Annotated in this window: 99 protein-coding genes, 2 tRNA genes and 2 pseudogenes; 63 read left to right on the top strand and 40 right to left on the bottom strand. The window is 59.8% G+C overall.

Translation table 11 applies throughout. The annotated features are described in order from the left end of the window. Window positions 1-62: 62 nt before the first annotated feature. Entirely contained in the window at window positions 63-827 is a 765-nt protein-coding gene (gene gloB, locus G5182_RS02250) for a hydroxyacylglutathione hydrolase (RefSeq protein WP_227342316.1), read from the top strand. A 70-nt stretch (window positions 828-897) separates the two neighbouring features. Beyond that, window positions 898-2451 (top strand): lytic transglycosylase, encoded by a 1554-nt coding sequence (locus tag G5182_RS02245; RefSeq protein WP_227342315.1) that lies wholly within the window; start codon window positions 898-900, stop codon window positions 2449-2451. Window positions 2452-2611: 160 nt separating this feature from the next. On the opposite strand, the gene astE is transcribed toward G5182_RS02245, so the two are convergent. Then, window positions 2612-3637, bottom strand: coding sequence for a succinylglutamate desuccinylase (astE, locus tag G5182_RS02240; protein ID WP_227342313.1), 1026 nt, complete (start codon window positions 3635-3637; stop codon window positions 2612-2614). 282 nt (window positions 3638-3919) lie between these two features. Then, window positions 3920-4129: a DUF1127 domain-containing protein gene (locus tag G5182_RS02235; protein ID WP_005337823.1), complete on the bottom strand. Its 210-nt coding sequence runs from the start codon at window positions 4127-4129 to the stop codon at window positions 3920-3922. Window positions 4130-4654: 525 nt separating this feature from the next. On the opposite strand from G5182_RS02235, the gene G5182_RS02230 reads away from it, so the two are divergent. Then, complete coding sequence (locus G5182_RS02230) at window positions 4655-5548, top strand: DNA replication terminus site-binding protein (RefSeq protein WP_042055486.1); 894 nt, start codon at window positions 4655-4657, stop codon at window positions 5546-5548. A gap of 154 nt (window positions 5549-5702) precedes the next feature. Here G5182_RS02230 and G5182_RS02225 read toward each other — a convergent pair whose 3' ends face one another. After that, window positions 5703-9578, bottom strand: a complete 3876-nt coding sequence (locus G5182_RS02225; protein ID WP_227342311.1) for a DEAD/DEAH box helicase — start codon at window positions 9576-9578, stop codon at window positions 5703-5705. Window positions 9579-10193: 615 nt separating this feature from the next. Here G5182_RS02225 and G5182_RS02220 point away from each other — a divergent pair. From G5182_RS02220 to G5182_RS02210, 3 genes are all read left to right on the top strand, one after another. Then, window positions 10194-10598, top strand: a complete 405-nt coding sequence (locus tag G5182_RS02220) for a hypothetical protein (RefSeq protein ID WP_227342309.1) — start codon at window positions 10194-10196, stop codon at window positions 10596-10598. 50 nt (window positions 10599-10648) lie between these two features. Continuing rightward, complete coding sequence (locus G5182_RS02215; RefSeq protein WP_227342308.1) at window positions 10649-12691, top strand: protein-disulfide reductase DsbD family protein; 2043 nt, start codon at window positions 10649-10651, stop codon at window positions 12689-12691. A gap of 142 nt (window positions 12692-12833) precedes the next feature. Then, window positions 12834-13358, top strand: a complete 525-nt coding sequence (locus G5182_RS02210) for a protein disulfide oxidoreductase (protein ID WP_227342307.1) — start codon at window positions 12834-12836, stop codon at window positions 13356-13358. Between the two features lie 374 nt (window positions 13359-13732). Here G5182_RS02210 and G5182_RS02205 read toward each other — a convergent pair whose 3' ends face one another. Beyond that, the gene (locus G5182_RS02205; protein ID WP_227342306.1) at window positions 13733-14110 is read right to left on the bottom strand and encodes a hypothetical protein; all 378 of its coding nucleotides are present in this window, start codon (window positions 14108-14110) and stop codon (window positions 13733-13735) included. Window positions 14111-15051: 941 nt separating this feature from the next. Between G5182_RS02205 and G5182_RS02200 the strand changes: the two genes are divergently transcribed. Genes G5182_RS02200 through G5182_RS02190 form a run of 3 tightly spaced genes read left to right on the top strand, consistent with a single transcriptional unit; the run spans window position 15052 to window position 18031 of the window. Beyond that, complete coding sequence (locus G5182_RS02200) at window positions 15052-16149, top strand: hypothetical protein (protein WP_227342305.1); 1098 nt, start codon at window positions 15052-15054, stop codon at window positions 16147-16149. 47 nt (window positions 16150-16196) lie between these two features. After that, window positions 16197-17768, top strand: a complete 1572-nt coding sequence (locus G5182_RS02195; RefSeq protein WP_227342303.1) for a hypothetical protein — start codon at window positions 16197-16199, stop codon at window positions 17766-17768. Then, complete coding sequence (locus G5182_RS02190) at window positions 17765-18031, top strand: YkgJ family cysteine cluster protein (RefSeq protein ID WP_227342302.1); 267 nt, start codon at window positions 17765-17767, stop codon at window positions 18029-18031. Before G5182_RS02195 ends, G5182_RS02190 begins: the two co-directional genes overlap by 4 nt. A 197-nt stretch (window positions 18032-18228) precedes the next feature. Here the strand turns inward: G5182_RS02190 and thrC are convergent, their stop codons facing one another. The 4 genes from thrC to G5182_RS02170 all read right to left on the bottom strand — a co-directional run bounded on the left by thrC (window position 18229) and on the right by G5182_RS02170 (window position 23915). Further along, the gene (gene thrC / locus G5182_RS02185) at window positions 18229-19503 is read right to left on the bottom strand and encodes a threonine synthase (protein WP_227342300.1); all 1275 of its coding nucleotides are present in this window, start codon (window positions 19501-19503) and stop codon (window positions 18229-18231) included. Beyond that, on the bottom strand, window positions 19500-20495 hold the full coding sequence (gene thrB, locus G5182_RS02180; RefSeq protein ID WP_227342298.1) for a homoserine kinase: 996 nt from the start codon (window positions 20493-20495) through the stop codon (window positions 19500-19502). The genes thrC and thrB overlap by 4 nt, the downstream gene beginning before the upstream one ends. A 2-nt stretch (window positions 20496-20497) precedes the next feature. Next, on the bottom strand, window positions 20498-22957 hold the full coding sequence (thrA, locus tag G5182_RS02175) for a bifunctional aspartate kinase/homoserine dehydrogenase I (RefSeq protein ID WP_227342297.1): 2460 nt from the start codon (window positions 22955-22957) through the stop codon (window positions 20498-20500). 250 nt (window positions 22958-23207) lie between these two features. After that, on the bottom strand, window positions 23208-23915 hold the full coding sequence (locus G5182_RS02170) for a tRNA/rRNA methyltransferase (RefSeq protein ID WP_227342294.1): 708 nt from the start codon (window positions 23913-23915) through the stop codon (window positions 23208-23210). A 206-nt stretch (window positions 23916-24121) separates the two neighbouring features. On the opposite strand from G5182_RS02170, the gene aceK reads away from it, so the two are divergent. Next, entirely contained in the window at window positions 24122-25849 is a 1728-nt protein-coding gene (aceK, locus tag G5182_RS02165) for a bifunctional isocitrate dehydrogenase kinase/phosphatase (RefSeq protein ID WP_058059117.1), read from the top strand. 78 nt (window positions 25850-25927) lie between these two features. On the opposite strand, the gene tesB is transcribed toward aceK, so the two are convergent. From tesB to rnm, 6 genes are all read right to left on the bottom strand, one after another. Then, window positions 25928-26794, bottom strand: a complete 867-nt coding sequence (tesB, locus tag G5182_RS02160; RefSeq protein ID WP_005338122.1) for an acyl-CoA thioesterase II — start codon at window positions 26792-26794, stop codon at window positions 25928-25930. Between the two features lie 229 nt (window positions 26795-27023). Next, window positions 27024-27947, bottom strand: a complete 924-nt coding sequence (gene rluB, locus G5182_RS02155; RefSeq protein WP_159143381.1) for a 23S rRNA pseudouridine(2605) synthase RluB — start codon at window positions 27945-27947, stop codon at window positions 27024-27026. 134 nt (window positions 27948-28081) lie between these two features. Next, window positions 28082-28654 carry an SMC-Scp complex subunit ScpB gene (scpB, locus tag G5182_RS02150; RefSeq protein ID WP_005350230.1) on the bottom strand — a complete coding sequence of 191 codons (573 nt, stop codon included), beginning with the start codon at window positions 28652-28654 and terminating at the stop codon, window positions 28082-28084. After that, window positions 28638-29507 carry a segregation and condensation protein A gene (locus G5182_RS02145; RefSeq protein ID WP_199765725.1) on the bottom strand — a complete coding sequence of 290 codons (870 nt, stop codon included), beginning with the start codon at window positions 29505-29507 and terminating at the stop codon, window positions 28638-28640. The genes scpB and G5182_RS02145 overlap by 17 nt, the downstream gene beginning before the upstream one ends. Then, window positions 29500-30120 carry an L-threonylcarbamoyladenylate synthase gene (locus G5182_RS02140; protein ID WP_005338129.1) on the bottom strand — a complete coding sequence of 207 codons (621 nt, stop codon included), beginning with the start codon at window positions 30118-30120 and terminating at the stop codon, window positions 29500-29502. The genes G5182_RS02145 and G5182_RS02140 overlap by 8 nt, the downstream gene beginning before the upstream one ends. Window positions 30121-30236: 116 nt before the next feature. Then, window positions 30237-31118, bottom strand: coding sequence for an RNase RNM (gene rnm, locus G5182_RS02135; RefSeq protein WP_100646425.1), 882 nt, complete (start codon window positions 31116-31118; stop codon window positions 30237-30239). Between the two features lie 436 nt (window positions 31119-31554). On the opposite strand from rnm, the gene G5182_RS02130 reads away from it, so the two are divergent. From G5182_RS02130 to G5182_RS02090, 9 genes are all read left to right on the top strand, one after another. After that, entirely contained in the window at window positions 31555-33189 is a 1635-nt protein-coding gene (locus tag G5182_RS02130; RefSeq protein ID WP_421205380.1) for an anthranilate synthase component 1, read from the top strand. Next, window positions 33182-33796, top strand: coding sequence for an aminodeoxychorismate/anthranilate synthase component II (locus tag G5182_RS02125; protein ID WP_100646427.1), 615 nt, complete (start codon window positions 33182-33184; stop codon window positions 33794-33796). The genes G5182_RS02130 and G5182_RS02125 overlap by 8 nt, the downstream gene beginning before the upstream one ends. Window positions 33797-33806: 10 nt before the next feature. Next, window positions 33807-34835 (top strand): anthranilate phosphoribosyltransferase, encoded by a 1029-nt coding sequence (gene trpD / locus G5182_RS02120; RefSeq protein ID WP_421254150.1) that lies wholly within the window; start codon window positions 33807-33809, stop codon window positions 34833-34835. Further along, window positions 34835-36343: a bifunctional indole-3-glycerol-phosphate synthase TrpC/phosphoribosylanthranilate isomerase TrpF gene (gene trpCF, locus G5182_RS02115; RefSeq protein WP_227343016.1), complete on the top strand. Its 1509-nt coding sequence runs from the start codon at window positions 34835-34837 to the stop codon at window positions 36341-36343. The genes trpD and trpCF overlap by 1 nt, the downstream gene beginning before the upstream one ends. A 47-nt stretch (window positions 36344-36390) precedes the next feature. Continuing rightward, window positions 36391-37584: a tryptophan synthase subunit beta gene (gene trpB, locus G5182_RS02110; RefSeq protein WP_227342285.1), complete on the top strand. Its 1194-nt coding sequence runs from the start codon at window positions 36391-36393 to the stop codon at window positions 37582-37584. Continuing rightward, window positions 37581-38387 (top strand): tryptophan synthase subunit alpha, encoded by an 807-nt coding sequence (trpA, locus tag G5182_RS02105; RefSeq protein WP_005350211.1) that lies wholly within the window; start codon window positions 37581-37583, stop codon window positions 38385-38387. The genes trpB and trpA overlap by 4 nt, the downstream gene beginning before the upstream one ends. 600 nt (window positions 38388-38987) lie before the next feature. Next, entirely contained in the window at window positions 38988-39695 is a 708-nt protein-coding gene (locus G5182_RS02100; RefSeq protein ID WP_227342283.1) for a hypothetical protein, read from the top strand. Window positions 39696-39965: 270 nt separating this feature from the next. Then, on the top strand, window positions 39966-40499 hold the full coding sequence (locus tag G5182_RS02095; protein ID WP_227342282.1) for a hypothetical protein: 534 nt from the start codon (window positions 39966-39968) through the stop codon (window positions 40497-40499). Window positions 40500-40614: 115 nt separating this feature from the next. Further along, window positions 40615-40992: a hypothetical protein gene (locus G5182_RS02090; protein WP_227342280.1), complete on the top strand. Its 378-nt coding sequence runs from the start codon at window positions 40615-40617 to the stop codon at window positions 40990-40992. A gap of 149 nt (window positions 40993-41141) precedes the next feature. Here the strand turns inward: G5182_RS02090 and G5182_RS02085 are convergent, their stop codons facing one another. Then, window positions 41142-41675, bottom strand: a complete 534-nt coding sequence (locus G5182_RS02085; protein WP_227342278.1) for a metal-dependent hydrolase — start codon at window positions 41673-41675, stop codon at window positions 41142-41144. Between the two features lie 216 nt (window positions 41676-41891). Here G5182_RS02085 and G5182_RS02080 point away from each other — a divergent pair, with 216 nt between their 5' ends. Further along, entirely contained in the window at window positions 41892-42668 is a 777-nt protein-coding gene (locus G5182_RS02080) for a BPL-N domain-containing protein (RefSeq protein ID WP_227342276.1), read from the top strand. A gap of 182 nt (window positions 42669-42850) precedes the next feature. Here the strand turns inward: G5182_RS02080 and G5182_RS02075 are convergent, their stop codons facing one another. The 8 genes from G5182_RS02075 to G5182_RS02040 form a co-directional block, all read right to left on the bottom strand. Then, window positions 42851-43000: a hypothetical protein gene (locus G5182_RS02075; RefSeq protein WP_005347375.1), complete on the bottom strand. Its 150-nt coding sequence runs from the start codon at window positions 42998-43000 to the stop codon at window positions 42851-42853. 466 nt (window positions 43001-43466) lie between these two features. Continuing rightward, window positions 43467-44678, bottom strand: a complete 1212-nt coding sequence (locus G5182_RS02070; RefSeq protein ID WP_216978349.1) for a NupC/NupG family nucleoside CNT transporter — start codon at window positions 44676-44678, stop codon at window positions 43467-43469. 358 nt (window positions 44679-45036) lie between these two features. Then, window positions 45037-45462: a glutaredoxin-dependent arsenate reductase gene (arsC, locus tag G5182_RS02065; protein WP_042054966.1), complete on the bottom strand. Its 426-nt coding sequence runs from the start codon at window positions 45460-45462 to the stop codon at window positions 45037-45039. Between the two features lie 75 nt (window positions 45463-45537). After that, on the bottom strand, window positions 45538-46602 hold the full coding sequence (gene arsB, locus G5182_RS02060) for an ACR3 family arsenite efflux transporter (protein WP_005338173.1): 1065 nt from the start codon (window positions 46600-46602) through the stop codon (window positions 45538-45540). Window positions 46603-46710: 108 nt separating this feature from the next. Further along, window positions 46711-48474 (bottom strand): arsenical pump-driving ATPase, encoded by a 1764-nt coding sequence (gene arsA, locus G5182_RS02055; RefSeq protein WP_421254149.1) that lies wholly within the window; start codon window positions 48472-48474, stop codon window positions 46711-46713. Window positions 48475-48501: 27 nt separating this feature from the next. Next, a complete protein-coding gene (arsD, locus tag G5182_RS02050; RefSeq protein ID WP_421171749.1) occupies window positions 48502-48870 on the bottom strand; it encodes an arsenite efflux transporter metallochaperone ArsD in 369 nt (122 codons plus the stop codon). A 4-nt stretch (window positions 48871-48874) separates the two neighbouring features. After that, window positions 48875-49243, bottom strand: coding sequence for an ArsR/SmtB family transcription factor (locus tag G5182_RS02045; RefSeq protein ID WP_005338181.1), 369 nt, complete (start codon window positions 49241-49243; stop codon window positions 48875-48877). Window positions 49244-49500: 257 nt separating this feature from the next. Next, entirely contained in the window at window positions 49501-49899 is a 399-nt protein-coding gene (locus tag G5182_RS02040) for an META domain-containing protein (RefSeq protein ID WP_005359119.1), read from the bottom strand. 157 nt (window positions 49900-50056) lie between these two features. Between G5182_RS02040 and G5182_RS02035 the strand changes: the two genes are divergently transcribed. Then, window positions 50057-50536, top strand: coding sequence for a hypothetical protein (locus tag G5182_RS02035; protein ID WP_005350173.1), 480 nt, complete (start codon window positions 50057-50059; stop codon window positions 50534-50536). Between the two features lies 1 nt (window position 50537). Here G5182_RS02035 and G5182_RS02030 read toward each other — a convergent pair whose 3' ends face one another. Together G5182_RS02030 and G5182_RS02025 are read right to left on the bottom strand one after the other, a co-directional pair. Further along, a complete protein-coding gene (locus G5182_RS02030) occupies window positions 50538-51017 on the bottom strand; it encodes a putative 4-hydroxy-4-methyl-2-oxoglutarate aldolase (RefSeq protein ID WP_421254148.1) in 480 nt (159 codons plus the stop codon). Between the two features lie 42 nt (window positions 51018-51059). Then, complete coding sequence (locus tag G5182_RS02025) at window positions 51060-51467, bottom strand: DUF3293 domain-containing protein (protein ID WP_421254147.1); 408 nt, start codon at window positions 51465-51467, stop codon at window positions 51060-51062. Between the two features lie 396 nt (window positions 51468-51863). Between G5182_RS02025 and arcA the strand changes: the two genes are divergently transcribed. Further along, complete coding sequence (gene arcA / locus G5182_RS02020) at window positions 51864-52583, top strand: two-component system response regulator ArcA (RefSeq protein WP_005338193.1); 720 nt, start codon at window positions 51864-51866, stop codon at window positions 52581-52583. Window positions 52584-52745: 162 nt separating this feature from the next. On the opposite strand, the gene G5182_RS02015 is transcribed toward arcA, so the two are convergent. Then, window positions 52746-52820 (bottom strand) — tRNA-Gly (locus G5182_RS02015). Between the two features lie 15 nt (window positions 52821-52835). Further along, window positions 52836-52909, bottom strand: a tRNA-Gly gene (locus G5182_RS02010). 201 nt (window positions 52910-53110) lie between these two features. Between G5182_RS02010 and cydD the strand changes: the two genes are divergently transcribed. From cydD to G5182_RS01990, 4 genes are all read left to right on the top strand, one after another. Then, window positions 53111-54880, top strand: coding sequence for a heme ABC transporter permease/ATP-binding protein CydD (gene cydD / locus G5182_RS02005; RefSeq protein ID WP_227342272.1), 1770 nt, complete (start codon window positions 53111-53113; stop codon window positions 54878-54880). Then, complete coding sequence (gene cydC / locus G5182_RS02000; RefSeq protein WP_227342271.1) at window positions 54873-56603, top strand: heme ABC transporter ATP-binding protein/permease CydC; 1731 nt, start codon at window positions 54873-54875, stop codon at window positions 56601-56603. Before cydD ends, cydC begins: the two co-directional genes overlap by 8 nt. A 163-nt stretch (window positions 56604-56766) precedes the next feature. After that, window positions 56767-57138, top strand: coding sequence for an Rcs stress response system protein RcsF (gene rcsF / locus G5182_RS01995; protein WP_013723982.1), 372 nt, complete (start codon window positions 56767-56769; stop codon window positions 57136-57138). Window positions 57139-57147: 9 nt separating this feature from the next. After that, complete coding sequence (locus G5182_RS01990; RefSeq protein WP_005338205.1) at window positions 57148-57534, top strand: DUF488 domain-containing protein; 387 nt, start codon at window positions 57148-57150, stop codon at window positions 57532-57534. Between the two features lie 158 nt (window positions 57535-57692). Here the strand turns inward: G5182_RS01990 and G5182_RS01985 are convergent, their stop codons facing one another. After that, window positions 57693-58691, bottom strand: a complete 999-nt coding sequence (locus tag G5182_RS01985; protein ID WP_227342269.1) for an NAD-dependent epimerase/dehydratase family protein — start codon at window positions 58689-58691, stop codon at window positions 57693-57695. Between the two features lie 211 nt (window positions 58692-58902). On the opposite strand from G5182_RS01985, the gene tsaA reads away from it, so the two are divergent. The 6 genes from tsaA to G5182_RS01955 all read left to right on the top strand — a co-directional run bounded on the left by tsaA (window position 58903) and on the right by G5182_RS01955 (window position 63855). Beyond that, window positions 58903-59607 (top strand): tRNA (N6-threonylcarbamoyladenosine(37)-N6)-methyltransferase TrmO, encoded by a 705-nt coding sequence (tsaA, locus tag G5182_RS01980; protein WP_227342267.1) that lies wholly within the window; start codon window positions 58903-58905, stop codon window positions 59605-59607. 288 nt (window positions 59608-59895) lie between these two features. Then, entirely contained in the window at window positions 59896-60444 is a 549-nt protein-coding gene (locus tag G5182_RS01975; RefSeq protein WP_227342265.1) for a cytochrome b, read from the top strand. Window positions 60445-60673: 229 nt separating this feature from the next. Beyond that, window positions 60674-61348 carry a response regulator gene (locus G5182_RS01970; protein WP_216953181.1) on the top strand — a complete coding sequence of 225 codons (675 nt, stop codon included), beginning with the start codon at window positions 60674-60676 and terminating at the stop codon, window positions 61346-61348. Continuing rightward, window positions 61348-62730 (top strand): ATP-binding protein, encoded by a 1383-nt coding sequence (locus G5182_RS01965; RefSeq protein WP_421254146.1) that lies wholly within the window; start codon window positions 61348-61350, stop codon window positions 62728-62730. The genes G5182_RS01970 and G5182_RS01965 overlap by 1 nt, the downstream gene beginning before the upstream one ends. 181 nt (window positions 62731-62911) lie before the next feature. After that, a complete protein-coding gene (locus tag G5182_RS01960; protein WP_040065876.1) occupies window positions 62912-63400 on the top strand; it encodes a TIGR00645 family protein in 489 nt (162 codons plus the stop codon). 206 nt (window positions 63401-63606) lie between these two features. Next, window positions 63607-63855: a DUF3297 family protein gene (locus tag G5182_RS01955; RefSeq protein WP_005347440.1), complete on the top strand. Its 249-nt coding sequence runs from the start codon at window positions 63607-63609 to the stop codon at window positions 63853-63855. A 128-nt stretch (window positions 63856-63983) separates the two neighbouring features. Here the strand turns inward: G5182_RS01955 and G5182_RS01950 are convergent, their stop codons facing one another. Further along, entirely contained in the window at window positions 63984-65261 is a 1278-nt protein-coding gene (locus tag G5182_RS01950; RefSeq protein ID WP_227342264.1) for an NAD(P)/FAD-dependent oxidoreductase, read from the bottom strand. 45 nt (window positions 65262-65306) lie between these two features. Further along, on the bottom strand, window positions 65307-65843 hold the full coding sequence (puuR, locus tag G5182_RS01945; protein ID WP_337072501.1) for an HTH-type transcriptional regulator PuuR: 537 nt from the start codon (window positions 65841-65843) through the stop codon (window positions 65307-65309). 418 nt (window positions 65844-66261) lie between these two features. Here puuR and G5182_RS01940 point away from each other — a divergent pair, with 418 nt between their 5' ends. The 5 genes from G5182_RS01940 (at window position 66262) to G5182_RS01920 (ending at window position 72990) form a co-directional block, all read left to right on the top strand. After that, window positions 66262-67725 carry an NAD-dependent succinate-semialdehyde dehydrogenase gene (locus G5182_RS01940; protein WP_227342262.1) on the top strand — a complete coding sequence of 488 codons (1464 nt, stop codon included), beginning with the start codon at window positions 66262-66264 and terminating at the stop codon, window positions 67723-67725. Window positions 67726-67849: 124 nt separating this feature from the next. Next, the gene (gabT, locus tag G5182_RS01935) at window positions 67850-69139 is read left to right on the top strand and encodes a 4-aminobutyrate--2-oxoglutarate transaminase (protein WP_227342261.1); all 1290 of its coding nucleotides are present in this window, start codon (window positions 67850-67852) and stop codon (window positions 69137-69139) included. Window positions 69140-69506: 367 nt separating this feature from the next. Next, window positions 69507-70856 carry an APC family permease gene (locus G5182_RS01930; RefSeq protein WP_227343014.1) on the top strand — a complete coding sequence of 450 codons (1350 nt, stop codon included), beginning with the start codon at window positions 69507-69509 and terminating at the stop codon, window positions 70854-70856. A 647-nt stretch (window positions 70857-71503) separates the two neighbouring features. After that, window positions 71504-71644: a hypothetical protein gene (locus G5182_RS01925; protein ID WP_005338239.1), complete on the top strand. Its 141-nt coding sequence runs from the start codon at window positions 71504-71506 to the stop codon at window positions 71642-71644. Next, the gene (locus G5182_RS01920; RefSeq protein WP_021230506.1) at window positions 71644-72990 is read left to right on the top strand and encodes an APC family permease; all 1347 of its coding nucleotides are present in this window, start codon (window positions 71644-71646) and stop codon (window positions 72988-72990) included. Before G5182_RS01925 ends, G5182_RS01920 begins: the two co-directional genes overlap by 1 nt. Before the next feature lie 94 nt (window positions 72991-73084). Here the strand turns inward: G5182_RS01920 and G5182_RS01915 are convergent, their stop codons facing one another. Continuing rightward, a complete protein-coding gene (locus tag G5182_RS01915) occupies window positions 73085-73459 on the bottom strand; it encodes a hypothetical protein (RefSeq protein ID WP_227342259.1) in 375 nt (124 codons plus the stop codon). 249 nt (window positions 73460-73708) lie between these two features. On the opposite strand from G5182_RS01915, the gene G5182_RS01910 reads away from it, so the two are divergent. Beyond that, entirely contained in the window at window positions 73709-74857 is a 1149-nt protein-coding gene (locus tag G5182_RS01910) for a sodium:phosphate symporter (protein ID WP_005338243.1), read from the top strand. A 174-nt stretch (window positions 74858-75031) separates the two neighbouring features. Next, window positions 75032-75502, top strand: coding sequence for an FKBP-type peptidyl-prolyl cis-trans isomerase (locus tag G5182_RS01905; protein WP_005347462.1), 471 nt, complete (start codon window positions 75032-75034; stop codon window positions 75500-75502). A 64-nt stretch (window positions 75503-75566) separates the two neighbouring features. Here G5182_RS01905 and ggt read toward each other — a convergent pair whose 3' ends face one another. Beyond that, window positions 75567-77348, bottom strand: coding sequence for a gamma-glutamyltransferase (ggt, locus tag G5182_RS01900; protein WP_227342257.1), 1782 nt, complete (start codon window positions 77346-77348; stop codon window positions 75567-75569). A gap of 191 nt (window positions 77349-77539) precedes the next feature. After that, the gene (gene rdgC / locus G5182_RS01895; protein WP_005347467.1) at window positions 77540-78451 is read right to left on the bottom strand and encodes a recombination-associated protein RdgC; all 912 of its coding nucleotides are present in this window, start codon (window positions 78449-78451) and stop codon (window positions 77540-77542) included. 179 nt (window positions 78452-78630) lie between these two features. Here rdgC and G5182_RS01890 point away from each other — a divergent pair, with 179 nt between their 5' ends. The 3 genes from G5182_RS01890 (at window position 78631) to G5182_RS01880 (ending at window position 84147) form a co-directional block, all read left to right on the top strand. Beyond that, complete coding sequence (locus G5182_RS01890; protein WP_216978334.1) at window positions 78631-79059, top strand: GNAT family N-acetyltransferase; 429 nt, start codon at window positions 78631-78633, stop codon at window positions 79057-79059. Between the two features lie 103 nt (window positions 79060-79162). Continuing rightward, a complete protein-coding gene (locus G5182_RS01885; RefSeq protein WP_227342256.1) occupies window positions 79163-80386 on the top strand; it encodes an exonuclease SbcCD subunit D C-terminal domain-containing protein in 1224 nt (407 codons plus the stop codon). Further along, window positions 80386-84147 carry an AAA family ATPase gene (locus G5182_RS01880; RefSeq protein ID WP_421254145.1) on the top strand — a complete coding sequence of 1254 codons (3762 nt, stop codon included), beginning with the start codon at window positions 80386-80388 and terminating at the stop codon, window positions 84145-84147. Before G5182_RS01885 ends, G5182_RS01880 begins: the two co-directional genes overlap by 1 nt. Before the next feature lie 89 nt (window positions 84148-84236). Here G5182_RS01880 and G5182_RS01875 read toward each other — a convergent pair whose 3' ends face one another. After that, window positions 84237-85001 carry a DODA-type extradiol aromatic ring-opening family dioxygenase gene (locus G5182_RS01875; RefSeq protein WP_040065863.1) on the bottom strand — a complete coding sequence of 255 codons (765 nt, stop codon included), beginning with the start codon at window positions 84999-85001 and terminating at the stop codon, window positions 84237-84239. A 167-nt stretch (window positions 85002-85168) separates the two neighbouring features. Next, on the bottom strand, window positions 85169-85411 hold the full coding sequence (locus tag G5182_RS01870) for a hypothetical protein (RefSeq protein ID WP_227342253.1): 243 nt from the start codon (window positions 85409-85411) through the stop codon (window positions 85169-85171). A gap of 308 nt (window positions 85412-85719) precedes the next feature. Between G5182_RS01870 and pykF the strand changes: the two genes are divergently transcribed. The 3 genes from pykF to G5182_RS01855 all read left to right on the top strand — a co-directional run bounded on the left by pykF (window position 85720) and on the right by G5182_RS01855 (window position 91727). After that, complete coding sequence (gene pykF, locus G5182_RS01865; RefSeq protein WP_031227651.1) at window positions 85720-87132, top strand: pyruvate kinase PykF; 1413 nt, start codon at window positions 85720-85722, stop codon at window positions 87130-87132. 150 nt (window positions 87133-87282) lie between these two features. Then, on the top strand, window positions 87283-90612 hold the full coding sequence (mscK, locus tag G5182_RS01860) for a mechanosensitive channel MscK (RefSeq protein WP_227342251.1): 3330 nt from the start codon (window positions 87283-87285) through the stop codon (window positions 90610-90612). A gap of 182 nt (window positions 90613-90794) precedes the next feature. Next, window positions 90795-91727: a GGDEF domain-containing protein gene (locus tag G5182_RS01855; RefSeq protein WP_227342250.1), complete on the top strand. Its 933-nt coding sequence runs from the start codon at window positions 90795-90797 to the stop codon at window positions 91725-91727. Between the two features lie 99 nt (window positions 91728-91826). Here the strand turns inward: G5182_RS01855 and crr are convergent, their stop codons facing one another. From crr to cysK, 4 genes are all read right to left on the bottom strand, one after another. Further along, the gene (gene crr, locus G5182_RS01850) at window positions 91827-92336 is read right to left on the bottom strand and encodes a PTS glucose transporter subunit IIA (protein ID WP_216953167.1); all 510 of its coding nucleotides are present in this window, start codon (window positions 92334-92336) and stop codon (window positions 91827-91829) included. A 44-nt stretch (window positions 92337-92380) separates the two neighbouring features. Further along, window positions 92381-94108, bottom strand: a complete 1728-nt coding sequence (gene ptsI, locus G5182_RS01845) for a phosphoenolpyruvate-protein phosphotransferase PtsI (protein ID WP_216953166.1) — start codon at window positions 94106-94108, stop codon at window positions 92381-92383. A 46-nt stretch (window positions 94109-94154) separates the two neighbouring features. Beyond that, entirely contained in the window at window positions 94155-94412 is a 258-nt protein-coding gene (locus tag G5182_RS01840) for an HPr family phosphocarrier protein (RefSeq protein ID WP_005338266.1), read from the bottom strand. Window positions 94413-94852: 440 nt separating this feature from the next. Beyond that, window positions 94853-95821 (bottom strand): cysteine synthase A, encoded by a 969-nt coding sequence (gene cysK, locus G5182_RS01835; RefSeq protein WP_047440293.1) that lies wholly within the window; start codon window positions 95819-95821, stop codon window positions 94853-94855. A gap of 159 nt (window positions 95822-95980) precedes the next feature. Here cysK and G5182_RS01830 point away from each other — a divergent pair, with 159 nt between their 5' ends. The 18 genes and pseudogenes from G5182_RS01830 (at window position 95981) to G5182_RS01745 (ending at window position 114636) form a co-directional block, all read left to right on the top strand. After that, a complete protein-coding gene (locus tag G5182_RS01830; protein WP_216953165.1) occupies window positions 95981-96823 on the top strand; it encodes an AAA family ATPase in 843 nt (280 codons plus the stop codon). Window positions 96824-96826: 3 nt separating this feature from the next. After that, a complete protein-coding gene (locus tag G5182_RS01825) occupies window positions 96827-97990 on the top strand; it encodes a vWA domain-containing protein (protein WP_216953164.1) in 1164 nt (387 codons plus the stop codon). Window positions 97991-98044: 54 nt separating this feature from the next. Beyond that, window positions 98045-99166 (top strand): beta-ketoacyl-ACP synthase III, encoded by a 1122-nt coding sequence (locus G5182_RS01820; RefSeq protein ID WP_216953163.1) that lies wholly within the window; start codon window positions 98045-98047, stop codon window positions 99164-99166. 377 nt (window positions 99167-99543) lie between these two features. Further along, a complete protein-coding gene (locus tag G5182_RS01815) occupies window positions 99544-101112 on the top strand; it encodes an ExeA family protein (protein ID WP_227342248.1) in 1569 nt (522 codons plus the stop codon). Next, entirely contained in the window at window positions 101112-101798 is a 687-nt protein-coding gene (gene exeB, locus G5182_RS01810; protein WP_227342246.1) for a GspB family T2SS assembly factor variant ExeB, read from the top strand. The genes G5182_RS01815 and exeB overlap by 1 nt, the downstream gene beginning before the upstream one ends. A gap of 221 nt (window positions 101799-102019) precedes the next feature. Next, window positions 102020-102862 (top strand): GspC family type II secretion system variant ExeC, encoded by an 843-nt coding sequence (gene exeC, locus G5182_RS01805; protein WP_321537286.1) that lies wholly within the window; start codon window positions 102020-102022, stop codon window positions 102860-102862. Window positions 102863-102883: 21 nt separating this feature from the next. Then, window positions 102884-104923, top strand: a complete 2040-nt coding sequence (exeD, locus tag G5182_RS01800; RefSeq protein ID WP_227342243.1) for a GspD family T2SS secretin variant ExeD — start codon at window positions 102884-102886, stop codon at window positions 104921-104923. Continuing rightward, window positions 104923-106428: a type II secretion system ATPase GspE gene (gene gspE / locus G5182_RS01795; RefSeq protein ID WP_421254144.1), complete on the top strand. Its 1506-nt coding sequence runs from the start codon at window positions 104923-104925 to the stop codon at window positions 106426-106428. Before exeD ends, gspE begins: the two co-directional genes overlap by 1 nt. 1 nt (window position 106429) lies before the next feature. Next, window positions 106430-107650, top strand: a complete 1221-nt coding sequence (exeF, locus tag G5182_RS01790; protein ID WP_005338296.1) for a GspF family T2SS innner membrane protein variant ExeF — start codon at window positions 106430-106432, stop codon at window positions 107648-107650. A gap of 97 nt (window positions 107651-107747) precedes the next feature. Further along, window positions 107748-108179: a GspG family T2SS major pseudopilin variant ExeG gene (exeG, locus tag G5182_RS01785; protein WP_005338297.1), complete on the top strand. Its 432-nt coding sequence runs from the start codon at window positions 107748-107750 to the stop codon at window positions 108177-108179. 47 nt (window positions 108180-108226) lie between these two features. Then, window positions 108227-108799 (top strand): GspH family T2SS minor pseudopilin variant ExeH, encoded by a 573-nt coding sequence (gene exeH, locus G5182_RS01780; RefSeq protein ID WP_421203077.1) that lies wholly within the window; start codon window positions 108227-108229, stop codon window positions 108797-108799. Continuing rightward, complete coding sequence (exeI, locus tag G5182_RS01775) at window positions 108796-109155, top strand: GspI family T2SS minor pseudopilin variant ExeI (protein WP_101529815.1); 360 nt, start codon at window positions 108796-108798, stop codon at window positions 109153-109155. The genes exeH and exeI overlap by 4 nt, the downstream gene beginning before the upstream one ends. Continuing rightward, window positions 109152-109799 (top strand): annotated as a pseudogene (gene gspJ / locus G5182_RS01770) (type II secretion system minor pseudopilin GspJ); the annotation flags it as partial. The gene exeI and the pseudogene gspJ, both read left to right, overlap by 4 nt. A gap of 112 nt (window positions 109800-109911) precedes the next feature. After that, window positions 109912-110913 (top strand): GspK family T2SS minor pseudopilin variant ExeK, encoded by a 1002-nt coding sequence (gene exeK / locus G5182_RS01765; protein WP_421254143.1) that lies wholly within the window; start codon window positions 109912-109914, stop codon window positions 110911-110913. A 122-nt stretch (window positions 110914-111035) separates the two neighbouring features. Continuing rightward, the gene (exeL, locus tag G5182_RS01760; protein WP_421254142.1) at window positions 111036-112220 is read left to right on the top strand and encodes a GspL family type II secretion system protein ExeL; all 1185 of its coding nucleotides are present in this window, start codon (window positions 111036-111038) and stop codon (window positions 112218-112220) included. After that, window positions 112217-112708 carry a GspM family type II secretion system protein ExeM gene (gene exeM, locus G5182_RS01755; protein ID WP_042083641.1) on the top strand — a complete coding sequence of 164 codons (492 nt, stop codon included), beginning with the start codon at window positions 112217-112219 and terminating at the stop codon, window positions 112706-112708. The genes exeL and exeM overlap by 4 nt, the downstream gene beginning before the upstream one ends. After that, window positions 112705-113472, top strand: coding sequence for a GspN family type II secretion system protein ExeN (gene exeN, locus G5182_RS01750; RefSeq protein ID WP_421254141.1), 768 nt, complete (start codon window positions 112705-112707; stop codon window positions 113470-113472). The genes exeM and exeN overlap by 4 nt, the downstream gene beginning before the upstream one ends. A 324-nt stretch (window positions 113473-113796) precedes the next feature. Continuing rightward, window positions 113797-114636, top strand: coding sequence for a hypothetical protein (locus G5182_RS01745; RefSeq protein WP_227342231.1), 840 nt, complete (start codon window positions 113797-113799; stop codon window positions 114634-114636). 56 nt (window positions 114637-114692) lie between these two features. Here the strand turns inward: G5182_RS01745 and G5182_RS01740 are convergent. Then, window positions 114693-115343, bottom strand: a pseudogene (locus G5182_RS01740) (IS3 family transposase); the annotation flags it as partial.

The raw sequence follows: 115343 nt of genomic DNA, 5'->3' as shown, positions 1-115343 counted from the left end.
AACTCGGGGTTTCGAACGCCATCCTGTTATATAAGATACCCTCCCTAAAGAGAAGCAGACTCATGTATCCAGTGATCACAGTTCCAGCCTTTAATGACAACTACATCTGGTTGATCCGCCACGAAAATCACTGTCTGGTGGTCGATCCGGGCGATGCCGCACCCGTGCTGGAGCGGCTCGAGGCATTGGGGCTGGTGCTCGATGCCATCCTGCTGACCCATCACCATCACGACCATGTCGGGGGCGTCACCGACCTGCTTGCCCACTTCCCCCACGCCCGGCTCTATGGCCCCAAACTTGACCCTATGCCGGATCATCATGGCCAGTGGCTCGAAGATGGTGATCAGATCAACTGGCACGGCCTCGCCCTCGAGGTAATCCATGTGCCCGGGCACACCCGTGGCCATATCGCTTACTATGGTAACGGCATGCTCTTTTGTGGCGATACCCTCTTCTCGGCCGGTTGTGGCCGCCTGTTTGAAGGGACGCCGGAACAGATGTACCACTCGTTACAGCGCCTTGCCGCCCTGCCCGACGAGACCCTGATCTACTGCGCCCATGAGTACACACTCTCCAACCTGCGCTTTGCCTATGCAGTTGAACCGGACAATCCGGCGATCCGTGATCAGATCGGACTGATCAGCAAACTGCGGCAACAAGGGCTGCCAAGCCTGCCCACCCGGCTGGAGGATGAACGCAAGTTTAATGTTTTTCTGCGCTGCGAGCTCGATTCAGTGAAATTTTCTGCTGAAAAGCACGGGCTAAAATGCGTGGAAAATCCGGTAGATACCTTCACCATCTTGCGTCAGTGGAAGGACGTTTTTTGAACAAACCTTGATCAGGGGGCCATTGCCCCTTATGATGCGGGCTGTTTTTCCCAAAAATGACCGGAACGAGATGAAGGTACGAACGGCCTTATTGGCAGCGCTGTTGCTCAGCGGCTGCCAAAACCTGAGCCATCAGGATGACCGGGCGCTAACGGCAATCGAGCCGATCAAGTCCCACCAGGTCAAGAAAAAAGCGCATAAAAAACACTCTTCCCATTTCCTGTTTGGCGATGAACAACTGGATGAAATGGAAGAGACGGACAATCTGTGGGTGCGTATCAGCGATGATATGCAACTGGAAACTCCGGACAACCCGCGCATCCGCCAGCAACGTGAGTGGCTGTTGCGCAATGATAAGCATCTGGCGACCATTGCCAGCCGGGCTGAACCCTACCTCTATCTGATGGTAGAGGAGATTGAACGGCGTGAGCTGCCAATGGAGCTTATTACTGTCCCGATGATCGAGAGCATGTTTGATCCTCATGCCCGATCCCGCAGCAATGCCGTCGGACTCTGGCAGTTTGTGCCAGCGACAGGCAGAAACTTCGGTCTGCGCCACGACAACTGGTATGATGGACGGCGCGATGTGCTGGCCTCCACCAATGCGGCGCTCGACTATCTGGAGTACCTGAACCGCTTCTTTGACGGTGACTGGCTGCAAACGCTGGCCGCCTACAATGCCGGTGAAGGCCGGGTGCGCAACGCCATCCAGCGTAATCAGCGCGCAGGCAAGCCGACCGACTACTGGTCGCTCGATCTGCCGCGCGAAACCCGGATGTATGTGCCCAAGATCCTCGCCATGGCTGACATGATCAGCAATGCGGACAAGTACAATATCCAGTTGCCGGTGCTCGCCAACGAGCCGAAGCTGCGTGTGGTTGAGACTGGCAGCCAGATCGATCTGAATGTGGCCGCCCAACTGGCCGGTCTGCGCACGTCACAGCTCAAGGAGGTCAATCCGGCCCTGAGCCGTGGCGTGATGTCGCCCCGTGGCCCTTACCGCCTGCTGGTACCGGTGGAGTATGCCGATACTCTGGAGCTGGCACTGGCCGATCTGCCCAAGAGCGAGCGTATTCGTACCCGCTCCTATCAGGTCACCAGTGGCGATACCCTGTCGCGCATCGCCCAGAATCATGGCGTCAGCGTGAGTGAGCTGAAGCTGGCCAACAATCTGCGCAGCAACAACCTGCGTCGCGGTCAGCAACTGGTGATCCCGACCCACGGTCAGGTCAGCAGCAAGGCCAGCTCCGCCAGCAAACCGCAACAGCTGGCAAGCCGTGGCAGCAGCCAGAAGGCCAAAGTCAGTTACAAGGTGCGCTCGGGTGACAACCTGTGGAGCATCAGCCAGGCGCACGGCGTCTCCCACGAAGAGCTCGCCAAGTGGAACGGTCTGAATGCCAAGTCGGCGCTCAAGCCAGGCATGAAGCTGGTGGTCTATCCCAAGCAAGGGAAGAAGAGCGACAAATCGATGGTGTATCAGGTTCGCCGTGGCGACTCCATCTCCTCCATCGCGGCTCGCTTCCAGGTGGCTATCAACGATGTGATGCGCTGGAACCAGCTGGATAAAGGGGATTACCTCAAGCCCGGTCAGGAGCTGACCCTGTTTGTGAAGAACAACAGCTAAGCCTCACCGCTTGAACCCGATAAAAAACGGGGCCAGTCATCTGACTGGCCCCGTTTTTTATTACTGCGGCTAACCGCTGCTGTGTCTAAGCCGCCTACTAAAACAATGGCTTGGCGCCGCCTGCGGATGCATCACCGCTCTGCAGGCAAAACTATCACAGCTATTCCCAGAGCCTTGTCGGCACCACCATCAGCACGGTGCGCTGACCGATCGCCACATTGGCATTGGGGAAGACCACCGCCTCACGCGGCTTCTCGACGATGTAGCGCAGCTCACCATCCTCCGCCAGCACGAACCCTTGGGGGAATTCGGTGAAGTTGTCCACATCGCTGGCAAACAGGAAGCGAAAGTCCGCCGATTTTTTGGTGATCACCCGATCGATGGCAAACAGGGTGAAATCATCCGCCCGCCACGGCTCCAGCGCCACCTCATCCTGAGTGACCAGCTCTTGCAGCGCTTGGCGGGTTTCGATAAAGCGGGTCATATCGTTCTCGCCAAACGGGCGCACCTTGCCCAACTCCACCGTAAAGGCGTGGGCACCATGCTGGCGGGAGCTGTAGTAGCTGAAGGTCGTGGTCGGGCTGGCGGAGAGCAGAATAGTACGCACCCCGCAGGCACCGAGGAACTGCACCTGCTCGCGGCAGTGGGGCCGCTCGTGGGGGAAGGGGTAGACGGCGAACTTCTCGTGGCGCGAACCGCGAATGGCGGTGTGCAGATCGTAGTGGTAACGGGGACGAGCCGGATCGGCAAAGAAGCGGCTCACATACTGCTCGAGACGCATGGCACGGATCCGCTCCCGATTGCAGAGCCCCTCCCCCTTGCTGTGAGCACCGGAGAAGAGCCGGTTCATGTTCTCCTCCACCTCCCGCAGCCCCAGATTCATCGCCGCCGGATTGCCAAACAGGAACAGCACCCGATGGCGGGCGCTCAGCTCGCCAGAGAGCAGACGACTCAGCAGCTGGTTGCAGATCTCGATGGGAGCGGTCTCGTTGCCGTGAATACCGCAGGAGAGGACGATATCCTTGCGTCCTCCCGGCTGGCCGCCCGCGCCACTGGCAGGCTCCAGACAGAGCACGCCCGTATCCCAGACGCTGACCCGCGCACCATCGGGCAGGGCAAATTCAAAGGGATCGAGCTGCCACTCATGGCTGCGGGTCATGGCCAAAAAATCGTGCTGGGGAATCATCCGTCTCACCCTCTTGCGCTGGAACACTATGGCCGGATTATACGCAAGGCATCACGGCTTAAAATCGTTTTTTAAACAAATTCAAACATTAACGATACAAGTGTGATAACAATCGAACGATGACAGCAATGACGGTAGCGATATGGAATAAAGAGGATAGGAAAAAGGATCAACGTAAAGCGGGGGGAGATAAAACAGACAATGACAGACATGGCGGCCGGGCGCCACAGGGGCAGAACAGCAAACGACTCAGCAGAAAACAAGGCATCCATGCCCGGCTGATCAACCACGCCAGAACGGCTTGGTGGTCTCTTGATAACGGTCAGCTTCGTTCAGGCCGATGTCTTTGAGCAGGTACTCGGGCAGCTCGGAGAGCTGGCGACGGCTGCGGCTGCGCTCCAGCCAAGTCAGAACGGTCATTTTAACGCGAGCAACCAGATTCAATTGGCTGGAATGCTGGTAACCGGTTTCGGTATAAGTCATGTTGGCCATGATGTGGCTCCTCTGAATATTTGTTTACGCACTGGGCTTTATTTGATGCGCAAAGCTTAGTCAGGGAGCAGGGCCGACTCAATTGACGAATTTTGATACGTTACATTAGTAAATCTAATGTCTAAAAACGGCAGAATTTAATTTTAACGCTTTGATTTTAAACAAATAATTATTTTAACGGTTGGCCAGCAGAGTCGCACAGCATATTGTGCTGCATGGCACCCATCTATATATGCATTTTACTGCTTTACATATGCAGGGGTGGACAAGGTGTGAACAGCTGGCAACAGCGGGGTTACACATGATTGTTAATTTAATGATCTTGTAGCAATCTTTATTTAACACCATGAAACATAAATAAAACCATCACCACATCCCCATTCAGAGGCGCACATTGCCCCCTCCTCAAAGTGCCTCTTGGCACTCCAATCGCATGCTGGTATGTTTATTTATACAGTAGTTTTGCTCCCCGCAGCGATGTCATACCTGATGTCGTCAACAGCGGGTCAGACCACAGGATCATCGATGGATACCTTTACCCCGACCGCCGCCCTGCGTCAACAGATGGCCGCCATTGAAGGCGCTCTCAACCAGCTGGCCGATCTGCTTGGTCAGCTCGACCTGCAGGAGGCTCATGTCTATCCCCTCCCTCCGGTTGCGCAGGGGGAAGAGCACGACCCGATCGAGCAAATTGAGGTGGGCTATCTCAACGGTGAAGCCGCGCTGGCGGCCACCCTCGCCGCCTATCGGGATCACAGCGCCCGCCCTGGCTGCTCCACCAAGGCGACTCACCGGCTGCCCGGCTGGTTGCGCTTTCCTGCCGCCGCAGCTCCGTTGATCCAGCCTCTGGTTGAGGAGATCAATCAGCGCAAGCTCGATTTCAAAGCGCTGGTGCAGCAGGCGGGGGGACGGGATGAAAAGTTCGAGCTGGTACATACCGCCCTGCCCGGGGTGATCACCTTGCAGGTCTACCGCAAACTGACCCTGTTGGCGGGGGAGCTACAATCCCTCGGCTTTACCTGGGCCGACAAGCAGACCATCAATCGCCTCAGTCGCGAGCAGGTGCTTGAGATGCTGGAGCGCAGCCGCCGCTACATACCGGCCCTCTCCAACAACGAGGAGTGGAGCAAGATGGTGGATCAGGAGGTGTACGACATTCGCCGTCTGCCCGCCGATGCCGAGCTGCGGATCCGCCGCCCGGTCAAGACTCACCCGATGATCAACCTGCTCTGGCTGGAGCGCACCCCGCGCAAGCAGCAGATCAAGGCGAGCCTGCCTCTGCTGCTCTGCTCCGATACCCCGCCTGCAGTCACCCATCTGGGCAACTATCCTCCCAAGAGCCGGCAGGCGCGGCGAGATCGCAAAATTGGCGGCGAGCCCATCATCGAGCGGCTGCACCTCTATCTCTATCAGGGGTGACTGGATCTGGGATAGCTGGATCTGGGATAACGGGGCCGCCTTTCCGCGATAAACGAGTATCCCGCATCTGTATCCCAAATAAGAAAAGGGAGAACATCTCTGGATGTTCTCCCTTTTCTGTATCGATAGGAGGTATGAAAGGTGGCGTCGCCAATCAGCCCATCAGCAGGGCCCGCAAGCTCTCCACATCCAGCCCGCGTACCTCGGACTGGCCGCTCAGCAGACCATCGGCCAGCGCCCGCTTCTCGTCGTGCAGGGCGACAATCTTCTCCTCCACCGTCTGCTCGCACACCAGCCGATAGACGGTCACCGGCTGGGTCTGGCCCATCCGGTGGGCCCGATCGCTCGCCTGATCTTCCACCGCCGGGTTCCACCAGGGATCGAGGTGCAGCACGGTATCGGCCTGGGTGAGGTTAAGACCGGTGCCCCCCGCCTTGAGGCTGATGAGAAAGAGCGGTACCGCCTCTTGGCGAAAACGCAGGATGGAGTCCTGCCGCGCCTTGGCCGAACAGCCGCCATCCAGATAGCAGTAGTCCCAGGACTTCTGCTCGATGCGGGCACGCAGCAGGCTCAGCAGATCGACAAACTGGCTGAACACCAGCACCCGATGACCGCCATCGATCGCCTCCTCCAGCAGCGCCATCGCCTCATCCAGCTTGCTGCTGGTCTGCGACCACTCTGGCATCACCAGCTCCGGCGAACAGCAGAGCCGGCGCAGTCGGGTTAACCCGCTCAACACGTGCATCAGGGCACGGCCATCGGCACTTTGCACCTGCTGCACCACCTCGCGCCGGGTCGCCTCGTAGAGCTGTCGCTCCTCGGGGGAGAGGCTGATGTGGTGAATGATCTCGGTCTTGTCCGGCAGCTCGGTCAGCACCTGCTGCTTGAGACGGCGCAGGATAAAGGGGCTGATCACTGCACGCAGCAGCGCCATGTGCTGGGGATCCTTGACCGCCTTGCCAAAGCGACGCTTGAACTCGCCAAGGCTGCCCAGCAGCCCCGGGTTGATAAAGGTGAAGAGGCTCCACAGCTCCCCCAGATGGTTCTCGATGGGGGTGCCGGAGAGGGCGAGGCGAAAATCGCCGTCGAGCTGGAACAGCAGCTTGGCGCGCTGGGTACCGGCGTTTTTGATCTGCTGCGCCTCATCAAGCACCATGGAGGACCAGCGGCGGGACTTGAGCGCCTCCGCCAGGCTGCCGAGCATGCCGTAGTTGATGAGGATCACCTGACCGGCCTTGGCCTCGCGAATCATCCCCTCCCGCTCGGCCGGATTCTCGAACACCACCACATCCAGTTCGGGGGCGAAACGGGCTACCTCCTCCTGCCAGTTGGTGACCACTGACTTGGGTACCACCACCAGCGCTGGGCCAAGATGCTGGCGCATGCGCAACACAATCAGCGCCTGCAGCGTCTTGCCCAGACCCATGTCATCGGCCAGACAGGCACCAAAACCGTGATGGGCCAGGGTCGCCATCCAGCGCACTCCCTCTTTCTGATAGTCCCGCAGGGAGGTGAGCAGCTCGTCCGGGCACTCGACCTCCTGCTGCCACTCCTGCTGCAGGGATTGCCACGCTGCATCCCCTTCGGTGGTAATGACCGAGAGCAGACGAGTGAGCGGATAGGCCAGCTTGTTGTTGATGCGCTGCTCTTCATCGAGCATGGCCCCCAGCATGGTGAGCCGCTCCACCAGCTTGTCGCTCAGCATCAGGCTGGTCTTCTCGTCGAGCTGAACGGTGCGCTGCCCCGGGGTCATCTGGCGCAGAATAAGGCGCAGATCGAGGATCTGGTGCTCATCGAGGGCCAGTGCCCCTTCGACCTGGAACCAGTCCTGCCGCCGCTCGATACGCAGGCTCAGGGCCGCTTCATCAAGGCTCTTGAGGCGAGCGCTGTCCTGATGCCAGTGAATGACCACTCCGGCATCCACCAGCTCGGGCAGAGCATTGACCAGCGCCAGCGCCTGTTCCCCCTGCAGCAGCCACTCGCTGCCGGGCAGGCCGATGGGGAGTTGATTGCGCAGTAGCTGGGCCTGCCCCTTCTCGGCCGCGAGATCCCGCTGCCAGTAGTGGTACGCCTTGATCCCCTGCCGTACGATCGCCTCCCCCTTGCCAAGTGGCTGGGGCGGCAGCTCCTCAAAGCGGGTCACCAGCTTGACCGACAGCTGACCATCCTGCCAATCCAGTTGCACCGAAGGAATGCCCGGCCAGGGAGCCAGTTCGGCGTTGCCGCTAAGCCCCGCAACCTGACTGTGCCAGGGCAGCTCGGGAATGGCGTCCAGGGTGCGTTGCAGCTCGGCCAGCCCCTCGGCGGGCAGCAGCGGGATGGATTCGAGCGCTGGCAAGCGGTCGAGCAGCGGCTGCGGGGTGAGGATGAGCTGCCACAGATCCTGCGCCAGCGGCATGATATGGGCCCCGCGGGCGGCCGCATCGGGGCAGAGCTGCGCGCTCATCCCCTGTTCGGTGGCCACCACCTGCAGCAGGGGGGCACTGATGGCCAGTTGCAGCTTCTGCCCCTTGGCGTTGAACAAGCGGGGGTGATCGGCCAGCGGCGCCCAGACATCCCGCGGCAGTAGTCCCATCACCCGTGGCAGGGTGCGAACCAGTGCCCAGTCATGCTCGTCGAGCATGGCGGCATACTGGGTGGAGAGCAAGGCCGGATCGACCCGGCGACCGGCGGTCCACTCCCCCTTGGTACTGAGCTTCTGGATCTTGCACTCCAGCTCGGGGCCGTCGGCATGGAGCAGCCACACCAACCGCTCCTGCGGCTTGCGTACGCCACTCGAGCGTCCCAGCCCCTGCAGCCAGTTGAGCCAGCTGGCAGAGGCCGCGGTTTTATCCTCGTCCCCGTCATCATCCTGCTCATCACTGCCCTCTTGCGCACTCTCCTCACTGCCGCGCAGTTGGCACAGGGGCGCCCCTTTGGCCGCCTCGCCCAACAAGATACGCAGCAGATCCTGACAAAAGGCCATCAGGCGATGATGGGGCTCGGCATCGAGCAAATGGGAGAGATCCCACTTGTGCAACATGGCCACCTGCGGGCTCTGGGCACCGTGACGGGCCAGCGCACAGAGATCGAGCCAGAGATAGCCCCAGTGGAGCTCCTCCACCGGCAGCTGCAGGGTATCGAACAGGCCGACCGCCTGACCGTGGCGATCGCCCGCCCACTGGCTGAGCAAGTCGGCAAGCAGGGGGAACTGGCCAGTCAGACTGCGCTGCCACTTCTTGCGCTGTTCGCTGGCGATGACGGGATCAGCCTGCTGCAACCAGCCAAGCCAGAGCAGGGCGCTGAACGAACGGGGCCACTGGCCCGCCTCACCCTCATCGGTTGCCTGCCACTGGCCCAGCGCGGTGAGCAGTCGCTCGCCAAGCGGGCCGCTCTGGCTCTGCTGGGCCAGCGCCTGCAGGGCCGGCCAGCCGGGGGCGGCATCTTGGTCCTCGCCGATTGGCAATGTGCTCTCGCCATCCCCGCAGAGCCAGCGCCACTCCGCCTCGAACGCTTTGGCCCGGGCCTGCACCTCGGGGGCGCAGCGCACCAGCGCATTGGCCAGCGGCCAGCGCTCTTCATAGGGGGCATCGAGCAAGAGTTGCAGCGAGAAGTGCTCCAGCAACATTTGCTGCCAGGCGGGGCTGGAGCCCGCCAGCAGCTGGTGAGCGTCCGGGGTATCGAGCAGGGTCAGCAGATCGCTGGCCGAGAAATAGGTGGGGATCTCTCCCGCCTTGCCGCGGCAGAGCTCGCGCACCACCGCATGGGTAAGATCCTGCCCGGTCAATGAGGGCACCCGGCTCCAGTCCGGCGCCGGGCAGAGACCGGCACGCACCCCCAGGATCAGCGCCAGCGTCCCCTCGGCGGTCAGGCTCCACTGCTGCTCCCCGCGCAATCTGACCAGCCCCGCATCCTGCAGTCGGGTCAGTTTATCGATCAGGGCATGGCCTATCGCCAGTTGTTCTTGCAGCAAACGGGTACTGGCAACGCGCTGCAATTGCAGGGTGGCGAGCAGGGCATAACTATCCGAAGAGAGGGTGGACGCAGACATCAAGACTCACGGGCAAGTGCAAAAGCGGAATTTTAACGGTAAAGCGCCAGCGGCTCGACCCTTTACCGTGAAATAACTCAAAAAAAAACGGCCATCCATGATGACCGTCGAAAGTAACGAAGGAAATAGCCGGATCATCCGGTTACCTCCCACAGCGGGAAAATCGGGAGCGCTAGCCCCTAATTCGTGGAGCCAATGCTAGAGGTTGGCGCCCGAAAAAGCTTTGAAGCGGATCACAGTTGAAAAGGATTTCTGAAAACGGTTTCAATTTTTGACGACCTAAAGAGATGATCTTGCACCAAATGAACCATCTCCAACCCGGCCTTCCTCGTCGCGGCATGGATCCCATATACCCATTTCCATTCAGGGCTCGAGGGGGCTGTTGGCCCTGACCGCCGGAATGCGCGGGGCATTATCGGCGATTGGCAGCTGAACGACTCCCCCCTTGTCCGGAGCATTGGCAGACTGATCTGGCCAGCACGCTCGGTACTCGGCCAGCTACGAGGGCAAACGTGGCGACTCACCGGTTGCAAGAAACGGGGCTTCATCCGACCGGCTTGCCCGGGCTGTCATTGATCGATAGGATGTGCCCCATTCCAAGAGGGCAGGAGCAACATGATTTTGCGACAACGCGTGGCGACAAGACTCCTGCTGCTGGTCTGCATTCTGCTGCTCAATTGTGCACTCCAGCCGCTGACCAGGCTGGCTCAGCTGGAGATAGCCGCTGGCTGCCATATGCTGACCGTCCCATCCTCCGCCATCGATGTCGATGTCGATGTCGATGTCGATGTCGATGAGGATGGCCGCGCAGCAACGCCGCAACCCGGCAGTTGCCAGCTCAACGGCAAGTGGCTCAGTGCCGCCAGCGTGCAATGCGCCGAACAGCTCTTCTTTGCCATCGCATTCCTGATCGCCCTGCTGGCACCACTGTCCCGTTGCTCGCCCCCCCTCCCCCCACCCAGAAATATCTCTCCGCCAGAACGGCGGCTTCATCTCACCCTTTGTGTCTGGCGAGAATGAGTCAGTCGCGGCTTAAACCACCCTGACTTTCATTTTCAAGAGACAACACCATGTCAAACATCTTCAATACTGCCCTCTTGCTGGGCAGCCTGCTGTGGCAATCCATCGGATTGGCCAGCGATACCGGCTGGCTCACCAGCCCCCGCAACGATCACGCACAAATCCGGCTGCAAGCAGATAGCCGGGATCCGGCACAGCCCCGGGTGCTGCTCAGTCTGACACTCGAGTCCGGCTGGAAAACCTATTGGCAAAACCCGGGTGAAGGGGGAATTGCCCCTGAAATTCTCTGGGATGACCCCAAACTCACTCAACAATGGCACTGGCCAGTGCCAGAGCGATTCGCGGTCAGCGGCATGTCGACCCAGGGGTATCAGCAGGCCGTAACCTTTCCCATAAGCCTTGGCCATGGCAACCGCAAGGCGCTGACCGGCACGTTACGCCTTTCAACCTGCAGTAACGTCTGCATCCTGACCGACTACCCTTTTGCCCTTGCTCTGGATGGTACGGCACCGGACGGGTTCGATCTTGCCTATGCACAGGCGATGAGCAAGCTGCCTCAAGCCATGCCCAAGAGCGTCAACCTCCAGGCCGGCTACCAGCAAAACCGGCTACAGCTGAGCGCTAAGCAGCAAGAGGGGTGGCGGGCTCCGCAGATTTTCCTCCAGCAGCTGGAGGGGGTCGAGTTTGGCGAGCCCAGCCTGGAGGTGCAGGGCAATACCCTGATTGCCCGCATTCCGGTCAGCGATGGCTGGCAAGGGGATGCACCGGATATCCGTCATCAGCAACTGGGCGTGGTACTGGTCAACGGTGACGAAGCCTGGCAGAGCCAGGTCACCATAGGTGATCCCCTGCCACTACCCGCTGGTGGCCACTCGCTGCGCTGGATCCTGGGGGCAGCACTGCTTGGGGGGCTTATTCTCAACCTGATGCCCTGTGTGTTGCCGGTGCTGGCCCTCAAGCTGGGATCAGTACTGCAGCTGGAGACCCGTGAGCGTCGCCCGGTTCGCTTGCAGTTCCTGGCGGCAAGCGCTGGTATCCTGGTCTCCTTTTGGGCGCTGGCACTGATGAGCACCCTACTGCGCGCCACCCAGGGGGCCGTCGGCTGGGGTATCCAGTTCCAGAGCGTCTGGTTTATCGGCTTCATGGTCGTGGTGACCTTGCTGTTCTGTGCCAACCTGCTGGGGCAGTTCGAGATCAGGTTATCGAGCAATGTCAACACCCGCCTGGCAACCGCGGGTGGCAACGGCATGGCCGGTCACTTTCTGCAGGGCTGCTTTGCCACTCTGCTGGCAACACCCTGCTCCGCCCCTTTCCTTGGCACCGCAGTCGCCTTTGCGCTCGGGGCACCATCCGGTCAACTCTGGCTTGTCTTTACCGCACTGGGGATTGGCATGAGCCTGCCATGGCTGCTCATCGCCGCCCTGCCCCGTCTCGCGCTTTGGCTGCCAAAACCGGGACGCTGGATGGGGCGCCTGCGCATCCTGCTCGGCCTGATGATGCTGGGCTCCAGCCTCTGGCTGCTCAGCCTGCTTGGCAACCATATCGGCCATAACAGGGTTGTGATCCTGATGGCACTGATACTGGCAGCCCTGCTGCTGGCGGTCGTATGGCGCCACGGTATTCGCGGTGTAACCCTGGGGCTGGCGCTGGGCTGCTTGCTGGTCGCCGCCCTGCTGCTCGGCGGCGCCTTCACCATGGAGGACAAACCACAACAGGATACCGTCCACTGGCAGCCACTCTCGGAGCAGGCCATCCAGGACGCCCTGGCACAACACAAGCGGGTCTTCGTCGATGTGACCGCCGACTGGTGCATCACCTGCAAAGCCAACAAATTCAACGTGCTGCTGCGCGATGATGTGCAACGAGCCCTGAGTGCCCCCGATGTGGTGGCCTTGCGCGGGGATTGGAGCCGCCCCTCAGACAGCATCGCCGGCTTCTTGCGCCAACGCGGCAGTGTGGCCATTCCTTTCAACCAAATCTATGGCCCCGGGCTACCGGGTGGCGAGATCCTCTCTCCCCTGCTGGATCGTGCAACTCTGCTGGCCACTCTGGAGCACGCTGCGAACGCCCCTGTTCAAGGAGAAACAAGATGAGATATATCCTGCTCATACAGACCCTGCCGGGAGAGCGGGGCATACCCGCAGCGCAAGGGGGAAATTATCGGCAATCGGCTGATCTCCCTCATATAGCGCTCGGGGGCAACGTCAAAAACGCACTGGTCATCAAGGGGCAATCATGACAGCAACATCATCCCGGCTCCTCCGTCTGCGCCGCTGGAGCAAGGAAGCCCTCTGGCTGCTGCTGTTGGCGGTGATTATTTCGACGGCGCTGGACCTCTGGCGCAGTCCGGCGCTGCCAGAGGAAAGCCCGCTGCCTCAACTGCTGTTGCAAGATGGCACTCTGGCCGACCTGCAGACAATGAGTCGGGACAGACCACTGCTGATCTATTACTGGGCCAGCTGGTGCGCAGTCTGCCGTGTTACCACACCGACAGTGGAGCAGCTATGGCGAGACGGCGAAAACGTGCTGACAGTGGCGCTGCGCTCCGGCGACCAAGCCAGGTTGCAGCAGGGGATGGCCAGGAAGGGGTTGACCTTCCCGACCCACAATGATGAGCATGGCAACCTTGCCGCCCGCTGGCAGGTGAGCGTCACCCCCAGCTTCCTCATCATCAAGCAGGGTAAAGTGGTGAGCTCCACCACTGGCTGGAGCTCGGGCCCGGGACTGAAACTGCGGTTGGCCTGGGCCAGCCTCGGCTAACTCGGCCCGCCAGGGAGCACTATTGCGGCCCCTCTTCCCGCTGAAGAGGGGCTTATCGCCAGCCATCCGATGCCTATTTATCAGTGATGGGTGGCCCCCTCGCGGGTTAATGGCTCAAATCGGAAGTGGTAATCCATCGGCGATCGCGTGGGCGGTGAACCGTGATGGATACCATTCATGGGTTGACGCTGAACAAGGCAAAGCCCAGCAAGCGGGAGATAATATGTCCAAAACCAGATAGGGAGCCCGGTCATAGAAGATCAGCAACCGAGTTTAATGTTCCCGACAACGCTTGGGCTTCACGGCGTTCACTACGCATAAAAAGCACGGGGGGCCTTATGGCCCCCCGCAAACACACCGGATGAGAAAATGCCTTACTTGGCGGCGCTATCCTTCACGCACTTCTGGACAAAGCTGTTCTTGGCCGCGCCAGCCAGCTTCTTGTCGGCTGCCGCCTTCTCGCACTTGGCCACCGGATCCACCGCCGCGCCCGTCTTCACGCACTTCTGGATAAAGCTGTTTTTGGCCGCACCGGCCAGCTTCTTGTCGGCGGCCGCCTTCTCGCACTCGCCAGTTGCGGCGCCAGCGGCATCTTTCACGCACTTTCCGACAAAGCTGGTCTTGGCGGCGCCGTTAAGCTTTTTGGCCGCGGCCTGCGCCTCGCACTGCAACTGGGCTGCGTCGTTGGCAAAGACCGGATTGGCCAGCAGCACGCTGCCGCAGAGCAGGCCGAACAGGATGGTACGCTTCATGGGAGATCTCCTCTCTCTGGTGATGTGTTTGCATGGTCATATTTGCATGACGATGTGTTGCAAATGGCTGTGATGGCAACAGCTGATTGTTGCCGCAGATCCCACGTCTCGCCAGCTTGGGAGCGGAGCACAGGGCAACCATCGCCCGCACTATAGCGCCGATTGCCGGAGCGGGATTGTCCCCGGCCAACCCTTCCTCAGCGGCAAGCCTGTCCCCTACTTTCCCGCCACACCCGCCAACCCCTAATAAAATCAAGGGCCATGGGAATCCTTTCCCTGCCTCAGCGATTTCTTGAGCCAGCGCATAAAACGCAGATATTCCTGATAGTTACGTCAATTTTTGACTGGTGAGACCAGATTCGATTGGATTAACATAGCCATCCGCTGCCTATTACTGCGCTGAGTTGCTGTCCTTGCTGGTCAATGGAGCATATTGGCAGCTGTAATCCACGGGGGCTGCGTGGGTTTTAAGCTGAGATTTATGTAGTTCGCAGCGAAGTCCAACTCTCGTGGTGTGAGGCTGACTTCATGATGAAGCAAGGTTCTCTGGTCGATGCCACTGTCATCGATGGCCCCCAACTCCACCAATAACAAGCGTGGAGAGCGTGACTTTAAGATTCGACTGACCCAAAAGGAAATCAATAGTATCTCGGTATGAAGGTCCATATCGGCGTTCATGCCAAATGTGTCCTCACCCACAGCTTGGAGACCAGACCAGCCAACGAGCACAACTTCAATTGGGTGAATATCGAGTCCATGGCAAGGAACTGTTTGTCTTCACTGACTCGGGATATCAGGGAGCTGAAAGCCGTTGCCAGTTTTACTTGACCACAGCACGGTGTAATACAGATACGGGATGAATCAGACAGAAATACCGCCTAACCCAATACTCCACTGTTGACGATCGTTCAAAACTTATTTAGCACAGGAGATAACAATCGATGGCATTACCTTTCATTATTCTGGGTGCCGCGGCAGCGGCAACAGCGTTTGGTGGAAAAAAAGCGTATGACGGCTACCAGAAAAAATCAGAAGCCGACGACGTATTAGATCGCGCACAGCGCCGTTTTGATAAACATAAAGATAGTTTTGAGACGGCCAACAAGACGACCTCAGAAAAACTCGCAGAATTAGGCGAAGCGGAGCTTAAAATAGGTAATGATTTCAATGAGTTCAATACAATTGCTATTGAACTTCTTGAACGAATGGCAAAGGATGGGCATAAGAATCTCAAGCTGACGGTACCAAAGCACAGCATTAATAAGATTCAGAACCTGGCTATTTCGGCAACAGAATACCTGACCACGGTTGTCGGTGCTGGCGTTTCTGGCGCCGCCGCCGGTTTTGCCGTGTACAGCGGAGTGATGGCTTTTGCTGCGGCTTCTACCGGAACGCCGATTGCGGCGCTGTCTGGTGCGGCAGCTTATAATGCCACGATGGCGGCAATTGGTGGCGGTTCGCTAGCTGCTGGTGGTTGGGGGATGGCAGGCGGTGCGATGGTACTTGGCGGCGCGGTGGTGGCTCCACTGATAGCTATTGCTGGCTGGGCCTACGATAACCATGCAGAAAAAGCGCTTAACAACGCCTACCAAAGCTCCCGTGAAGTGAGCGCGGCTGTAGAGAAAATGAATGCAGCTGAAGCGCATCTAACAACAGTGCAGCAATATGTAAATAGTATTTATGAGTCGATCACCTGTATGCATGCCGTCTTCGTTCAGCATTACTTTGAACCACTGAAAGCGATGCACGCGGTCATCGTTGAACGTCATCAAAAAAATATCACCACCGAAATTGATGAGTCGGAAGAGATCATAACGCTTATCGACCACGGCTACAAATTAGCAGCCATCATGACCGACGTGATTACCACGCCACTGTTCAAACCGGTAACGCAGGAAAATGGCGAAGCCGTTATTGAAGATGGGGTGATCCAACTGCAGACCGACAGCAACGGTATGAATCTGCTTAACAAAGAGGCGCTGGATGAAAAACTGACGGCATCAGCCTCTGATTTCGACACGTTTTCCTCTCGTATTTAATCAACCCGCCGGGCTAACCAGCCCGGCATTGCTATGGACAAAGCACAATGAACGCAGCCAGGTTTGACTGGGGGGAAGAGTTACATCAGACGGTGGTCAAGAGCCTCACAACCTCGTTTGGGTTAGATTTTCTCTTGCTGGAGGATAAGCACGGCGGCGATGTGAATACCATTCACAATGTCCGTCAGGGGGTGTATGCCTCAGATGCCGAACGTCAGCGGTATGAACAGCGCGAAGGGTATGATTCGCATCATTACCACAACCACGAAAACTATATCGCCACCAACCGAGCAGGAAAAAAGGCGCATGAGGACGGTACACTAACTGATACCTATACCGGTAAACATTTTTCGGCCAATGACAAAAAAAATCTCGACCACATTATTTCCGCCCATGAGATTCACAACGACCCCGGGCGTGTTCTTGCCGAGCGAGATGGAGCCGATCTGGCCAATGACTCATCGAATCTTACCTTCACGAACGAGTCACTAAATAAGGCGAAGAAGGCAAAAACGATGGATGCCTTCTTGCAAACGCTGCAAGACCAACATGCTGCCACAACGCAGGAAATTGCCCGATTGCGCAGCCAACCAGCACTCTCCGAGCAAGAGAAGAAACACCTGAATCAGCTAGAAAATAAAGCTGCCGCCGATTTTGAACGCATGAAAGAGGCGGATAAGCAGGCGCGAGAAAAATACAACAGCACTATCAGCCAAGAATATTACACCAGCAGCAAGTTTGCGAAGAATGTCGCCAGCGCTACGCTGAACAACGCCTTTCGTATGGGAACGCGGCAGATGCTTGGACTGATTCTGGCAGAGACCTGGTTTGAATTCCGCGAACGTATTCCTGTGATGTTTGAGAAACATCGTTACGCATTTGATGCCGGAGATTTTCTGCAGGATGCTACTGAAGTATTACGCGCCGTTTGGTTACGGGTGCAGACCAAATTTCATACCTTCCTGACCGCCTTTAAGGACGGCGCGATTGGCGGCATGCTGTCCAGCATTACAACCACGCTCTTCAATATCTTCTTTACTACAAAGAAAATGATGGTGAGGCTTATTCGCGAGATGTGGAACAATCTGGTGCAGGCCTTCAAAGTGATGGTCTTTAATCCAGATAGTTTGGCGCCGGGGCAGTTGGCAAAGGCGGTCAGTAAGCTAGTGGCTGCCGGGGTAGCCGTCGCAGCAGGTGTGGTGATTAACGAAGCATTAGCAAAAATTCTCGTTTTTCCCTTTGGCCCGGAATTGGCCGCCTTTTGCGGTGCGCTGGCGACCGGTATCCTGACGCTAGTGATGAACTATTTTCTTGAACACAGCGCGTTGATGAAAAAAGTCTGGGCGTTTCTGGACACCTTTAAAGATAAGTACCAGAAAGCGCTTGAGTATTATGAACGAGTTAATATCGAACTCGATCGTTATTTACTGGAGCTTTCAGCACTGGAGTTCGCGATAGATTCGTCACAGCTAGCACGCTTTACACTACATCTTAACGCAGTGAATAGCGAAATAAAGCGCGGCTTGTTGCTGCAAGCCGAGGTCGAGCGCCGGAATATAACTCTGCCGTTTGAAGCGGGCAATATCCGTTCTGTGCGTAGCTGGCTACAAAATTTATGACGCTCACTCCTAAATTTCCCTGCAACCAGTGCGGAGCCTGCTGTCGTCATGTTGATCGTGCCAGTGAAACGCAGTTCCTCGATCGAGGTGACGGTATTTGTCAGCACTATCAGATGGAAACAAAGTTGTGCGCAATTTATGAAACGCGTCCGCTGATTTGCCAAATTGAGAAGCAGTATCAGCTTAATTACCTGCAGCATTTTAGCTGGCAGGAATTTATTACGCTGAATCGCGAAGCATGCCTGATTTTGGAGAAGTTCTAAAGTGGGAGAGGATGGGCGCACTCATGGAACACGGCAAAGCAGCCTTAGCCATCTCCCCCTCAATGAGCGAAGCATGAGCAAGATGGTTGCCCGGCTCTATCGTTCAGGCCATCAGACTTGATTACCCTTTCCCTATGCAAAAAAATCCCCCGTTACCGGGGGATTTTTATTTCTATCGGTTATCTCAGCTCAGCTACTTACCCCACCAAAAACGCCCTTAACCGGGCAAACTCCGCCGGCAAATTAACGGAGAGCAGCGGCAGCTCGGCGTGCTTGGCGAGCGGGCCGGGCAGCGGTACATCGAGATTGAGGATCTCGTCCACCGACTCCTTGAACTTGGCGGGATGGGCGGTGCAGAGGAACACCCCCACTTCGTCATCAGCCAGCTGTTCACCCAGCAGATCCCAGGCAATGGCGCCGTGGGGTTCGCACAGGTAATCCAGCTGGTGCAGCCGCTTCAGCGCATCACGGGTCTGGGCGTCGTCACGCATACCAGAACCCAAGGTCTCCAGTGCCCAGCCCTTGCGACGGCACAGCTCTTCCACTCGTGGCCAGTTGTTGGGGCGGCTCACATCCATGGCGTTAGACAGGGTGGCCACTGTCTGGTGCGGCTCCCACTGACCGGTTTTCAGGTAGCGCGGCACGGTGTCGTTGGCGTTGGTAGCGGCGATAAAGCGCTTCACCGGCAGCCCCAGCGCCTTGGCAATCAAGCCTGCGGTGAGGTTGCCAAAGTTGCCGGACGGCACGCTGATCACCGCCTTGGCGCGATCGGCCTTGGGCAGTTGGGCCACAGCCTCGAAGTAGTAGCAAACCTGCGCCAGCAGACGGCTGATATTGATGGAGTTGGCGGAGTTGAGGCCAATGGCCTTTTTCAGCGCCTCGTCGTCAAAGGCCTGTTTCACCAGCGCCTGACAGGCATCGAAGTCACCGTCGATGGCGATGGTGCGGATATTGCCGCCGAGGGTGCAGAAGAGCTTCTCCTGCAGCGGGCTTATCTTGCCCTTGGGATAGAGGATCACCACCTCGATCCCCTCCAGCCCGTAGAAGGCGTGGGCCACGGCGGCGCCGGTGTCGCCGGAGGTGGCGGTGAGAATGGTGATCTTGTCGTTGGTGCGAAACGCCGCGAGACACTGGGCCATAAAGCGGCCGCCGAAATCCTTGAATGCCAGGGTCGGGCCGTGGAACAGCTCGAGGGCATAGGTGCCATCTTTGAGTTTCACCAGCGGCGCCGGGAAGGTGAAGGCGGCATTAATCAGCTCGCTTACCTTGGCGGCGGGCACTTCGTCCCCCAGCAGGTGGCTCAGGATGCGGGCAGAGCGTTCGGCCAGCGGTAGATCGAGCAGGGCATCCACATCGGCGAGCGGTTCGAGTTGTTCGGGGAAGAAGAGCCCCTGTTCGCGACCCAAGCCCTGACGCACCGCCTGCGCGAAGCTCACCTGTTCGCTGTTGTCCTTGATGTTGTAGAGATTCATAGCTCGCTTCCTGTTACCCGTGCCCCGGCCATGTCCAGTTTGCAGACCCGGGCAAATCCATCTTCGTTCTGCACGAAATGTGCTTCCATCCAATCCTTCATCCGCTCGGCCTGCGCCAGCTCCTTCATCACCACAAATACTGTGGGGCCGGAGCCGGAGATGCCTGTGGCGAGCGCCCCGTTCTGGGCCGCCTGCGCCCGCACCTCGGCAAAGCCTTCGATCAGCGCCGCGCGGTAGGGCTCGGCAATCACGTCTTTCAAGACGCTCGCGGCCAGCCCCTCCTGTCCGGTGTAGCTGGCGTGAACAAAGGCAGCCAGGCGGCGGCCATAGGTGAGGCAATCCTGACGGCGATATTGGGCCGGCAAAATGGCGCGAGCGGCAGCGGTCGAAACCACGGTCCCCGGGTAGCAGACTACCCAGTACCACTGATCGAACACCGGAATGCCCTGACTGATAACGCCGTGCTCTTCCAGCACCAGCTGCATGCCACCGAGATAACAGGGGGCCACGTTGTCGTAGTGAACGGAGCCGGAGATCTTGCCTTCCATCTCCCCCATCAGCAGCAGCATGTCGTGTTCGTCGAGGGGCTCGCCGTGAAAGGCGTTGAGCCCTTCAAGGGCCGCCACCACGCTACAGGCGCTGGAACCCAGACCCGAGCCGACCGGCAAGTTCTTCTCCAGCACCATTTCGAGGGGCTTGAGTTTAAGGCCGCGCTTCTCCAGCGCCTCGCCATAGGCCACCCAGCAGTCATGGAGGATATTCTTTTTCGGATCGTCCGGCAGCTTGTGGGCGTAGCGGCCCACGGCGGAGAGCGCAAAAGGCACGTCAGCCGCTTTTACCTGCACCCGATCGCCGAGCAGAGAGCCATCCACGGGGGCGAGCGCCGCCCCCAGGACATCGAATCCCACGCTCAGGTTCGCGCTGGAGGCGGGGGCGTAGGCGACTACGCTGCCGCCTTCAGCCATATAAGAGGGGTACATGTCTGAACTCATGCTTATAGCTCCTGCTTCCAGTTCTGGGTGCGCAGCACATCGGCAAAGACGCCCGCTGCAGTCACTTCGGTACCGGCGCCATAGCCGCGCAGCACCAGCGGGATCGGCTGGTAGTAGGTAGAGAAGAAGGCGAGCGCGTTCTCCCCGTCTTTGACCTTGAACAGCGGCTCGTCGGCCCCGACCGCCTTGATGGCGACCTTGCACTTGCCACCCTCGATGGAGCCCACATAGCGCAGCACCTTGCCTTCACGCTGGGCAGCGGCGAACTGGTCGCGGAACCAGCCGTCCGCTTCGGGCAGACGGGCCATAAAGGCTTCCACATCGCCGCTGGCGTCAAATCCGGGCGGCAGCGCCTGCTCGACTTCCACATCGGAGAGCTCCAGCGCCATGCCGGCTTCGCGGGCCAGAATGAGCAGCTTGCGCGCCACATCCATGCCGTTGAGATCGTCGCGGGGATCCGGTTCGGTAAAGCCGTTGCTGCGGGCGATTTGGGTCGCCTCGGAGAAGGCCATCCCCTCATCCAGCTTGCCGAAGATAAAGGAGAGGGAGCCGGAGAGAATGCCGTCGAAGGCGCGCAGCTTGTCACCGGCCTTGATGAGGTTCTGCAGGTTCTCGATAACCGGCAGACCGGCGCCGACGTTGGTCTCGTACAGGAACTTGCGGCGAGTCTGGCGGGCGGTGCGACGCAGCGCCTTGTAGTAATCGAGCGAGCCGGTGTTGGCCTTCTTGTTCGGGGTAACCACATGGAAACCGGCGGCGAGGAAGTCGGCATACTGGACGGCTACTGCCTCGGAGGAGGTGCAGTCGACGATCACCGGGTTGATGATGTGGCTATCTTCCACCAGCTTTTTCACCCCTTCCAGCGAGAAGCTGTCGCGGGCTTCCACCAGCTGTTCGCGCCAGTTGGCGAGGTTCAAGCCATCCTTGTTGACCGCCATCTGGCGGCTGTTGGCGATGCCGACCACGCGAAGGCCAGTGCCCTGCTCGGCCAGTACCGGCTGCTGGCGGGCAATCTGATCCACCAGCGCGGCACCGACGCCGCCGACCCCGACCACAAAGAGATCGATAAACTGCTGGCTGCCAAAGAAGTTCTGGTGGCACGCCTTGATGGCTTCCGCCACCTTGCGATCCCGCACCACCGCCGAGATGGAGCGCTCGCTAGAACCCTGCGCGATAGCGACGATATTGATGGAGGCTTGCGCCAGCGAGGTGAAGAAGCGGGCCGCCATCCCCTTGCTGGTGCGCATGCCGTCACCGATCAGGGAGATGATCGCCAGATCGCTGATGATATCCAGCGGCTCCAGCAGCTGGTTTTTGAACTCCAGCTCGAACTCGCGCTCCAGCACCTTGCGGGTCTTCTCACTGTCGTAGCTGTGGATACAGAAGCTGACGCTGTACTCGGAAGAGGACTGGGTGATCAGCACGATACTGACCCCGGCGCGGGAGACGGCGGAGAAGATGCGACCGGCCATGCCGACCATCCCCTTCATGCCGGGGCCGGAGACGTTGAACATGCACATGCCGGAGAGATCCGAGATGGCCTTCACTTTCAGGTCATCGTCGCCGCTCTCGGGGCCGATCAGGGTACCCGGCCCTTGCGGGTTGAAGCTGTTCTTGATGAGGCAGGGAATATGGAACTGGGCCACCGGCGCGATGGTTTTCGGGTGCAGCACCTTGGCACCGAAGTAGGAGAGCTCCATCGCCTCCTTGTAGGAGAGGGTTTTCAGCAGGTAGGCGTCCGGTACCAGACGGGGATCGCAGCTGTAGCAGCCCTCGACGTCAGTCCAGATCTCGCAGCACTCGGCATCGACGCAGGCGGCCAATACGGCTGCGGAGTAGTCGGAGCCGTTGCGACCCAGCAGCACGGTCTCGCCCTTGTCGCTGCCACCGGTAAAGCCCGGCATCAGGTAAAGACAGTCGCTACGCAGCCCCTTGGCGGCAAAACGCAGGCGGGAGGCTTCGATATCGACATGGGCTTCGAGGTAGCCGCCGTCGGTGACCAGCAGCTCTTCCGGTACGATCAGCTCCAGATCCAGACCGCGCACCCGCAGCAGTTCGTGCATAAAGGCGATGGAGAGGTTCTCGCCACGGCTCAGAATGCGCGCCTGCACGTTGTCCGGGCAGAGGCCCAGCAGACGGATGCCCTGCATCAGCCGCTCGACCTGATCCAGCTCGGCGGTGAGACGGGCCAGCAGCGCCTTGTCATCCAGCGCCGGATAGGCCGCCTTCAACCCGGCCAGCAGGCGGGAGAAGATGCCGTTCACTTCAAACAGGGTGGAACTGGCATCCATGCCGCGGCTGGTCTGCTCCACCAGCGCCACCAGATGATTGGTCACCTTGGCAGGTGCAGATAGCACCAGGGCTACCTGAGATTGGCCGTGGGTGTTGACCGCGATATCGGCCACCCGTAAAAAACGCTCTGCATCGGCCAGTGAAGACCCGCCAAATTTCAACACTCTCATCGCTTTCTCTCCCTGTAAATCTATGAAATTCAATCTAAAAACCAATCCAACAAAAAGGCCCGTACTGGGTGGGTACGGGCCTTTTCTGATTTCTGTGCTTGTTCGTCAGCGCATCAACCGGCCCCAGTGCCACCTGTGGTGGTACCGGTAATAATGGTGGTGGTGATGACGTTGGTGAATAACTGCATGACGAACACTCGTTGACGAAGCTGGCTTTTAGCAATACCGCGGCTGGCCTTGGGCTGTCAACTTAAACCTCTTTGCCAAGTTTGCGCGCAAGGTCCTTGCAGAGCAGGTGGAGCATGTTCAAATCCCGCTGCGGCAGCATGGGCACCCGGTCCATCACCCATTGATGCAGTTTTTCATCCTGCGAAACTCCGAGTTCACCCAGCAATTCTGCTGTTTTGCTTTTCAGCACCCGAACCTGCCCGGCGTTATCAAAATTTTCTGCTACCGCAGCGGCGCCGTCGGCGTTCAGCTCATCCATCAGCTGACTCATCTCGTAGGCGTAGAGCATGATCGCCTGCCCCAGATTAAGGGAGGGGTAGCTCACCTTGAGGGGCAAATAGCTGATGAGGTCGACCTCGGCCAGCTGCTCGTTGGAGAGCCCCGACTCCTCGCAGCCAAAGACGATGGCAACCTTGTTGAGTGAAGGTTTGCAGCGGATCTGCTCGCGGATCTCTCCCGGGGTGAGGTAGTGCTGGTAGCGACCGCGCTCACGGGCGGTGGTGGCGATCACCAGATCCATGTCCGCCAGCGCCTCGGGCAGGGTATCGAACGCCTCGGCCTGGGTCAGGATCTCCTGGGCGCCGTGGGCCACCCAGCTCGCCTCCTCCTCTTCGTGTACCCGGCTCGCCACCAGTCGCATGGCATCGAATCCCATGGTTTTCATGGCGCGGGCAGCCGCCCCCACATTCGCAGGACGGGCAGGTGCCACCAGGACAAAATAGAGCTTCATCGGGTTTCCTCGCAGGCCGGACGGCCTCTCAAACAGACAGCAAACAGTCGCTAAACCATCACCAAAACAGGGGCGCAATCTACCGTTTATCCCCGAAAATTGCCACTTGAACAGACGTTTGAATGTTGCGATAGTGGCCTGACGTGTGAACAAATTACACCCAATCCTTCGCGCTATCGGCCCGACAGATCACAAGGAAGAGAGAGATGCAGCAGCCATTGGAACAGGCCGTCGCCGAGACTATCTTGCAACGCTTCGAGTCGTTTTACAGCCGGTTTCTCGAGATAACCCAGGGCAGCAAGAGCCGCTTCGAGAACAGTGACTGGCTGGGGGTGCAGCTCGCCGGGCGCGAGCGAATTCGCCTCTATGACCACCATGTGGGGGCAACCGCCAGCTCCATCCGCCAGATGATGGGGGAGCACCACGCCACCCAGGAGCTGCTCAAGCGGGTCAAAAGCGCCTTCAGCGATCTACTGCCCCGTTGTGACAACTTCGAGGTGGCGGAGTCCTTCTTCAACTCCGTCTATCGCCGGATCTTTCGCCATCGCAATATCCGCGACGAGAACCTCTATATCCACCCCTTTGTCAGCCGTGGCGAAAAACCGGACCTGAGCGCCCTGCTGCGGATCTATCGCACCGATCTGGCCCATCTGCCGCAGACCTTGAGCCAGCTTTTGGGGGATTACAGCTTCACCCTCCCCTACGAGGACAAGCAGCGGGATATTGTCGACATCCACCGCCATCTTGCGGAGAACGGCCCGCAAATCCTCCATGACGAGCCGTTTGCCATCGAGCTCCTCAAAGAGGTGTTCTACCGCAACAAAGGGGCCTATCTGGTGGGGCTGATCCGGGCCCGGGATCAGGTGTTCCCCTTTATCCTGCCCCTGCTCAGCACCGGCCACAGCATCTATGTGGATACAGTTATCTTCGAGCCGGACCTCGCCTCCATCGTGTTTGGTTTCGCCCGCGCCTATTTCATGGTCTATGCCCGCGAACCGGCGCTGTTTGTCGCCTTCCTGCGCCAGATCATGCCCCACAAGCCCGATTACGAGATCTACAACGCCATTGGCTGCCAGAAGCATGGCAAGACCGAGCTCTATCGCCACTACCGTCACCATCTGGCCCAGAGTCGGGATCAGTTCATCATCGCTCCCGGCATCAAGGGGATGGTGATGAGCGTGTTCACCCTCCCCTCCTACGATGTGGTGTTCAAGGTGATAAAAGACGAGTTCACCCCGCCCAAGGATGTGAGCCACGAGCAGGTGAAGGCAAAATACCGGCTGGTTAAACAGCACGACCGGGTTGGCCGGATGGCCGATACCCAGGAGTTCACCAACTTCGAGTTTCCGCTGGATCGCATCTCGCCCGAACTCCTTGCCGAGCTCAAGACGGTGGCACCGTCAGCCCTCACCATCAGCGACGACAAGCTGGTGATCAAGCACCTCTATACCGAGCGCAAGATGATCCCCCTCAACCTCTATCTGGACAAGGCGGACGAGCAGCAAACCCGGCTCGCGCTGGAGGAGTACGGCAACGCCATCAAGCAGCTGGCGGCGGCCAACATCTTCCCGGGGGACATGCTGTTCAAGAACTTCGGCGTCACCCGCCACGGCCGGGTGGTGTTCTACGACTACGACGAGATCTGCTACATGACGGAGTGCAACTTCCGCCAGATCCCGCCGCCGCGCTACCCCGAGGATGAGTGGAGCGCCGAGCCCTGGTACTCGGTGGCCCCCAACGACATCTTCCCCGAGGAGTTCGCCACCTTCCTGCTGCAAAAGCCGCAGGTGCGGGAGATCATGCTGCAGCTGCACAAGGAGATGTTCGACGCCAACTACTGGAAGATGCTGCAGAGCAACATCAAGGTGGGGGTGTTCGAGGATGTCTATCCCTACCGGCGCAAGAAGCGCTTCAAGTACCAGCGCGGCGGCTGATCCCGCAGCGCCCGCGCACATCGCAGCAACGAAAACGGGGTGGCCCAAGCCACCCCGTTTTGCTGACCGCTGCGCGACTTAACTGCCGCGACGGCGGATCACCCCCTCCTGCATGGTGCTCGCCACCAGCACCCCGTCACGGGTAAAGAACTGGCCGCGCACCAGACCGCGACCGCTGCTGGCGCTCGGGCTGTCTACCACGTAGAGCAGCCAGTCGTCGAAGCGGAAATCCCGGTGGAACCACATGGAGTGATCGATGGTGGCCACCTGCATATCCGGCTCCCAGTACGACACCCCGTGCGGCTGCAGCGAGGTGAGCAGGAAGTTGAAGTCGGAGGCGTAGGCCAGCAGGTATTTGTGCACCCGCAGATCATCCGGCATCTGACCGTTGGCCTTGAACCAGACGTGACGCACCGGATCCTGCACCGTCGGCCGAATAGGGTCGACCAGGGTCACCGGGCGCATCTCGATGGGCTGCTCGCAGAGGATCTTGTCCCGCAGGGAGGCCGGGATCAGGTTCTCGTAGGGGCGCACCAGCTCCAGCTCGCTCTTGAGCTCCTCCGGCGGAGTGATGCCGGTGGGCATCTGCGCCTGATGCTCGAAGCCATCGGCCGGCACCTGAAACGAGGCGTTGAGATAGAAAATGGGCTTGCCGCCCTGAATCGCCTTGACCCGGCGGGTGGAGACGGTCTGGCCGTCACGGATATTCTCCACGTCATAGACGATGGGACGGGTCACATCCCCCGGACGCAGGAAGTAGGAGTGAAAACTGTGAACCTGACGGCCGGTCTCGACCGTCTGCTTGGCAGCTGACAAGGCCTGCCCCATAACCTGTCCGCCAAACACGGCCCGCAGACCGAGATCCTGGCTCTGGCCCCGAAACAGGCCCTCCTCGATTTTTTCCAGCGCCAGCAACGCCAGCAGCTCATCAAGTACCTTGCTCATCGTTCACTCCTCTATCAGAGCCGCACAGGCTAACAAGCTCACCGGAGCAGAGCAACCGCAGCGGCGAGTCTGCGGGCAAACAGACGACAGAAATTCCCCTCAATTTCTCACCCCCCCCCCTTTTACCAGCCAGGGGGGTTGATACAAAAAGGCCCGCACCATCTGGTGCGGGCCTTTGCTTGGCCGACTGCGCACTTGAACAGCGTGCAGTACGCAACGGGTTGTCAGCTTACTTGCTGCCGGTACCGGAGTTGCGGGTAGAGGCTTGCGGCTTGCGACGGGCGGTGGTGGCGCGAGCGCGCGGCTCTTTGCCCTGCATCTCTTTGTGACGCTGTACGGCGCGACGGATCTGGGCGGCCTGCTTGTGACGGCTGGTTTTGCCATCCTGCTGCAGATCGACCTTGGATTCGGTCTCCGGCGGCAGGTTGACCAGACCGCGCAGGTAGTTCACTTCCGGCAGTTTCAGCTCTTGCCAGCCGCCGCGCGGGATAGCGCGATCCAGCTTGACGTCACCGTAGCGGATACGCATCAGGCGGCTCACCTGCACTTCCTGGGATTCCCACAGGCGGCGCACTTCACGGTTGCGTCCTTCGGTCAGGGTGACGTTGAACCACTGATTCAGACCCTCACCGCCAGCCGGTTTGATCTTGTTGAACTTGGCGGTGCCATCTTCCAGCTGCACGCCCTTGCGCAGACGCTGCAGCATGGCTTCGGTGATTTCGCCAAAGACACGTACCGCGTATTCCCGCTCCACTTCGTGGCTCGGGTGCATCAGACGGTTGGCCAGCTCACCATCGGTGGTGAACAGCAGCAGACCGGAGGTGTTGACGTCGAGGCGGCCGACCGCGATCCAGCGGGCACCTTCCATCTTGGGCAGACGATCAAACACGGTGGGACGACCTTCCGGATCGTGACGGGTACACATCTCCCCTTCCGGCTTGTGGTAAGCCAGTACGCGGCAGATCACTTCCTCTGCGGCACGGGTCTTGACCTGGTGACCATCCACCCGGATCACGGCGTTCACTTCGACGCGATCCCCCAGTGTGGCGACCTTGCCATCCACACTGACCCGACCTGCGGTGATCAGGGCCTCCATCTCACGACGGGAGCCGTGACCCGCGCGGGCCAACACTTTTTGCAGTTTTTCACTCATCGGGGTTACCTGATTGTTGATCGCTGCCCACTGGTAAAAGAGGCAACGGGGTTAACTGTAACAAACGCCGGTTGGAGCACTCGCCACAGTTGAAAAATGTATATCTCGGTGACATCGGCACGCTTGGGCGCCATTCACCGGGCATCGCTCTCCCCGTCCACCGCAGAGGGCAACAGGGGTTGCAGCTCCGGATCCAGCTCGGGGAGCTGCTCCAGACTCTGCAGATTAAAGTAATCCAGAAACTCTCTGGTGGTGGCGAGCAGTTCGGGGCGACCGGCCACCTCTTTGTGGCCTATGCTGCGCACCCAGCCACGCTCTTTCAGGGTATTCACTATCTGGCTCGACACCGCCACCCCGCGGATCGCTTCGATCTCGGCCCGGGTGATGGGCTGACGATAGGCGATCAGGGTCAGCGTCTCCATCACGGCGCGCGAATAACGCGGAGCCCGCTCGCTCCAGAGCCGCGAGAGCTCCTCGGCATACTCCTGACGCGCCTGAAAGCGCCAGCCGGAGGCGACCTCTTTGAGCTCGACGCCTCGCGAGCTGTAATCTTGCCTGATCTCGGCCAACAGCAGCTGAACATAGCGACTGGTCACCGGATAATCGGCCAGCACGCTGCTTTTCAGTTCGCTGACATTGAGCGGGCGACCGGCCACAAACAGCGCCGCTTCGATCAGGGTCTTGAGTCGTTCAGTGGGCAGCGCCACGGTTGCCCTCCTCGCTCTGCTCGGCCAATGCGAAATGGATTGGGCCGAGTGGTTCTGCCTGCAGGATCCAGATCAGTTGCTCCTTGCACAGCTCCAGCAGGGCCAGAAACGTCACCAGTACCCCCATGCGCCCCTCTTCGGCACGCAGCACCTGCTCAAGGCGCAGGGTCTGCCCCAGCGTGAGCATGGCAAGGATCTCCGCCATGCGCACCCGGGTCGGGATCTGTTCGCGGCGGATCTGGTGATGTTCGAAATGAGTCGCGCGTTTTACCACACTTTGCATGTAAAGGGCGAGCTCAACCAGCGAAACATCGGGCGCCAGTGGCTTGAGGGCGCCAAAATCGGGGGGCAAGGCAGCGGCGATATAAATCTCCCGCTCCACCCGTGGCAGCTCATTGACCCTCTCCGCCCCTACCTTGTAGCGCTCGTACTCCTGCAGGCGGCGAATAAGCGTCACCCGCGGGTCTTCTCCCTCCTCTTCATCCTCCAGCTCCGGCGCCTTGGGCAGCAGCAGGCGGGATTTGATCTCCGCCAGCCAGGCCGCCATCAGCAGATATTCAGCCGCCAGCTCAAGGTTGAGCCCCTGCATCAGCTCCACGTACTCCATGTACTGGGCGGTGATCTGCAGGATCGGCAGGTTGAGAATATCGAGCTGCTGGCGCCGGATAAGGTAGAGCAGCAGATCGAGCGGCCCCTCGAAGGTATCGAGGAACACCTCCAGCGCATCGGGCGGGATGAACAGGTCCTGAGGCAGCTCGTGATAGGGCTGCCCCAGGACTTTCGCGATGGGTAGCGCGGCGCCAGTCCCCATCTCGGCGGAAGGGACTGTCACCGGTTCAGCGACATCACTCAAACGGAGTCGGGTCTCCGGCGCCGCGACGACGCAATACCGGCTCGTCGTCAGAGAAATCGACCACAGTGGTGGGCTGCTCGCCCAGATAGCCGCCGTTGACCACCAGATCGATCTGCTTGCCCAGCTTGTCGAAGATCTCTTCCGGGTCGAACTCGGCCATCTCGGAGTCCGGCAGGATCAATGTGGTGGAGAGCAGCGGCTCGCCGAGTGCTTCCAAGAGCGCCTGAGCAATCTTGTTGTCCGGCACCCGGATGCCAATGCTCTTCTTCTTCTCGTTCATCAGGCGGCGCGGCACCTCTTTGGTCGCCTTGAAGATGAAGGTGTAGGCGCCCGGGGTGTTGTTCTTGATCAGGCGAAACGCGCTGTTGTCGACCTTGGCGTAGGTGGAGATCTCGGAGAGATCGCGACACACCAGAGTGAAGTCGTGGTTAGCGTCGAGACGACGGATGCGGCAGATGCGCTCCAGCGCGCCCTTGTCACCCATCTGGCAACCCAGCGCATAACCGGAGTCGGTCGGATAGACGATCACACCGCCGTTCTGGATGATCTGTACCGCCTGACCGATCAGACGGGCCTGGGGGTTTTCCGGATGTACGTAAAAATGCTGACTCATAGCTTGTTCTCGCAATGGGGGCAGCAATACCTGCCCGCTCGTATGGTCACGGGTCAAAGACCCATGACACTACCTTAACCTGTTTGAACCTGTTTGTGGCCGCTTCGCTGGCGCCGTTACCGGCTTGCCAGCAGCTCGGCTTGTTGCTCGGTGGTGAGCCCAAAGTGATTTGGATAGGCCAACCAGATGGGCATCCCCTCTTTGGGCAGCCAGAGGTGGCGGCCCAGCTCGGTCCAGTTGGAGGGGAAGTGAAAATCCGATCCCACCGAGATATAGAGGTCGTGATCCTTGGCCCACTGGCCCAGATTGGCCCGCTCCTGCGGACTCTGCTGGGGCAATGAGACCTCCATGGCATCGCCACCGGCCGCCTTGAAGGCCACCAGCAGCCGCTTGATCCACTTGGCGGTGAGATCGTAACGGCTGGGGTGGGCCAGCACCGCCAGCCCGCCAGCGGCGTGAATGGCAGCGATGGCTTCGCTCATCTCGGGCCACTCGGCCGGGGCATACCCTTTATTGCCACGGCTCAGGTACTTTTTGAATACCTTCTGCATGTTGTCGGCCACCCCACGCGCCACCAGCACCCTGGCAAAGTGGGCGCGGGTCACGGCAGCATCACCGGCGAGCGCCTTGGCCTCTTCATAGGTGCCGGGGATGAGGCACTTCTCCAGACGACGCCCGATTTCCAGCGCGCGCGCCTCACGGCGGGCCAACTGACCGGCCAGAAAGTCGGTCAGCTGCGGATTGTTTTCATCCACCCCCAGCGCCACGATATGAATTTCGTGATGCTCCCAGCCGGTGGAGATCTCGACCCCGCTCACCAATCGCAGCGGCAGTTGCTCGGCTTCGATGGTGCGGCGCACCTCATCAAGCCCAGCGAGGGTATCGTGGTCAGTAACTGCTAACACCTCGACCTGTTTTTCGGCAGCGCGACGCACCAGTTCGGCGGGGCTCAGCACCCCGTCGGAGGCAGTGGTATGGCAGTGAAGATCGAATCTCATCAGGTTATTCCGCTCTCGTGGTCAGGTCACCATTCATGGCAAATCGGTGAAAGAAGGCTAAAAAGCGACTTGACTTGGCCGCGGCTTTATCGTCTTCTGTAGGCACTTCATTGCAAACATCTTTTTACAGGACTTTATCATGCAAACGACTTCCATCCTGACCATCTGGTGGTGGCACACTCCCTGACATGCGGGCGTGTGGTCGTTGCTGTACCTGTAATCTGACAGCAAATTAAGAACCCAAAGAAAAAGCCCGCTGACCCCAGCGGGCTTTTTTATTATCCGGCAAATGGACCTGTGATGAAACCGAGAATTCAGACAAGCAAGCTGACCTGGCGATGGCGCCCCTGAGCCAGCCACCCCAGACCAATTAAATTTCTAAGGAATTCAACGTCATGAACATCGGTAACACGCATCACACGCAAGGGAACGCACTATGACAGCCACACATCGCCTTCCTCTGGGTGAATTCGATACCCTCAAACTCAACGCCCCCTATGTGGCCGATCCGCTGGCGCTCTATACCCGCCTCTGTCAGGGCCGCCCCAACAACCTGCTGCTGGAATCGGTGGAGATCGACTCCAAGGCGGGTAAACAGAGCCTGCTGCTGGTCGATGCCTGCCTGCGCATCGAGTGCCGTGGTCGCACCGTGCGGGTGCGCAGCCTGAACGACAACGGCGCTCAGTTGCAGAGCCTGCTGGCCGAGCGGCTGCCTGCGGTGGTTGCCCGCTCGCTGGTCGATGGCGAGCTGCAACTCGACTTCCCTGCCTCCGATCGGGAGCAAGACGAAGATTCCCGCCTCAAGGGGTGCAGCGTGCTGGACGTGCTGCGCACCCTGCAGCGGGAGCTTGATTGCCAGCTCGGCAAAGAAGCGCTCTTTATGGCGGGCAGCTTCGCCTACGACCTCATCGCCTCTTTTGAAGATCTGCCCGAAGTGCCACAGGGGAGCAATGACTGCCCCGACTACTGCTTCTACGTGGCCGAGACCCTGATCACCATCGACCATATCGAACGCACCACTCAACTGCTGGCCTGCATCTTTGGCGGCGACAGCGACGAAAGCCAGGTGGAAGACAGATACACCCGCCTGACCGAACGGCTCACCGACTTCAAACAGATTTGCCAGCAACCCCTCTGCGCCGAGCTGACCACCCAGCCCCTGACCGGTGGCATGAGCGTGGACAAGAGCGACAAGCAGTTCTGCGCCGAGGTAGAGAAGCTCAAGGGCTTTATCCGCCGTGGCGACATCTTTCAGGTGGTGCCGTCCCGCTGCTTCTCCCTGCCCTGCCCGAGCCCCCTGGCCGCCTATCGCCGCCTCAAACAGACCAATCCCAGCCCCTACATGTTCTACGTGCAGGATGAGGGCTTCACCCTCTTTGGCGCCTCGCCGGAGAGCGCGGTGAAATTCTGCGCCGCCAGCCGCGATGTGGAGATGTACCCCATCGCCGGTACCCGCCGCCGTGGCTTCAACCCCGATGGCAGCATCAACCGGGATCTCGACGGCCGCATCGAGCTGGAGTTGCGTCAGGACGAGAAAGAGGTGGCCGAGCACCTGATGCTGGTGGATCTGGGCCGCAACGACATAGCCCGCATCTCGGAGCCCGGCACCCGCTACGTCAAGGAGCTGCTGAAAGTGGATCGCTACAGCCACGTGATGCACCTGGTCTCCAAGGTGGTCGGCACACTGCGCTCCGATCTTGACGCCCTGCACGCCTATCAGGCCTGCATGAACATGGGCACCCTCACCGGCGCACCGAAGATCCGCGCCAGCGAGCTTATTCGCATGGTGGAAGGCAAGCGCCGCGGCAGCTACGGCGGCGCCGTCGGCTACATCAACGGCGCTGGCGAGATGGATACCTGCATCGTCATTCGCTCGGCTTTCGTGAAAGATGGCGTGGCCCATGTGCAGGCCGGTGCCGGGGTGGTCTATGACTCCAAGCCGCAAGCAGAAGCGGACGAAACCCGCGCCAAGGCGGCCGCCGTGCTGGCCGCCATCGCTGCCAGCCATGGCACCTCCCTGCAAGCTCTGAGTGCCCAGCAGGAGCAACATAAGGACGTGAGCCATGACTAATATCTTCCTGCTCGATAACTTCGATTCATTTACCTACAACCTCGTTGACCAGTTCCGATCCCTCGGCTATCCGGTGCGGATCTACCGCAACAGCCTGCCGGCCAGCCGCATCATGAGCGAAATCGCCGCCTGTGAAGGGGACGCCGTACTGGTGCTCTCGCCGGGCCCGGGCGCCCCCCACGAAGCGGGTTGCCTCATCGACCTCATCAAGCTGGCCCGTGGTCAGGTACCCATCCTCGGTATCTGCCTCGGTCATCAGGCCCTGTGCGAAGCCTACGGCGGCACCGTCGGCGCAGCAGGCGAAATCGTCCACGGCAAGCGTTCGCTGATTGAGCACAACGGCCACGGCGCCTTCGCCGGTCTGCCGAGCCCGCTGCCGGTAGCCCGTTACCACTCGCTGGTCGCCACCTATGTACCGGAAGAGCTGACGGTGATTGCCCACTATCAGGGGATGCCCATGGCCATCGAGCAGCAGGATGAGCGGGTACTGGGTTTCCAGTTCCACCCGGAATCCATCATGACCTCGGAAGGGGCCCGTCTGCTGACTCAGGCGCTCGCCCATATCACTCGTCCAGAAAGCATTTTTTCGACACGCGGCGCGCGGTAAGGAGACCAACATGCATCATCATCTCAACACCCTCTATCAGGGTCAGTCTCTGAGCCGTGAAAGTACCCGCGACGCCTTCGGCCAGGTGGTACGTGGCGAAGTGGACCCCATAGTTCTCGCCAGTCTCCTGACCGCTCTCAAGATCAAGGGGGAGACCCCGGAGGAGATCGCCGGTGCCGCCGAGGCCCTCTTGGCCGAAGCGCGCGACTTCCCGCGTCCGGATTATGAGTTCTGCGACATCGTCGGTACCGGTGGCGATGGCCTCAACACCATCAACGTCTCCACCACCTCGGCGCTGGTCGCCGCCGCCTGCGGCCTGAAAGTGGCCAAGCACGGCAACCGCTCGGTCTCGAGCAAGTCGGGTTCGAGCGATCTGCTCGACAAGATGGGCATCAAGCTCGACATGAGCCCGGCGCAGGCGCGCCGCTGTCTGGACGAGCTCGGCATCTGCTTCCTGTTCGCCCCCCAGTACCACGCCGGGGTGCGCCACGCCATGCCGGTGCGCCAAGCCCTCAAGACCCGCACCCTGTTCAACGTGCTGGGGCCGCTTATCAACCCCGCTCGCCCCACCTATCAGCTGATGGGGGTCTATGCCCCCGAGCTGGTGCGCCCCATCGCAGAAACCCTGCTGGCACTGGGGCTGAAAACCGGTATGGTGGTTCACGGCGCCGGGCTCGACGAGATTGCCATTCACGGCCCGACCCAGGTGGCCCAGATCCGTGACGGCGAGATCCGCGAGTTTCTGCTCACCCCGGCTGACTTTGGCCTCGAGACCTATCCGGTCAGCGCCATTCAGGGTGGTGAGCCTGAAGAGAACCGCACCATCACCGCCGCCATTCTGGAAGGGCGTGGCACCCCGGCCCACAACGCCGCCATTGCCGCCAATGTGGCGCCACTGCTGCTGATGGCGGGCAAGGCGACCGATCTCAAGAGCGCGGCGGCCGAGGTGCTGGCTGTGCTGGCAAGCGGCAAGGCAGCAGATCTGGCTGCTCGGCTGGCCACTTTGAGCCATCAGGAAGCGGGCAATCAGGAGGCATGATGTCAGCCACCATGTTGCACAACAGTCATTCAGAACGCCCACAGGGCAAGAGCCAGTTTCGCAAGGATAACGAGATGTCAGACCTTATTGCCCCCCATGCATTTCTGAACATGGCCTCCATCAGCCAGACCATTCTCGGCAAGATCGTGGCGGCCAAACAGGAGTGGGTTGCCGCCCGCAAGCTGGCCCAGCCGCTGGAGAGCTTCCAGAGCGCTCTGACCCCAAGCGATCGGGATTTCGTCGGGGCGCTCAAGGCAGGCTCCACCCGCTTTATTCTGGAGTGCAAGAAGGCCTCCCCCTCCAAGGGCTTGATCCGCGACGATTTCAGCCCGGAGGCGATCGCCGACATCTATGGCAAATACGCCACCGCCATCTCGGTGCTGACCGACGAGAAGTTCTTTCAGGGGGATTTCGCCTTTTTGCCGCGGGTGCGCAGCCGCGTCAGTCAGCCGGTGCTCTGCAAGGATTTCATGATTGACCCCTATCAGGTCTATCTGGCCCGCCACTATCAGGCGGACGCCATCCTCTTGATGCTCTCGGTGCTCACCGACGAGGGCTATCGTGCCCTGTTCGCGGTGGCCAAGGAGCTGGGTCTGGGCGTACTCACCGAGGTGAGCAACGAGGAGGAGCTGACCCGCGCCATCACGTTGGGGGCGCCGGTGATTGGCATCAACAACCGGGATCTGCGCGATTTGAGCGTCGATCTCGCCCGTACCAAACAGCTGGCCAAAGACATTCCAAGCGATCGGGTGGTGATCAGCGAGTCCGGCATCAACCACCGCGCTCAGGTAGCGGATCTGCGCCACCACGCCAAGGGCTTTCTGGTGGGCTCATCCCTGATGGCCGAGCCGGATTTGGAAGCGGCTGTGCGCAAGCTGGTACTGGGCCAGAACAAGGTGTGCGGCCTGACCCGCGCCGAAGATGCCGCCGCCGCCCATCAGGCGGGTGCGGTGTTCGGGGGTCTTATCTTTGTGGCGAAAAGCCCGCGCTATGTGGACATCCCTGCCGCCCGCGCCGTGATGGCGGGTGCGCCGCTCGCCTATGTGGGGGTATTTCGCAACGCCCAGCCCGCCACCATCGTCAAGACGGTGGAGGCGCTGGGACTCGCTGCGGTGCAGCTGCACGGGGATGAAGATGCCGCCTATATCAAGATCCTGCGCCCACTGCTGCCGGCTGGCTGCCAGATCTGGAAAGCCGTAGGCGTCTCTCTCGGCAAAGAAAACGGCGAGCCGCTGCCCGCCCTCGACTACCCGGCGGATCGGCTGCTGCTGGATACCAAAGTAGGCAGCCAGAGCGGCGGCACAGGTCAGGCGTTCGACTGGGCCCTGCTGGCCACGCTCGATAAAGCCAAGCTGATGCTGGCGGGTGGCCTTAATCCCGACAACGCCCTGCAGGCGGCGCAAGTGGGCTGCCTCGGACTTGATTTCAACTCCGGGGTGGAGAGTGCCCCGGGCCAGAAGGATGCGCACAAGATTGCAGCCGCCTTCGGCGCACTGCGCAACCTGTAACGCAACCCTTTTTGATATTTCGATTTAGCTAATACAAGGAAGAAGCCATGACCCTGCTCAACCCGTTTTTCGGTGAATTTGGCGGTATGTATGTACCCCAAATCCTTATCCCGGCCCTGCTCCAGCTGGAGAAAGCCTTTGTCGATGCCAAGGATGATCCGGCCTTTATCGCCGAGTTTCAGTCCCTGCTGACCGAGTACGCCGGTCGCCCGACTCCGCTCACCCTGACCCGCAATCTGACCCGTGGCACCAAGACCCGCCTCTATCTGAAGCGTGAAGATCTGCTGCACGGCGGCGCCCACAAGACCAACCAGGTGCTGGGTCAGGCGCTGCTGGCCAAGCGGATGGGCAAGAACGAGATCATCGCCGAGACCGGCGCTGGTCAGCATGGCGTGGCCACTGCGCTGGCTTGCGCCCTGCTCGGCCTCAAGTGCCGGGTCTATATGGGTGCCAAGGATTGCGAGCGCCAAAAGCCCAACGTCTTTCGCATGAAGCTGATGGGCGCCACCGTCATTCCGGTGCACTCCGGCTCCAGCACCCTCAAAGATGCCTGCAACGAGGCGCTGCGCGACTGGGCCGCCAACTACGAGTCGGCCCACTACCTGCTCGGCACCGCCGCCGGCCCACACCCCTTCCCCACTATCGTGCGGGAGTTCCAGAAGATGATCGGCGAAGAGGCCAAGGCCCAGTGCTTCGAGAAGGAAGAGCGGCTGCCCGATGCGGTGATCGCCTGCGTCGGCGGCGGGTCGAACGCCATCGGCATGTTTGCCGACTTTATCGATGAGCCGTCGGTGCGCCTCATCGGCGTCGAGCCGGGTGGTCACGGCATCGAGAGCGGCGAGCACGGTGCACCACTGGGTCACGGCAGCAAGGGGGTCTTCTTTGGCATGCACTCCTACCTGATGCAGGACACTCAGGGTCAGATCCAGGAGTCCTACTCCGTCTCGGCAGGGCTCGACTTCCCCTCCGTCGGCCCGCAGCACGCCCATCTGGCCGCCATCGGCCGCGCCGAGTACCCCTCGGTGACCGACAAGGAGGCGCTGGACGCCTTCCAGGAGCTGGCCAAATCCGAAGGCATCATACCGGCGCTGGAGTCCTCCCACGCGCTGGCCCACGCCCTCAAGATGGCCCGCAGTGAACCGGAAAAAGAGCAAGTGCTCATCGTCAACCTCTCCGGCCGTGGCGACAAAGATATCTTCACCGTTGCCGACATCTTTGAAAAAGAAGGAACCTTGTCATGAACCGTTACGCACAACTCTTCTCCCGTCTGGATGAAGCCAATCAGGGCGCCTTTGTGCCGTTCGTGATGCTGGGTGACCCCACTCCCGAATTGTCGCTGGCCATCGTCGATGCGCTGGTCGCAGGGGGCGCCGATGCCCTTGAGCTCGGCATTCCCTTCTCCGATCCGGTAGCGGATGGCCCCACCATTCAGGGCGCCGCCCTGCGTGCCTTTGCCAGCCACACCACCCCGGACGACTGCTTCGAGCTGCTTGGCCGCATCCGCGCCAAGTACCCGCAGCTGCCCATTGGCCTACTGGTCTACGCCAACCTGGTCTATGTGCGCAAAATCGATGGCTTCTACGAGAAGTGCCAGCAGGCAGGCGTGGATTCGGTACTGGTCGCCGACGTGCCGGTGCAGATGTGCGCCCCCTACAAGGCGGCCGCCGACAAATTCGGCATCGACAGCATCTTTATCGCCCCGCCCAATGGCGATGCCGAGACCCTGAAACAGGTGGCAGAGCTCGGCAATGGCTACACCTATCTGGTGAGCCGCGCCGGCGTCACCGGTGCCGAGACCAAGGCCGGCATGCCGGTGGAGGGGCTGATCAACACCCTGCGCGAGTTCAACGCCCCCCCCGCCCTGCTCGGCTTTGGCATCAGCGAGCCGGCTCAGGTGCGTGAAGCCATTGCCGCTGGCGCCGCCGGTGCCATCTCCGGCTCCGCCGTGGTGAAGATCATCGAGACCCACCACCAAAACCCGGAACATATGCTCACTCGTTTGAAAGAGTTTGTGGAAGGGATGAAGGCGGCGACCAATCGCTAGGGAATGGCATTAGCCAAATGCCATTGGCCGTGTCTGAGGAAAGGGAGCCTGATAGGCTCCCTTTCTTTTTACCTCGCTTGCAGCTCCCGACTGTTTGCCCCCTATCCCTCCGGGAGAGGGTTGGGGTTAGGGGTATTGCACATACCCAACCGAGTGAATGGCGCACCTCAAACGTCGCTAATGATAATTTTATTGATCTAGTGCAAATTTCCGTCAAAACAAACTTCTCACCCTTCACCCTCCCCCATAAGATAGCCAAGCGACAATCAACCTCTCGGCTGGGCTCCATGCCAGCAATTATTGCTATCTCATTGGTTAAAAGCTGCGAACTGGGGTCTGTCACTCAGGGGTAGTAGCGTGGTTTTTATAGGTTGATACAGAGTGTAGCGAAGCCCAACAGATGAGCATTATTGCGCCAACCCGATCGGGATAAACAAGGGTATGGCAGAACCATAAAATAGAGCTTTAGATATATTAAGGGTAAATGTTAGGCTTTATTTCGCTCAGCACCAATCTACGATTTTTAGCAAATACAAGAGATCTGCGGTTTACCGCACATGTGTTAATCGTTGGACTTTAATTCAGTCATAAGGAAGTGACATGTATTCGCAATCAAGCTTACTAATCGCAATAATTTTATCTATCATCACAACTGCAATTATCTTTATGTTTTTATTTTCAAAAAAAACTAAAAATGCTGCTATAAAAATTCAAGAATTGGACGCTATTATAAATGAACATAAAAAGTCAATGCATCTTCTTGAGGCAGAACATATCAATTCAAAAAACAACCTTGAAATTGCACACTATGATTCACTAAAAAAATCGAAAGAACAGGCGCACCAACAAGGTTATGAGCTTGGCATCACAGCAGCCAACAAAGATCACCTCCTTGAAATAACAAACATCAAATCAGCACATCGTGAAGAACTTGCGAGGCAAGAGGCGGAAGCGGAAAAGAAGGGGCGAGCAATTGCAAAAATGGAACATGAAGCTCAAGTAAAGGCCTTTGGTGTTGAAATTAAACCCTACGTAAAAATAGAGAAAGATGCAGGTGTGATCTGGGATGAACATAAAAGCTATACCGGCTATCAGTACCAACTATTGGTCAATGGAATCCCTGCATTTCAGCCTCATATAATAATTGAACATACAGAAGAGCTAAAGAACGTTGACAAACAGGTAATTTCTGAACTTATAAAGTTAGCTCACTCTTCAGCGAATGCCGCAGCCAAAGCCTATCTTGGTGGTACTACATCAAGTGCCTTAGTTATAGGCCAAGAAATAATTCAACAAATTAAAGTCTAACAAAGCAATGATGCAAATACATCACTGTCCTGACCTGTTCACGCAGACGGGGTTTAGCGGTACTCTCCACAGCTGGCTCATAGAGTTGTTACATTGTAGTAATGTAATAGTAAAGAGGAGGCCAAGAGAATACATTCAAGCATCAGAAGTATACTGGTATGAGTTTTATTTTTTCATGGCCAATATCAAGGCAGAGCGGAGTTATATGGAAGGCTCTGCTATCGGATTAGTGCCGCCTTCTATCTAATCACTGTTGAGCAAAGAAAATATATGAGCGACTGGGACTTTCTCCACGATATGCATAATGAAGGTTATAGTGCAGAGCAAATAGCGGATGCCGCTGCATGTGGATATAACCCCTGGGATGACTACATCGTTGAGCTGACAGATGATGAGGGCGGCTGGGACTCTAATTATGAACTAAAAGACCCAACAAATCTTCAGCTTTGGGAGTTGCTAGATGAGCTAGTTGACACGGCTCGAAATTATCTAGAAGTAACGGGGCGGCACTTGCCAATTTATGGAGAGCTTGGCGAACTCTATGGCGAGGCTCAATACGGAATCCAAAGGCATAAACCATTTGCACAAGGCTCAGATGGTAAATTAGGTAACGATTTTGTCGAAATAAAAACAATTAGCCCATTCAAATCAGGCGACACAGTTTCGGTCAAGCGAGCTGGAAATTTCAATAAACTTCTTATCGTTAAAATCAGCGACAATTTCGAGTTTAAGGCAAAGTTTTTTGATCGAAAGAGTCTAAAAAAAGGGCAAGGGAAACATATTAAAGCCAAGTGGAGTGAGTGAGCTACCGAACAATTGGTTCAATTGGCTCGACCCGCTCGCAGGGACTGGCTAAAGCTGCCCCCTGAACAAAAAACCATATGTTTAAAAAATTTAAAATGTAGATTAAGAAGGATTTATGAACGTAATTGTATTGAGACACTCAGCAGATAAAGTAAAAACTGAAGGTAAAAGGGATGTTGTGACCGCTAGTCAGTTAGAACACGCAACTGGCTATGCTCTCAACAAAGTTCAGCTTGCTTCAATTAAACCAAATCATAGAGCTTATATCATTGACCGTGATAATAAGCTGGCATTTACTGGGGAGATCGTTTCTATCTCAGAACGCTTAGTTGCACGACGGAATGGAAGCCTTGAGAGAAGACAGGACTTTGTTTTAGATAATGTCCAGAAATCGAATTTCGTTGATGTTCCATTTGTGAAGGGTTGGGAAACACAAAGAGGGGTAAAGGTTATGAGCAAGGCTCACTTTGATCATTTCATTAACAACTCTTGAATATGCATATGACAAAAAAATTTGGGACACCCACCTTTCTGAGCAAGGCGTCACATAGCTAGAATCAAAAGGATGTGTGTCCAATTTTTCCAACTTTTGATTTTCTACTCAACCACGATACATCCCAATAATCCATTCCCATCCCATTACTATCGCCCCCTTCTCCACACCCGCCATCCCATCAGCGCCAGCATCAATACAACCCCCGGCAGCCAGACCCAGTAGAGCTCGGAGAGGATCACCGCCTCACCTCGGGCGGTGAGATAGGCCTCCAGCTTGAAGGGGGCGACCCGGATCACCTGCCAGGGGGCGAAGAAACGCTCGTCACGCCACGGCCAGAGCCAGCCAACCCCCTTGCCGCTGGTGGTGAGCGAATCGAGCAGGCTGTGGGAGAGCAGCGACACCAGCAGAAACGACCAGACGGTGGCGGCGCTGGCCCGAAATTGGCGGTGAAACAGCATGGCCAGCGTGGGCAGGGCAAAGGCGAACAACAGGGAGTGGGTAAAGCCGCGGTGGCCAAAGACATGGCCGTAGGCGACCCCCAACTTGAAAGCGAGCACATCGGCATCGGGCAGCATGGCGATGGCGACACCGGCCAGCAGCAGGCGCGGCGGGATAATCCGGCTGCCAAGCCCGAGACCAAGGCAGAGAGGGACGGCGGCGTGAGTGACTATGGTGGGCATAGGACAAAGCTCCAACTGAAAACGTGAGCCTACCCTACCCCCGCTCGGTGAAGTGAAGGTGAAGTGAACCCACTGTATTGGTTCGCTGTTAGCTAAATGCAGCGCCAATCAGCGTTGGCGCGTTAACTTGAAATGTTCATTTAACAGCGGCTGACATGCAGAACGGGATCGTGATAAGTAGTCTCTTCGGTTCACATCACAGGGATAGTGGCAACGATGAATGTACCAAAAAGCGTCGTGCGGATTGCGAGCGTTATCAGCCTTTGGTTAATGACAGGATGCATGGCAGAGGCCGCCTCTGCGCAGCTGCAGCAAGAGCCGTACGCGCTGATCTATAACGGGCCGGTTTCTGATGGGGATAGCACCAGAGCGATTGCAGATGTGGTCAAGCAGGTGGGCTTGCCAATGAGGTATCTCTCCAATATCGGGGAGCTGCCCGCAGAGCTAGATAATGCCAGGGTGTTTATCGTTGGCGGCACTGAGGACGATGTGGAGCCGCTCCTCAAGGCGTTTACCCCGCAAGCGCGTTCGGCGTTAAAAACCTATTTGCTAAGCGGTGGCCACTACCTCGGGATCTGTGGGGGTGCCTTTGTGGCATCCACCGGCTGGTCTGAAGAAGAGGGCTTTGTGCCGGCGCTGGGCCTTGTTCCTGCCACATCCGATGATTATGACGGCGACTTTAGCGCCAGGATCTTCCCGATCAGCTGGCTTGGTGAAGAGCGCCAGATGTATTACCAGGCCGGCCCGCAATTTACGCCGGTGCCAAGCCCCGAGCAGGTCAAGGTCATCGCCCATTTTCAAAACCATCAGATTGCCGCGCTGATCAGCTCATACGGGAAAGGCAAGGTGGCCGTTTCCGGACCACACCCCGAAGCCCCCGAATCATGGAAAGCGAACGCAGTGGACGGCGACAAGATGGAGTCGAATATTCATCTAGCCGTTGGACTCGTCAACGAGTTGCTCTCCGAAGAGCCCGTCACCCATTCGAATTAGTCGCATCCCTACGCCCCTGGATTTGCTCCCATTGATCGGCCCGGAAGTCAGGCCATCCAATCGACCGCAATCCATAAAAAAACCACCTACCTGCAAAAGGTCGGTGGTTTTTTTATCGGTGGCAGATCACGGGTAGCCGATACAAAGCGTTCGCTACCTCAACTTTCGCCCGGGAACGAGCACTACTCTTCCTGCTCCTCCGGTTGTCTCTCCCCACCCCGCAACTGTTGCAGCTCATCGACTCGGGCTTGCCACTTCTCTTGGGCTTTTTTGCGCTCCTGAAGCTGGAACTCTTCGCGCATGGTGTCGATGTTAAGGTCAAGTGTTTCCATCAGAGTGTCTCCTTTGTATGACCGCTTAAAGACTGGCTGACGGCGCATTGGCCAACCTGCTCCCCTATTCAGACACCACTCATCCCCCAAACGCCCAACTAAATAATCGATTGAATATGCAACATTCAATCTAAAAAACTATTCATTCTGCACGGTGACACGCTGTAGCAGCGGCTGCCGCCCCGTTACGCGAAACGCAACGAGGCCCACGTCCCCCGCCAAAAAGGTGATAAAGGCATACGCAGTAACCCGGTTTGGCGTAGTCCCATGCTGGAGCAGATCTCATCGCCGAACCGGATTATCTGGCACTGCGCCGAAATGGCGTTAAGCAGTGCTACTACCATTTTCAAAGGCAGGCAGCGCAGTTGCCCAACCGGCGAAACCAATAAAAAGACCCCCTATTGCCCAGCGGTAAGAGGGGGTCTTTTGTTTGAGCCGCCGGCTAGCCGGCTATTGCCTCACGCTATCAGGCCAGCGAGACAAAGATCCCGGCCAGGGTGGCACTCATCAGGTTGGCGAGGGTCGCCGCCAGTACCGCCTTGAAGCCCATATTGGCCACATCGTGGCGGCGCTCCGGTGCCATGGTGCCGATGGAGCCGAGCTGCACCGCAATAGAGCCCAGATTGGCGAAACCACAGAGGGCGAAAGTGATGATGATCTGGGTGTGGGCGCTCAGATCTGCCTTGATATTGGCAAAGTCCAGATAGGCGACGAACTCGTTCATGATCACCTTCTGACCAATCAGGGAGCCTGCCGCCATCATCTCACTGGTGGGCACGCCAATCAGCCAGGCCACCGGGGCAAACAGATAACCCAGCAGCTGTTGCAGGGAGAGATCGGCCCAGCCGAACCACTCGCCGACAGTGGTGAGACCGGCGTTGATCATGGTGATCACGCTGACAAAGGCGAGCAAGATGGTGCCGATGGCCACGGCGATCTTCATGCCGCCCATGGCACCGCCCGCCAGCGCGTCAATGGCGTTGCTGTAGTCACTCTTGTCGAGGGTGATCTCGGTCTGATCGCTCACCTGTTGCTGTTCCGGTACCAAGAGTTTGGCCATCAGCAGGCCACCCGGCGCCGCCATAAAGGAGGCGGCAATCAGGTATTTCAAATCCACACCCAGACCGGCGTAACCGCCCAGCACCGAGCCCGCCACCGAGGCCATGCCGCAGGTCATCACCGCAAAGAGTTCGGAGCGGGTCATACCGGCGAGGAAGGGGCGAATAAGCAGCGGCGACTCCCCTTGCGACAGGAAGATATTGCCGGTGGCCACCAGGGATTCGGCGCGGCTGGTGCCGAGCAGACGGTGAATGGCGCCGCCCAGCACCCGGATCACCCACTGCATGATGCCGAAATGGTAGAGCACGGCGATCAGCGCGCTGATAAAGATCACCAGCGGCAGCACCCGCACGGCGAAGATAAAGCCGTTGCTGGCGAGATCGCCAAACACGAAACGGATGCCGCTGTCGGCAAAGCCGAGCAGGGCGGAGACGCCATTGCTCATGGCACCGAGCATGATTTGTCCGGGGGGGAAATAGAGCACCAGGGCAGCAAAACCGGTTTGCAGGGCGAGCGCACCCAGCACGGTTCGCCAGCGGATGGCTCGGCGGTTTTCACTCGCCAGCCAGGCGATAAACATCAGGGCCAGCATACCGACCAGACTCAATAACAGTGTCATCTTGCACCTATGAAGAGAGGAGTTTCATATGGCAAGTCTGCAGACAGGCGTCGCGGGCGATCCGGCGGGAGAAGTGCCGACCCACGCGACACGCAGACCACAAACCTACAGGTTAGTGGCGGGTCCCATCCTGGGGTCATTCACGTTCCGGGTGACAGCATGTATCGGGTGACGCCAGCGCCGTCGCAGGGGGAGATGCGGCCGGGTGGCAGGTCGGGCGGCGATGGTACAGTGATCATCGTCACAGAAAAAGCGGTAAAACGATTGGCCGGAATAACTTTTTCAACTTGTTCACACAACGAAACAGGGCCAGCGTGAAGCTGGCCCTGTTTCAATCCGTACTTGAGCGTTCAGACGATTACTTGAGGCGCTTGCCGCTCGCATCCACCACCTGCTCGCCATCCTCCTTGGCGAAGGCCCCTTTTTGCTGATCGGGCAGTATATCGAGCACCACCTCGGATGGGCGGCACAGTTTGGTGCCGAGGGGGGTGACCACGATAGGCCGGTTGATGAGGATGGGGTGGGCCAGCATGGCATCGATCAGTTCATCATCGCTGAAACGATCTTCCGCCAGCCCGAGCGCCTCGTAAGGCGGCACGTTCTTGCGTAGCAGATCGCGCACCGGCATACCCATAGCGGCGATCAGCGCCACCAGCTGGTCACGGGAGGGGGGCGTCTCCAGATAGTGGATGACAGTGGGCTCCACGCCGCTGTTGCGGATCAGCTCCAGGGTGTTGCGGGAAGTACCACATTCCGGGTTGTGATAGATGGTGATTGCACTCATTTGCGTGTCTCTCATTAATCAAGTGAATAGAAAATGGATAGCATCAGTTCGCGGCCAGCTGTTAGCGGCCATCAGTTAACGGCTCAGCCCCGCTTCGTACCAGGGTTTGCTGGCGTTAACCACCCGCACCACCAGCAGCATGACCGGCACCTCGATCAGCACCCCGACCACGGTGGCGAGCGCCGCGCCGGAGTGAAAGCCGAACAGGCTGATGGCGGCAGCCACCGCCAGCTCGAAGAAGTTGGAGGCACCGATCAGGGCGGAAGGACAGGCAACCGAGTGCTTCTCCCCCACCTTGCGGTTGAGCCAGTAAGCCAATCCCGAGTTGAACAGCACCTGGATCAGGATCGGCACCGCCAACAGGGCGATAACCAGCGGCTGCTCGATAATGGCGTTGCCCTGGAAGGCGAACAGTAGCACCAGAGTGAGCAGCAGGGCCGCCACCGACCAGGGCTGGATGCGGGTCATAACGCCGTCAAAATGGGCCTCCCCCTTTTTCAGCAAGGCCTTGCGCAGCAGCTGGGCGATGATGACCGGAATGACAATGTAGAGCACCACAGAGGTGAGCAGGGTATCCCACGGCACTATGATGCTGGAGACCCCGAGCAGCAGCGCCACCAGCGGAGCGAAGGCAAACACCATGATGAGGTCGTTCACCGCTACCTGCGACAGGGTGAAGTAGGGATCACCGTTGGTGAGGCGACTCCAGACAAACACCATGGCGGTGCAGGGGGCCGCCGCCAGCAGGATCAGCCCCGCCACATAGCTGTCGAGCTGATCCGCCGGCAGCCAGTCGGCAAACAGCACGCGGATAAAGAGCCAGCCAAGGAAGGCCATGGAGAAGGGTTTGACCAGCCAGTTGATAAAGAGAGTGACCCCAATGCCCTTCATGTGCCCCTTCACCTGATGCAGGGCGCCAAAATCGATCTTGAGCAGCATGGGGATGATCATCACCCAGATCAGCAGCCCCACCGGCAGGTTGACCTTGGCCACCTCCATGGCGCCGATGGCCTTGAAGAGATCCGGCAAACCCTGCCCGAGCCCAATCCCCACCAGAATGCAGAGGGCGACCCAGGCGGTCAGATAACGTTCAAAAAAGCCGATGGCAGGCACGGCCTTGGCATCACATGTTGCAGACATCACAGCTCCCGATGCGGCGCAATTTCGCATCTTCTATTGGTTCAAAACACGGGTTTATAACAAGTAACGGCATATTCAAGCCGCCCGGCAGCAGACCGGGGCGGCGACTCAATGGTACTGGCAGAGGCGGCGCAGGGCATCGGGCCCCACCGGCTCCTCGGCGAGCAGCGGCACCACGGCGTAGCGGCTGGCATGTTGCTGCTCGACCGCCTCGATATGGGGCAACTGGCGCTCGGCCCGCAGTTGCAGCAGCGGTGAGCTGACCGCGGCTTGCTGCAAGCTGTGGTTGATGAGCCAGCCCCAGGGCTCGATACCGGCCCGGCGCAGATCGGCCTGCAGATTCGCCGCCTCCTGCACTGGCGTCGGCTCGGGCAGCGTCACAATCAGCACCTTAGTCTGCTTGGGATCCTGCAACTGCATCATGGGGGTGGTGAAGTGCAGCCCCTTGTTTCCCATCTGGCGAGCGATCTCCCTGTGGTAGGCGCCGGTAGCGTCGAGCAGCAGCAGGGTGTGGCCGGTGGGGGCAGTGTCCATCACCACGAAGCGCTTGCCCGCCTCGCGAATGATGCGCGAGAAGGCCTGAAACACGGCGATCTCCTCGGTACAGGGGGAGCGCAAGTCCTCCTCCAGCAGTGCCCGCCCCTGCTCGTCCAGCGCTGCCCCCTTGGTGGCCAGCACCTGGGCGCGGTAACGCTCGGTCTCGGCGTGGGGATCGATGCGGCTCACCTCCAGATGGGGCAGACTAGCTGCCAGGGTCTCGCTCAGATGCGCGGCGGGATCCGAGGTGGTGAGGTGCACCGGCAAGCCGCGGCTCGCCAGCTCCACCGCCACGGCGGCAGCCAGCGTGGTTTTGCCCACCCCGCCCTTGCCCATCAGCATGATAAGGCCGTGACCGTCGGCGGCCAGCTCGTCTACCAGCGAACTCAACTCGGGCTGAGCTGGCAGATGAGCTGACGTTGCCAGTGATACCTGCGCACCAGCATCCTGTGGTTGCAGCAACAGCCGCAAACTGTCGACCCCTACCAGATTGGTGGCCAGCAGCGGGATATGATCCTGCGCCAGCCCCTTTATCCCCTGCGGCATCTGGGCGAGAGCCTGTTGCTCGCGCTGCCAGAGCGCCATTGCCAGCGGATCTCCGCCGATGGCGCCTTCGGGGAAGAGGCCATTGATCACCAGTTGCTGATTCAACAAGCCGATGGCGGCCAGCTCCTCGTGGGTGCGGGCCACTTCCCGCAGAGTGGATTGCTGGGCGCGCGCCACCAGCACCAAGCGGGTGCGGGCAGCATCTGCCAGGGCGGCGACCGCCTCGCCATACTGGCTGCGCTGTTTCTCCAGCCCCGCCAGCGGGCCGAGGCAGGAGGCATCCCCCTTGCCCTGCTCCAGAAATTCGCTCCAGGCTCCCGGCAGTTGCAGCAGCCGGATGGTGTGGCCGGTTGGCGCCGTATCAAAGACGATGTGGTCATACTCGGCCAGCAGCGTTTGGTCGGTCAGCAGGGTGGTGAATTCGTCAAAGGCGGCGATCTCGGTGGTACAGGCGCCGGAGAGCTGCTCCTCGATGCTGCGCACCACGCTCTCGGGCAACTTGCCGCGCACCGGCCCGACAATCCGCTCCCGATAAGCTTTGGCCGCCGCGGGGGGATCTATCTCCAGCGCCGACAAACCGGGCACAGCGGCGATGGTGGTGACGCGATTGCCGATCTCGGTGGCAAACACCTGCCCCACATTGGAGGCAGGGTCGGTGCTCACCAGCAGCACCCGCTTGCCAATATCACACAGCGCCACCGCACTGGCGCAGGCCAGCGAGGTCTTGCCCACCCCCCCCTTGCCGGTGAAAAAGAGAAACGGCGGTGGATTGGTCAGAAAATGGTACATAGCCTCTCCCGAATGGTGCGTCACGACTCAGCAGCAACCGCTGCCAGAGCAGCAGCCGCCTTTGACGATCCCCTTGATGGCCGCTTGTGGCGCAGGCAGCCCGGCATAACGGGCCAGCTCGCTGCGGCTCGGATAACGACCAGTCAACACCACCTGCCCCCCCACCAGCACCAGTGGCAACCCCTCCTCCCCGGCGTGGGTCAGAAAAGCGCTGACGGCAGGCGTCTCGGCAAACTGCATCGGCTGCTGGGCCAGATTGAAACGCTCGATGGCAACGCCCTGCTCCTTGGCCCAGGCAAGGTCGGCTGCGAAGGTGACCAGTGCCTGATCAACCTCGGTACCGCAGACACCGCTGGAGCAGCAGAGGGCGGGATCAAAAATCTGAATGGAGGACATGGCATTACTCCTTGTTGCAACAGGGCTGCGCAGGCAGAACATGGGGGGAGCAGGCTGACTCGGCACGCATCACGCCGCACGCCTCGGGATGACCGGCGCAGCACTCCTCGGTGAGGTAGGCGATCACATCCAGCATCAGGGGAATATTGGCGCGGTAGCGCAGAAAGCGCCCCTCCTGCTCCACCGACAGCAGACCGGTGTTGAGCATCGCCTTGAGGTGAAACGAGAGGGTATTGGGGGCAATATCGAGCTCGCTGGCCAGTTCACCGGCGACCCGCCCCTCCAGCCCGGCCTTCACCAGCAGCCGCCATACATCGAGCCGGATGCCGGATGCCAGCGATTCAAAGACCTTGGTGGCCATCTCTTTGTTCATCTACACTCCCCTTGGTGTGACCTTTTATTTCAACTATACAAGAATTATTGAAATGATCAAGATACGTACCGAAGCGAAGATACGAGGTTCTGACATCAAACCGAGCAAAAAGGGGAATCGACGAGTGAACAACCGTTGCGGACGAGCACACAGGGCTCGTCGCAGATAAACAGACGCCCTCCAGAGGGAGGGCGTATCAGAGCGTTTGACCCGCCAGCACAGTCAGCGCTGTCGGGGCAATCAGACGAACGCGTGCCTTATTTGGCAGCAGGCACTGCGTTAAAGGTGAGCAGGGCCGCCTTGTTGGCATCGCTCAGAGTCAGCTGGTTGCCGTTGATGGAGTAGGTTGCCACCTTCTCCAGCTTTTGCAGGAACTCGGTCTCTTTGTTCATGGCGTCGCCGATGCACATCATGCGAGTGGAGCCCATGGCGCCCAGCGTCAAGACACCGTCACCCTGCTTGGTGATACCGCCAAAATAGCGGTTGCAGCCACCCTTGCCCGCCACCTTGCCGTCGACCACTTGCAGGGTGAAGGTATCGCCGGTGGCGCCTTGCAACTGCCAGCTGGATGCTTGCAGTTGAGCCATGCTGGAACCTGTTGCCATTGCGCAGCCTCCCAGTGCCAGCGCGGCCAGCAGAGTCAGTTTCTTGTTCATGGATTCACCTCTTAATGATTAGAGCCATCAATACGGCAGCCTGTTTATCATGGCTGGCGCCCATGCCAAAGGATTTTATTGTGATCTCCCTTCACTTTACTACCAGCTGGCATGTGCCATGCTTAGGCTCAGTTCCGGACCCAGGGAGGGGAAACGAATGGTCAAATCACTCATCATCACACTGCTTGCAACCTGCGCCAGCATGGCTGTTCAGGCCGCCGACTGGGCAGTGGTTCAGCCGCAATCCAACCCGTCTCTCTATGTCAAAAGTTACTCGGGTGTGCTGCTCAATGGCCATAGCCATCACAGCGACAGTTTTGATCTCTGGCTGGTCAATAGCGGCTATCAATATCCGGTGGTGGATGATGTAACCCTCTTTATGGAAGCGGGCCCGGCAGTGGCGGATCAAAATCGCACATCCGGATTCAATATGAGTTCGGGGGTGCGCTACCAGCTCTCTCCAGCATTCAATATCGGCAGCCAGATCAAGCATCTCGATCTCAACAAGGCCAGCACCCTGCTGGAGCTCAACTCCAGCCTGCTGCTGACCCCCAGACTCTCCCTCACCGCCAACTACGGCGTCAGCGCCATCACTGCCGATCAGGCGCTGAGCCTGGGGGTCGGTTTCAACTTCTGAATCAGATCAGCGGCGTGGCACTCACCACCACGCCGTTGCGATCCGCATAGACGTAATCCCCTTCGTGGATGGTCACCCCGGCAAAACTGACCACAGCCCCCAGCTCTCCCAATCCTCGCTTCTCGGTCTTGACCGGACAGGCCGCCAGCGCCTTGATCCCGAGCGCCAATGTCGCCAGGGTGCCCACATCCCGCGCCGCGCCGTGGATCAGGATCCCCTCCCACCCCTGCTCCATCGCCTTGACCGCCAGTTGATCGCCAAGCAGCGCACGGCGCAGCGAGCCGCCGCCGTCGATCACCATCACCTTGCCGTGACCGGGGCGGGTCACCAGATCCCGCACCAGACTGTTGTCTTCATAACAGGAGAGCGTTACGGCGCGACCATAAAAGAGGGCCTTGCCGCCAAAATCCTGAAACACCGGGTCGGCCACTTGCAGCAAGTCGCCATGTTGATCGCAGAGGTCAGGCAGGAGATCCAGCATGATTTGATTCCTTTCAGATGCATGAAGGTGTTCATTCTTTCATCAGGCAAGGTTTCTGGCAATCCAGAAGGATTCAATATTGCCCAAGCAAACTGCTGATTTATCCGTCAATACCGGTGTCAGCCAGAGCTGGCCATCCTCCACCCAGTAGATGGCGTTCTGGCCAAAACGGGCAGCCAGCTGACGGGCTTGTGGCTGGGATAGCGCCACCGCCAGCGATGACTCCTGCCAGCATTCATCCGGGTCAGATCCCCAAAATGGCCCCACCACGGGCACCTGCAAATCCACGGTCAGATGGCGCCACAGCGCCCGTTCCCGCCGCATATTGCGTCGTTCTATGACCCACTGGCTGGCCGGATTCCAGGCTGTGATGATGGCAAAAGCAGACCAATCTGGTGGCTCAAATGGCGCGATAAAGCAGATTTTCTTGTAGTTTTCCCACAAATTCATGTCAATCACATGTTACATTCCATTACATTTTGTAGGGGCGAAAACCCGGTTCAGGCCAAGTATGATGCTGCTGTGCCAGGGTTTGACCTATATCAAAACAGAGTTAAAAAGTTGCTATCTGACGGCAAAGAGTGTTGTTATGCTCCTGTTAACTGATAAAATGCGGCCACTTTCGTAATGGACGACCTTTCCAGGCTCTGCTCGACCAGACTTGTCGGGAACCTATAAGTGGCACAGGGATACTTGCCGGTACTGATGCCTAATTCGCGATATTCCGACCTGACTCTCATACCCAGGATGACGTAATAAATTTTCAGGATCAGTCAGGAAATCGGTTTGAAACGCCAAAGAGTGTTAAATTTAAGATAATTAACTGATAAGAATCTGGGAATACTCATGCAAACACCACACATTCTGATCGTCGAAGACGAACTGGTCACACGCAATACCCTGAAAAGCATTTTTGAAGCCGAAGGCTACATCGTGCTCGAAGCCAACAACGGCGACGAGATGCACCAAGCCCTCACTTCCCACACCATCAATCTGGTGATCATGGACATCAACCTGCCAGGCAAGAACGGCCTGCTGCTGGCCCGTGAGCTGCGTGAGAACGACAACATCGCCCTGATGTTCCTGACCGGTCGTGACAACGAAGTGGACAAGATCCTGGGTCTGGAGATCGGCGCCGATGATTACATCACCAAGCCGTTCAACCCGCGCGAGCTGACCATCCGTGCCCGCAACCTGCTGAGCCGCACCATGAACGTGGCTGCCGGTGGCGAAGAGAAGAAGCTGGTTGAGCGCTACCTGTTCAACGGCTGGGCGCTGGATATCAACAGCCGCGCACTGGTCAGCCCGACTGGCGACATGTTCAAGCTGCCGCGCTCCGAGTTCCGCGCCATGCTGCACTTCTGCGAAAACCCGGGCCAGATCCAGACCCGTGCCGAGCTGCTGAAGAAGATGACAGGCCGCGAGCTCAAGCCCCACGACCGTACCGTCGATGTGACCATCCGTCGCATTCGCAAACACTTCGAAAGCGTCAACGATACTCCGGAGATCATCGCCACCATCCACGGTGAAGGCTACCGTTTCTGTGGTGAACTGGAGCAGGAATAAGCTCCCGCTACGCTGTTGATCTGAAAAGGCGCCTCGAGCGCCTTTTCTGTCTCTGCGGTTTGCCTTAAAAGCCGAGAAACCGTGAGCGTGACGTCGAACGGCGCACAAGACAGCTTCAAAACAAAAAGCCCACTCGCAGGAGTGGGCTTTTTGTTTTGAAGCTGGAGCGGGCAGCGGGAATCGAACCCGCATCATCAGCTTGGAAGGCTGAGGTAATAGCCATTATACGATGCCCGCCTGGCATCTGAAATTTGGAGCGGGTGATGGGAATCGAACCCACGTATGCAGCTTGGGAAGCTACCGTTCTACCATTGAACTACACCCGCGTCAGGGCTCCTACTATATGCATTTTGCCGCCGAGCGCAATGGCGCCTTTGCCACTTTTTTCAATAAATCAATCTGTTCGGACAAGGATTGAACAGACGGTTGCTTTTTCAATCAAACATTTTCAACACAGATAATTTACAAGGTTGCCAAGGCCAAACGGCAAGGATAGTCTTGCGCCACTCGACGCGAGGATGGTGGTAATGGATAAAAAAACGCAAAAACGTCTCTATGGCTGGTTGCGCAAGCAATCGAGTCACGGTCGCCGCTGGATCACGATATCCATCGCTTTTGGCCTTGGCCAGGGCATTCTGATGGTGGCGCAAGCCTGGCTGCTGGCGACCCTGTTGCACGGCTTTATCATCGAAGGCTCAACGCCTGAGCAATCCATCACGCTCTTTATTACCCTGCTGCTGGTGACGATTGGCAAAGCGGCGCTGGCCTACGGCCGCGAAGTGGCCAGTTTCAAGGCGGGCAGCGCGGTGCGCCAGACCATCCGCCAACTGGTGCTCACGCGCTTGAGCCGTCTCGGCCCAGCCTATATACAGCGCCGTCCGGCCGGTAGCTGGGCCAGCCTGCTGCTGGAACAGATTGAAAACATGCAGGATTTCTTCTCCCGCTATCTGCCGCAGATGGCCATCGCCGTCTTTATTCCGGTGGTCATTCTGGTGGCTGTATTCCCGGTCAACTGGGCGGCAGGTCTGATCCTTCTGGGCACTGCCCCCCTCATCCCTATCTTTATGATCCTGGTGGGTGTGGGCGCCGCCGATGCCAACCGCCGCAACTTTCAGGCGCTGGCCCGTCTCTCCGGCCACTTCCTCGATCGGCTGAAAGGGCTGCGTACCCTGCAACTCTTTATGCGTACCCAGGCAGAAGGTGACGCCATTCGCGACGCCTCGGAAGATTTTCGCGAACGCACCATGGAGGTGCTGCGCCTGGCGTTTTTGAGCACCGCCGTGCTGGAGTTCTTCGCCGCCATTTCAGTGGCACTAGTCGCCGTCTACTTCGGCTTCTCTTATATCGACCATCTGAACTTTGGTAGCTATGGGGTCAAGGTCACCCTCTTTACCGGCCTGTTCGTGCTGTTTCTCGCCCCCGAGTTCTACGCCCCGCTGCGGGAACTGGGTGCCCACTACCACGCCAAGGCGCAGGCCATTGGCGCTGCCGAGCAGCTGCTGGAATTCCTCGAAGCCGAGGTGAGCGAACCGGCCGCAGGCACGGCGCCGTTCCATGCCGACAGCCCGGTCAAGGTAGAAGCCAAAGGCCTTGAAGTGCTGAGCGCCGAGGGCAAGGTGCTGGTCGGCCCCATCGACTTCACCCTGGAAGCCGGTTCACGTACCGCCCTCATCGGCGTCAGCGGCGCAGGCAAGAGCGCGCTGGTCAACGCCCTGCTCGGCTTTGCCCCCTATCGCGGCGAGCTCAAGGTCAACGGACAGGAACTCGCCACCCTCGACATGAGCCAGTGGCGCCTGCAACTGGGCTGGCTCTCGCAAAACCCGCAGCTGTTCCACGCCTCCTTGCGCGACAACCTGCTGCTGGCCAAGCCAACGGCCAGCGATGCCGAGCTGGAAGATGCCCTGAAACGGTCGCAGGCGTGGGAATTTGCCATGGAGAAGGGGCTCGACTATCCGGTCGGCGATCAGGCGGGCGGCCTCTCGGTCGGTCAGGCCCAGCGCCTTGCCCTGGCCCGTACCCTGCTCAAATCAACCCAGCTGATGGTGCTCGATGAGCCGACCGCCAGTCTGGATCGCCACTCCGAACGCGCCATCATGACCACCATTGAGCAGGCGATGGCTGGCCAGACCCTGCTGATGATCACCCACCGCCTCGACCAGCTTACCAAGATGGACAAGATAATGGTGCTGGCCCGCGGCCAGCTGGTGGAGCAAGGCAGCTTCCAACAATTGAGTCAGGCGGATGGGCCTTTTGCCCGCCTGCTCTCCCAACGTTCCGGAGGTTCTCTCGATGAGTGATCTGTTGCCGTTTCTGCGCCTCTATCGCCAACACTGGCTCAGCCTCACCATTGGTTTGCTGCTGGCGCTGGTGACCCTGGCCGCCGGCATGGGGCTGCTCTCCCTCTCCGGCTGGTTCCTCTCCGCCGCTGCCGTGGCGGGGATGACAGTTGCGACGACCCATGCCTTTAACTACATGACCCCTGCAGGCGGGGTGCGCTTCTTCTCCATCGTCCGTACCGCCGGTCGCTGGGGTGAGCGGGTCGTGAGCCACGACGCCACCTTCCGGGTACTGACCCGACTGCGGGTCTGGTTCTGGCAGAAACTCTCGCCGCTATCCACCGGTACCCTGGCCGGTTTCCGTCAGGCGGATCTACTCAACCGACTGGTGGCCGACATCGATGCGATGGACCACGTCTATCTGCGGCTGATCACCCCCATAGGCGCGGCCCTGCTCAGCACCGCCGGACTGGTCTTCTTCCTGTCGTTTTTCGACAGCCGTCTCGCCCTCACCCTGGGGGCCATTCTGCTGTTTGGCATGATTGCCCTGCCGCTGGTGTTCTACTTCCTCGGCCGTCGCCCCGGTCAGGCGCTGATTGCCGAAAAATCGACCTTGCGCACCCGGATGGTGGACTATCTGGATGGTCAGGCCGAGCTGCAGATGTTTGCCGCCGCCCCCAAGGCGCTGGGTGAGCTGCAACAAGCCGAACAGGCACTGCTCGTCGCGCAGGCCCGCATGGCCAAGGTGAGCGGGCTGGCCAACTTCTCGGTGCAACTGCTGAGCGGCTGGACCCTGACCCTGATGCTCTGGCTGGCCGGTCATGGGGTAGCGGGCGCTGCGCCCGACCCCATCACCGCATTGATGGTCTTTGCCACCCTGGCAAGCTTCGAGGCACTGATACCGCTGGCGGGGGCTTTCCAGCACCTCTCCACCAGCCTCACCTCGGCACGCCGCCTGAACGAGATCCTGCAAGAGGCCAAAGCCCCCGTGTGGGGCAACGAGCAGACCCATGCCACCGCTGGCGCGCTGCAGATCAATGACCTCTATTTTGGCTACCCCGGCAACCCCCAGCCGGTGCTGCGTGGCTGCACCCTGCAACTGCACGCCGGTGAGAAGCTGGCGCTGCTGGGCCAGACCGGCTGCGGCAAATCGACTCTGATGGGGCTGCTGACCCGTGAGTGGAGCCCGCAGGCTGGCAAGATCCTGCTGGGTGGCAAGCCGCTCACCGACTACAGCGAAGGGGCGCTGCGCGCCTCCATCTCGGTGGTGAGCCAACGGGTGCACCTGTTTGCCGATACCCTGCGGGGCAACCTCAAACTGGCCGCCCCGACCGCCACTGACGAGCAGTTGATTGCGGTGCTGACCCAGGTCGGACTGGCCAATCTGCTGGAAGATGAGGCGAGCCTCGACGCCTGGCTCGGTGACGGCGGCCGCCCCCTCTCCGGTGGTGAGCGTCGCCGTATCGGCATCGCCCGCGCCCTGCTGCACGATGCGCCGCTCTGGCTGCTGGACGAACCGACCGAAGGGCTCGACAGTCAGACCGAGCGGGAGATCATGGATCTACTGTTCAAGCTTGGGGCAGATCGCACCTTGCTGCTCATCTCCCACCGCCTGCTGGGGATGGAGCAGATGGACCGGATTGCCCTGATGGAAGAGGGACAGATCCGCCTCTGCGCCCCTCATGACGAGCTGCTGGGGGATGATTACTACCGCAGCCTCTATCAACGACTGGCTCCGGTTTGATATCAGCCTGATGGGGCTCACACCCTGACAACCGGGCGCAAAACGGGGCTGGTCGCCGCAGGCGGCTGGCCCCTATAATGTCCCCCTCATTATTCAACAAGATGCCGACATGGAGCGCCTGCGCATTTCTACTGTCCTCATCACCGACACAAGATACGAGACGATGAAACGCCTGATCCTGATGATGCCCCTGATTGCCTCCGGCTGTGCCAACTACGCCTTCAACAGCAATCTGGATAAAGAGAACTTCGACGAATACTTCAAACCCGGTAGCGTGCGCATCTATGAACAGGATGAGCTGGCTGACCTCAACTACCTCTACCTCGGCACCATCGAGGGTGAATCCTGCCAGGCCGATGCCAACCAGCCGGTGCCCAACGCCGGTGAAGCGCGCACCCTGGCTCGCCGCCGCGCAGCCGACATGGGCGGCAACGGCGTCACCATCGACAAATGCGCCGAGTTCAGCGACACCCCGGGCTGCCTGAAACAGGTGATCTGCTACGGGCAGGCGCTGAAAGTGGCCGAAGAGAAGTAACCCGCTGTCATGGCCCTCGCTATCGTTCGCCTTGGCAGCCCGCGCCTGCCCGATGAGGGGCTGCGGATCGGCACGGTGCGCCGCCCGCCCCGCGGCGTACCCAAGAGCGAATTTGCCAGCCAGCATTGGTACGATGTCTGGTTCCCCAATCTGGCCCCCAGCAGCGAAACCATGAAGCTGGGGCAGGCAGCCGAGACACCCGCCCAATGGGCGGCGTTTGGCAAACAGTACAAGGCCGAGATGGCGCAACCTGCCGCCAGGCATGATCTGGCGCTGCTGGCCGCCCTCTCCCACACCACCAATCTGTCGGTGGGTTGCTACTGCGAGCAGGAGTCCCGCTGCCATCGCACAATTTTGAAAGAGCTGCTGGTAGCCGCGGGGGCCGCCATCCGCTAACTCGGCGAGCGACAGCGATGGGATGGGGAATCGCGTCAGCCTGTATTCGGCAACCATCAGACATTGGATAGAGAGAGAGCATCCCGCGGGCTGCCCTCTCTCGTTGTATTCACACCTGCCGCGCCACGCTTGGTAGCAGCGGCTCGATGCACCCTCTCTTATTGCAGACTGGGCTCCAGCAACTGCTGCCGTAGCGCAGTCTCCTCGGCCTGAGTCATGGCATGTTCCGCCACCTCGGCGGCAGGCTCGATGGCCAGCCAGTGGGCAAGATCGGCGGCGGTCTCCTCCAGCGGCCGGAAGTTCAACCCGTGGACGATGGCCGCCTCGGCGCTTATAGAGCCGTAACCGGTAAACTCCGCCTGCGCGCAGGGCAAGAGGGTGGGATAGCTCTGCCAGGGCTCAATACCGGCTGCCATCAGGGTCGACCAAGGCAACCATTCGGGCTGGATGGGGCGAGCGGGCTGCAACCGGGCGCTCAGCCGCTCCAGCCAGTCACTCAAGGTAATACCGGGTTTGAGCAGGTTGAATATGCCCCCCAACTGCTGCTCGGCCGCGCGCAACACAAACTCGGCGCAGTCGCGCACATCGAGATACTGCAAACGATCCTCACCACTGCCCGGCAGCAACCAGGGCCCGCCCTGCTGCACCCGCTTAATCCACCAGGCCATGCGACCGGTGGGATCATGGGGGCCGCACAGCACGCCCGGGCGCAGGATGCAAAGCCGCTCGCCCCAGCGGGCGCGATACTCCTCCTCGCACAACACCTTGAGGGGGCCATAGTCAGTGGGCATTTCACCTTCGGGGATAGGGTGCAGGGGCGCCGACTCATCCATTCCGGGCATTGAGAAATCGCGATAGACGCTGATGGTGGAGATAAAGATCAGCCGCGCGCAGCGCCCGAGCAAGGCGGCAGAGAGGCTTGCCGCCTGCTCGGGGCGATAGCAGCAGGTGTCGATGACGAGATCCCACTGCAACCCGGCCCCTTGCAGGGCGCTCAGGCTATTGTCCCTGTCGCCGGTGAGCTGCACCAGATCGTGCCAGTCTGGATGCTGGTGCAGGCCGCGGTTGAACAGCGTCACTTCATGGCCCCAATCCAGTGCCAGCGCGGTGAGGTGGCGCCCCAAAAAGCCGGTGCCACCGATAATCAGCAGTTTCATCCCTCTCCCTCCCTTCGGCGCGAGTGCGCACATTTCATCCTGATGCGCCCGTTGCCACCACCCTACGCAACTTGGCGCGCGGGCACAGCCCCCGACTGGCCGGGATGGGACAGGGATCACGGCAGCGCCGCAGAAAAGGGCGTAGTGAGGCCAAGCCTGCGTTTTGGGGCCACCTGTGCTAAATTGCCGGGGTTTTCAGTCAGGATCCGCCATGAAGTTCGAAATCGACACCCTCGGGATCATCCGCTCTCCCTACAAGGAGAAGTTCGCCATCCCCCGCCAGCCCGGTCTGGTCAAATCGGCCCGCGCCCGCCTCGAGCTGCTCCCCCCTTACGATCAGCCGGATGTGCTGCGCGGCATCGAGCAGTTCTCCCATCTGTGGCTCAGCTTCGTCTTTCATCAGACCATGGCGCAGGGCTGGCACCCGACTGTGCGCCCGCCACGACTTGGCGGCAACGAACGGGTCGGCGTCTTTGCCACTCGCTCCACCTTCCGCCCCAATCCGCTAGGGCTCTCGGTGGTCGAGCTGCACGGGGTCGGTCGCGAGCGGGGCAAGCTGTGGCTGGAGTTGGGGGCGGTGGATCTGCTCGATGGCACCCCCATCGTCGATATCAAACCCTATATTCCCTATGCCGACAGCCTGCCGGATGCCCGTGGTGGCTTTGCCCCCGACGCACCCACCCCGCCGCTGGCGGTGAACTTCAGTGCCGAGGCCGAGCAGCAGTTGCAACCCTGGCTCAATGCCCATCCCGAGCTGCGCCAGCTGGTGAGCGAAGTGCTGGCACAAGATCCGCGCCCCGCCTACAAGAAGGGCAAGCCCGATGAGAAGGAGTACGGGGTGCGGCTGTTTGACTGCAACGTCCGTTTTCGCATCAGCGAGCCGGATTGCGTGGTGCTGGCCATCGAGCCCGCCTGAACCTGGGCGGGCCGACATCACTGATGCTATTTCACGCCTTCTTCACATCACAAGGGGCTTAATGAGCCTGTAAATTGTGTGGCATTGATCAGACTATCCGCTCGGTTACCAGTGATACCATGCAGACAGTAGAGGGTATCTCCTCTCTGACTGATGCCAGCGGCAGACTGCCGGTTGATGGCAAGCATGGCAGCCCGGCTATTGCCGCCAAGGGATCAGGCCTCGCCCCGACACGCTTGAGTGCGGGGATGCCACACGGATGTGACAACACTTCGAAGGAACAAACCTATGCTGATGAACAGTGAACAACGTTATGGCACCCTGAATATCGGGCTGCACTGGCTGACCCTGTGGGCCATGATCGCCGTCTACGCCCTGATCGAATTTCGCGATATCTTTCCCAAGGGGGACCCTGGCCGGGATCTGATGAAGGAGTGGCACTTTATGCTGGGGCTGCTTATCTTCGCCCTGGTCTTTGTCAGACTGGCCCTGCGCTGGATGAGCCCGACACCCCGTATCGTGCCCGAGCTATCCCCGCTCATGCACAAGCTGGCAAAACTGGCCCACCTCGCCCTCTACGGTTTTCTTATTCTTACCCCGCTGTTTGGCTGGCTGCTGCTGAGCGCCGCGGGCAAGCCCATCCCCTTCTTCGGGCTTGAGCTGCCTGCCCTGCTTTCCCCAAGTCCGGATATCAAGGGGCTGATCAAGGAGGTGCACGAAACCTTGGGCAATATCGGTTACGCCCTGATCGGCCTGCACACAGTGGCCGCCCTCTATCACCACCATATTCTCAAAGACAACACCCTCACCAATATGCTGCCGCCGCGCCGCAGCTAACAAGCAGCAGAACAAAACAGAAGGGGCGCACATTGCCCCTTCTGTTTTTTGAACGCGACAAGACCGGTGTCTCTGAAGCGGCCCACTGCTCAGGCCTCTGACAGGTCTCTACAAGCAGAACGCCTTATGATTCAGTCCCGATACAGGAGCTGCACGATAGGATTCGAATTGACTCAAAGCGACATACACTTTCTAATTGACAGTCTGGACCCCTATGACCGTTCACATCATGAAAATTCTGTTGGTCGAAGACGACAAGCTGCTCAATCACCACCTCTCCTCTCTGCTGACCGAAGCCAACAATCAGGTATACAGCACCGATCAGGCCGGAATTGCGTTGCACTATGCCGCCGACTACCCCATTGATGTGGCGATCATCGATCTCGGTCTGCCCGATATGGATGGCTTGCAGTTGATCCGCCAACTGCGCGAACGGCAGATCCCCTTCCCCATCATTGTGCTGACCGCCCGTGGCAACTGGCAGGACAAGGTCGAAGGACTGGAGGCGGGGGCTGATGACTATCTGGTCAAACCGTTCCAGAAAGATGAGTTGCTGGCCCGCCTCAATGCCTTGATGCGCCGCAGCGCCGGCTTTATCTCCCCCAGAGTGAAGGCCGGTGATTACGAGCTGGATCTCTCCCGCAAGGAGCTGACCATCGACGGTGAAGTGGCAGTGCTCACCAGCTTTGAATACCTGATTCTGGAGTACCTGATGCGCAACGCCCGTCAGGTGGTCTCCAAGCAGCAGTTACTCGACCAGCTCTACGGCGATGGAGAGGGGGATCCCAACACCATAGAGGTGATGGTGAGCCGCCTGCGCAAAAAGCTGGATCCGGAAGGGACGATTCAACCCATCTCGACCATCCGTCGTCAGGGCTACATCTTCAACCTCTCCTGTAGCTGATGCAGTTTCATCTGCCACGTCCCATCAGGATGCTCCGCAGCTCTCTGCACATCAAACTGCTGCTCAGTTCGCTGCTGGTCATCGCACTGAGCATGGGGTTCGCCGTCTATGCTCTCTACCTCGGCCACATGGAGGAGCAGAGCCAGAAGGCGAGCGCCGGCATGCAGGAGAACCTGGCCAAGATGTTCTCCTCTACCAAGCCAGTCAACAGCGAAGCCACCGAGATCGGACGCATTTCCCGCCAGGTCAGTAACAGCAATCTCGATACGCTGATCTGTCGTGCCGATGGCGAGCTGATTTGGTCGAGCCTCCATATGCCGGAGGTGATCAAGGCCAAACAGACCATCTGTCGGGACCTGATGAAGTATCTGGGGGGAATGGATCTCGACTACTTCTTCAAGAAGCACACCATCAAGAACGGCGAGAGCTACTTCGTCTACAGCCTGCGTTTTACCCGCAATCCCGGCAGCGGCACCACAGCCTACTACGTGGTGATGATTGACTCGGCCAAACGCTATCACGAAGAGTCCCGCGCCTACCTCTACCAGACGGCCAAACAGGCGTTGCTCGCCTATCTGCTGCTGGCCGGGCTGCTGCTGCTCACCACCTTCTGGAGCCTCCGCTCCCTGCGCACTATCGCCAATCAGCTCGACGACATCCGGGCAGGCAAGCGGGATGCTATCGCCCATGATTTTGAACGGGAGTTGGCCCCGCTGACCGACTCCATCAACCAGTTGCTGGAGAACGAACGCCAGCAGACCCAGCGCTACCAGCATGCCCTCAACGATCTCGCTCACAGCCTGAAAACACGGCTGGCGCTGATCCAGATCACCACCCGCGAAATGAAGCTGGGGAGGGAGATCCACGACAACATCAATGAACAGATCCTCACCATGGATCAGATGATCCAGTACCAACTCAGACGAGCCGTCACCGGTCGCCAGCGCCTCGCCAGCAAGGGCACCGAGCCGGTACCGCTCATCGAGAAGCTGCTGGCCAGTCTGGCCAAGGTCTATCGCCACAAGAAGCTGCAGACCCACTTCCAGTTCGATGATGATGCCCTCTTCCACGGCGAACAGGGCGATCTGATGGAACTGATGGGCAACCTGCTCGACAACGCCTGCAAATTTGCCATCAGCGAAGTGAAGGTGACGGTACGCCGCCATCTCGATCGGTTACGCATCGAGGTAGAAGATGATGGCCCGGGCATCGATCCGGCCAAATCGGAGCAGATCTTTCAGCGTGGCGTGCGCGCTGACAGCTCGCCCGGCCAGGGCATCGGTCTGGCTGTCGTGACCGAGATCGTTCACAGCTACGGCGGCCAGATCCGGGTCGATGAATCTCCCCTCGGCGGTGCCCGCTTTACCCTGAATCTTCCCTGACACCGGATGGGCAAGGCCACGAGCCCTGCCAACCGCTCCATCGCCCTCCCCGGGGTTAAAAAATCCTGCCTGGCACCACCCAATTCAGCAATATGCTATCGAGATGCTTGAGATGTGAGGCATCTCGGTTAAGCTATGGCCGACTCGTTTGTTAACCATTTGATGGATCTTTAATCGCACTATGGAAAACATGTTTGAAAGATTGATGTACGCATCCCGCTGGATCATGGCCCCCATCTATCTTGGGCTCAGCCTCATACTGCTGGCACTGGGGGTGAAATTCTTTCAGGAGATCCTCCATATCCTGCCCAACATACTGGAGATGAAAGAGGTGGATCTGGTGCTGGTCACACTGTCGCTGATCGATATCACCCTGGTGGGGGGACTTATCGTGATGGTGATGTTTTCCGGCTATGAGAACTTCGTCTCGCGCCTCGATGTAGGGGATGAGAGCGACAAACTGGTGTGGCTCGGCAAGCTCGATGCCGGCTCCCTGAAAAACAAGGTCGCCGCCTCCATTGTCGCCATCTCCTCCATTCACCTGCTCAAGGTGTTTATGAATGCCGAAAACCTCCCCAACGACAAGATCAAGTGGTACCTGCTGATCCACATCACCTTTGTCCTCTCGGCCTTCGCCATGGGCTACCTCGACAAGCTGACCCGCAAATAGAAGTCAGCCTGCGATAGACGCTATGCCCGATAACACGACATGGACCGGGCATAGCGGTCGCCCCGAGCTGGGGATGGATTGGCAACGGGGATAAGCAAGTCACCAACATAGATGGCCGCCCGCCTTGGCCGGTATTGTGGCCGCCTTGAATGCCATGGCGGCATTCTCTACAATGACCCACTTTTTATTCATTTCGGGTTATATCGATGAGCGATACCAGCACCAAACCGGCTCTGCCGGATCACCTCTCCTGCAATCCCCGCAGCCCTCACTATGTGGCAGCCTGCTTCGAGCACCCGATCGGTATTCGCCTGAACGGCAAAGAGCGCACCGATGTCGAGGAGTACTGCATCAGTGAAGGCTGGGTGAAGATCCCCTCCCCCAAGGCGCTGGATCGCCGTGGTCAACCCATCCTGATCAAACTCAAGGGCACCGTCGAAGCCTATTACAGCTAATCGCGGCAACCCGCTTCGGGTAAAACAGAAGGCCACCCTCGCGGTGGCCTTCTGTTTTTCGGCATTTGTGCTGGCATCTGCGCTCGCATCGTCGCCAGCACCAGACCATATTTCTCGCCGGGCAGCCCTTATACCCCCAACCGATCGCGCAAGGTGTACCAGGCGGCGCCCGCGGCGGTGAAGGGAATGCGGAACAGGCGACCGCCCGGGAAGGGGTAGTGCGGCAGCTTGGCAAAGGCATCGAAGCGCTCCGCCTGACCGCTCAGCACCTCGGAGAGCAGCTTGCCCGCCAGATGGGTACAGGTGACACCGTGGCCGCTGTAGCCCTGCATGTAGTAGATGTTGGGGCCGATGCGACCAAACTGTGGCAGCCTCGACAGGGTGAGCAGGAAATTGCCTGTCCAGGTGTACTCCACCTTGACGTCTTTAAGCTGGGGGAAGGTCTTGAGCATCTTGGGGATGATCAGCCGCTCGATATCTGCCGGATCCCGTGCGCCATAGACCACGCCGCCGCCATAGATCAGCCGGTGATCGGCGCTGGTGCGGTAGTAGTCGAGCAGGTAGTTGCAATCCTCCAGGCAGTAATTCTGCGGCAGCAGCTCGCGGGCCCGCTCCTCCCCCAGCACCTCGGTGGCGATCACCTGGGTGCCGCAAGGCATGCTCTTGCCGGCAAGCTCGGGCACCAGATTGCCGAGGTAGGCGTTACCGGCCACCACTATGTAGCGCGCCTTCACCGCTCCTTTGGCGGTCTTGACCAGAGCAGGCTGGCCCGGGGTGATGCTAGTAACGGCAGACTGCTCGAAGATCTGCCCACCCTGCATGCGGATCGCTTCAGCCTCGCCGAGAGCCAGATTGAGGGGGTGAATATGGCCGCCGCTCTTGTCGAGCAGGGCGCCGACGTAGCGATCGCTCGCCACCACTTCGCGCACGCCTCTGGCATCGAGCAGCTCCAGCTTGTCGTTGCCCCACTTCTGCCAGCGCGCCTGCTGCGCCTTGAGCTCGTGGAACTGTTTCTCGGTCTCGGCGGCAAAGACGCCCCCCTCCTGCAGATCGCACTGGATGTTGTAGCGTTTGATCCGCTCGCGGATGATCTGCCCCCCCTCAAACAGCATGGAACCGAGCAGCCTGGCCTGATCCGGCGGGCAGTTCGCTTCTATGGTGTCAATGTCGCGGCTGTAGGAGTTGACTATTTGGCCGCCGTTGCGGCCGCTGGCGCCAAAACCGATCCGGGCTGCCTCCAGTACCACCACCTTGTAGCCCTTCTCCACCAGATGCAGGGCACTGGAGAGGCCGGTATACCCCGCCCCGATGACGCAGACATCGCACTCCAGCTGCTCGGTCAGTGTCGGGTAGGGCGCGTGTTTATTGGCGCTGGCTGCGTAGTAACTGTTTACATGTTCGGTCATGATCCTGTTTCCTTACCGGTTTGGTTGGCAAACCCTATTCCAAGATTAAAAACTGGCCGGGGTATGGGCACTGACGATGCGACAGGTCTCCCCCGACGGATTGCTGAAGCTGTGGGGTTCGCCTGTGTCGATTACATAGCTGTCACCCGCCTCCAGCTGATAACTCTCTCCTGCCACGGTCAGGATCACCGAACCCTCCAGCACAGTGCCCACCTCTTCTCCCTGGTGGGTCACCTGACCACCGGTGTCGGTGCCCGGGGGGTAGGTCTCCAGCATAAAGCCGAGCTGGCGGCGGTTGTTGCCGTTGTGCACCAGCTTCATCGAGACCCCCTGACTGCCCAGCTCGATCAACTGATCACCCTTGATCACCACCTGCGGCGGGCGACTCAGCTCCTCTTCGGCAAAAAAGCGTGACAATGGCAAGCCATATACGGTGAGCAGCTTTTGCAGCGAGGCGACCGAGGGGCTCACCTTATCCTGCTCGATCATGCAGATAGCACCGTGGGTCAGGCCGCTCAGCTCGGCCGCCCTCCGCTGGGAGAGCCCCAGTTGATGACGCACCGCCGCCAGCCGCTCCCCCATGCTAGCCTGCCGTGCAGCCCCCTGACCGGAGCGGGTACTGCTGCTCTGGGTTGGCGCCCCGCTCATGGCAGGCCTCCGCCATCGATTCCCTTGTCACGTTGGTACATTGGCCACCTCCCTGTTGCCACTGGTTAAAATAGCGGACCAGCCATGGCATCACTGTTTGCTATCTTACACAGCCTGGCGTTCATTATTTTGCACACCACTTATCGTGCGATACCCTGTTCATCTGGTTAAACTGCGCTACACAGCCCAATTTCTAGCATGCAACACACCAACAATTCAAATATATTTAACACTTGAAAAACATTTGCGCTCAATTTATGGTCTCTCTGTGCTTATTATTTTATACGGCAGCAGTACAGGATGAGCCGCATCATCGCCACCTTGCTGCCAGGTTTCATCATCGAGGCTTGCCATGTCCGCTACCAGTTCCAATCAAAGCTTGATCAAATCCCGTGCCTATATAGCTGGTCACTGGTGCGAGGCCGCCAGCGGCCGCACCTTCGAGGTGACCAATCCTGCCAGCGGGGCCGTCATTACCCAGGTGCCCGACATGGATGCCGAGGATACCCGCCGCGCCATCGCGGCCGCCCACGCGGCGCAACCCGCCTGGGCTGCGCTGACCGCCAAGGAGCGCAGCAACAAGCTCTACGCCTGGTTTGCCGCCATCACAGCCCATAGCGACGAGCTGGCGCGCATCATGACCTGCGAGCAGGGCAAGCCGCTGGCGGAAGCAAAGGGCGAGGTGGCCTATGGCGCCAGCTTTATCCAGTGGTTCGCCGAGGAGGGCAAGCGCGCCTACGGCCGCACCATCCCGGGTTTTAGCGGCGATCGCCGGCTGGCCACCATCAAGCAGCCGGTCGGGGTAGTCGCCGCCATCACTCCGTGGAACTTCCCCATTGCCATGATCACCCGCAAGGCGGGCCCTGCGCTGGCAGCGGGTTGCACCATCGTCATCAAACCCGCCGCAGAAACGCCGCTCTGCGCGCTGGCGCTGGCGGTGTTGGCCGAGCAGGCGGGCATCCCCGCCGGTGTCATCAATATCGTCACCAGCCATCAGGCGAGCGCTGTGGGCAACGAGCTGTGCAGCAATCCGGTGGTGCGCAAGCTCTCCTTCACCGGCTCCACCCGCATCGGCAAGCTGCTGATGCGCCAGTGCGCCGACACCATGAAGAAGCTGTCGCTGGAGCTGGGCGGTAACGCCCCCTTTATCGTCTTTGACGACGCCGACCTCGACGCCGCCGTGGCCGGGGCACTCGCCTCCAAATACCGCAACGCCGGGCAAACCTGCGTCTGCGCCAACCGCATTCTGGTGCAGGCCAGTATCTATGACGCCTTCGCCGAGAAGCTGACCGCTGCCGTCAGAGCCTTCAAGGTGGGAGATGGCATGGCGGAAGGCACCCAGATCGGCCCGCTCATCAACCCCGCCGCCGCCAGCAAGGTAGCCGAGTTGGTGCAGCAATCAGTCGCCGCCGGTGCCGAAGTACTGCTGGGGGGCGAAGCCCACCCCGCCGGCCCCCTCTTCTACCAACCCACCATTTTGGGCAAGGTGGATAAAACCAACCCCATCCTGCAGGAGGAGATCTTCGGCCCGGTCGCCCCGCTGGTGCGCTTCGAGACGGAAGCTGAAGCCATCGCGCTGGCTAACGATACCCCTTATGGGCTCGCCGCCTACTTCTATGGCCGCGATATCGCCCGTGTCTGGCGCGTCGCCGAGCAGCTGGAGTACGGCATGGTCGGCATCAACGAGGGGATCATTTCAACTGAGCTGGCTCCCTTCGGCGGCATCAAGGAGTCAGGTCTGGGCCGGGAAGGGGCCGCCGAGGGGCTGGAGGAGTATCTGGAGACCAAATATCTCTGCTTTGGCGCCATTCGCTAGGGCAGTAAAACAGAGACGACAGGCCGCCGATCTGGCCCGATGGGCTGTTCGGCGGTAATGGGCGCCAGATCGCCCACCACATTTTCAGGGAATATCCGGGGCTGCGGCCCCTCAGGGAGGAAAGATGAGTCAGTCAGAATCAAACAAGGCGTGGCAAGCACGCCGTGAAGCGGCCGTGGTCAACGGCGTCGGCACCCTGCTGCCGGTCTTTATCGACCGTGCGCAAAATGCCGAGCTGTGGGATGTGGAGGGCAACCGCTACATCGACTTTGCCTCCGGCATCGCCGTGCTCAACACCGGCCACAACCACCCGAAGGTGGTGGCGGCGGTGCGCGAGCAGCTGGAAAAATTCAGCCACACCTGCTTTCAGGTCACCCCTTACCCGGGCTATATCGAGCTTGCCGAAAAGCTCAACGCCCTGGTGCCCGGCCCGACTCCGAAACGCACCCTGTTTCTCTCCACCGGTGCCGAGGCAGTCGAGAACGCCATCAAGATCGCCCGCGCCCATACCGGTCGCAGCGGCACCATCGCTTTCAAGGGGGGCTTTCACGGCCGCACCATGATGGGGATGGCGCTCACCGGCAAGGTGGTCCCCTACAAGACCGGCTTTGGCCCCTTCCCGGGTGAGGTCTACCACATCCCCTTCCCCGCCGACTATCTGGGGGTAAGTGAAGAGGATGCCCTGCACGCCCTCGATCTCTGCTTCAGCGCCGACATCGAACCCTCCCGCGTTGCCGCCATCATCATCGAGCCGGTACAGGGAGAAGGGGGCTTCTATCCTGCCTCCGCGAGCTTTATGCAAAAGCTGCGCAGCATCTGCGATCAGCACGGCATTCTGCTCATCTGTGACGAGATCCAGAGCGGCTTCTGCCGCACCGGCAAGACCTTCGCCACCGAGTATGCCGGCATCGAGCCGGACATCATGACCCTGGCCAAGAGTCTGGCGGGGGGCTTCCCGCTCTCTGCAGTAGTCGGCAAGGCAGAGATCATGAATGCCGCCAAGCCGGGGGGCCTGGGTGGCACCTATGCCGGTTCCCCCATTGCCTGCGCCGCCGCGCTGGCGGTGTTGCAGGTGATCGAAGAGGAGCAGCTCAACCAGAAGGCCCAGGCGCAAGGTGAGCAGATCAAGGCGGGACTGGAACGCATAGCCGAGCGTTTTGACTGCATAGGTCAAATTCGTGGACCCGGAGCCATGGTGGCCATGGAACTGGTGAAACAACGTGATGCCAGCCGGCCCGATCCCGACCTAACCAAACGTCTGGTGACCGAGGCGGGCAAGCGCGGTCTGATCCTGCTCTCATGCGGGGTGCGCGCAAATGTCATCCGTTTTCTCGCCCCCCTGACCACCCCTGCGGCAGTGATTGACGAAGGGTTGCGACTCCTTGAAAAATCGCTGGAGGCCGTGCTGGACTGACCAGCAGGAAAGCAATCGCTAACCTGTGCAAAAAAATGCAGTTTCGCCCCCCTTTTTTACTTGTCAAGGGGGCCCTGCAAATGCACAATGCGCCGCCACTGCAAGGACCGGTATCACCACATCTCACCGGTCCTTTTTTGTGCAGCGAACAAACCCATAAACGAGGCCGGATAACCCCCGGAAAAGATAGCGAGATTGGCAGCAATCTCCCGACACCACATTCTGTGAGGAACAACATGGGGCATCTCTATGCTTTCCTGCCGGCTCTGACCGGCGCGCGCCACCCCGGCGCCCTTGATTCCCGGGCCTCTCTCCCGGTTTCGTTGATGGAGTGTGCCGCCCTGGCACCGCGTGAGGAACAGGCATGATGAACGCCCAACCGGTTGGTCTGAAAAAGACCCTGAAACTGTGGCAGGTCGTGGTCATGGGTCTTGCCTACCTCACTCCCATGGCGGTATTCGATACCTTCGGCATCGTCACCGAAATTACCGAAGGCCATGTGCCGACCGCCTACCTCTTTGCCCTCATCGGCATGTTGTTCACAGCCCTGAGCTACGGCCATCTGGTACGCAAGTTCCCGTCGGCAGGCTCCGCCTATACCTATGCCCAGAAGGTGTTTCACCCCTATGTCGGCTTTATGGTGGGCTGGACCTCCCTGCTCGACTATATGTTCATGCCGATGATCAACATGCTGCTGGCCAAGATCTATCTGCAGGCTCTCTTCCCCGAGGTGGAGCCCTGGACCTATATTTTTGGTCTGGCGGCGGTGATGACCGCCCTTAACCTGCGCGGTATCAAGCTGGTGGCCAACTTCAACAGCCTGATCGTCATCATGCAGTTCAGTATTATCGCCGTCTTCATCGGCCTGATCGCCTGGGGCGTCCACAACGGTGAAGGGTTGGGGACCGTGGCCAGCAGCCGTCCCTTCTTCTCCGAGCAGATCAACATCTCGCCGTTGTTGATGGGTGCCTCCATCCTCTGTCTGTCGTTCCTCGGCTTTGATGCCATCAGCACCCTGTCGGAAGAGACACCGGACGCGGATCGGGTGATCCCCCGCGCCATCGTGCTGACGGCGCTGATCGGCGGTGTGCTGTTTGTCAGCACGTCCTACTTCCTGCAGCTCTACTTCCCGGACATCTCCCGCTTCAAGCAACCGGATGCAGTCCTGCCGGAGATCGCTCTCTATGTCGGTGGCAAACTGTTCCAGGCGGTGGTACTGGTCTGCACTACGGTGGCGGTGCTGGCCTCGGGACTCGCCTCTCACGCCGGGGTGTCGCGCCTGCTTTATGTAATGGGTCGTGATCGCGCTCTGCCGAGTCGCTTCTTCTCCTATGTGCATCCGAAGTGGCAGACCCCGGCATGCAATGTGCTGCTGGTCGGTCTGCTGGCCCTCTCCGCGGTATCGTTCGATCTCGAGATGGCACTGGCACTGATCAACTTTGGCGCCCTGGTGGCCTTCACCTTCGTCAATCTGGCGGTGATTGCCCACTTCTATGTGAAGCTAGGCCGCAACAAGTGTCTCAAGGATCACCTGATGTACCTGCTGCTGCCGCTCTGTGGCGCCGCCTGCATCGGGGTGTTGTGGCTCAATCTGGAACCCGCCTCCTTCGAGCTGGGGCTGATCTGGGCGGCGCTGGGTGCCATCTACCTGTTCCTGCGCCTCACCGTGTTCCGCATCCCGCTACAACCTGCTGACAAGGTGGAGATCGCCCAGTAATCGCGGCTCAACCATACCGCCATACAAAACAAGGAGCCTGCGGGCTCCTTGTTGTTTTTGCGGCGAGCTGGTTGCCAGAAACGCGGTTTCTGCAGGAAGTGTGACTGATTTCAAATAACTACCCAGCCGGACAGCTCGCCGTGCCATGGCCCGAGCCGCGTCGCCTCCTATCATTAGTCACTAATGTGAATGGATATGCAATCACTCTTTTTCCATTTCACCCCCTCCCATCCCCCGCCAGCCGATAAGATCGCTGGACTCGAGCCCGGGGGAACGCCGGCAAATATGATCAGGATCAATGTTGAGGCGCTATGCACCCTGCAGCCCCAATTTGCCGACTTTTCATACGTTACGACAGGGTTCTCTTCCCCCCCGAAAAGGGGGGAGCGGCTCGGGGACGGCTGCCGGGGGCGAGTGACCACTTACCCGCCCCCTGCGTATGCAAAAAAATGCGTTAATCCGCCCTTTTTTGCTTGTCAAGGGGGCTGACCGAATGCACAATACGCCGCCAATAAAGAACCGATGTTCACTGCGACATCGGTTTTTCTATTTTGAAGTGCAGTACAAACCCACCACAAGAGGCCGGAACATTTCCGGAAGTGATATCCGAGATTGCCAAACAATCTCCCGACGTTGAGAGGATAACAATGGGGCGTTTTAATGCTTTCCTGCCGGTACAGCCCGGTATGCGCCTCCCCGGCGCCCTTGATGTACAGGCTTGCGAATCCATCGTATCCCTGCGCTCGTTGCAAGCACGTGCTGCGGCACTGATTGAGGAGAAAGCGTAATGGCATCGCAAAACGCCAAGCTGCTCAAGACCCTTACCCTGACACAAGTGATTGTGATGGGTCTGGCCTATCTGACCCCCATGGCTGTCTTCGACACCTTCGCCATCGTCGGTGACATCACCGATGGCCGGGTCGCCACCGCCTATCTGCTGGCTCTGGGTGGCATCCTGCTCACCGCTTTCAGCTACGGTCATCTGGTACGCAAGTTCCCCTCTGCGGGCTCTGCCTATACCTATGCCCAGAAGGTGTTCAACCCCTACGTCGGTTTCATGGTCGGCTGGTCATCCCTGCTCGACTACATGTTCATGCCGATGATCAACATTCTGCTGGCCAAGATCTACCTGACCGCCATGTTCCCGGGCGTCGAGCCCTGGGTGTTCATCTTCGGTCTGGTGACCGTGATGACCTTCCTGAACCTGCGCGGCATCAATCTGGTGGCCAACTTCAACGGTCTGATCGTGGTGATCCAGCTGGCCATCATCACCCTCTTTATCGGCCTGATGGCATGGGGCATCTACCACGGTGAAGGGGCTGGCACCCTGATGAGCAGCCGTCCGTTCCACTTCGAGTCAGCACAGCTGGTACCGCTCTTTACCGGTGCCACCATCCTCTGCTTCTCGTTCCTGGGCTTTGACGGTCTGAGCTCCCTCTCCGAAGAGACCCCGAACGCCGGCAAGGTGATCCCCAAAGCGATCGTGCTGACAGCCCTTATCGGCGGCATCATCTTCGTGGTGGTCTCCTACTGCCTGCAGCTCTACTTCCCGAGCCTCGCCCGCTTCCAGCATCCGGATGCGGTACTGCCGGAGATCGCCCTCTACGTTGGCGGCACCTTCTTCCAGTCCGTAGTGCTGGTCTGCACCACGGTCGCGGTACTGGCCTCCGGCATGGCGGCTCACGCCGGTGTGTCGCGCATCCTCTACGTGATGGGGCGTGATCGCATGATCCCGGAGCGGGTGTTTGGCTACATCCACCCGAAATACCGCACCCCGGCCATCAACGTGCTGATGGTGGGCGGTCTGGCCCTCTCCGCCGTGTCGTTTGATCTGGATACCGCGCTGGCGCTGGTCAACTTCGGCGCACTGGTGGCGTTCAGCTTCGTCAACCTGTCGGTGATCGGTCAGTTCTGGGTACGCGAGAAGCGCAACAAGACCCTCAAGGATCACGTCATCTACCTGTTGATGCCGCTGCTCGGCGCCGCCACCATCGGTGCTCTGTGGATCAACCTGGAGCAGAGCTCGCTGGAGCTGGGCCTGATCTGGGCGGGCCTCGGCGCAACCTATCTGTTCCTGCGTCTGGCGGTGTTCCGCATCCCGTTCCGTCAGTACGAGGAAGCGGCTGACGCCTGATCCTTTACGGATAACGGATAGACAGAAGGGGAGCCATAGCTCCCCTTCTTGCTGCCGGTCTGTGGCCGGTCACACGGGCTTGGGCCCGGTCTGCTTACTGCTTATCCAGTACGGCGGTCGCCGCAGCCTTGAGCGGATCGCGAGCGATGCTCTTGGCATCCTGCTCCGCCTTGTGCAGCTGCTGGTTTGCCTTGTCCATCTTCTGCTGCATACCGTTGCCGCTCTCCTTGAGGTCGGCACGCTTCTCGCCCAGCAGGTCGTTGCGGCCTTTTTGCACCTCAGCTTTCACCTTCTCTTTCTCCTGCTTCACCAGCTTGCTGGTATCACAGTTGCCCTTGACTCCCAGAGTGGCATTCACCGCTTCGTTTTTGAGGGCCTTGTCGAGGTTGCAGTCGGTTTTCAACAGGCTGGCCTGTGCCCCTGCCGAGAGCAGCCCCAGCGACAGAGAGAGGATCCATGCACGCATCATCTTGTTTACTCCTGCTTGCCAATAAAGGGGCGCAGTGTAGCGATCACATTCCGGCTGACAAGGCGGCAGTGCTTTCGTCCCCCCTTTTGCCACCCCAGAGCTAACCGGCTCGGTCAGCGCCTGTCGCCGCAGTTCGTCGTCATAAAAACATCATCGAAATGTCACGTTGTCATATTTCTGTCATTAACCATTGATTAAATGCGCGGGTCATCAACAACCCAAGACGGAACGACCGTCTCAAGAGGCTTTATGCAACACCATCACTCCTTGTCACAGCCGCCCGCGACCCGCGCCCTGTTCAACTGGATGAGTGTCATCGTACTGGTCTACCTGATCCTGGTTGCCGTGGGCGCCATCTCCCACGGCTTCAAAGATTTCTCCGGCGGCGCCGAGGGCGCAGCCCAGATCTTCGCCTTTGCCAACAACCCCTTTGTCGCCCTGCTGCTGGGTATTCTCGCTACCGCGCTGGTGCAATCCTCCAGCACCGTCACCTCGGTGATCGTCGGTCTGGTGGCTGGCGGCCTGCCCATCAGCATGGCCATCCCCATGGTGATGGGTGCCAACCTCGGCACCACCATCACCAACACCATTGTCTCCATGGGCCATGTGCGGGATCGCGCCGAGTTCCGCCGCGCCTTCGCCGCCGCCACCGTGCACGACTTCTTCAATCTGCTGGCGGTGTTCATCTTCCTGCCGCTGGAGCTGATGTTCGGTCTGCTGCAACACAGCGCCGAGTGGCTGGCCAACCTGCTGGTAGGCTCCGCCAACATGTCGATGAAGGGCATGGACTTCATGAAGCCGCTGACCGCACCGGCCCAGCAGCTGATTGACAGCGCCGTTGCCTTCCTGCCAGGCAAGGGCGCTGCCATCGCCACTATCATCATCGGTATCCTGCTGATCCTCGCCTGCGTCACGTATCTCGGCAAAGTGCTGCAACAGGTACTGGTTGGCCGCGCCAAAGAGGTGCTGCACAAGGCGCTGGGCCGTGGCCCACTGACCGGCATTACCTCCGGCGCGCTGGTGACCATCATGGTGCAGTCCTCCTCCACCACCACCAGCCTGATGATCCCGCTGGCCGGCGGCGGCGTGTTCAGCACCCGTCAGCTCTACCCCTTCACCCTGGGGGCCAATATCGGGACCACCATCACCGCCCTGCTGGCTGCCACCGCCATCAGTGGAGCCGGTGCCCAGCTGGCCCTGACCATCGCGCTGGTCCACGTGCTGTTCAACCTCTTTGCCGTGGTCATCATCTATGGCATCCCCTTCCTGCGCGACCTGCCGGTGCGCGCCGCCGAGGGGCTGGCCCGGGTAGGCAGCGAGAACAAGCTGCTGGCTCTGGGTTATGTGACGGGTCTCTTCTTCGCCCTGCCCGCCCTGATGATGGTGGCCGCCAAGTAAGCGCCGCAGCCATGACAAGGGGCGAGTCACCGACTCGCCCCTTTTTGCGTCTGCGTCTCCGAGCTTTGCCTGCCCGCTCACATCCTCCCGCCCTGTGGCTCGCCATCAGGGGCGGTGCGCGATAAGATGGCGTCCTCATTGCACTTTTTACATTTCATGGAACAGGAAAAACCGATGAAATTCATACTGATCGCGCTGCTCATCGCCGGTGTGGCCTACTACTTCTACTCCAGCAGCAACAACAAGAAGCTGGCGGCCGACAACGTGCGGATTGGCGCCGAGTTCCTCGCCAGCAACAAGGAAAAGCCGCTGGTGACCACCACCGCCTCCGGCCTGCAGTACGAAGTGCTGACCCCGGGCACCGGCACCGTTCACCCCACCGCCACCAGCAAGGTGAAGGTGCATTACGAGGGCAAGCTGCTGGACGGTACCGTCTTTGACAGCTCGGTCGCCCGTGGCGAGCCCATCGAGTTTGGCCTCAATCAGGTGATTGCAGGCTGGACCGAAGGGGTGCAGCTGATGGTGGAAGGTGAGAAGACCCGTTTCTACATCCCTGCCAACCTCGCCTACGGCGACCGCGCCGCGGGCAAAATCCCGCCGGGATCCGTCCTGATCTTTGACGTGGAGCTGTTGGGTATCCAGTAACCGCTCCGTCATGCTCCATCAACAACAAGGCCAGCATCATGCTGGCCTTGTTGCTATGGAAACCTCACTCCCCCTTGGCGATCCCTTCCCGGCGCGGATCCGCTGCGCCAAACCAGCCACCGCCATTGCGCTCAACCCCTTGCAGGCCGGAGGTTTGCTCGTTCAGTACCACCTCATGTCCCCTCGCCTTCAATCCCTCGACCACCGACATGGGGGTGCGTCCCGCTTCCAGCTCGGTGGGGCCGTTGCGGCTGCCAAAGTTGGGCAGGTTGATGGCCTGTTGCAGGTTCAGGCCCCAATCCTGGGTGCCGAGCAGGGTCTTGCCCACGTAGTTGATGATGGCGGAGCCTCCCGGCGAGCCCAGCGTCATGGTCAGCTCGCCGCTTGGCTTGTCAAACACCAGCAGGGGTGACATGGAGGAGCGGGGCCGCTTGCCCGGCTCCACCCGGTTTGCCACCGGCAGACCGGCAGCATCTACCGAGGTGAAGGAGAAATCGGTGAGCTGGTTGTTGAGCAGGTAGCCGTTGACCATCTGACGCGATCCGAAACCATCCTCGATGGAGCTGGTCATGGAGATAGCCATCCCCGCCTTGTCGACGATCGAGACATGGCTGGTCGAGGGGCGTTCCGGAGTCGCATCCTTGCCGCGTGCCTGCGCTAGTGGCGGCGTGCCGGGCTTGGCAATCCCCATGGAGTGCTGACCGACAAGCTTGCCCCGCTCGGCCAGATAGCCCTTGTCCAACAGCCCCTTCACTGGCACGCTGACAAAATCGCTGTCGGCGACGTACTGGTTGCGATCGGCGAAGGCGAGACGCGCCGCTTCGCTGTAGAGGTGGATAGCCTCGCTGGAAGCAGCCAGTCCCCCCTCCTTGGTGGTGATCGGCTTGAGGGCAGCCATATCGCGGCTCTCCAGCATGCCGAAAATCTGGCCGAGCGCCAGGGTGCCGGACGAGGGGGCGGGGAAACCGCAGATCTTGCTCTGGCGATAGTCAAAGCAGAGGCCATCCCGCACTTTGGCCTGATAGCTGGCCAGATCGGTGGCCGCCAGTACCCCGGGATTGGTGGGATGCTGGCGTACCTTGGCCACCATGGCATCCGCCAGCGGCCCCCGATAGAAGGCATCCGCCCCCTCTGTAGCCAGAGTGCGCAGCACCTTGGCCAGCGCCGGGTTGGTCAGCCGGGTGCCTGCCGTTTTGGGGCGACCATCCGCCTGATAGAAGTAGGCACGCGCCTGCGGATCCCGTGCCAGATAGGGATCCTTGGCCAGCAATGTGGCCAGCCGTGGACTTATCACAAATCCTTGTTCTGCCAGCGTGATGGCGGGCTGGAACAGCGCAGCCCAGGGTAGCTTGCCATAACGCTGATGGGCCAGCGCCAGGGCGCGCAAGGTGCCGGGAACGCCGACCGAGCGGCCCCCGACCACCCCGTCATAAAACGCCAGCGGCTTGCCCTCTTGCATGAACAGCTGGTCGGTGGCGGCAGCCGGCGCCATCTCGCGGCCATCCACCGCACTCACCTTGCGGCCATCCCACACCAGCAGCAGCGTCCCGCCACCGATCCCGGAAGATTGCGGCTCCACCAGCGTCAACACCAACTGCACCGCAATGGCGGCATCGACAGCACTGCCACCGGCCTTGATGATCTGGTAGCCCGCATCCACCGCCAGCGGGTTGGCGGCCGCCACCATGAAATCATGGCCCTGCCAGCCCTGTTTGTCGGTCCAGCCACTGGCGGCTTCGGGTGCGATCAGGGTCTGGGCTGGCGGGGTGTAGTGAAAGCCGTTGTCACTGGCACAACCGGCCAGCAGGGCAAGGGCGACAGCCAGCCCCAGAGGTTTGCGCAACATGACACTCTCCTTGTCTGTTTTATGACCATGAAGAGGGACTATGTCACGATTGGCGCTGACAGCTCAAGTTATTGAACCAGATCAATATCTTACTCATCTATCAATAATGGCAATCCGCAATAGATATAAAAAAACCGCCCGAAGGCGGTTTTTACGATGGAATGGCAGAGGCCAAACAGGCGCAAGTCCGGTTAGATGGACTGCTCTTCGCCACCCAGGGCAGCAAACAGCGCCGGGATAAACTGGGACAGCTCGGCGGTGACCAGCGCGAAGTCCGCATCCAGACGGGCGGCCGGATCTTCGCTGGTGACATCGTCGTTCTGCTCGCGCAGCTCTTCGCTGAATTTCAGGCGTTTGATGGAGAGATCATCCCCCAGCACGAAGCTGACGGTCTCGCCCCAGTTGAGGGCCAGCTTGGTCACCAGCTTGTCGTTGGCCAGGTGGTTCTTGATTTCATCCGTCATCAGATCCTGCTGCTTGCAGCGGATGATGCCGCCGTGCTCCATGGCACTGCGCAGCTCGGCTTCGTCTTCCAGAGTGAAGGAGGCGGGCAGATTGCCCTCGTTCAGCCACTCGGTCATGGTGATCTCGGGCGGGTTCTTGAGGGCCACCGGCACCACCGGCAGGGAGCCGATGGATTTGCGCAGCAGCGCCAACAGATCGTCCGCCTTCTTGGCAGAACCTGCATCCACCACCATTAAATTGTCGGCCGGATTGATCCAGGCGAAGGTCTGGCTGGTACGACTGAAGGCACGGGGCAGCAGGGTGTGGAGGATCTCCTCTTTCAGCGCTTCCTTCTCTTTCTTCTTGAGGGCGCGTCCCTGTTCGAACTCGATCGCTTCTACCTTCTCGGCCAGCATCTCCTTGACCACGGTGCCGGGGAGCATCTTCTCCTCTTTGCGGGCGCAGATGAGGATGTGGCCGGAGGCAGAGTGGGTCAGGGTTGAGCCGAATTTGCCAAGGGGCTTGACCCACCCGAAACGGGAGATGTCCTGACTGCCGCAAGGGGTGAAGGCACAGGCTTCCAGCTGGGTTTCCAGCTGATCCACGGTCAGGTCAAAGGGGCGGGTAAAGCGATAAATCTGCAGGTTTTTAAACCACATGGCGTCCTCGGTCTCTAGATTGTCCGGCGGGCATTGTACTAGAGAGGCGCTTTGTGATCAGCCAATCATTCTCGCTAAATAAAGGGCGATCGACCTCACAGGGTCTCATTTATATCACCTGAACGGCCGTCAAGTTCCCCTAGACTGCGAGTGTACAAGTTGTTACCAAGGATGGATTTATGTTGCGGCCCAGTCGCCCGGAAGATATGGAAGAGATCGTCGAAATCTGGCTGCTGGCCTCCCTGCAGGCCCACGATTTCGTCGATGCCTCCTGCTGGTGGCAGGCCCAGGAGGATCTGCGTACCCGCTATCTCGATCGTGCCGCCATCTGGGTGTTCGAGGAGCGCGGCGATCTGCTCGGCTTTATGGCGCTGGTGGACAACTATCTCGCCGCCCTCTTTGTGCGTCCCGACCGTCAGGGTCGCGGTGTCGGCCACGCCCTGCTGCAGGAGGCCAAGCGTCAGGGGGCGTCGCTCTACGCCCGGGTCTTCGTCGAGAACGATCAGGCGGTACGTTTCTATCGTCGCCACGGTTTCGTCATCAAGGGTGAAGAGTCCGATCCTCTCACCGGTCACCCCCAGTACAAGATGTGCTGCGAACCCGCATGAACTGATGACAGACCGCTGTTTTACTTGAAAAAAGCACGGGGCATCCTCATCTTGTCTCCATCGGGTGCCATAGGCACCGTCCCTGCAACCGAGCTGCTTTCCAATGAAAATCCTCCATACCGCCGACTGGCATCTTGGCCATCAACTCCATGGTCATGACCGCCGTTTTGAACACGATGCCTTCCTCGACTGGCTGAGCGACACCCTCAAGGCGCGCGAGATCGACGCCCTGTTGGTAGCGGGCGATCTGTTTGATACCGCCAATCCGCCCGCCAGCGCCTGGCAACAACTCTACCGTTTTCTGGCGCGGCTGCGCGCCGAGATGCCCCACCTCAACATGGTGCTGATCGGCGGCAACCACGACTCTCCCTCCAAGCTCGATGCCCCCCACGAGCTGCTGCGCGCCTTTGATCTGCATCTGGTGGGCAGCATCAGTCGCGACAGTGAGGGCAAGCTCGAGACCGACCGCCTGCTGGTACCGCTGCAAGACAAGGAGGGCAACATTGCCGCCTGGTGCGCCGCCGTGCCGTTCCTGCGCAGCAGCGACTTGCGGGTGGAGCCGTTGGAAGAAGGGCAGGACCGGCTGATCGAAGGGGTACGCCAAATCTACGCCGAGGTATTGGCCGAAGGGCGCGCCCGCTGCGGGGAGGGTCTGCCGCTCATCGCCATGGGCCATGCCTATCTGGCGGCGGGCCAGCTCTCTGAGCTGTCGGAGCGGCGGGTGCTCGGCGGCAACCAACACGCACTGCCTGCCGAACTCTTTGCCGGTGCCGACTACACGGCGCTCGGCCACCTCCATCTGGCCCAGAGCCCGGCCGAGGGGGTGCACTACAGCGGCTCGCCGCTGCCGCTTTCGCTGGCCGAAGCCAACTACAACCATCAGGTGCTGGAAGTGACCTTTTCAGAGGGGAAACTGGCCGGGCTGGAGCGGATCCCTGTACCCCGCGCGGTGGAGATGATCCGCCTGCCCCAGAGCAGCCTCGACGACGCACTCCAAGCCATCGCATCGCTCGAGCTGCCTGCTTGTCCACAAGAGGCACAACCCTTCCTCGAAGTGCGGCTGCTGCTGCCCAAGCCAGAAGCGCGCATCCGCGAGCGCATTCTCGCCGCAATCGCAGACAAACCGGTGCGTCTGGCCCGCATCAGCACCCAGTATCAGGGCTCGGGCGAAGGGCTGGCCGATGGTCGCGAGCGGCGCAGGCTCGATGAGCTCTCCCCCACCGAGGTGTTTCGCCTCTGCTATCAGCGCCAGTTCGAGGGGGAACCCGAAGCACAACTGGTCGCCTCGTTTGAAGAGATCCTGGAGCAGGTGAAGGAGTCAAACTAATGAAAATCTTGTCTCTGTCAGGTGAGAATCTGGCCAGTCTGACCGGCCCCTTCACCATCGACTTTACCAGGGGGGCGCTCGGCGCCGCCGGTCTGTTTGCCATCACCGGCAACACTGGCGCGGGCAAGAGCACATTGCTCGACGCCATTTGTCTGGCCCTCTACGACGAGATGCCGCGCTTTATTGCCAATCGCAAGAACGTGGCCGAAGTGGGCCGCATGGATGACGAAGAGAAGCTCAAGGCCAACGACGTGCGTGGCATCCTCAGTCGCGGCCACGCCAGCGGCTTTGCCGAGGTGCAGTTTCGTGGCTGCGATGGCCGCATTTGGCTGGCCCGCTGGGCGGTGCGCCGGGCGCGAAACCGCTCGGAGGGGCGTTTTCAGGCGCAGGAGCGAACCCTGACCGATGTGGAGTCAGGGCAGGTTTTCTCCGGCAGCAAGCGGGAGCTGCAGGATCGCATCGACGAGCTGGTGGGTCTCTCCTGGGAGCAGTTCCGCCGCGCGGTGATCCTGCCGCAGGGGGAATTTGCCGCCTTCCTCAAATCGGATGCCAACGAGCGCTCCGCCCTGCTCGAACGGATGACCGGCACCGAACTCTACTCTGCCATCTCCATCCAGACCTATGAACGGGCGCGGGAAGAACAGCAGAAGCTGGCCACCATCGCCCAGCGCCTCGGCGACGTGGCGCTGATGGATGAAGCGACCCGCGAACAGTGGGTAAGCCAGCAGGTGAGCCTCTCCACCACCCTCAAGCACGAGCAGCAACAGCAGCTGCTGATGCAGGACTTGCGCGACCTCAACAGTCGCATTGCAGCCCAGCTGCAGGGCTGCGCCGAGGGACAGGCGGCGCTCGATGCCGCCCTGCAGGCCCACGGCGCCGCGGCCCCCGAGCGCGAGGAGTTTGCCCGTGCCGAACAGGCCCAGGTGGCCCGCGCCGATCACGACGAGCTGGCCCGCCTCACCCTTGAGGTACAGCAGCAGGAGAAGGTGATCGCCGAGCTGGGGCCTGAGCTGGCCAAACTCGAGGAGCAGACCCAGCAGAGCGCGCTGACCGAACAGCAGTTGCTGGCGGAGAAGATCGCCGCCGAGCGGGAATGGGGTGCCCTGCAACCCGAACTCAAGCGGGCGCAGGAGCTCGATACCCGCCTCCGGGAAAAAGTGCAGCAGTTGCAGAAGATCCAGCAGGAGGGGGCACAGGAGCGAGAAGTGCAACTCACGCTGGAGCAGGGCTGGCGCGAGCAGAGCCGACAGGTAGAACTGCTCAAGCAGCAGCACCAGCAGTGGGGCCTTTGGCTCGAAGAGCATAAGGAGCTGGCACCGGTGGCCCGTCAGTGGCAACCCCTGCTCACCGCCATGCAGGATTGGGCAGAGGATGCCGACAAGTTACAACAGCTGCTCACCCTGCGGGATCACAAGCTGCGCGCCCTGCAACAGTTGCAGCGCCAGCTGGAGCAAGGCCAGCAAGAGCGCGACTACTGGCAACATGAACAAGCTCGGCTGCAACAGCAACAGAACGAGCTGCAGGAGCAGCAGTGGGAGAGCCGCCTCGCCAAGGCGCAGGAGCAGTGGCAGCAACAGACCGAACAGCTGGGCCAGCTGCGCCAGCTGCTGGAGCTGGCCGATTACGGCCGCAACCACGGCGAGCAGCATACCCGCCTGCAACAGGAGATTGCCCAGCTGGAGCAGGCCCTTGGCAAGCTCGCCACCCTCGGCGAAGAGCTGGCCCCCGCCCGCGAGCGGCTCGCCCTGCAGCGGGATGAGGCGCGCCACGCGCTGGAGCAGTCCCGCGCCATCGCCAGCTTCGAGCAGTATCGCCATATCCTGAGCGATGGCGAACCTTGCCCGCTGTGCGGTTCCGTGGAGCACCCCTACAGCCAGAGCCAGCCCCAGGTGGCGGGGATCCTAGGTCAGCTGGCGGAGCGGGTCAGAAGCCTCGAACTCGAATGGGAGCGGCTCAATCATCAATACATCCAGTGCGAGAGCGAGCGTCAGGAGCTGGCCCGCCAGCTGGCGGTGCGCCAGCAACATCTGCCGGAGCTGGAAACCCGCGCCGAGCAGCTGACCCAGCGCTGGCAACAGCTGGGGGGCGATACCCTGCTCGGCCATTCGCTGCCGCTGCGCCAAAGCCCCATTGAGTGGAACGAGCTGATGAGCACCCTGCTTGGCCGTGGCCAGGCGCTGGAGCAGGGGTTGGCCCAGAGCCAGCAGCTGCTGCGTCAGGCCCAGCTTGGCCAACAACAGCTGCAAGGGGTGCGTCAACAACTGAGCCAACTGGCTGCCCAGCACCAGCAGTTTGACCAGCAGTGGCAGGAGGCCGATCGCCAGCGCATCGCGCTGGAAGGGGAAGTAAAGGGGATGGGCGAGCAGGAGGCGACCCTGCGCCAGCGCCTTGAGCAAGGCGCCCACCGCCTCGACGAGCAGATGGGCGGCCAACCGTGGCGCCAGTGGCTCGGCAGCCAGCAGTGGCACGAGTGGCACGAGTGGCAGCGAGCCTGCGAGGCCTGGCTGCACGGCCAGAGCGAGTGGGAGCGTCTGGCCAGCGAGATCGCCAGCCTCACCCCCGCCCTGAGCGCGCAGGAGGCACGCCTGCAGACTCAGCGCGAGCTGCTGCACAAACTCGAGCGGGACTACAAGGAGCACGAACAGCAACGGCAGGGGCTGCTCACCAGCCGCAGCGGTTGTCTCGGTGGCGAGGAGATCCCGCTGGTCGAGAGCCGCTGGCAACAGCGTCTGCAACAACTCGCCAGCGAACTGGAGCTGATGCAAAGTGGCGCCCGCGCTCTGCGGGAGCGGCAGACCGAGCTCAAAACCCGCCTCACCCATGTGGAGCAGGAAAAGCAGACCAGCAGCCGCCGCAAGCGGGAGGTGCTGGGCCGCTGGGCCGCCCACGCCAGCACCCTTGGCATTGCCGAGTACGACCTGCGCCGCCTGCTCGCCATCACCCCCGATGAACTCAAGGCTCGCCGCTCTGCCCTGCAAGGGTTGGAAGATGCCCTTGGCGAGGCGCGCACCCGCCTTGCCGAGCGGCAACGGGCGCTGGCACTGGAGGAGAGCAAGCGGGATCGCTATCGCGAGCACCACCCCGAGCTGGCCGCCCTGCCGGATGCAGAGCTGAGCGATCAACTGGCGGCACTCGATGCCCGTTGTCGCGCCCTTGAAGAGCAGCTGTTCGAGTGCAAGAGCAAACTGGCACAGGCCGAAGCCGCCGCTCTCAAGGCGGGTAGCCTGCAACAGGAGTTGGCCGCCCAGCAGACAGTGGCCGACCACTGGCAGCAGCTGTGCGATCTGATCGGGCAAGCCAACGGCGCCAAGTTCCGCACCTTCGCCCAGAGCCTCACCCTCGAGCGTCTGCTGCTGGAGGCCAACGCCCAGCTCGCCGAGCTATCACCGCGCTACCGGCTGGAGCGGGTACCCGGCACCGATCTGGCGCTACAAGTGGTGGATCTCGACATGGGGGACGAGGTGCGTTCGGTGGACTCCCTCTCCGGTGGCGAGAGTTTCCTGGTATCGCTGGCGCTGGCGCTGGCCCTCTCCAGCCTCTCGTCACGGCAGACCCAGGTCGAGTCGCTGTTTATTGACGAAGGGTTTGGCACGCTCGATCCAGACAGTCTGGATCTGGCGCTCGCCAGCCTCGACTCCCTGCAGGCCGCCGGTCGCCAGATCGGGGTCATCTCCCACGTTCAGACGCTTGTAGAGCGGATTGGCGTGCAGATCAGAGTCGAAGCCCTCGGCGGCGGCGAGAGCCGGGTAGTGGTTCCCTGAGAGCCTTCGGCTCAATCACCACTACCATCGGTCCACCACGCCGTAAATAACAAGACCCCGCCAATTGGCGGGGTCTTGTTGAGAGGCTATCAGCCGAAGCGGTAGGCGCCCATATAGAGGCTGCCGCCATCCCAGCTTTCGTGCAGCCGGGTGGGCGCCACACCGTCGGCCGCCCCCAACGCCACAAAGAGCGGGCGCAGGTGGTCGTCGTGGGGATGGGACTCCACCGCACCGGGAGCCTGCTGGCGATAGTCGAGCAGCGCCAGCCGATCCTCGTCGGCCATCTTCTGCTCCAGCCAGTCGACAAACTGGCTGGCCCACTCCGGCACCGGCGAGCCTTCCGGTGCCAGCGCCCGCAGGTTGTGGGTGATGGCGCCTGAGGCGAGGATGCCAATCCCCTGACTGCGCAACGCCCCCAACACCTCTCCCAACTGCCACAACTGGGCCGGGGTGAAGCTGGCGGGAATGGAGATCTGCACCAGCGGGATCTCGCTGTTTGGGTCGATCAGGGAGAGCGGCGACCAGACCCCGTGATCCAGCTCGCGCCGCACCGGGGTGGCGGTCAGTCCGGCCAGTGCCAGCTGGTCGCTCACCCCTTGTTGCAGCCACTCGGGGCTGCTGGCAGGCCAGCGCATCCGGTAGAGGGGCTCGGGGAAGCCATAGAAGTCGTACATCAAGGCCGGTTTGGGCTCGACGTTGATCTGTAGCTCGCGGCTGAACCAGTGGGCGGAGATGACCACCAGCCCCTTGAGCTCACCCAGACGCAGGGTTCGCAGAAAGCGGGTGGCGGGTTGCTCACGCAGCACCAGATCCGGTGCGCCGTGGGAGATAAACCAGACAGGGGCGAGGGACATAAAGCAGACTCCAACAAAGTATCAGGGGGCGATACCGGAGGGGATATCGCTGTTGGAATCGATTATCCTCCCGCCATGAAAGGTGGACAATCCAGCAAGATAGATAAGAACTATCAACCAATGGTTGATAATTTCACGCTTTCACGACCGGTAAGCAGCAATAGATATCAAGGCTGCGACGCTTCCGGCTGCAGTCGGACTGCGCGAAGCGCCATCCGGGTCGCTGCACTGTGATCCTGCCACTCTCGCCACGCCAATCCCTCGGCGGCCACCTCCCCTTTCACCGGATGGGAGAAAATCGCCAGCAGTCGCGCATTATCAGGCCAGTAGCGGGCTGGCAGTGTCTGAACCAGCAGCAGGGCGGCGCCCAGCAAGAGCAGAGCCCATCCGGTTTCATGGCTGTTTTTCATCTCGGCCTCCTTCACCCGTGCGCCAATGAACTAACATTTTTGCGCAAGCCGGTGACAAGACGGTGACAGCGGACGGGTGGTCATTTTACAACATCTGAACCTCAACCCGGCCAAACAACCACAGATGGCAACATTTGTATCCCTTCAGCCCGAACCTGTGGCCGTATGCTCTAAAATGTGACTCACAGGAAAACGTTATCCCTGAAAAGAAAACGTTATCTGGTCAAAACGTTGTTTCTGGATCATAAAAAGATTCCAAAAACTGGTGTATATTGCTCGGCGGAAATTCCTTAACCATGAAGATTGACATGAAAAAGACCAAAATTGTCTGCACCATCGGTCCGAAGACCGAATCCAAAGAAATGCTGGCCAAAATGCTGGACGCCGGCATGAACGTCATGCGCCTGAACTTCTCCCACGGTGACTACGCCGAGCACGGCAGCCGCATCAGCAACCTGCGCGCTGTAATGGCCGAGACCGGCAAGCACGCAGCTATCCTGCTGGACACCAAGGGTCCGGAAATCCGTACCATGAAGCTGGAAGGCGGCAACGACGTCGCGCTGGTCGCTGGCCAGACTTTCACCTTCACCACCGACCAGACCGTGGTTGGCAACAAAGACAAAGTGGCTGTGACCTATGCAGGTTTCGCCAACGATCTGCGCGTCGGCAACCGCATTCTGGTTGATGACGGCCTGATCGGTCTGGACGTTATCGAAATCACCGAGCGCGAAGTTATCTGTAAAGTGCTGAACAACGGTGACCTGGGCGAGAACAAAGGCGTTAACCTGCCGGGCGTCTCCATCAAGCTGCCGGCCCTGGCCGAGAAAGACAAGCGCGACCTGATCTTCGGTTGCGAGCAAGGCGTTGATTTCGTTGCTGCTTCTTTCATCCGCAAGAAAGAAGACGTTCTGGAAATCCGTGAGCACCTGAAAGCCCACGGTGGCGAGAACATCCAGATCATCTCCAAGATCGAAAACCAGGAAGGTCTGGACAACTTCGACGAGATCCTGGCTGTTTCCGACGGCATCATGGTTGCTCGTGGCGACATGGGTGTAGAGATCCCGGTTGAAGAAGTTATCTTCGCCCAGAAGATGATCATCGCCAAGTGCAACAAAGCCCGCAAAGTGGTTATCACTGCCACCCAGATGCTGGACTCCATGATCAAGAACCCGCGTCCGACCCGCGCCGAAGCTGGTGACGTGGCCAACGCCATCCTGGACGGTACCGACGCAGTCATGCTGTCCGGTGAATCCGCCAAGGGTAAGTACCCGCTGGAAGCCGTGACCATCATGGCCACCATCTGCGAGCGTACCGATGCCGTGATGCCGTCCAACCTGTCTGCTGCAAACGACAGCAACAAGCTGCGCATCACCGAAGCCGTATGTAAAGGCGCCGTAGAGACCTCCGAGAAGCTGGACGCCCCGCTGATCGTGGTTGCTACCGAAGGCGGCAAATCTGCCAAGGCCATTCGCAAGTACTTCCCGAAAGCCTGGATCCTGGCTATCACCACCAACAAGAAAACTGCTGCCCAGCTGGTTCTGACCAAGGGTGTGGTTGCTCACGTGGTTGACAGCATCGCCTCTACCGACGATTTCTATCGCATCGGTAAAGAAGCCGCGCTGGAAATCGGCATGGGTCTGAAAGGTGACGTGGTTGTGATGGTCTCCGGTGCTCTGGTACCGAGCGGCACCACCAACACCGCTTCTGTTCACGTTCTTTAATCAGAGCTGAACGAGTTGAAAACGGCGCCTGCGGGCGCCGTTTTTTTTGTCCCTCCCCCCTGCTTACCTGACAAGCCCGGTGTTAGAATCCACGCGAATTTAATCTATGCGGGAAATCTCCCGAATATCGCGTAATAACCCGGAAGTTATATGCCCTCAATACGTTTTAAAAGAGTCTCGGCCACCCTGTTGCCGCTGCTCTGTCTCCTCGCCAGCCTCTGCGTCCCGCAAGCCATGGCGCAAGATGTCCCCTCTCGCAACGCAGTTCAGCGAGCGCTGGATGGTCTGGGTAAATCAGAGACCCTGACCGTCAGTCAGCAAGCAGATCAGAAGTTGCTGACCGAAACCCTCGGCCTGCTCGACAACATCGACAAGGAGGAGGCGAAGGCCAAGACCCAGGCCCAGCGGATCCGCAACCTGCCCACCGAACTCAGAGAGATCAGCGCCAAGCTCGATGCCCTGACCAAGGGCAAAAGTGCAGAGCAGATCAAGAGCGAATACGCCAGCATGAGTCTGGCAGAACTCGACAGCCGTCAGCCGGAAGTGCTGGCCAACATGCAGGCGGCCCAGGAGGCCCTCGGCGCCATCGGCAGCCAGCTCACCAGCTTGCAGACACTGCCGGAGCGAGCCCAGGCCAGCATGAGCCGTGCCTACCAGCGCAGTCAGGAGATCCGCAGCCGCCTCAACGCAGGTGAAAGCGTCTCCAGCGCCGAGAAGATGAAGCTCGGTGCCGAGCTGGCCCTGCTCGACCTGCAACTGGCCCACCTGCAAAAGGAGCTGGATAACCGTACCAGCATGCAGGATCTGGCGATCAAGCAGCGCGACTACCAGAGCGCCCGTCTCGCCAGCGAAGAGCAGAAACTGCAGCTGTTGCAGGATCAGAGCAGCGCCAAGCGCCTCGGCGACACCGAAAAAACCGCCGAGCAGACCGGTGAACTGGTGGCGACCGAAGACAGCCCGCTGGTGCAAAAAGAGCAGGAGCTCAACCACCAGCTCAGCCAGCAGCTGATCGGTGCCACTACCAGCCTCAACTCGCTGGTCCAGAAAAACCTGCAAGCCAAGAGCTGGCTGGAGCGCGGCATCCAGACCGAGCGCAACCTCAATGAACAGGTGCAGATGCTCAAGGGCAATCTGCTGCTGTCGCGCATCCTCTATCAGCTCTATCAGCAGCTGGAGGCGGCCCCCACCATCGCCGTCAAAAACCTGGAAGAGCAGATCGCCGATCTCCATCTGGCCCAGTTTGAACTGAGCCAGCAGCGTGACCAGCTGTTCCAGAAGAACCTCTATCTGGACAATCTGATCGCCGGCAGCAAGGATCCGGTGAGCGAGGAGGACAAAGAGAGCCTTGCCAAGCTGCTCGACACCCGCATCAATCTGCTCGATCAGCTCAACCGCCAGCTCGACAGCCAGCTCACCAACGCCATCAGCCTGCAGCTGACCCAGCAGCAGCTGGCGCGGGTCTATGCCTCTATCGAATTTACCCTGCAGCAACACATCTTCTGGGTAAGCAGCAACAAGCCCATCGACAGCAAGTGGTTTATCAGCTGGCCCGCCCAGGCCTACAAACAGGCCTCCGACTGGGTATTGAAACCGGACTGGAAACGCTGGCGCGAAGAGCTGCTGGGGATCTCCCTGCTCGCCTTCCCGCTGCTGCTGATCGGCGGCCTGCTGGTCTGGAAACGTCCGGCGCTGGTTGAGCGCGAGAAGAAGATCACCAAGGACCTTGGCCGTTTCCGTCAGGACAGCCAGTGGCACACCCCGCGCGCCCTGCTCTATACCGTGCTGCAACGCCTGCCGGGCAGCATGTTCATTCTCGCTGGCGGTCTGCTGCTCACCTACTGCGGTCTGCTCAGTCCCAAGCTGATGTTCCAAATCACCCTGAACCTCGCCCTCGGCTATCTGGTGTTCAGCGTCTATCTGGCGGTGATGCGCCCGGGTGGCATCGCCGAAACCCACTTCCGGATCCCGAAAGCGGAGCTGCAGGCCAAGCGCAACAGCATGCGCTACATCTGGTTGCCACTGCTGCCGCTCATCATGCTCGCAACCAAGGCGGTGGTTGAACCCTCCACCCTGGGCAACGACGTGATCGGTCAGGCTATGACCCTGACCCTGCTGGGGCTGGCCGCCTATCTGGTGTTCCCCATCTCCCGCGCCCGCATCAAGGGCGAGGCGAGCATGCAGAAGTCGCTGATCGCCATCGCCCTGGCGCTGGCGCCGGTGGCGCTGATCGTGCTGGCGGTGCTCGGTTACTACTACACCGCGCTGAAGCTCACCGGTCGCCTGATCGAATCCTTCTACCTCATCATCATCTGGAGCCTGGTCTACCGCACCGCCCTGCGTGGTCTGGAGCTGGCAGCACGTCGTCTGGCCTACCGCCGTGCGGTGGCCAAGCGTGAGCACAAATCTTCGGAAGATGCGGAAGGGGGCGAATCCATCGAAGAGCAGCCCATGGATCTGGAGGATGTCAGCCAGCAGTCCCTGCGTCTGACCCGTACCGTGCTGATGCTGATCTTCGGCGTCGCCTTCTACTGGCTCTGGTCCGATCTGGTCGCGGTCTTCTCCTACCTCGACAGCATGGTGCTGTGGCACCGCAGCGAAGGCACTGGCGCCAACGCCGTGCTGTTCCCCATCAGCCTGAGTGACGTGCTGATCGGCTTCCTGCTGCTCGGCGGTGCCTGGTCACTGGCGCGCAACCTGCCGGGCTTGCTGGAGGTGCTGGTGCTCTCCAAGCTCAACCTGGCTCAGGGGACCGCCTACGCCATCACCACCATGCTCAACTACGTACTGATCGGCTTTGGCTCCCTCACCGCTCTCTCCATGATGGGCGTGCAGTGGGACAAGCTGCAGTGGGTAGCGGGTGGTCTGTCAGTCGGTATCGGTTTCGGCATGAAGGAGATCCTCTCCAACTTCGTCTCCGGCATCATCATCCTGTTCGAGCGTCCGGTGCGGATCGGTGACACCGTCACCATCGGCTCCTTCTCCGGTACCGTCTCGCGGATCCGCATTCGCGCCACCACCCTGACCGACTTCGACCGCAAAGAGGTGATCATCCCCAACCAGCAGCTGATGACAGAACGGCTCATCAACTGGTCGCTGAGTGACACCGTCACCCGGGTGATCGTGCGGGTGGGCGTGGCGTACGGCTCGGATCTGGAGCTGACCCGCACCCTGCTCAAACAGGCGGCCGACGAAAACAGCCGGGTGCTGAAAGACCCAGCCCCCATCGTCTACTTCCTCACCTTTGGCGCCAGCACTCTGGATCACGAGCTGCGCTTCTTCGTGAGCGAACTGGGTGATCGCAACCCGGCGGTAGACGAGTTGAACCGCAAGATCGACCAGCTGTTCCGCGAGAACGGCATCGAGATCGCCTTCAACCAGATGGATGTCTACATCAAGAACATGCAGGGCGAAGAGCAGAAGGTGGAGTCCAACTCCGCCGCTCTGCCACCTCCCGCGGAAGATGGCAAGCAGCCAGCCTGATAGCGAACTGCACTGATCTGATGACAACAGCCGCTCACCCAGGTGAGCGGCTTTTTTATGTTCCCGTTGCTACGATCGTCCCCTCAGGCAACCACCGGAGAGTGATAAATGAGTTTACCCGCTGCGGTCTCTCACCTAATGTAGGCTGACGAACGGGAGAGCAGGGAGCCGCGTTTTCGCCCATGGATGACCAACAACTAGAGCACATTCTGTTTCGCTCCTTTGATGTGATCCCGCTCCCAATCCTGGTGTCCGAGTCGACAGCCAGCCAGGGTCATATGTCACTCGACCGGATCCCCCTGCGTCGCCATCTCTTCCTCAACAGGGCCTTTCGCGAACAGCTGGGCTATGAGCTGCAGGATCTGCCGGACATGGAGAGTTGGTTTCACCTCGCCTATCCCGATGAGAGCTATCGCAACTCGGTAATTCAGGCCTGGCATAACCAGATAGAGCAGAGCCTGCACCATGGGCTGGAGGTCGCCGAAATGCCTGCGCTGATCCGCTGCAAGAGCGGTCAGTCGCGCTGGTTTATCGTCACTGCCCAGCTGGGGGCAGATGCCATCCCGGATAGCCATATCGTCACCTTTCGCGATATCCACGACCTGCAATGCATGGTAGAAGAGGTGAGCCGCCTCTCCTGCACCGATCCCCTCACCGAACTGACCAACCGGCGTGGCGCACAGCAACAGCTGCAGGCTCTCTGGTTGCAGGGCCAGCCCCTCTCGGTAGTACTGGGAGATATCGATCATTTCAAGCAGGTCAATGACCGCTACGGCCACCCTGCGGGCGATGCCGCGCTCTGCGCCGTCGCCCACGCCATGGCGGGCCAGCTGTTGCCGGGGGAGAGTTTGGCCCGTTGGGGCGGGGAGGAGTTCCTGCTGATCCTGCCAGACTGCAGCATTGAACAGGCAGCACGGCGCGCCGAACAACTGCGCCAGCATGTCAGTACCACCCGCTTGCCATGGCAAGGAAAACAGATCGCGCTAACCATCAGTCTGGGGTGTGCCAGCATGAAGGGTCAGGAGAGCATCGACTATCTGCTGATGATGGCAGACCGGGCCCTTTATCAGGCGAAGGAGCAGGGACGTAACCGGGTGGTCATCTCGGCACAATAGCCTGATAGCCAGAAAGGGAAGCTCGCACGCAACCATAAAAAAACCGAAGCACCAGGCTTCGGTTTTTTACTGCGGCAACTGGCATAGGCCAGCCGACCATTACTTCTTGATGCGGATAACCGGAGTCTCGCCCACAGTCACGGCACCAGTCATCTTCACCAGCTCTTTGATCTCGTCCATGTTGGAGATGACCACCGGAGTCAGGGTAGATTTGGCTTTTGCTTCCAGAACGGCCAGATCGAATTCGATGATGGTATCACCGCGCTTGACCTGCTGGCCTTCCTGAGCGATACGCTTGAAGCCTTCGCCTTTCAGTTCAACGGTGTCGATACCGAAGTGAACGAACAGCTCGATACCAGAGTCGGACTCCAGAGAGAACGCATGGTTGGTCTCGAAGATTTTTCCGATGGTGCCATCGCACGGAGCAACCATCTTGTTGCCAGCCGGCTTGATGGCGATACCGTCACCCACGATCTTCTCGGCGAAGACAACGTCAGGCACATCTTCGATCGGCACGATTTCGCCAGACAGCGGAGCGAAGATTTCGATGCCGCCGGTATCAGCGCTATCGTCGGACACCAGTTTCTTCAGTTTGTCGAACAGACCCATAGTAAAAGCTCCTAGAGATGATTTGTCGCTGTTTGCAGCCGATCTTAGCAGACTGCCTTCTGCTTGATAAAGTTATCTACGCACGCTTCGATTTCAGCAGCGGTGGCAAAGCTCAATGCCTGGTCAGCCATTGCCTTCACATCTTCGAAGCTGGTGTTGCGGATAAGCTTCTTGATACGCGGTACAGAGATGGCGCTCATGGAGAACTCATCCAGACCCATACCCAGCAGCAGCAGGGTGGCGCGCTCGTCACCAGCCAGTTCACCACACATACCGGTCCACTTGCCTTCGGCGTGGGACGCATCGATAACCATCTTGATCAGGGTCAGGACGGAGGGTGACAGCGGGTTGTACATAGCGGAGATCATCTCGTTACCGCGATCGACAGCCAGGGTGTACTGGGTCAGGTCGTTGGTACCGATACTGAAGAAATCCACTTCCTTGGCCAGATGATGAGCCATCACGGCAGCGGCCGGGGTCTCGATCATGATACCCACTTCGATGGATTCATCAAAGGCTTTGCCTTCAGCACGCAGTTCGGCTTTCAGCGTCTCCACGGTAGCTTTCAGGCTACGGAACTCTTCGACAGAGATGATCATCGGGAACATGATGCGCAGTTTGCCGAAGGCAGACGCACGCAGAATGGCCCGCAGCTGAGCGTGCATGATGTCTTCGCGGTCGAAGAAAATACGCACGGCACGCCAGCCCAGGAAGGGGTTCATCTCTTTCGGGAAATTCATGTACGGCAGCTCTTTGTCGCCGCCAATGTCCATGGTACGCACGATGATCGGCTGATCCGGCATCGCTTCGGCCACTTCTTTGTAGGCTTTGAACTGCTCGTCTTCGGTCGGCAGCGCGTCACGGTCCATGAACAGGAACTCGGTACGGTACAGACCCACGCCTTCGGCGCCATTGCGGATGGCACCTTCGGTATCCTTGACGGTACCGATGTTGGCGCACACTTCGACCTGGTGACCATCCAGCGTGATGGCAGGCAGATCTTTCAGCTTGGCCAGCTCATCTTTCTCGGCCTGGAACTGAGCCTGGAACTTCTTGGCTTCGTTCAGCTGTTCAGCGGTCGGATTGATGATGATCTGGTTATTGATCGCATCCAGCACCAGCATGTCACCGTTCTTGACGCGCTCGGTGATGTCGTTGGTGCCTACCACGGCCGGCAGCTCCAGGGAGCGGGCCATGATGGAGGTGTGAGAGGTACGGCCACCGATATCGGTGACGAAACCCAGCACATATTTCAGGTTGATCTGAGCGGTTTCAGACGGGGTCAGGTCTTTGGCGACCAGGATCACCTCTTCGTCGATGGTGCTCAGGTTGACAACGGCGATGCCCAGCACGTTCTTCACCAGACGGGTACCGATGTCACGGAAGTCGGTAGCGCGCTCGCGCAGATAGGGGTCATCCAGCTCGGCCATCATCTTGGCGTACTGCTCGATCACCTCATAGATGGCTTTGTCGGCGGATGCCTTGTTCTCTTTGATGAAGGATTTGATATCCCCTTCCAGCTCCTCATCTTCGAGCAACATGATGTGGCCTTCGAAGATGGCCTCTTTTTCCTCACCGAAGGTGCGACCGGCCATCTCTTTGATGGCTTCCAGCTGGGCAGCTGACTTGGTACGAGCTTCGAGGAAACGGTTGATCTCGCCATCAATCTGATCAGCAGAGATTTTGCCCTGATTGATAACGATTTCATCTTCTTTAAGAAGAAGCGCCTTACCGAATGCGATACCGGGGGACGCAAGAATGCCAGATATCATAATCCTTCCTATTAAAACGACTGTGGGGGAGGAATCTAAAGCTGGATTACTCCAGCTCGTCCATCAGGGCAACCAGCTTCTCAACAGCTTGCTGGGCATCCGGGCCGTCAGCCTGGATGGTTACGTTGGTGCCCTTGGTCAGGCCCAGGGTCTGCAGCTTGAACAGGCTCTTGGCGCTGGCGGACTTGCCACCGGAGACCACAGTGATCTCGCTTTGGAATTCTTTGGCTTCTTTCACGAACTGAGCTGCCGGACGGGTGTGCAGGCCGTTTTCAGCAGTAATAACAACAGACTTCTCGTACATGGTTTCACCCCATATTATTGATATTTTTTGGTGGATTGGTCGTTTTTGAAGCAACCTGACCCACCGTGTCAGTATGGATATGTTGTAAAGTAACGAAAGCAGACCCGCAATGGTTTAATCCAGGTCAAGTTTCTGTGCAGTAATCGGCGCGCTGGTTGGCAATTTTCAGTTATTGGGCTACAAGCCGCATCAGGACTGGCCTGAAATTATTTTATAACGAAAAATAACACTTTGTTACTTTGTGATACCCAGCCAGCAAACACCGCGTGACGCCGCACAGGATATGAGATTTAGAGCGGAATGTCTGCTTTTTTTCTCACTCCGGAACTTGTTATTTTACCCCAAAAAATAAGGATCAAGTGACACTAACAGGGGTTGAGTCTAGCCCATAAAGAAGCGGCGCTCCTGGGAGCGCCGCTGTTTTGAAAGATTCCGATCAGTTACTGCTGCAGTTCCTGCTCGCTGAACACCCCGGCAAACAGGGCGCTGGAGAGGTAACGCTCCGCCGCACTCGGCAGAATGACCACTATGGTTTTGCCCGCAAATTCCGGCAGCTCGGCCAGACGGCTGGCAGCCACCACCGCAGCACCGGAGCTGATACCGGCCAGGATCCCCTCCTCCTCCATCAGGCGGCGGGCCATCTCGATGGCTTCATCGCTGGTCACCTTCTCCACCCGGTCGATGAGGGAGAGGTCCAGGTTGCCCGGGATAAAGCCTGCGCCGATCCCCTGGATCTTGTGGGGGCCCGGTTTGATCTCTTCCCCGGCCAACTTCTGACTGATGACCGGCGACTCGGCCGGTTCGACCGCGACAGAGACCACCGCCTTGCCCTGGGTCTTCTTCAGATAGCGGGAGACACCGGTAATGGTGCCACCGGTACCGACCCCGGCCACGAACACATCCACCTCACCGTCAGTGGCATCCCAAATCTCGGGGCCAGTGGTCTTTTCGTGGATCTCCGGGTTGGCCGGGTTTTCAAACTGTTGCAGCAACACATACTTGCCCGGCTCGGATTCGAGGATCTCGTTGGCCTTGGCAATGGCCCCCTTCATGCCGAGCGGCCCTTCGGTCAGCACCAGATTGGCACCGAGCGCCTTGAGCAGCTTGCGGCGCTCCAGGCTCATGGTGGCCGGCATGGTCAGGGTGATGGGATAGCCGCGAGCCGCCGCGACAAAGGCCAGAGCAATGCCCGTGTTGCCGCTGGTGGGCTCGATGATCTCCTTACCCTTGGTCAGGATGCCGCGCTTCTCGGCATCCCAGATCAGGTTGGCACCGATACGGCACTTGACGCTGAAGCTGGGGTTGCGGCTCTCGATCTTGGCCAGCACGCGACCTTTGGTAACACGGTTGAGACGAACCAGCGGGGTGTGACCGATAGTCTGGCTGTTGTCCTCAAAAATTTTGCTCATGGCGCTATCCCTGTGTTTGTTACGACGATGAAACAAGATTACCCTGTGGTTTCTGAATGAGAAGTGACTATTCGTTATAACCATATGGTATTACAACATATAGAGCTTATTCTCTCTGGCCCCTGACTCCGGGCGCCAATCGTCAAAGGAACCGACGTTATGGGATTTTCAGGAAGCAGCCAGTATCTCGCCTCCGATGCATTGAAGATGGCGGTCAATGCCGCCATCACCCTCGAAAAACCGCTGCTGATCAAAGGGGAGCCGGGCACCGGCAAGACGGTGCTGGCGGAAGCGGTCGCCGACCATCTCGGCACCGACCTCATTGCCTGGCATATCAAGTCCACCACCAAGGCCCAACAGGGACTCTACGAATATGATGCGGTGGCCCGGCTGCGGGACTCCCAGCTCGGCGACCCCAGAGTGGCCGATATCAGCCACTACATTCGTAAAGGCAAACTGTGGCAGGCCTTCAGCTCCGAGCAGCGACCTGTGCTGCTGATCGACGAGATCGACAAGGCCGACATCGAATTCCCCAACGATCTGCTGCTGGAGCTGGATCGGATGGAGTTCGACGTCTACGAAACCGGCGAGCGAGTCAAGGCACGCCAGCGGCCTGTGGTCATCATCACCTCCAACAATGAGAAAGAGCTGCCGGACGCCTTCCTGCGCCGCTGTTTCTTCCACTACATCCGCTTCCCCGACAAGGCCGAGATGCAGGCCATCGTCAAACTCCACTACCCCGACCTCAAGGAGAGCCTGCTTGGCGAGGCAATGGAGCTCTTCTTCGAACTGCGCGAAGTAGAGGGGCTGCGCAAGAAGCCCTCCACCTCGGAACTACTGGACTGGATCCGCCTGCTCTTGGCCGACGATATCGCCCCCGAGGCGATGCGCGCCCGCGAGCCCGGCAAGCTGGTGCCCGCGCTATATGGCGCCCTGCTCAAGACCGAGCAGGATTTGCATCTCTTCGAGAAGCTCGCCTTTCTGGCCCGGCGCGGCAGCTGACCCATGCTGATCGACTTTTTTACCCACCTGCGCCGCCACAAGCTCCCCTGCAGCCTGCGTGAGCTGCTGGACTTGCACGCCGCGCTGGCAGCCCGGCTGGTCGCTGCCGATATGGACGAGTTCTACCAACTCTCCCGCTGCCTGCTGGTAAAAGACGAGGCCCACTACGATCGCTTCGATCGCGCCTTCGCCGAATACTACGAAGGGCTGGAAGCCATCCCCCTGCTGCCGGAGAGCCTGCCCGAGGAGTGGCTGCGCAAGGAGTTCGAACGGCTGTTGAGCCCAGAGGAGAAGGCGCTGCTCACATCCCTCGGCGGACTCGACAAGCTGCTGGAAACCCTTAACCAGCGATTACGCGAGCAGAAAGAGCGCCACGCCGGTGGCAACAAGTGGGTGGGAACCGGTGGCAGCAGCCCGTTTGGCCACGGCGGTTTTCACCCCGAGGGCATCCGCATGGGTGGAGAAGGGCAGCACGGCAAGGCGACCAAGGTGTGGGAGGCCCGCCACTATCGCAACTTCAGCGACGACTCGCCGCTAGGCCAGCGCGCCATCCAGCTGGCGCTGCGCAAGCTAAGACGCTGGGTGCGCAAAGGCAATCCCGACGAGCTGGATCTCGACGACACCATAAAAAGTTCTGCCCGCCAGGGCTGGCTCGATGTGAAGCTGCGGCCCGAGCGCCACAACGGGGTCAAACTGTTGGTCTTTTTCGATGTCGGAGGCTCCATGGATGCCCACGTGGCCGAGGTGCAGCGCCTCTTCTCCGCCCTGCGCCACGAGTTCAAGCATCTGGAGTACTTCTATTTTCACAACTGCCTCTACGACTTCGTCTGGAAGGATAACGCCCGCCGCTTTGAGGAGCGGTTCGATACCCTGCGGCTGCTGCGCACCTATGGCAGCGACTACCGGGTGATCCTGGTGGGGGATGCCACCATGGGCCCCTACGAGATCACCTGGCCGGGCGGCAGTGTCGAGCAGTGGAACGAGGAGTCGGGTCAGGTGTGGCTCACCCGCTTGCAGCAGCACTTTCCCAAACTGGTGTGGATCAATCCCACCCCGCGGCGGGAGTGGCTCTGGCATCCCTCCATCAAACTGATGAATGACGTGGTTGGCGGACGGATGCATCCGCTGACCCTGGCGGGTCTCGCTGCGGCGATCAACCAGCTCTAACCCTCTCTACCCTATAAACCGACAAGCCGGGAACGCACCCGGCGAGGAGCAAAGATGACCTCTATCGTGATCAGTGGCTCAGGCCTCTATACCCCACCCTTTGCCGTCAGCAATGAAGAGCTGGTGGCCGCCTTCAACCAGTATGTGGATCTCTACAACGAGGAGAACGCCTCCGCCATCGATGCCGGCCAGCTTCCCGCCAAGCAGCACTCCAGCTGCGAGTTCATCGAGAAGGCATCCGGCATCAAGAGCCGTTATCTGGTGAGCCGCGAGGGAGTACTCAATCCCGATATCATGCAACCGCTGCTGGCGGAGCGGCCCGATGAGATGCCCTCCATCATGGTGGAGATGGCGGTGGCCGCCGCCGAGCAGGCACTGATCGCCGCCGGTCGCGAGCCGGGAGAGATCGACTTGGTCATCGTCGCCGCCTCCAACATGCCGCGCCCCTACCCAGCGCTGGCCATCGAGCTGCAGCATTATCTGGGGGCGAGCGGCATGGCCTTTGACATGAACGTGGCCTGCTCGTCTGCCACCTTCGGCATCAAGACAGCCGCCGATATGCTGGCGGCAGGCACCGCCAAACTGGCGCTGGTAGTCAATCCGGAGATCTGCTCGGGACACCTCAATTTCCGGGACAGAGACAGTCACTTTATCTTCGGCGATGCCTGCACCGCGGTGCTGCTGGAGCGGGAGGCCGATTGCAAGGTGGCCAATCCGTGGCAACTGGTGGCCAGCAAGCTGGTGACCCAGTACTCCAACAACATCCGCAACAACTTCGGCTTTCTGAACCGGCTGAGCCCGCGCACCCGCTACGGCGACGACAAGCTGTTTCGCCAGCAGGGGCGCAAGGTGTTCAAGGAGGTGTTGCCGCTGGTGTGCGACCAGATAGCCAACCAGCTCGATGAGCAGGGCTGGCCTGCCGAGAGCCTGAACCGGCTCTGGCTCCATCAGGCCAACCTCACCATGAACCAGTTCATCGGTCGCAAGCTGCTGGGTCACGATGCCAGCCAGCAGGAGGCGCCGGTCATTCTTGATAGCTATGGTAATACCAGCTCGGCGGGTTCCATCATCGCGTTTCATCTGTACAATCGCGACCTTCCTGCGGGGGCCCGCGGCGTACTTTGCTCCTTTGGCGCTGGCTACTCCATCGGTAGCCTGCTGCTACAACGACAGTAACAGAGTGCGCGGGGAGAGTGGCCCGCGCCCTGTACTCTGATTGGGGTTTGGCGCTGTTTCGCCGCTAGCCCCGCTCTCGGTTCACCCTTACGAGAGGAGAAAACGGGCATAAATAGTGGCCAGACCATGACTATTGATCCGAAAACACCGTACTACTGTGACAACGCATACCGACAAGCCATTGATGAAAAACTTATTTTTCAGATTGGTTGCAATTTTTGAGTACCATGGTGCAACGGGGCGATATCTGGATCACAAGATGACAGGAAAAGGCTGCAATTTGTCATCCTTTGCCAATGATGGCTTCCAATGAATTCGAGGTTTGCTATCATCCGGAGACATTTCTTATCTGTCGCCGGCTACAAAAGAATCCCCTCATGTACACACAGTTCTTCGGCCTATCGGAACCGCCTTTCTCCATCTCGCCCAATCCCAAATACCTCTATATGAGTGAGCGCCACGGCGAAGCCCTTGCTCACCTCAACTACGGATTGCAGGATGGTGGCGGCTTTGTGCTGCTGACCGGCGAAGTGGGCACCGGCAAAACCACCGTCTCCCGCTGCCTGTTGCAGCAGTTGCCAGCAGAGACCGAGATCGCCTACATCCTCAACCCCTCCCTGACCGAACGGGATCTGCTGGCCGCCATCTGTGACGAGTTTCAACTCACCTACCCCGCCGAGGCCGGGATCAAGCAACTGTTCGACCTTATCCGCGACCACCTGCTGGCCAACCTGACCGCAGGCAAGCGCAGCGTGGTACTGGTGGATGAGGCCCAACATCTGTTGCCCGAGGTATTGGAGCAGTTGCGTCTGCTGACCAACCTGGAAACCGACGAGAAAAAACTGCTGCAAATCGTGCTGATCGGCCAACCCGAACTGCAACAGATGCTGCGCCTGCCCCTGTTGCGCCAACTGGCCCAGCGCATCACCGCCCGCTACCACCTGCTGCCCCTCTCCGCCACCGATGTGGATGCCTACGTCCGCTTCCGGCTGCAAGTAGCCGGTTGTGTGCAGCCCATTTTTACCCCCAGAGCGATCCAGACGCTGCATCGGCTCTCCGGCGGCATTCCGCGCCTGATCAACCTCATCTGCGATCGCGCCCTGCTCGCAGCCTTCGCCCGTGGCAGCTACAAGATTGTCCATGGCGACATCAGCCAGGCGGCGTTCGAGGTGAGCGGCGTCCGTGATGAGGGAAGCTGGCTTTCCGGTCTGATGGTGACACTGGCTGGCGCCTTGCTGGTAGCAGCAGGCTGGTGGGGCTGGCAATTTTTCGGCGTATTCCCCGAACGGCCTGTGGTCAAGGTCGAGGTGCCTGTCACCGTTGACGAGACCGCCGAACAACAAGATCAGTTGACCGAGGCCATCAATCAGGCCCTCGACCCCGAGAGCGCCATGCAGAATCTCTATCGGGTCTGGGGCTATGAACCGGAACCGTTCGATGCCACCTGTGACAACGCCCCTCGCGCCGGTCTGCGCTGCCAGGAGGGAGAGGCAAGCCTCGAGGAGCTGCGCGCCCTGCAGCATCCCGCCATGATCACGCTCACTGACCAGAATGGCGGTCTCTATTACGCCACCCTGGTCAATCTGGGGCCAAGCAAGGCCAGCCTGATGATCGGCAACCAGAGCTGGCAAGTGGATCGCCAGTGGCTCACCGACAACTGGGGTGGCAGCTATACCCTGCTCTGGCGCATGCCGAAAGGGGGCGTCAGCCTGATCGCCAGCAATGCCGGACAGACCCAGATCCAGTGGCTCGACAACGCCCTGAGTCGAGCATTGCAACAACCCGAACGCAAGGTGCGCCGTTTCGATGGCGAGCTCAAGACCAAACTGCAGCAGTTCCAGCGGGATCAGGGGCTCACCCCTGATGGCATCGCCGGCAGCAACACCCTGCTGCGGCTCAACGCTCTCTCCGGCGAACCCATGCCAAGACTGGAGGAGGCCTCCTGATGTCTACCCTGCTCAATGCTCTGCGCCGTGCCCAGCAGCCTTCGCAACAGAGCCATATTCCCGCCATGGGGCTGGCAGTAGCCCGCGAAGAGACGCAACCCGCGCGCCGTATCGGCTGGCTGCTGGCCCCCCTTGCCCTGCTGCTGGGGGCGGGTGCCAACTATGGCTGGCATCTAATCCACCTGCGTCCCATCGAGGAGAAGGTGGAGGTAAAAGAGGTGATTGCCTCCCCCTTCGTGCGGGTTGAGCCCAAGGCGATGGTGACCCGTCCGCTGCCCCCGCCCCTGCCGGAACCTGTAGTGCAGCAGCCCAGGGTCGCAGCGGCTGCCAGCAATCCGGCAGCCAGTCGACCAACCTTGGCCGAACAATTGATGCGCGCCCTCAACGAAACACCGCTGCAACAGGAATCGGGTACAGTTTCCCAAAGCGTGCAGCCGACCCAGTTGATGTCGCTGAATGCCGCTCCGCTTTCGGTTCGCCAGCAAGTGCCCGCATTCAGCTATGGCTCCCATGTGTTCTCATCCAATCCGGCCAAGCGGGCCGTGGTGCTCAATGGCCGCGAATACCGGGAAGGGAGCGAGATAGCCCCCGGGGTCGTGCTCGCCACCATCGACCAGCAGTACATTGTGCTGGATATCGGAGGCCAGAGCGTAACCCTCAAGGCGTTGCAGGATTGGCAAGGGTGAGTACACACCTTCCCCTGATAATCGCTGGCAAGCAGGATGCACCTCGCCTGAGTGCCACTTTTATGAGCATTCAAAGGTTTACGGTGTGATGAAATATCCATTTTTACGGTTTGGTGCGCCCCGACCCGTTGTGTCACAGCACGCAGCCGTACACAATACGCAGCCGCCCCAGAGCCTGGAATTTGTTGATTAATATGACGCTACGATTCAGGGATGACATCTTGACCCTGCTGCTGGCCCGGTGCCGACAGCTTCCTTTGACTCGCGTCACCGGAGTGTTCTTTCTGGTGCTGCTGCTGATGCTGGCCCAGCAGAGCGCAGCCCTCACCTGGCGCTTGCTCACTCTGGCAAACCCGCAATCCAACCAGCCGTGGCAACCCTCCACCGTGGCGGTCAGCGGCCAAAGCAGCCCGCGCCTTGAACTGGGCGAGGTGAGCCGACTGGCGCTGTTTGGCAAGGCGATCCCCAAGGCGCAGGCAAAAACCGCCGTGGCCGCCAATGCGCCGCGCACCCAGCTTAATGCCCAGCTCAACGGGGTGTTGGCAAGCTCGGATCCGGCCAAATCCATCGCCATCATCGCCATGTCCGGCATCCAGAACTCCTACGGGGTTGGCGACATGATTGACGGCACCCAAGCGCGGATCCGGCAGGTCTATCCGGATCGAGTCATCATAGAGCGGGATGGCCGCGACGAGACCCTGATGCTGGATGGCGAGGAGTATGGCAAGCCGCTACCGCAAACAACAAATACCACTCTCCTTGGCTCTCTGCGCAGCGAGCTGATGGCTGATCCGGGCAAGATCACTGATTACCTCAATATTTCACCGGTTCAGATGGATGGCCGCATGGCCGGTTATCGCCTCAACCCGGGCAACAATCCGGAATTTTTCAACCAGAGCGGGCTGCAGGCCAATGATCTGGCCATCAGCATCAACGGACTGGATCTGCGTGACAACATGCAAGCCATGCAGGCGATGCAGCAGCTGGCTAGCGCAACGGAAATGACAGTGACCGTCGAGCGGCAGGGCGAACAGTTCGATGTCTATGTGCGCTTGTCAGAATAATGATTTGGAGTCGTACCAATAATGACCACTAAAGGGAAAGGCTGGCGTCTGGCCACTATCGCAGCGGCACTGATGATGGCGGGCTCAGCCTGGGCCACCGAGTACTCTGCCAGCTTCAAGAACGCCGACATCGAAGAATTTATCAATACGGTGGGCAAAAACCTCAACAAGACCATCATCATAGAGCCCTCGGTGCGCGGCAAGATCAACGTGCGCAGCTACGACCTGCTCAACGAGGAGCAGTACTACCAGTTCTTCCTGAGTGTGCTCGATGTCTACGGCTTTGCCGTGGTGCCGATGAATAACGGCGTGCTCAAGGTGCTGCGCTCGCGGGATGCCAAAACCTCCGCCATTCCGGTGGTGGATGGCAATAACCCGGGAGTGGGCGACGAGATGGTGACCAGAGTCGTGCCGGTACGCAACGTCTCGGTGCGTGAACTGGCTCCCCTGCTGCGCCAGCTCAACGACAACGCCGGTGGGGGCAACGTGGTGCACTACGAGCCATCAAACGTACTGCTGATCACCGGCCGCGCCGCCGTGGTCAACCGTCTGGTGGAAGTGGTGAACCGGGTCGACCGCGCAGGCGATCAGGATGTGGACATCATCAAACTGAGATATGCCTCGGCCGGCGAGATGGTGCGGCTGGTGACCAACCTCAACAAGGATGGCAATCCACAAGGGGGCACCGCCTCCCTGTTGCTGTCGCCCAAGGTGGTGGCCGACGAGCGTACCAACTCGGTGGTGGTGAGCGGTGAGCCGAAAGCGCGCGCCCGCATCATCCAGATGGTTCGCCAGCTCGACCGCGACCTGCAGAGTCAGGGCAACACCCGGGTCTTCTATCTCAAATATGGCAAGGCCAAGGATATGGTCGATGTGCTCAAGGGGGTCAGCTCCAGCATCGAGGCTGACAAGAAGGGGGGCGGAGCAACCACAGGGGGCGCCAGCATCGGCGGTGGCAAGCTGGCCATCTCTGCCGACGAGGCAACCAATGCCCTGGTCATCACCGCCCAGCCGGATGTGATGGCGGAACTGGAGCAGGTGGTGGCCAAGCTCGATATCCGTCGCGCCCAGGTGCTGGTAGAAGCGATCATCGTCGAAATTGCCGACAGTGACGGCCTCAATCTGGGCGTGCAGTGGGCCAACACCAACGCTGGCGGCACCCAATTTACCAACACAACACTGCCCATTGGCGGAGCCATCGCAGCCGGTAAGGATTACCAGGATGGCAATACCGAGACAGCTACCAACTTGCTTGGGAGCTTTAACGGGATGGCCGCCGGTTTCTATCACGGCGATTGGGCCATGTTGGCGACGGCGCTCGCCTCCAATACCAAGAGCGATATTCTCTCAACCCCGAGTATCGTCACCATGGACAACAAGGAGGCCTCCTTCAATGTCGGACAGGAGGTGCCGGTGCAGAGCGGTTCACAAAGCTCCACCACCAGCGATCAGGTGTTCAACACCATAGAGCGCAAGACGGTGGGCACCAAGCTGACGGTTACGCCGCAGATTAACGAAGGGGACTCGGTACTGCTCAACATCGAGCAGGAGGTCTCCAGCGTCGCCAAGGTCGTATCAGACAGTACCAAGGGACTAGGCCCCACCTTCGATACCCGCACGGTGAAAAACGCCGTACTGGTGAAGAGTGGCGAGACAGTGGTACTGGGTGGCCTGATGGATGAGCAGACCAAGGAGGAAGTTTCCAAGGTGCCGTTACTCGGCGATATCCCGGTACTGGGTTACCTGTTCCGCTCCACCAGCACCAACACCAACAAGCGCAACCTGATGGTCTTTATCCGGCCCACCATCTTGCGTGATGCGGAGGTTTATACCGGCGTCTCCAGTAACAAGTACAGCCTGTTCCGCGCCGAACAGCTCAATGCTGCCGCCCAGGAGGGGTATCTCACCTCGCCCGCCCGTCAGGTTTTGCCCGTCTATGGCCAGGATGTGATGATGTCACCCGAAATCCGGCAGGAAGTGGAAAATCAGATGGAGCAGATAAAACGCCGCCAGCAGAACACTGCTGACAGCACCACCCCCTTTGTGCAGAGCCGTCCCTGATGAGTGCCTACCATCTTGATGGCGGCGAGTTGCCGTCCCCGCTGCCGGAGCTGCCCTTCGCCTTTGCCCGCAACTTCGGGGTGATCCTGATTGAGCGGGACGGCGCTCCCGTGCTGCAGTGCCGCCCCGGCGTCACCCCGCAGGCCCTGCTGGAAGTTCGGCGGGTAGCGGGTTGCAGCTTCGCGGTGGAGCAGCTCGACAACGAGGCCTTCGAAGAGCTGCTGATGGCCCACTATCAGCGCGACTCCTCCGAAGCGCGCCAGCTGATGGAAGATCTCGGCAACGAGATGGACTTCTTCGCCCTGGCCGAAGAGCTGCCGCAAAGCGAAGATCTGCTGGATGCCGATGACGACGCCCCCATCATTCGCCTCATCAACGCCATGTTGAGCGAGGCGATCAAGGAGGAGGCCTCCGATATCCATATCGAGACCTTCGAGCGGGCACTAGTGATCCGTTTTCGTATCGATGGGGTACTGCGGGAGATCCTGCGCCCCCATCGCAAGCTGGCATCACTGCTGGTCTCGCGGATCAAGGTGATGTCGCGGATGGATATTGCCGAGAAGCGGGTACCGCAGGATGGCCGTATCTCGTTGCGTATCGGCGGCCGCGCCGTCGACGTGCGGGTCTCCACCATGCCGTCCAGCTACGGCGAGCGGGTGGTATTGCGTCTGCTCGACAAGAACAACGTGCGCCTCGAGCTCAAGCAGCTGGGGATGACCGCGGCCAACCGCAGCATCATCAGCGAGCTTATTCGCAAGCCCCACGGCATTATTCTGGTCACCGGCCCGACCGGTTCCGGTAAATCCACCACCCTCTATGCGGCGCTGTCAGAAATCAACTCGCGGGATCGCAACATCCTGACGGTGGAAGACCCCATCGAGTATGACCTCGAAGGGGTGGGCCAGACCCAGGTCAACACCAAGGTGGACATGACCTTCGCCCGCGGCCTGCGCGCCATTCTGCGCCAGGATCCGGACGTAGTGATGGTGGGGGAAATTCGTGACCTTGAAACCGCCCAGATTGCGGTGCAGGCGTCACTGACCGGTCACCTGGTGATGTCGACCCTGCACACCAACACCGCCATCGGCGCCATCACCCGGATGCGGGACATGGGGATCGAGCCCTTCCTGCTTTCCTCGTCGCTCTTGGCGGTGCTGGCCCAGCGGCTGGTGCGTACCCTCTGCCCCGATTGCCGCGCCTCGCGTCCGCCCACCGAGCAGGAGCGACTTGCAATGGGTATCACACTGGAACCTGATCAGCCTATCTGGCATCCGGTGGGCTGCGAACAGTGCAACCACACCGGCTATCGTGGCCGGACCGGCATCCACGAACTGGTGGTGGTTGACGAGGCGGTGCGTGAAGCCATTCACGGCGCCAGCGGCGAGATGGCCATCGAGCGGCTGATCCGCGGCCACACCCCCAGCATCCGCCGCGACGGTATCGACAAGGTGCTCAAGGGGCAGACCAGCCTCGAAGAGGTACTGCGCGTGACCCGGGAAGATTGAGATGGCGGCATTCGAATATAAGGCCCTCGACAACAAGGGGCGCAGCAAGAGCGGCGTGATGGAGGGTGACTCGGCCCGTCAGGTGCGCCAACTGCTGCGCGAGCAGGGGCTCACCCCCCTCGAGGTGAACGAGACCACCGAGAAGGCAAAACGGGAGGCGACCCGCTTCGCCCTGTTCCGTCGTGGCGCCAGCACAGCCGAGCTGGCCCTGATCACTCGCCAGCTGGCCACTCTGGTGGGGGCCGGCCTCACCATCGAAGAGGCGCTCAAGGCGGTGGCCGAGCAGTGCGAAAAAGCTCACTTGCGCTCTCTGGTGGCGACCGTGCGCAGCAAGGTGGTGGAAGGCTATTCGCTGGCCGACTCGCTGGGGGCCTTTCCCCATGTATTCGACCAGCTGTTTCGCTCCATGGTGGCGGCCGGTGAAAAATCGGGCCATCTGGAGAAGGTGCTCAACCGTCTCGCTGACTACACAGAGCAGCGCCAGCATATGCGCACCAAGCTGCTGCAGGCGATGATCTACCCCATCGTGCTCACCTGTGTCGCCATCGGGGTTATATCGATCCTGCTCACCGCCGTGGTACCCAAGGTAGTGGCCCAGTTTGAACACATGGGCCAGCAGCTGCCGGGCACCACCCGTTTTCTCATCGGCACCAGCGAACTGATGCAGGCCTACGGCCTCTGGTTCCTGCTGCTGATCTTCCTTGGCAGCTTTGTCTGGCGCTGGTGGCTCACCGATGAAAAGCGTCGCCGACGCTGGCATCAGGTGCTGCTCGGCCTGCCGGTGATTGGCCGGGTCAGCCGCGGTCTCAACACCGCCCGCTTCGCCCGTACGTTAAGCATCCTCAACGCCAGTGCGGTACCGCTGCTGGAGGGGATGAAGATCTCCGGCGAAGTGCTCTCCAACGACTTTGCCAGAATGCGCATTCTTGAGGCCGCCGAACGGGTGCGCGAGGGGACCAGTCTGCGCAAGTCGCTGACCGAGACCAAGATTTTCCCGCCCATGATGCTGCACATGATCGCCTCCGGCGAGCAGAGCGGCGAGCTCGACAGCATGCTGGAGCGGGCTGCAGACAACCAGGATCGGGAGTTTGAATCCCAGGTCAATATCGCCCTCGGGGTGTTCGAACCCATGCTGGTGGTCTCCATGGCCGGGGTGGTGCTGTTTATCGTGATGTCGATCCTGCAGCCGATCCTCGAGCTCAACAATATGGTGAATATGTAAGTTTCCGGTGTTCGGTGGCGCCGCTGGCGGCCCGTCGAACCCACCCAGTGATCACTCTCTGATGGGCCATCCCATCTCATTCGTTACGGAGCAACTCATGAACAAACGTCGTCAATCCGGTTTTACCCTGCTGGAAGTCATGGTGGTCATCGTGATCCTCGGCATTCTGGCCAGTCTGGTGGTGCCCAACCTGATGGGCAACAAGGAGAAAGCTGACCAGCAGAAAGCGGTCTCCGATATCGTGGCGCTGGAAAACGCCCTCGACATGTACAAGCTGGACAACAACCGCTACCCGACAACAGAACAGGGCCTGGACGCGCTGGTGACCAAGCCTTCCATCGATCCGGCACCGCGCAGCTACCGCGATGGCGGCTACATCAAGCGCCTGCCGCAAGATCCCTGGGGCAACCCGTACCAACTGCTGAGCCCGGGCCAGTTCGGCAAGATCGACATCTTCTCCATGGGTCTGGATGGTGAAGCCGGTACCGATGATGACATCGGCAACTGGAACCTGAAGGATTTCCAATAAGTGATATGTCGCCAGCGCATTCACTCCGCCTTGCTGGAGCAGCCTGAATGAGGGTTGTTCCATCTGCCCGTCGCCAATCAGGCTTTACTCTGCTGGAAGTGTTGCTGGTCGCCATGCTGATGGGACTAGTGGCCACCGCCGTCACCCTCAGCATGGGAGGCGCCAGAGGAGATCGGGAGCTGGACAAGCAGGCGCGTCGCCTGATGGCGACGCTGCAGCTGGCGCAGGAGTATGCGGTGATGGATGGTCGGCTGGTAGGCATTCGCATCGAGGATAACGGCTGGCAGTTTATGCAGCGTCAGGCCAAAGATCGCAAGTGGCTGGCCCTGACTGGCGACAAGCAGCTGGGGCCGGTGCAACTGGCCGAGAACATGACGCTGGCGCTGGAGCTGGAAGGCTTTGGCTGGCAGCCGGACTCCGACGAGAAAACCGAACAGAAGCGCGACGAGAAGGAGCGCACGCCGCAGCTACTGATCTTCCCGGGCGGCGAGCTGAGCCCGTTCGTGCTCACCTTCACCCAGCAGGATGACGATGCCCGCTACACCCGCATCGTCAAAGGGGACGAGTTCGGCCGCCTCACCCTGCTCACCGGCGATGAAGATGAAGAGGTGAGCGAATGAACGCCCGCGGGATGACACTACTCGAAGTCATGGTGGCGCTGGCAGTCTTTGCCATCGCGGGTCTCGCGGTAATGAAAACCGCCAGCGAACACCTCTCTGCCCTCAACTATCTGGAGCAGAAGACACTCGCCACCTGGGTGGTAGAGAACCAGCTGGTGCAACAGAAGCTCGAGAACAAGTGGCCCGGCGACAGCTGGGTGGAAGGGGATGAGCAGATGGCGGGCAGCACCTGGTACTGGCGCTATCGCGGCGTCGCCACCGCCGACAACAACTTCCGGGCGCTCGATATGGAAGTGCGTACCGAGGCCAAGGCCGATAACCCGGTCGCCATGATGCGGACCTATATCAGCCGATGACCCAGCACGTTGCCCGCACGCCTCGCCCCGTCCGCCATGCCGGTTTCACCCTGCTCGAAATGCTGGTGGCGATCGCTATCTTCGCCACTCTCAGCATGGGCGCCTATCAGGTGCTGCAAGGGGTGCTCACCAGCGACGAGGTGGCCAAGCGCAAGGAGGCCCGCCTCAACGAACTGCAACTCGCCTTCACCCTGCTGGAGCGAGACATCACCCAGATGGTGCCGCGCAGCGGCCGCATTGAGGGAGAGAACAACAAGGTGCTGCTGGCGGCCTCCCGGTTCGGCCAGCAGAGCGATGACTGGGGCATGGCCTTTATGCGCAGCGGCTGGCTCAACCCGGACGGCATGCTGCCCCGCTCCCATCTGCAACGGGTCGGCTGGCGTCTCAAGGATCAGAAGCTGGAGCGCCTGAGCTACCTCTATCCGGATCCGGTGATCGGCACCGAGCCGCGCATCCAACCGGTGCTGGCGGGAGTCACGGCGTTTCGCCTCTACTTCTTCGACAAGGGCAACTGGAAAGAGGAGTGGACCCAGCGCAGCGTGCTGCCCCACGGGCTGGCAGTGGAGCTGGATCTGGAAGATTACGGCACCATTCGCCGCCAGTTCCTGATTGGTGCCGGTGGCCAGCGCGCCGAAGAGAATAGCCAGAGCAGCAACCCCGACCAGGGGGGCGGCAACAACAGCAATAACGGGAACAACGGCGGCAACGGCAATACCAATGGCGGTAATGGTGACAGCCAGAACGGAGGGGGCGCCAATGCGGGCTAATCTCGCCGCTCCCGGCCGCCAGCGCGGCATGGCGCTGCTGGTGGTGCTGCTGATCCTCTCGGTGATGGTGATCATCGCCAGCAATATGAGCGGCCGCCTGCAGCTTGAGCTGCGCCGTACCGCCAACATCACCACAGGCAAACAGGCGTGGTGGTATGCCCTCTCGGCGGAAGCGCTGGTGAGCAAGGTGCTGACGCAGGATTTCAAGGACAACCCCGAGGTGGTCAACCTCAGCCAGAACTGGGCCCGCAAGAACACTGTGTTTCCGCTGGACGATGGCCAGCTCAAGGGCGAGGTGACCGACCTGCAATCCTGCTTCAACCTCAACAGCCTGAGCGTGGCCTCCAAGGCGGGGAGCGGCGAGGAGCTGGCGCAGCAGCCCTATCCGGTGCAGGTGTTTCGCGAACTGCTCAAACAGCTGGCGATGGATGATTACGAGGCGGCCCAGCTCACCGATGCCATCCGTGACTGGACCGACAAGGATACGGTGCTGGTCTCCAGCCTTGGCGCAGAGGACGCCTATTACGAGGGGCTCAAGCCCCCCTACCTCACCGCCAACCAGTGGATGCTGGGCAAGGATGAGCTGCGGGCGGTGCGCGGGGTGACGGCAAGGGTCTATGCCAAACTGGCCCCCTACGTCTGCACCCTGCCCAACGACAAGTTGAAGATCAATATCAATACCCTTGCCACCCAGCGCCCCGAGCTGCTGGTTGCCCTCTATCTGGGCACTATCGGGCTGGATGATGCCAAGCGAGTACTGAACGAGCGGCCACAGAAGGGGTGGAAAGAGAGCAAGCTGATGACAGACATGCTCGCTCCGGTCGATTCGGTGAAAGGGCTGAAAGATGCACTGGTGGTGAAAAGCGACTTCTTCGAAGCCCGAGTCGTGGCCGAGGTCGGCGACAACCGGGCCTGGCTCGAAACCCTGTTCCAGCGGGGCAAGGACAATAAACTGGTGATGCTGCGCCGCCTCAGTAGTGGCGCCGAATAAACAGCGCACCGGCGGGCCCTCGCCCGCGGGTACGAGAGATGTTGGATGCAGCCTGCGGGCTGCGCACCGGTTGCCAGGGCGCACAACGCCCTTTGCAAACCGGTATCGCAGGAGAGAGATGCGTGAGCGAAAGTCTGGTCATCCGACTGGGGACCAATAAACAACAACCCGTGGCCTGGCTGGTCTGGTCCGGTCAGGAGCAGGAGATCATCGCCTCCGGCACCCTGCCTTCGGCCGATGCCCTGGGCGAGCTGCAGGAGCGGGCCGGTGGCCGCCCCGTGGTCACCCTAGTGCCGGGCAGCGATCTGATCTTCCGGCGCGTCACCCTGCCGGGTCGCTACAACCGCCAGTCGGCGGCGGCCCTTCCCTACCTGCTGGAGGAGCAGATCGCCTCCGACGTGGACGAGCTCCATCTGGTGGTGCTGGCCCACGAAGGGCAACAGGTCGACCTGATGGCGGTGGATCGGCAGAAGATGGGCGAGTGGCTCGGCTGGCTCGATGCCGCTGGCCTCAAGAGCCTGCAACTGCTGCCCGATGTGCTGGCGCTGCCACAGGCCGCTGATGGCTGGTCTGCGCTGCAACTCGGCAATGAGTGGCTGGTACGCCAGGGGCCCTGTCAGGGGATCGTCGCCGACGAACCGCTGCTGGCCATCTTGCTGGCAACCGAAGTCGAGCCAGTCACCATCCACAGCCACACCCCGGTGCCCGCCATTGCAGCCGCCAACTGGCAGGCGGCGGAGCCCGAGCTGCCCATGCTGCTGCTGGCCAAGGGGGCCCTCACCTGCCGCGCCAACCTGCTGACCGGCCCCTACCGGCCGCAGACCGAATATGCCCGCTACTGGTTGCAGTGGCGCAAGGTAGCCATCACCGCGGGTCTGTTGCTGCTGGTGGCCCTCGGCCAGCGCGGGGTGCAACTCTATCAGCTCACCGAGCAGGACAAGGCGCTGAAAGCGGAGATCCGCGCCGTCTATACCCGCATCTTCCCGGGTGAGAGCCGCATCGTGAACGTGCGCAGCCAGATGACCCAGCATCTGCAACAGATGGGACAAGCCCCGCAAAACGGCGTACTGCTGATGCTCACCGAGCTGGCCCCCACCTTTGCCGAAGTACCCGGCCTCAAGCCGCAGGTGATGCGCTTTGATGCCAGTCGCCACGAGCTGAGGCTGCAGGTGACCGCTCCCGGCTTTGCCGAGATCGAGCGGTTCCGTGAGCTGGCTGGCAAGCAATTCGAGGTACAGCAAGGCGAGGTGCGCAGCACCGAGGGCAAGGTAGAGGGCGCACTGGTGCTCAAGGGTAAATCATCATGATGGAAAAATTGCAGAGCTGGTGGCACGGCATCACCGCACGGGAACAGCGGCTGGTGGTCACGGGTGGCGTTCTGCTGCTGGTCGGTCTCTTCTACTGGAGCGTCTGGCAGCCCATAGCCAACCGCATCGCAGAGCGGGAGCGGCAGGTGCAGAACCAGCAGCAGACCCTCGCCTGGCTCAAGGAGAAGGGGGAAGAGGTGCTGGCCATGCAAGGGGGCTCGGGTCGCCAGATCGATACCAGCGGCACCCTGGAAGGGGTGGTCAACCGCACCGCCTTCAACCACAAGATCAAGATTGCCCGGCTGCAACCCCAGGCGCAGGAGCTGCAAGTGTGGATCGACACGGTCCAGTTCGATGACTTGCTGCTCTGGCTCTCCACGCTGGTGGAGCAGCACGGTATTCAGGTTCAAATCATCGAGATCGCCCGCGAGGATCTGGCCCCGGGTCTGGTCAAGGTCAGACGTTTGCAGTTGAGTCGTCCACAATGAAAAAACGCATCCTGATTGCCAGCCTGTTTCTGGCCGCCTATCTGCTCTTCCTGCTGGCCACCCTGCCCGCGGCACTGGTGGCTCGCCATCTGCCGCTGCCTGCCAACGTTGCCAATCTGCTGAAACTGGAAGGGGTGAGCGGCACCCTCTGGAGTGGCCAGATTGCCCGGCTGCAATATGCCAGCGAATCGGTGAACCAGCTGCGCTGGGATCTCAACGGCTGGTCGCTGCTGCGCTTCGCCCCCGAAGTGGCCATACGTTTTGGCGATCGCAACGGACTCAATGGTCAGGGCGTTGTCGGCTGGAATGGCGCCGCCTTCGGCCGGGATCTGACCCTCAACGCCCCCGCCCCCTGGTTGCTGAGCCGGGTGCCGATGCGCCTGCCGATCCCGCTCACCGTCAGCGGCCAACTGCAGCTCAAAGTGGAGCAATTTGCCCAGGGCACCCCCTGGTGTGACAACCTCTACGGCAACCTCGACTGGTACAACGCCAGCGCCGATACCCCGGCGGGCAAGCTGGATCTGGCCGACCCCGAGCTGAAACTCACCTGCCTCGACTCCAAACTGGTGGCCGAACTCAAGCAGGGCTCCGATGCGGTGCAGACCATGGGTCGCCTCGAGCTGCAACCCAATGGCCAATACCTGTTCCAGGGCACCCTGAAACCGGGCCCGGAACTGCCACCGCAGATGCAACAAGGACTCCCCTTCCTCGGTCAGCCCGACAGTCAGGGCCGCTTCCCCCTGCGCTACCAGGGGCGAATCTAATACCCTCCCCCGTCGACCCCGGAGCCACTCCGGGGTCGACGGGGGAGGCTCTGACTCCTGGGTCCCCCCACTGCGTTCACACACCGGCAATCATCAATAAGGGCCTTCCTACTGAAAAAGCAGCAACGCATTCCCGTCACGCCCAATCTCCATCAGCTTGTGTTCGTAGTGAAATGTGAGCAGGAACCAATTCTTGACTATTTATCTCCAGGCCAGGATCTGCTTCACCGCCCAATCCGTGGTCGATGTACCAGACTCGCTTTATTACGATATAATCATCGCTCTTTTCGCCCGGCCAGCACGGTTAGTCCAAGAGTACGCAAGATGGAAATAAAGCTGCACCAGAACGCAACCACAACGCCCCGGACTCGCAAATATATCCAGACCTCCAGCAAATCAGATGCAGCTCTTGCCGAGGAGCTGAACATCTCGATAGATACGGTGAGACGCTGGCGCAATCGTGATGATTGCTATGACAAATCCCACAGACCCCGCACAATCCATCGCAAACTGCAGCCTGAGCAGGAGTGGTTGGTATTGTTTCTTCGCCATCGGCTGCATCTCTCTCTTGATGAACTGCTGGAGGTCACCCGTTTACTGATCCGTGCCGATGTCTCGCGGGCAGGTTTGAGCCGCTGTCTGCAAAAATACCAACAAGATCGGTTGAAAAAGCCTGACCCTGCATCTGGATTGGGTCACGTGTGGCTGGATGCGCTATATCTCCCAACTGTCATCGCAGCCAGTCAGCCTTTGCTGCTGGTGCTCACGGAGCAATTGACCGGCCATATCTCATTTGCCCTCTGTGCCCCGGAAGAGAAAGAGCAGATCCTTAATGGCTTCACCAACTATTTGCAAAATGAGTTGCCCTACCCGATCGAGAGCATTGAGGTCACCAGTCCACTCCCCGAAGTAGAGGCGTTGGCCAACAGGCTATGCACGTCGGTGACCTCTGCCTCTTTACCGATATCCAGTGGGTTGCTCGACTCAACCGCATTCTCTCAACCACTGACTGCCATTCTGGCTGGTGAGCGTTTTGACAAACGTCTCAGTCTGGGAGCCGTATTACTTGAGTTTGAAGATCTGCTTAACCACAGGATATTGCGCAATCGCTTGAAAAGCCTGACACCTGGCACCTACATCCGTCAACTACAGCAAAAAGAGTAAAGGTGGCCGCTCAGTGTAATACCTCCTGACAGATCTCTTTAGTGTTACTGTAGTGGTCAACTAAATCCGGACACTTGGTTAGGCCATTCTTCGGCTTTTGCTGGCGGTATCCCGTCATTGTGGTGATGTGGACGCCGCCAGTTGTAGTCATCCATCAGGTAATAACTGATATCTCGTTTCGCCTCTCGCAAGCTCATATATCCCATAGCCGGGAGCCACTCTGACTTCAGGCTTCTGAACAGTCGCTCCATCGGGGCGTTATCCCAGCAGTTTCCACGACGACTCATGCTCTGGGTTATGCGATAACGCCACAGTCGTTGCCGAAATGCCCGGCTGCCATATTGGCTGCCCTGGTCGGAGTGAAATAGCACACCGGATGGGCAACCCCGCTACTGATAGGCCATCTCCAGTGCTTTGATTGCCAATTCTGCATCAGGTTTATCAGACATCGCCCAGCCCACGACCCGCCGGGTGTACAGGTCAAGCACCGCTGCCAGGTAATACCAACGACCACCTGCCCAGACGTAGGTGATATCACCACACCTGATTGGGTTGCTGGACATCAAATTCGCGGGCCAGCAGATTGGGAATGCCCGGTCGTTCAGACCGAGCGACCTGATAGCGATGAGCGCCCGGTTGCTTGGATACCAGACCGGCTTCCTTCATCAGGTTACGTACTTTGAATCGACCAATCTGATACCCCAACT

The organism is Aeromonas sp. 600948, assembly GCF_049174875.1.
In the GTDB taxonomy this organism is placed as follows: Bacteria; Pseudomonadota; Gammaproteobacteria; order Enterobacterales; family Aeromonadaceae; genus Aeromonas; species Aeromonas veronii_A.
The sequence above is the reverse complement of the archived record's forward strand: the minus strand, read 5'-3'. Positions and strand labels throughout refer to the sequence as shown.

Excerpts from the sequence above, each read along its gene's own strand:
- G5182_RS01940 (WP_227342262.1), top strand. The coding sequence starts at position 66,262 with ATGTCCGCTACCAGTTCCAATCAAAGCTTGATCAAATCCCGTGCCTAT.
- G5182_RS02215 (WP_227342308.1), top strand. The coding sequence starts at position 10,649 with ATGTCAAACATCTTCAATACTGCCCTCTTGCTGGGCAGCCTGCTGTGG.
- G5182_RS02035 (WP_005350173.1), top strand. The coding sequence starts at position 50,057 with ATGGTCAAATCACTCATCATCACACTGCTTGCAACCTGCGCCAGCATG.
- gloB (WP_227342316.1), top strand. The coding sequence starts at position 63 with ATGTATCCAGTGATCACAGTTCCAGCCTTTAATGACAACTACATCTGG.
- G5182_RS01870 (WP_227342253.1), bottom strand. The coding sequence starts at position 85,411 with ATGAAAAACAGCCATGAAACCGGATGGGCTCTGCTCTTGCTGGGCGCC.
- G5182_RS02045 (WP_005338181.1), bottom strand. The coding sequence starts at position 49,243 with ATGAACAAAGAGATGGCCACCAAGGTCTTTGAATCGCTGGCATCCGGC.
- G5182_RS01965 (WP_421254146.1), top strand. The coding sequence starts at position 61,348 with ATGCAGTTTCATCTGCCACGTCCCATCAGGATGCTCCGCAGCTCTCTG.
- G5182_RS01825 (WP_216953164.1), top strand. The coding sequence starts at position 96,827 with ATGCTGATCGACTTTTTTACCCACCTGCGCCGCCACAAGCTCCCCTGC.
- G5182_RS02080 (WP_227342276.1), top strand. The coding sequence starts at position 41,892 with ATGAATGTACCAAAAAGCGTCGTGCGGATTGCGAGCGTTATCAGCCTT.
- G5182_RS02225 (WP_227342311.1), bottom strand. The coding sequence starts at position 9,578 with ATGTCTGCGTCCACCCTCTCTTCGGATAGTTATGCCCTGCTCGCCACC.
- G5182_RS02090 (WP_227342280.1), top strand. The coding sequence starts at position 40,615 with ATGAACGTAATTGTATTGAGACACTCAGCAGATAAAGTAAAAACTGAA.
- G5182_RS02220 (WP_227342309.1), top strand. The coding sequence starts at position 10,194 with ATGATTTTGCGACAACGCGTGGCGACAAGACTCCTGCTGCTGGTCTGC.
- G5182_RS01745 (WP_227342231.1), top strand. The coding sequence starts at position 113,797 with ATGGAAATAAAGCTGCACCAGAACGCAACCACAACGCCCCGGACTCGC.
- G5182_RS01815 (WP_227342248.1), top strand. The coding sequence starts at position 99,544 with ATGTACACACAGTTCTTCGGCCTATCGGAACCGCCTTTCTCCATCTCG.
- G5182_RS01915 (WP_227342259.1), bottom strand. The coding sequence starts at position 73,459 with ATGATGCGTGCATGGATCCTCTCTCTGTCGCTGGGGCTGCTCTCGGCA.
- G5182_RS02030 (WP_421254148.1), bottom strand. The coding sequence starts at position 51,017 with ATGCTGGATCTCCTGCCTGACCTCTGCGATCAACATGGCGACTTGCTG.
- G5182_RS01960 (WP_040065876.1), top strand. The coding sequence starts at position 62,912 with ATGGAAAACATGTTTGAAAGATTGATGTACGCATCCCGCTGGATCATG.
- G5182_RS01950 (WP_227342264.1), bottom strand. The coding sequence starts at position 65,261 with ATGACCGAACATGTAAACAGTTACTACGCAGCCAGCGCCAATAAACAC.
- rnm (WP_100646425.1), bottom strand. The coding sequence starts at position 31,118 with ATGAGATTCGATCTTCACTGCCATACCACTGCCTCCGACGGGGTGCTG.
- cysK (WP_047440293.1), bottom strand. The coding sequence starts at position 95,821 with ATGAGCAAAATTTTTGAGGACAACAGCCAGACTATCGGTCACACCCCG.
- G5182_RS02200 (WP_227342305.1), top strand. The coding sequence starts at position 15,052 with ATGGCATTACCTTTCATTATTCTGGGTGCCGCGGCAGCGGCAACAGCG.
- G5182_RS02130 (WP_421205380.1), top strand. The coding sequence starts at position 31,555 with ATGACAGCCACACATCGCCTTCCTCTGGGTGAATTCGATACCCTCAAA.
- exeI (WP_101529815.1), top strand. The coding sequence starts at position 108,796 with ATGAACGCCCGCGGGATGACACTACTCGAAGTCATGGTGGCGCTGGCA.
- arsC (WP_042054966.1), bottom strand. The coding sequence starts at position 45,462 with ATGAGTGCAATCACCATCTATCACAACCCGGAATGTGGTACTTCCCGC.
- G5182_RS02210 (WP_227342307.1), top strand. The coding sequence starts at position 12,834 with ATGACAGCAACATCATCCCGGCTCCTCCGTCTGCGCCGCTGGAGCAAG.
- puuR (WP_337072501.1), bottom strand. The coding sequence starts at position 65,843 with ATGGGGGAGCGGCTGGCGGCGGTGCGTCATCAACTGGGGCTCTCCCAG.
- G5182_RS02125 (WP_100646427.1), top strand. The coding sequence starts at position 33,182 with ATGACTAATATCTTCCTGCTCGATAACTTCGATTCATTTACCTACAAC.
- exeH (WP_421203077.1), top strand. The coding sequence starts at position 108,227 with ATGAGGGTTGTTCCATCTGCCCGTCGCCAATCAGGCTTTACTCTGCTG.
- aceK (WP_058059117.1), top strand. The coding sequence starts at position 24,122 with ATGCAGCAGCCATTGGAACAGGCCGTCGCCGAGACTATCTTGCAACGC.
- G5182_RS01930 (WP_227343014.1), top strand. The coding sequence starts at position 69,507 with ATGAACGCCCAACCGGTTGGTCTGAAAAAGACCCTGAAACTGTGGCAG.
- G5182_RS01990 (WP_005338205.1), top strand. The coding sequence starts at position 57,148 with ATGGCCCTCGCTATCGTTCGCCTTGGCAGCCCGCGCCTGCCCGATGAG.
- trpCF (WP_227343016.1), top strand. The coding sequence starts at position 34,835 with ATGTCAGCCACCATGTTGCACAACAGTCATTCAGAACGCCCACAGGGC.
- cydD (WP_227342272.1), top strand. The coding sequence starts at position 53,111 with ATGGATAAAAAAACGCAAAAACGTCTCTATGGCTGGTTGCGCAAGCAA.
- G5182_RS01820 (WP_216953163.1), top strand. The coding sequence starts at position 98,045 with ATGACCTCTATCGTGATCAGTGGCTCAGGCCTCTATACCCCACCCTTT.
- G5182_RS01855 (WP_227342250.1), top strand. The coding sequence starts at position 90,795 with ATGGATGACCAACAACTAGAGCACATTCTGTTTCGCTCCTTTGATGTG.
- G5182_RS01890 (WP_216978334.1), top strand. The coding sequence starts at position 78,631 with ATGTTGCGGCCCAGTCGCCCGGAAGATATGGAAGAGATCGTCGAAATC.
- G5182_RS02170 (WP_227342294.1), bottom strand. The coding sequence starts at position 23,915 with ATGAAGCTCTATTTTGTCCTGGTGGCACCTGCCCGTCCTGCGAATGTG.
- gspE (WP_421254144.1), top strand. The coding sequence starts at position 104,923 with ATGAGTGCCTACCATCTTGATGGCGGCGAGTTGCCGTCCCCGCTGCCG.
- G5182_RS02205 (WP_227342306.1), bottom strand. The coding sequence starts at position 14,110 with ATGAAGCGTACCATCCTGTTCGGCCTGCTCTGCGGCAGCGTGCTGCTG.
- G5182_RS01970 (WP_216953181.1), top strand. The coding sequence starts at position 60,674 with ATGAAAATTCTGTTGGTCGAAGACGACAAGCTGCTCAATCACCACCTC.
- arsA (WP_421254149.1), bottom strand. The coding sequence starts at position 48,474 with ATGTACCATTTTCTGACCAATCCACCGCCGTTTCTCTTTTTCACCGGC.
- tsaA (WP_227342267.1), top strand. The coding sequence starts at position 58,903 with ATGAAGTTCGAAATCGACACCCTCGGGATCATCCGCTCTCCCTACAAG.
- G5182_RS02230 (WP_042055486.1), top strand. The coding sequence starts at position 4,655 with ATGGATACCTTTACCCCGACCGCCGCCCTGCGTCAACAGATGGCCGCC.
- G5182_RS01840 (WP_005338266.1), bottom strand. The coding sequence starts at position 94,412 with ATGTACGAGAAGTCTGTTGTTATTACTGCTGAAAACGGCCTGCACACC.
- thrB (WP_227342298.1), bottom strand. The coding sequence starts at position 20,495 with ATGAGTTCAGACATGTACCCCTCTTATATGGCTGAAGGCGGCAGCGTA.
- G5182_RS01885 (WP_227342256.1), top strand. The coding sequence starts at position 79,163 with ATGAAAATCCTCCATACCGCCGACTGGCATCTTGGCCATCAACTCCAT.
- exeM (WP_042083641.1), top strand. The coding sequence starts at position 112,217 with ATGATGGAAAAATTGCAGAGCTGGTGGCACGGCATCACCGCACGGGAA.
- thrA (WP_227342297.1), bottom strand. The coding sequence starts at position 22,957 with ATGAGAGTGTTGAAATTTGGCGGGTCTTCACTGGCCGATGCAGAGCGT.
- ggt (WP_227342257.1), bottom strand. The coding sequence starts at position 77,348 with ATGTTGCGCAAACCTCTGGGGCTGGCTGTCGCCCTTGCCCTGCTGGCC.
- G5182_RS02085 (WP_227342278.1), bottom strand. The coding sequence starts at position 41,675 with ATGCCCACCATAGTCACTCACGCCGCCGTCCCTCTCTGCCTTGGTCTC.
- G5182_RS01955 (WP_005347440.1), top strand. The coding sequence starts at position 63,607 with ATGAGCGATACCAGCACCAAACCGGCTCTGCCGGATCACCTCTCCTGC.
- arsB (WP_005338173.1), bottom strand. The coding sequence starts at position 46,602 with ATGTCTGCAACATGTGATGCCAAGGCCGTGCCTGCCATCGGCTTTTTT.
- arcA (WP_005338193.1), top strand. The coding sequence starts at position 51,864 with ATGCAAACACCACACATTCTGATCGTCGAAGACGAACTGGTCACACGC.
- G5182_RS01920 (WP_021230506.1), top strand. The coding sequence starts at position 71,644 with ATGGCATCGCAAAACGCCAAGCTGCTCAAGACCCTTACCCTGACACAA.
- exeB (WP_227342246.1), top strand. The coding sequence starts at position 101,112 with ATGTCTACCCTGCTCAATGCTCTGCGCCGTGCCCAGCAGCCTTCGCAA.
- G5182_RS02075 (WP_005347375.1), bottom strand. The coding sequence starts at position 43,000 with ATGGAAACACTTGACCTTAACATCGACACCATGCGCGAAGAGTTCCAG.
- cydC (WP_227342271.1), top strand. The coding sequence starts at position 54,873 with ATGAGTGATCTGTTGCCGTTTCTGCGCCTCTATCGCCAACACTGGCTC.
- G5182_RS02245 (WP_227342315.1), top strand. The coding sequence starts at position 898 with ATGAAGGTACGAACGGCCTTATTGGCAGCGCTGTTGCTCAGCGGCTGC.
- G5182_RS01925 (WP_005338239.1), top strand. The coding sequence starts at position 71,504 with ATGGGGCGTTTTAATGCTTTCCTGCCGGTACAGCCCGGTATGCGCCTC.
- trpD (WP_421254150.1), top strand. The coding sequence starts at position 33,807 with ATGCATCATCATCTCAACACCCTCTATCAGGGTCAGTCTCTGAGCCGT.
- G5182_RS02235 (WP_005337823.1), bottom strand. The coding sequence starts at position 4,129 with ATGGCCAACATGACTTATACCGAAACCGGTTACCAGCATTCCAGCCAA.
- G5182_RS02070 (WP_216978349.1), bottom strand. The coding sequence starts at position 44,678 with ATGACACTGTTATTGAGTCTGGTCGGTATGCTGGCCCTGATGTTTATC.
- G5182_RS01875 (WP_040065863.1), bottom strand. The coding sequence starts at position 85,001 with ATGTCCCTCGCCCCTGTCTGGTTTATCTCCCACGGCGCACCGGATCTG.
- exeF (WP_005338296.1), top strand. The coding sequence starts at position 106,430 with ATGGCGGCATTCGAATATAAGGCCCTCGACAACAAGGGGCGCAGCAAG.
- rdgC (WP_005347467.1), bottom strand. The coding sequence starts at position 78,451 with ATGTGGTTTAAAAACCTGCAGATTTATCGCTTTACCCGCCCCTTTGAC.
- G5182_RS01985 (WP_227342269.1), bottom strand. The coding sequence starts at position 58,691 with ATGAAACTGCTGATTATCGGTGGCACCGGCTTTTTGGGGCGCCACCTC.
- ptsI (WP_216953166.1), bottom strand. The coding sequence starts at position 94,108 with ATGATATCTGGCATTCTTGCGTCCCCCGGTATCGCATTCGGTAAGGCG.
- exeN (WP_421254141.1), top strand. The coding sequence starts at position 112,705 with ATGAAAAAACGCATCCTGATTGCCAGCCTGTTTCTGGCCGCCTATCTG.
- G5182_RS02140 (WP_005338129.1), bottom strand. The coding sequence starts at position 30,120 with ATGAGTCAGCATTTTTACGTACATCCGGAAAACCCCCAGGCCCGTCTG.
- astE (WP_227342313.1), bottom strand. The coding sequence starts at position 3,637 with ATGATTCCCCAGCACGATTTTTTGGCCATGACCCGCAGCCATGAGTGG.
- thrC (WP_227342300.1), bottom strand. The coding sequence starts at position 19,503 with ATGAATCTCTACAACATCAAGGACAACAGCGAACAGGTGAGCTTCGCG.
- pykF (WP_031227651.1), top strand. The coding sequence starts at position 85,720 with ATGAAAAAGACCAAAATTGTCTGCACCATCGGTCCGAAGACCGAATCC.
- G5182_RS02195 (WP_227342303.1), top strand. The coding sequence starts at position 16,197 with ATGAACGCAGCCAGGTTTGACTGGGGGGAAGAGTTACATCAGACGGTG.
- G5182_RS01975 (WP_227342265.1), top strand. The coding sequence starts at position 59,896 with ATGCTGATGAACAGTGAACAACGTTATGGCACCCTGAATATCGGGCTG.
- G5182_RS01910 (WP_005338243.1), top strand. The coding sequence starts at position 73,709 with ATGCAACACCATCACTCCTTGTCACAGCCGCCCGCGACCCGCGCCCTG.
- arsD (WP_421171749.1), bottom strand. The coding sequence starts at position 48,870 with ATGTCCTCCATTCAGATTTTTGATCCCGCCCTCTGCTGCTCCAGCGGT.
- exeK (WP_421254143.1), top strand. The coding sequence starts at position 109,912 with ATGCGGGCTAATCTCGCCGCTCCCGGCCGCCAGCGCGGCATGGCGCTG.
- G5182_RS02025 (WP_421254147.1), bottom strand. The coding sequence starts at position 51,467 with ATGAATTTGTGGGAAAACTACAAGAAAATCTGCTTTATCGCGCCATTT.
- G5182_RS02190 (WP_227342302.1), top strand. The coding sequence starts at position 17,765 with ATGACGCTCACTCCTAAATTTCCCTGCAACCAGTGCGGAGCCTGCTGT.
- gabT (WP_227342261.1), top strand. The coding sequence starts at position 67,850 with ATGAGTCAGTCAGAATCAAACAAGGCGTGGCAAGCACGCCGTGAAGCG.
- crr (WP_216953167.1), bottom strand. The coding sequence starts at position 92,336 with ATGGGTCTGTTCGACAAACTGAAGAAACTGGTGTCCGACGATAGCGCT.
- trpA (WP_005350211.1), top strand. The coding sequence starts at position 37,581 with ATGAACCGTTACGCACAACTCTTCTCCCGTCTGGATGAAGCCAATCAG.
- rcsF (WP_013723982.1), top strand. The coding sequence starts at position 56,767 with ATGAAACGCCTGATCCTGATGATGCCCCTGATTGCCTCCGGCTGTGCC.
- G5182_RS02100 (WP_227342283.1), top strand. The coding sequence starts at position 38,988 with ATGTATTCGCAATCAAGCTTACTAATCGCAATAATTTTATCTATCATC.
- G5182_RS02040 (WP_005359119.1), bottom strand. The coding sequence starts at position 49,899 with ATGAACAAGAAACTGACTCTGCTGGCCGCGCTGGCACTGGGAGGCTGC.
- exeG (WP_005338297.1), top strand. The coding sequence starts at position 107,748 with ATGAACAAACGTCGTCAATCCGGTTTTACCCTGCTGGAAGTCATGGTG.
- G5182_RS01880 (WP_421254145.1), top strand. The coding sequence starts at position 80,386 with ATGAAAATCTTGTCTCTGTCAGGTGAGAATCTGGCCAGTCTGACCGGC.
- G5182_RS01905 (WP_005347462.1), top strand. The coding sequence starts at position 75,032 with ATGAAATTCATACTGATCGCGCTGCTCATCGCCGGTGTGGCCTACTAC.
- trpB (WP_227342285.1), top strand. The coding sequence starts at position 36,391 with ATGACCCTGCTCAACCCGTTTTTCGGTGAATTTGGCGGTATGTATGTA.
- exeD (WP_227342243.1), top strand. The coding sequence starts at position 102,884 with ATGACCACTAAAGGGAAAGGCTGGCGTCTGGCCACTATCGCAGCGGCA.
- tesB (WP_005338122.1), bottom strand. The coding sequence starts at position 26,794 with ATGAGCAAGGTACTTGATGAGCTGCTGGCGTTGCTGGCGCTGGAAAAA.
- mscK (WP_227342251.1), top strand. The coding sequence starts at position 87,283 with ATGCCCTCAATACGTTTTAAAAGAGTCTCGGCCACCCTGTTGCCGCTG.
- rluB (WP_159143381.1), bottom strand. The coding sequence starts at position 27,947 with ATGAGTGAAAAACTGCAAAAAGTGTTGGCCCGCGCGGGTCACGGCTCC.
- G5182_RS01830 (WP_216953165.1), top strand. The coding sequence starts at position 95,981 with ATGGGATTTTCAGGAAGCAGCCAGTATCTCGCCTCCGATGCATTGAAG.
- G5182_RS02095 (WP_227342282.1), top strand. The coding sequence starts at position 39,966 with ATGAGCGACTGGGACTTTCTCCACGATATGCATAATGAAGGTTATAGT.